The sequence below is a fragment of the Streptococcus sp. k-402 genome (genome assembly GCF_013277515.1).
Lineage (GTDB): Bacteria > Bacillota > Bacilli > Lactobacillales > Streptococcaceae > Streptococcus.
In genome coordinates, this window is sequence record NZ_VMNB01000004.1 from 43,884 (window position 1) to 159,226 (window position 115,343).

A 115,343-nucleotide genomic window follows, 5' to 3' on the forward strand; every position below is an offset into this window, starting at 1 on the left:
AAGAGATTTTCGAAGAGTATTACTTTCTGAATTTCTTAGCCTTGTCCTATATAGGGGACAAGGAGATTTCGCTTGAGTCTGCTTATAAATAAACGAAAAGAAAGATAAAGAATAATGAAAATTGGTCAACGAATTATGCGCTTTGGCATAAAAAAATTAAGTATCGGAGTTGTATCTGTTGCAGTCGGCTTCGCATTTCTAGCTCCAGCTGGAATTTCAGCCAATGAACTAAAACAAGATGTAACATCTGAAGTGGCAACAAGAGTGCTAGATTCTAAGGAGGAATTGAGAGAGCCGGAAAATGTTGCTCCAAAACTAGAAACTCCTCTTAGAGAGGAGTCAAGACTAGCTCCTCAACCGCTTCCGGAAGCAGGTGAAGTTCTTGAAAACAAAAGGGAAGAGTCAAAAGTAGAGACAACAGAGCCAGCTCAAGACTCGCCTATTCATGCTCCTGTAGAAGAAACTAAAGAAGAAGTTGTGACAGAAAAACCAACAAATACTCGTTCTCTAACCGCAGAAGATTTGGTGAAGATTTCCAAAGGGGAATTGCATTTAGAAAATGATTTGATCGATGAATCTCTCTATGGTGAAAAAGTTCTTGATTTGGAAGGGGATGATGACCAAGATGGCATCAAAAACAAAGATGAACTTTATGTTTACAACAAAGATGGTAAGGATTATCTAGGATATAACAGTCATCCCTTACTAGCAGACAGTGATGGGGATGGTTTGGCAGATGGAGAAGATGACAATAAGAAAGAATGGTATGTCACAGACCGTGATTCTCTTCTCTTTATGGAGCTAGCCTATCGAGACGATGATTATATTGAGAAAATTTTAGATCATAAGAATCCTTTCCCTAGTCTCTATCTTGACCGTCAAGAATACAAACTCATGCACAATGAATTGGCTCCTTTCTGGAAAATGAAAAAAGCTTACCATACAGATAGTGGCTTGGATGCTTTCTTATTTGAGACCAAGAGCGACCTTCCTTATCTCAAAGATGGAACGGTGCACATGTTGGCTATTCGTGGAACGCGAGTTAATGACGCCAAGGACTTAAGTGCAGATTTGGTTTTATTAGGTGGAAATAAACCAGCTCAAGCGGATGATATCCGCAAGGTTGTTGGGGAATTAGCCAAGGATACAAGTATTACCAAGTTGTATATGACAGGTCATTCTCTTGGAGGCTACCTAGCTCAGATTGCAGCGGTTGAAGCTTACCAAAAATATCCTGATTTTTATAACCATGTATTACGGAAAGTGACGACTTTCAGTGCTCCTAAAGTGATTACTTCCAGAACTATTTGGAATGCTAAGAATGGTTTCTGGGATGTTGGTTTGGAAAGCCGTAAATTAGCTGTTAGTGGAAAAATTAAGCATTATGTGGTTGATAATGATAATGTTGTGACTCCCTTGATTCATAATGATCGTGATATTGTTACATTTACAGGTAATTCACGCTTTAAACATCGTTCTCGTGGCTATTTTGAAAGTCGAATGAATGATATTCCTAACTTTAATATTGGTAAACGAGCTACCTTGGATAAACATGGTTATCGTGATCCGAAATTGGATAAAGTGAGATTCTTTAAGAAACAGGCTCTGCCTCAATCTGCTAGTCAACCAAGCGCTGAACCAATGGAAAATATTGCCTTAGGAAAACAGGTTACTCAAAGTTCGACAGCTTTCGGAGGAGATGCTAGAAGAGCTGTGGATGGTAAAGTTGATGGTAACTATGGTCACAATTCTGTCACTCATACCAACTTCCAATCTAAACCTTGGTGGCAAGTAGATTTGGCTAAAGAAGAAACCATTCGCCAAATCAATATTTACAACCGCACAGACACTGCCCAGGATAGATTGGCAAACTTTGATGTCATTCTTTTAGACAGTTCTGGTAAAGAAATTGAGAGAAAACGAATAACATCTCTTAAAGATGTGTCAGCACAAATTGCGATTAACCATAAAAAAGCGCGCTATGTTCGGATTGAGCTAGAAGGCTATAATGCTCTCAGTCTTGCAGAAGTCCAAGTATATCGTGCTGAGAATATCGCTTGGAAAAAACAAGCTAAGCAAAGTTCTACTGATTTTGGTGGAGATGCTAGTCGTGCCTTGGATGGTAATACCAATAGTAGTTATAGCCAGCAATCAATTACCCATACAAAATTTGAAAACCAGCCTTGGTGGGAAGTTGATTTAGGTCGTACAGAACAGGTAGGACTTGTTCGCCTTCATAACCGTGGGGATGGAGAGCTTTCTAAACGTCTGTCAGACTTTGATGTGATTTTATATGATGAAAAAGGGAAAGAAGTTGCTAGACAGTATGTTTCTAAACTTGACGGAACGAGCTTGGATGTTCAATTAAATGGGAAATTGGGACGCCGTGTTCGTGTGCAACTACGTAAGAACAATCAAGCCCTCAGTCTTGCAGAAGTAGAAGTTTTCCGCTTTATCGCTACGAATGGTGAGACGGCGACACAAGTTTCTAAGCCAGTTCAACCAATTAGTCAGACTCCTGTGAAAGACAAAACATTGACAATTCAACATAGTGGAGCTTACATTGCTCGCTACTCTATAACTTGGGAAGAAGTTACAGTAGATAAAGATGGGAACCAAGTTGTTCGTAGTCGTTCTTGGGAAGGAAACGGTCGCAACCAGACTGCAGGTTTTGTCCTCAACCTCCCAATCAAAGAAAATATGAGAAATTTGCGAATTAAGATTGAGAAAAAGACAGGTCTACTATGGAATAGATGGCAAACAATCTATGAAAACAGACCTCTCCTTGCCCAACCACATCGAAAAATCACTCATTGGGGAACGACATTAAATTCTAAGATTTCTGATGACGATGTCTTGTAATCTGATGGTACAATGACAGTTAGTTTGTCTAGTTTATAAGAAAGTACTACCTGAGCTTGAATAGAACTCAGGTAGCTCTCTGTGAAAGAACAAAATTAAACAGAAAGGTATAGTGAGGTGTTCTAATTTGAACACGAGTAGAAATTCGTACCTATAAGATGCTTGGAACAGATGTGGTCGGAATGTCAACTGCTCCTGAAGTTATTGTTGTAGCCTACTCAGGTTTGAAAGTTCTAGGAATTTTATGTATTACTAATTATACTACTTGTTTCAAAGAAGAGATTAACCACGAAGAGGTTATAGAAGTGACTGAGTGTGTTAAAGGTGATTTTAAAGGCTTACTTAAAGCTGTTTTTGCTGAATTATTACTATGTTAAAAGAATTGAGGAGTATTTTTCAGAAAATCCCTTATAATCTTAAATTATTCCTAGCAGTCATTTTGCAAGGAATAGTTTCAGGTTTATCTGGTATTTTTCTACATTATCTTTTAAAGATGATAGAGGGGATAGCTTTTGGTCAATCAGAGCATCAAACTGTATTCTTGACAGATGGAGTTTCCTCGTCGCGGATAGGATTAAGTTTAATAATCGTGGGTGTCAGCTCATCCTTGGTCTGGTATTACTTGCAAAAAAAATCACAGATTTTTTCCATTAAAGCACAGATGAAGGATGAGACTTCACAATACAAACTTCATTTTTTAAAACAGCTATTTCATTCAATTTGGCAGATTATTGCAGTTGGAGGGGGAGCACCTATTGGTAAAGAAGCTGCGCCACGAGAGATTGGAACTCTATTTGCAGGACCAATTGGAAAAATATGTTCTCTCTCTAAGAAGGATCAAATCTTTCTCCTTGCTTGTGGTGCTGGTGCTGGTTTAGCAGCTGTCTATCAGGTTCCATTAACAAGTGTCTTCTTTGTTTTTGAAACTCTAGGAATTGCTCTATCTATTAAACGAGTTGTCTTAGTCGGTTTTACTACCTATGTGTCAACCTATACAGCAGGCTTGGTTATTTCAGATCAGGCTCTCTACCAGATTCCAGCCATCGCATGGTCATTAAAGGAAATGTGGATTATTCCCTTATTACTTCTTTTCTTAACCCCACTAGCTTGGCTTTTTGGTCGCTTGAGTAAAGCAGTGTCTTCAAACAGGATAAAAGATAAACGAATACTTCTCACATTGCCCACAGCTTTTCTTTTTCTTGCTGGGTTGGCAAGTTATTTTCCACATCTACTTGGAAATGGATGTATGATGGCTCAGGAAGTATTGAATGGTAGCAATGGCAAAACAGTATTCCTCTTGTTTATCCTAAAAGCACTGGTCGTTCTTATTACTCTGTGGGCAGGGGCCTATGGTGGTACACTTACGCCATCTTTTGCCTTGGGGATGGCTGGAGCTGCTCTCTTTGGAATGATTCTAGGTGGGGATAGCCAGCCAAGCATTTTGCTTTTGGGATCGGTTTGCTTTTTGTCTGTGACCTTGAGGGCTCCCTGGTCTGCAACTGGATTAGTAATAGGTTTCACTGGGCTAGGTTTGGATTCTCTTCCGTATCTCTTAGTAACAGCTGTTTTAGCCTATGAATTTGCAAAAATGTTAGACCACTTTCCTTGGGCTAGCATACTGTGTCAGAAGTCAAAGAATAAAGTAATAAGATAGAGAACGACCGTTTCTTCTAATCAAAGATTTATCTTAAAAGATTAAAAACTATCGTCAATTTATCAATAACTGTTTGAAATAAAAAAGAAGTAGGCTTATCGGAGTCATGATTGAATCCGATTTTTCCTAGCTATAAAAATAAAATAAAAAAAAGAAAGGTAGAGCGTGTGTTTTGATTTGAACACGAGCGGAAAACTTGGAAAATGGATACTCTGACTGAGAAATCCTGATTTCTCAGTCAGATTCCTAATTTTCAGTCGTTTTCTTGTCGCTCTCTAATCTTCATAAAATAAAGAAAGGATGGGTTAACTGTATTCGCTGAACTGAATACGGGCGGAGAACTGTGTAAAAAAGATAAACTGTCTAGCATCTGCGATGCGTCGTCAGTTTCCTATTTTTACTTTGTTCTCTGTCGCCCTTTATATCTTAACTATGTCTATCCATATTGCTGCTCAGCAGGGTGAAATTGCTGATAAAATTCTTCTTCCAGGGGATCCTCTTCGTGCTAAATTTATTTCGGAGAATTTCCTTGAAGATGCTGTTTGTTTTAACGAAGTGCGTAACATGTTTGGTTACACTGGTACTTACAAGGGTCACCGTGTATCTGTTATGGGAACTGGGATGGGAATGCCATCTATTTCGATTTATGCGCGTGAGTTGATTGTTGACTACGGTGTGAAGAAATTGATTCGTGTGGGAACTGCAGGTTCTTTGAATGAAGATGTCCACGTTCGTGAATTAGTTTTGGCGCAGGCAGCCGCAACCAACTCAAACATCGTCCGTAATGACTGGCCACAGTACGATTTTCCACAAATTGCTAGCTTTGATTTGCTGGACAAGGCCTACCATATCGCCAAAGAACTTGGTATGACAACCCACGTTGGGAACGTTTTGTCATCTGATGTCTTTTACTCAAATTACTTTGAAAAGAACATCGAGCTTGGTAAGTGGGGAGTCAAGGCTGTGGAAATGGAAGCAGCAGCCCTTTACTATTTGGCGGCCCAGCACCATGTTGATGCGCTAGCTATCATGACCATCTCTGATAGCTTGGTCAATCCAGACGAAGACACAACTGCAGAAGAACGTCAAAATACCTTCACCGATATGATGAAGGTTGGTTTGGAAACCTTGATTGCAGAATAATTATAGCCAAAAAGGAAGCCCTTCTTTATGAATTGGAGGACTTCCTTTTCTTATCCAGAAATTGATCTAGCTCTCTTTGGTTTCGAAGAATAGTGACTTTATGTGAGTATTCTTGGCAAAGTTTTTGGTAATTCTCTTTCTGAGCTTTAGTCCTCCCATCCCAGAGAATCCATCGAATAAACTCCCGATTAAATTGTTCTTGACAACCTTCTGCCATACTTTCTCTGACCTTGCCTCGGTATTTGAGATAACGTTTAAAAGCTCGAAAGAGACAGGTAAATGGTGAAAAATTGAGAAAGATGATTTGGTCAGCTTCCTGCATTCTTTCCTCATAGAAACACCAAGAATAATTTCCATCGATGACCCAAGCTTCATGCTTGGTGAGAAAACGTTTCATCTCGGTTAACATCCATTCACGGTCACTGTCTTGCCAACCAGGTTGAAATTGGAGTGTATCCATGTGAAGTTTTGGGATGGAGTAGTAGAGAGATAACTTTTCAGCTAGAGTTGACTTACCAGCACCAGAATATCCGATAATTGCGATTTTCATTTTCTACCTTTTCCTATTTGAGGACAAAAAAACAGCCTCTATGGACTGTTTCTTATTTAGCAAGTTTAGCTGAAAGACGAGCTTTATCGCGGCTTGCTTTGTTTTTGTGAATCAAACCTTTAGTTTCTGCTTTATCGATAGCTGAGCTAGCAGCACGGAAAAGTTCTTCAGATGGGTTTGCTTCGAAAGCTTTGATAGCAGTACGCATAGCTGATTTTTGAGCTGAGTTCTTTTCGTTTTGTTTAACGTTCAATTCAGCGCGTTTGATAGCTGATTTAATGTTTGCCAATGTTCTTACCTCCATATTTACTAACTATACCATTATATCTGAAAACTTACGTTTTGACAAGGGAAAATTATTTTTTTAAGTAAATTTCATCGATTTCATGGTTCTTTGTTTTATGAAGAATCACTTCTGCACGATTTCTGGTCGGTTCAATATAATTTTGTAGATTTGTGAGATTGATACTGGTCCAGACCTGATGGGCAAAGGACTCCACTTCCCCAATCGGCATTTGTGTAAAACGATAATAGTAGCTATTAGGGTCATTTTGGGCTAGGCTCAGCATTTTCAAGAAACGGTCCAGATACCAACTCTCGATGTCATCGACTGCAGCATCAACATAGATGGAAAAGTCAAAGAAGTCAGTAATGTAGAGACGCTCATTTTGTGGATTTTGAAAGACATTGATTCCTTCAACAATCACAAAATCAGCAGCTTTGACGCTTTGCATTTCCTCAGGAACGATGTCGTAGACTTCATGTGAGTAGACAGGAATATTCACATCTTGTCCATTTTTGATGCGGTCCAAGAAGTTGAGAAGAGCTTCCATATCATAGCTTTCAGGAAATCCTTTACGATTTAAAATCCCCTGCTCAGTCAAAGTCTGGTTGGGATAGAGAAAGCCATCAGTTGTAACCAACTCAACACTAGCATCAGTTACAGTTCTAGAAAGCAGGATTTGAAGTAGGCGACTGGTTGTGGATTTTCCAACGGCAACACTCCCAGAAACCCCAATAATAAAAGGCTGAGATTTACTTTCACGTTGGAGGAAAATTCCTTTTGAAAAGGCTAAATCTTCCTTAGTTCGCTTGTAAATCTGAATCAGATGAGCCAAGGGGAGATAGATATCTGTAACGTCTTGAAGACTGATTTGGTCATTAAAACTTTTGATGGATTCTAATTCCTCTTCTGTCAAAGGAGGTGTGGTCTTTCGATGTAAAGATTGCCAAGTCTGGCGGCTGATTTTTTCAAAATGTAAAAATTCGTTGGTCATTTGTTTTCCCCTAGATATTTTGTCTATCATACCATAAAAAGTTAAAAAAATAAAGCGGTTTCTTGAATGTGGTAAGTCAATAGTATATAATATAAGTAGATAGAGGATGAACAATTTATTGATGAAGTAGGAGATAGTTTCTACTGATTTATAAGCTTATAAAGGGGGCTTTTGGGTTTATAACTTATAGGAGGTGTACTATGAAAATCTTGAAACGTTACCTATTGGAACTCTGTTTTATTTTAAGTTTTGCCTTACCTTTTATAAAAGGAGCTAATGCGGATAATGGTAGACGCTTTGTGGAAATCTATTACGGTTTTACTTTTTTGATGGAGCATGCTATTGTAACAGTTGTCTTTATCTGTTCACTCTTGATTGCTTTCTTCCTAAAAAACGATGGGCGAAATGGCTTGCTGCTGGAAGTTATCTATTCTTGATTTTATGGATTGCGACAGAGGGTTATTTCTTCCGCATGTCACTAGAAGATTTGATACGACTTTGGACAAGTTTGGAAATCCTGACACAAACTTATCAGTTGGGCTTTTATCTAAATATTTTGTTGGGAATTTTGTTGATAATTAAGTATCTGAAGGTTAAGCAATCGTAATAAAAATGCGCCTGATGATAGACAATAAATTTGTTGTTTTATCATGGCAATGATAGCTGTAGTCCTAGATGAAATACAAGTTGCTTATAAAACTTGAAAGAGATTGAAGGGGAGCTATTGTAACGCAACTTCCTTCAATCTTTTTGTCTCATTCTGGATATGTAAACGATTTACAATTCGATCCAAAATATGATAGAATAGGGTTATGAATAAAATGTACTATGCAGAAAATCCTGACGCTGCTCACGATATTCATGAGTTGAGAGTAGAGTTGTTGGGACAAAAAATGACCTTTTTGACGGATGCGGGTGTTTTTAGCAAGAAGATGGTTGACTTTGGAAGTCAACTTTTGCTCAAGTGTCTGGAGGTCAACCAAGGAGAGACTGTCCTTGATGTGGGCTGTGGTTATGGGCCTTTGGGCTTATCCTTGGCTAAGGCTTATGGAGTTCAGGCGACCATGGTCGATATCAACAATCGTGCCTTGGATTTAGCTCAGAGAAATGCTGAAAAAAATAATGTAAAAGCGACGATTTTCCAGTCCAATATCTATGAACAAGTTGAAGGGAAATTTGACCATGTCATTTCCAATCCTCCTATCCGTGCAGGCAAGCAAGTGGTTCATGAAATCATTGAGAAAAGCAAAGATTTCTTGGAAACTGGTGGGGATTTGACAATCGTTATCCAGAAAAAACAAGGGGCTCCAAGTGCCAAGTCCAAGATGGAGGATGTGTTTGGAAATTGTGAAATCGTCAAAAAAGATAAGGGATATTATATCCTTAGAAGTGTGAAAGAATGAGAACAGTTGATTTAATCCAAAAAAAACGAGACGGGCAAGAACTGACTTCAAGTGAAATTGAATGGCTGGTAGAAGGTTATGTGTCAGGAACTGTTCCTGATTATCAGATGTCTGCCTTTGCTATGGCTGTCTATTTCAAAGGAATGACGACTCGAGAAATATCTGATTTGACCATGAAAATGGTTCAGACAGGGCAAGAGTTTGATTTATCCGCTATTGATGGGGTTAAGGTTGACAAGCATTCTACTGGGGGTGTTGGTGACAAGGTGACCTTGATTTTAGCTCCTCTTGTTGCTAGCTTCGGTGTACCTGTGGCAAAAATGAGTGGTCGTGGTCTCGGCCATACTGGTGGAACAATTGATAAATTGGAGTCCATTAAGGGTTATCAAGTAGAACGTAGTCAAGAGGACTTTATTGGACAGGTGCAGGATATTGGAGTATCTGTCATTGGGCAATCAGACCAGCTGGTTAAAGCAGATAAACTTCTCTACGCCCTCCGTGATGTGACTGCAACTGTCGACACGATTCCTTTGATTGCGAGTTCAGTCATGAGCAAGAAAATCGCGGCAGGGGCGGATGCTATTTTGCTAGACGTGACTGTCGGTGAGGGTGCCTTCATGAAGACAGTTGATGAGGCGCGTGAACTGGCTCAAACCATGGTGGAACTTGGTAAGGCTGTTGGACGGAAGACAGTAGCAGTGATTACGGATATGAGTCAGCCCTTGGGACGTGCTATTGGAAATCGCCTTGAAATCCTTGAAGCACTGGAGATTTTACAAGGTCAAGGCCGTCAGGATATTACCCACTTCATCTGTGAATTGGCTCAAATTATGCTTGGCCTGGCAAATGTAAACAAGACAGTTGAAGAAGTTCGCCAACATCTTGAAAATGGTCAAGCGCTAGCTAAGTTTGAGGAAATGGTGCAAGCCCAAGGTGGAGACTTGGAAGACCTCTATCGCCCTGTCAATGTTACCCATGTGGTGGAAATCCCTGCTCAGGAAACGGGTGTCATTTCTGCTCTTCCAGCTATGGAATTTGGACTTTATGCTATGAGACTGGGGGCAGGCCGTGCAGTCAAGTCTGATGCCTTGGACTATGAAACAGGAATTGTTTTTGAAAAGAAGGTGGGAGATTCAGTTCAAAAGGGAGAAATTGTTGCAAAAGTATACACAAATGGAAAAATTTCTCCTCAGCTAGTTACAGATTTTCAAAAATATGTTAAAATAAATGATAGGGTGCAAAGTTTACGAGAAATTATAGAAATCATCTCATAAACCGCAGGAGAATCCGAATATGAAATTAAATAAATATATCGATCATACGCTTTTAAAACAAGATGCAACAGAAAATCAAATTGATTGTTTGTTGTCTGAGGCTAGAGAGTATGATTTTGCCAGTGTTTGCATCAATCCGACCTGGGTTGAACATGCTAAAAAAGGGCTTGAAGAATCAAATGTCAAGGTCTGTACAGTAGTAGGTTTCCCTTTGGGAGCAACAACTTCAGCTGTGAAAGCTTTTGAAACCAAAGAAGCTATTCAAAATGGTGCAGACGAGATTGATATGGTGATCAATGTTGGGGCTCTCAAATCAGGCAATTTAGCCTTGGTAGAGTCAGATATTCGCGCAGTCGTGGAAGCAAGTGGTGACAAGTTAGTGAAAGTCATTATTGAAGCTTGCCTGCTGACAGACCAAGAAAAAGTTGTGGCTTGCCAATTAGCCCAAAAAGCTGGGGCTGACTTTGTTAAAACATCTACTGGCTTTTCAACTGGTGGCGCTACGATAGCAGATGTCAAATTGATGCGTGAAACTGTTGGACCTGATATGGGTGTCAAGGCTGCTGGCGGAGCTCGTTCTTATGAGGATGCTCTTGCCTTTGTGGAAGCAGGGGCGACCCGTATCGGAACATCAGCTGGAGTAGCAATTCTAAAAGGAGAATTGGCAGATGGCGACTACTGAGTTGATTGAACTGGCAATTGAAACCAGCAAGAAAGCCTATGTGCCTTATTCTCACTTTCCTATCGGAGCAGTTTTAGTGGCAAAAGACGGAAGTGTTTACACGGGAGTGAATATCGAAAATGCTAGCTATCCTTTGACCAATTGCGGTGAGAGAACAGCCATTTTTAAGGCTATATCTGAAGGACAAAGAGAGTTTTCAGAATTGATTGTCTATGGACAGACTGAAAAACCAATCTCACCATGTGGTGCTTGTCGCCAAGTAATGGTCGAATTTTTTGAACAAGATCTAAAAGTGACCTTAGTCGCAAAAGATAAATCGACGGTCGAGATGACGGTCGGGGAGTTACTTCCATACTCTTTTACAGACTTAACTTAGTCTGAGTCGCTCTCTGAGTGGCACGGTCCTTGTGACCAATCAATCCATACTTGCAACATCGTTGCACATCTTATTTAGGAGGTTCAGTAATGAACAAGAAACAATGGCTAGGCCTTGGTCTAGTTGCAGTGGCAGCAGTTGGACTTGCTGCATGTGGTAACCGCTCTTCTCGTAAGGCAGATTCATCTTCTGATGTGAAGACAAAAGCAGCAATCGTCACTGATACTGGTGGTGTTGATGACAAATCATTCAACCAATCAGCTTGGGAAGGTTTACAGGCTTGGGGTAAAGAACACAATCTTTCAAAAGATAACGGTTTCACTTACTTCCAATCAACAAGTGAAGCTGACTACGCTAACAACTTGCAACAAGCGGCTGGAAGTTACAACCTAATCTTCGGTGTTGGTTTTGCCCTTCACAATGCGGTTGAAGAAGCAGCTAAAGAACATTCTGACTTGAACTATGTCTTGATTGATGATGTGATTAAAGATCAAAAGAATGTTGCGAGCGTAACTTTCGCTGATAATGAGTCAGGTTACCTTGCAGGTGTGGCAGCAGCTAAAACAACTAAGACAAAACAAGTTGGTTTTGTAGGTGGGCAGGAGTCAGAAGTTATCTCTCGTTTTGAAGCAGGATTCAAGGCTGGTGTTGCGTCAGTAGACCCATCTATCAAAGTCCAAGTTGACTATGCTGGTTCATTTGGTGATGCTGCTAAAGGTAAAACAATTGCAGCCGCACAATACGCAGCCGGTGCAGATATTGTTTACCAAGTAGCTGGTGGTACAGGTGCAGGTGTCTTTGCAGAAGCAAAATCACTCAACGAAAGCCGTCCTGAAAATGAAAAAGTTTGGGTTATCGGTGTTGACCGTGACCAAGAAGCAGAAGGTAAATACACTTCTAAAGATGGCAAAGAATCAAACTTTGTTCTTGCATCTACTTTGAAACAAGTTGGTACAACTGTAAAAGATATTTCTAACAAGGCAGAAAAAGGTGAATTCCCTGGTGGTCAAGTAATCGTTTACTCATTGAAGGATAAAGGGGTTGACTTGGTAACAACTAACCTTTCTGAAGAAGGTAAAAAAGCCGTTGAAGATGCAAAAGCTAAAATCCTTGATGGAAGCGTAAAAGTTCCTGCAAAATAATGGATGGAAGTTATTTCTTAGGAAGCGGCCATCGGCCGCTTTTTAAGAGTTGAGACAAAGTCATTTTGTCTCAGTAAAGCTTGCTACTAGACAAACTAGCAAGTTTTATTGAAATAAAATAAGACTCTGAAAGGAAGAGCACATGGCACACGGAAATGTCATTGAGATGCGTGATATTACCAAGGTGTTTGGTGAATTTGTTGCCAACGACAAAATCAACCTGCACCTACGAAAAGGTGAAATTCATGCACTTTTAGGAGAAAATGGGGCTGGTAAGTCCACGCTCATGAACATGTTAGCAGGCCTTCTTGAACCAACTAGTGGTGAAATCGCGGTCAACGGTCAAGTTGTCAACCTTGACTCCCCATCTAAAGCAGCTGGCTTGGGAATCGGAATGGTTCACCAGCACTTTATGTTGGTAGAGGCTTTCACGGTGGCTGAAAACATTATTTTAGGAAGTGAATTGACTAAAAATGGTGTGCTAGATATCGCTGGAGCTAGCAAAGAAATTAAGGCTCTTTCTGAACGTTATGGCTTAGCTGTGGACCCTTCTGCCAAGGTAGCAGACATCTCAGTTGGAGCCCAACAACGTGTAGAAATTTTAAAAACCCTTTATCGGGGAGCTGATATTCTTATTTTTGACGAGCCAACGGCTGTTTTGACTCCATCAGAAATTGAGGAGTTGATGGCTATTATGAAAAATCTTGTCAAAGAAGGAAAATCAATTATCTTGATCACCCACAAGTTGGACGAGATTCGCGCAGTTTCTGACCGCGTTACAGTTATCCGTCGTGGGAAATCAATTGAAACTGTCAAAATTGCAGGGGCTACTAATGCTGATTTGGCAGAAATGATGGTAGGACGTTCTGTTTCCTTTAAAACAGAGAAACAAGCCTCTCAACCAAAAGAAGTGGTCTTGTCAATCAAAGATTTGGTGGTCAATGAAAACCGCGGTGTCCCAGCTGTGAAAAATCTTTCCTTGGATGTTCGTGCTGGAGAGATTGTTGGTATTGCAGGGATTGATGGAAATGGTCAGTCTGAACTGATTCAAGCCATTACAGGTCTTCGCAAGGTTGAATCTGGAAGCATTGAGCTAAAAGGAGATTCAATTGTAGGCTTACACCCACGTCAGATTACAGAGTTGAGTGTTGGGCACGTTCCAGAAGACCGTCACCGTGATGGTTTGATTTTAGAGATGATGATCTCTGAAAATATTGCCCTTCAAACCTACTATAAAGAACCACATAGTAAAAATGGAATTTTGAACTATTCAAATATTACTTCTTATGCTAAAAAGTTAATGGAAGAGTTTGATGTTCGTGCTGCCAGTGAATTTGTGCCTGCGGCTGCACTTTCAGGAGGAAATCAACAAAAAGCAATTATTGCTCGTGAAATTGATCGAGATCCTGATCTCCTTATCGTCAGCCAGCCAACTCGTGGGTTGGATGTCGGTGCTATTGAATATATCCACAAACGCTTGATTGAAGAGCGTGATAATGGCAAGGCTGTACTTGTTGTCAGCTTTGAATTGGACGAGATTTTAAACGTCTCAGACCGTATTGCCGTTATCCATGATGGTAAGATTCAAGGTATTGTATCACCAGAAACAACCAATAAACAAGAACTTGGTGTCTTGATGGCTGGTGGAAACTTGGGAAAGGAGAAGAGTGATGTCTAAAAAATTACAACAAATTTCGGTTCCCTTGATTTCTGTATTCCTAGGAATTTTACTTGGAGCCATTGTCATGTGGATCTTCGGCTACGATGCTATTTGGGGCTACGAAGAATTGTTCTATACAGCCTTTGGTAGCTTACGTGGTATTGGGGAAATCTTCCGTGCCATGGGGCCTCTGGTCTTGATTGGTCTTGGTTTTGCCGTTGCCAGTCGAGCTGGTTTCTTTAACGTCGGGCTTCCTGGTCAGGCTTTGGCTGGTTGGATTCTCAGTGGTTGGTTTGCCCTGTCGCATCCAGATATGCCACGTCCCTTGATGATTCTAGCGACTATCGTAATTGCCTTGATTGCTGGTGGGATTGTCGGAGCGATTCCAGGTATTCTTAGGGCCTATCTAGGGACGTCAGAGGTTATCGTAACCATCATGATGAACTACATTGTCTTGTATGTAGGAAATGCCTTTATCCATGCCTTTCCTAAAGACTTTATGCAAAGTACAGATTCGACCATTCGTGTTGGGGCTAATGCAACCTACCAGACACCTTGGTTGGCTGAGTTGACTGGTAATTCACGGATGAATATTGGTATTTTCTTTGCCGTCATTGCAGTTGCAGTTATTTGGTTCATGCTCAAGAAAACAACCCTTGGTTTTGAAATTCGTGCGGTTGGTCTTAATCCATATGCTTCAGAATATGCTGGTATTTCTGCCAAACGAACGATTATCCTATCAATGATTATATCCGGTGCCTTGGCTGGTCTTGGTGGAGCTGTTGAAGGACTTGGAACCTTCCAGAACGTCTATGTTCAAGGGGCATCATTAGCTGTTGGATTTAACGGAATGGCGGTTAGTCTGCTTGCGGCCAACTCACCAATTGGTATTCTCTTTGCAGCCTTCCTATTTGGTGTTCTCCAAGTTGGAGCCCCTGGTATGAATGCGGCGCAGGTACCGTCTGAGCTTGTCAGCATTGTAACAGCTTCTATTATCTTCTTTGTTAGTGTTCATTATCTTATCGAACGCTTTGTCAAACCGAAAAAACAAGTTAAAGGAGGTAAGTAAAGATGTCTATTACAACCTTGCTCACCCTCTTGGTGTCTTCTATGCTGATTTACTCAGCACCCCTCATCTTTACAAGTATTGGCGGTGTTTTCTCTGAACGTGGTGGTGTGGTAAACGTCGGCCTTGAAGGAATCATGGTTATGGGTGCCTTTTCTGGAGTTGTCTTTAACCTTGAATTTGCAGAACAGTTTGGAGCAGCCACTCCATGGCTATCCTTGCTTGTAGCAGGATTGGTTGGTGGTGTCTTCTCTATCATCCACGCAGCAGCGACGGTTCATTTTCGTGCAGACCATGTTGTCAGCGGTACGGTATTGAACTTGATGGCGCCTGCCTTGGCTGTTTTCTTGGTGAAAGTTCTTTATAACAAAGGACAAACCGACAACCTAAGTCAAACTTTTGGACGTTTTGACTTTCCAGTCTTGGCAAATATCCCAGTAATCGGTGATATCTTCTTCAAGTCAACTAGTCTTCTTGGTTATCTGGCCATTGCCTTCTCGTTCCTTGCTTGGTTTATCCTCTTCAAGACTCGCTTTGGTCTTCGTCTTCGCTCTGTCGGTGAACACCCTCAAGCAGCGGATACTTTGGGAATCAATGTCTACAAGATGAGATATTTAGGGGTTATCATTTCAGGTTTCCTAGGTGGAATTGGCGGAGCGATTTATGCTCAATCAATCTCAGTTAACTTCTCAGTAACAACTATTGTTGGACCTGGATTTATCGCCCTTGCTGCGATGATCTTCGGAAAATGGAATCCAATCGGAGCCATGCTATCTAGTCTCTTCTTTGGGCTTTCACAAAGTTTGGCTGTTATCGGTTCTCAATTGCCGTTCCTACAAGGAGTGCCCACGGTTTATCTTCAAATCGCACCTTATGTCTTGACAATTCTTGTCTTGGCAGCCTTCTTTGGAAAAGCAGTCGCACCAAAAGCAGATGGTATCAACTATATCAAATCAAAATAAGCATACAAAAAAACGTCAGTTCACTGTTCAAACTGGCGTTTATTTTTTAGAATTTTGATGGGTTAAGTTTAATCCCCAAGGAACAAGATTTTCAGTCTTATTCTGGATACGTGTGATATTATCCTTATGCCGAATGATAATCAAGCTAGCAAGTGCTAGGATAATAGCGATGAAGAGGGGGTCATAGTGACTCAATATAAAACCAAAAAGTGGAAAGAGTAGAACTCCGATGACAGCCGCGATAGATGCTGTGACACTAGATAGTGAAATCATACTACCCAGATAGAGGGTTCCAAAGAAAACAACTGCAAGGTAGAGACAGAAGACAGGCGCAAATCCGAAAATCACTCCAGCACTGGTTGCGACAGCCTTACCCCCCTTAAATCCTGCAAAGATAGGGAAGGTATGTCCAATAACAGCCAAAAGTCCAAAGATGAGAGGCGAAACACCTTGCAGATGAAACATAATTGGAAGAAGTGTTGCTAGGGTTCCTTTGAAAAAGTCAATGACAAAGGTCGCCATACCAGCTTTCTTTCCTAAAATGCGGAAGGTATTGGTTGTTCCAGTGTTACCAGAACCATGCTCGCGCAGATTGATTTGAAAGAATACTTGTCCAATCCAGAGACCAGACGGAATCGAACCCAGCAGATAGGCTAGGATTAATAAAACTATTGTCATCATACTCCTATTATATCATGAAATGGAGAAGAAAGGCAGAGAATCTCTTCTGAAATTGTCACATCGGAGAAAGAAAAATTTTGCAAAATCCTTGGAAAACCTGTAGAATAGTAAAGATGAACGAATAGGAGGTTCCTTGTGTCAAAAAAGGAAATCAATATTAACAATTATAATGATGATGCCATTCAGGTGCTAGAAGGGTTGGATGCGGTCCGAAAACGTCCAGGGATGTATATTGGATCGACCGATGGAGCTGGTCTCCACCACCTCGTCTGGGAAATCGTCGACAATGCAGTCGATGAGGCCTTGTCTGGATTTGGTGACCGTATTGATGTGACCATCAATAAAGATGGCAGTTTAACGGTTCAAGACCATGGTCGTGGGATGCCGACAGGTATGCACGCTATGGGAATCCCAACAGTTGAGGTTATCTTTACCATTCTCCACGCAGGAGGGAAATTCGGTCAAGGTGGTTATAAGACATCAGGTGGTCTCCACGGGGTAGGTTCTTCTGTTGTTAATGCCCTTTCTAGCTGGCTAGAAGTTGAAATCACCCGTGATGGCGCAGTTTACAAGCAACGTTTTGAAAATGGTGGAAAACCTGTCACGACTCTGAAGAAAATCGGTACAGCACCCAAGTCTAAAACAGGTACAAAGGTTACGTTTATGCCTGATGCGACTATCTTTTCTACGACAGATTTCAAGTACAATACCATTTCAGAACGCCTCAATGAGTCAGCCTTTCTCTTGAAAAATGTGACCTTGTCTTTGACAGACGAGCGAACAGATGAAGCAATTGAATTTCACTATGAGAATGGGGTACAGGACTTTGTTTCTTATCTAAACGAAGACAAGGAAACCTTGACGCCAGTCCTTTACTTTGAAGGTGAAGACAACGGTTTCCAAGTGGAAGTAGCCCTCCAGTACAATGATGGATTTTCAGATAACATTTTGTCCTTTGTCAATAACGTTCGTACCAAGGACGGTGGAACGCATGAAACAGGACTCAAGTCTGCCATTACCAAGGTTATGAACGACTACGCGCGTAAGACAGGTCTTCTCAAGGAAAAAGATAAAAACCTTGAAGGTTCAGACTATCGTGAGGGACTAGCGGCTGTTCTTTCTATCTTGGTTCCTGAAGAACACCTCCAGTTTGAAGGGCAGACCAAGGACAAGCTAGGAAGCCCTCTTGCTCGTCCAGTTGTGGATGGCATTGTGGCGGATAAGTTGACCTTCTTCCTTATGGAAAATGGAGAATTGGCTTCTAACCTCATACGCAAGGCTATCAAGGCCCGTGATGCTCGTGAAGCGGCACGTAAGGCGCGTGATGAGAGCCGCAATGGTAAGAAGAACAAGAAGGACAAGGGCTTGTTGTCTGGGAAATTAACGCCAGCCCAGTCCAAGAATCCTGCAAAAAATGAACTCTATCTAGTCGAGGGGGACTCTGCCGGTGGCTCTGCCAAACAAGGTCGTGACCGCAAGTTCCAGGCTATTCTACCTCTTCGTGGTAAGGTTATCAATACAGCCAAGGCCAAGATGGCGGATATTCTCAAAAATGAAGAAATCAATACCATGATTTATACCATCGGTGCGGGTGTTGGAGCAGACTTCTCTATTGAAGATGCCAACTATGACAAGATCATTATCATGACCGATGCGGACACCGATGGTGCCCATATCCAGACCTTGCTCTTGACATTTTTCTATCGTTACATGCGTCCCCTAGTTGAGGCAGGACACGTTTATATCGCCCTTCCGCCTCTTTACAAGATGTCCAAAGGCAAAGGCAAGAAAGAAGAAGTAGCCTACGCATGGACAGACGGAGAACTTGAAGAACTCCGCAAGCAGTTCGGTAAAGGCGCTACCCTCCAACGATATAAAGGACTTGGTGAGATGAATGCAGATCAGCTCTGGGAAACAACCATGAACCCAGAAACTCGTACCCTCATCCGTGTCACAATCGAAGACCTAGCCCGCGCCGAACGCCGCGTCAATGTCCTCATGGGCGACAAGGTCGAACCACGCCGTAAGTGGATTGAAGACAATGTCAAGTTTACGCTGGAAGAAGCGACAGTTTTTTAAGTTAGTTTTTAATGAATGGGTATAAACATGAGAACTGAAACAGAAATGCTCGATGTAATTTTAAAGACTGCTGAAACCTTACAAGTCGCGGCTGTCGCCATGTCTGGTTCACGGACTGATACAAAAGTCTCAAAAGATGAATTTCAAGACTATGACGTAGTCTATGTTATAGAGAATCTGGACGAGCTGATTACAGATTTATCTTGGTTGGACCAGTTTGGCAAACGCGTTATCGAGCAAGAGGTTGCTCTTGACCATCGTCGTCTAAATCTTATGCTTTTTGAAGATGGTAATCGCATTGATTTGACCCTCTGCCCTAAAGAACACATGAAAGAATGGGTAGATAGCGAGTCGAAATTCATAGTTTTAGAAGATGAGAAGAGCCTGTTTGAGTCATATTATCCCAGTCCAAAGCGTTTCTGGATACATCCAGCTACTGAGACAGATTTTAAAAATTCCTGCAATGAATTTTGGTGGGTGTCAGCCTACGTGGTCAAAGGAATCTGTCGTAAGCAAGTCATCTATGCCACTGACCATCTCTACGGCATTTGTCAACAAGAATTCTTGAAAATTTTGGCTTGGCAGGTAGCAAGTGATAAGGGAAAAGTAGACGTCGGCAAGAATTATAAATATCTCTTTAACTATTTACCTGCTGAGAAAGAAAAGGAATTCTCGAATCTGCTTGATTTTTCAAGTGTAGAGAAACTTACTAAGTCTTTGTTTGCTACGATGCAACTTTTCCACCAAGAAGCTCACTCCCTTGCTCACAAGATGGGCTTTGGCTACGATAAGGAAGTGGCTGAGAAGATGATTAAGTATGCTGAGGAAAGAGTGAAGAAGTTTGGGAATAACTAGAAAAATGAAAAAGCGAGAGGAGAAGACTCATGATTGAAAAAGTGGAACGCCTCATTACAGAGATTAATCGTATTCATCGAGAATATTCTAAAGATTATTTTAAAACGGGTAAGGTGGAAAAAATCAATCTCAAGCATACCTTTTCAAAAGTTCCGACGAAAGCGATTTTGGCCTACCGTCTGAATTTACATGAGTCAATTAATGATTATCTGATGAAAGCGGATGTCCAAGATATTGCCTATGTTTATCGTGTCAAAACTTCTGAGTCTATTTTAGATAAAATTACACGTTTTTCAGAGCGTCAAGAGGGCTATCCTGTGAATTCAATTCTTAATGATATTTTTGGTGCTCGTATGATTTTAAGTTCCAAAGAGATTGCTCAAGTCATGGAGGAATTAGATGATTGGCAAGAGCTGTACGGACTAAAAAACTGGTATTTACGTGATAAAGATGGCTATGTCGGTATTCATATCTATTTTAAAAATAAAAGTAATTTTCACTATCCATGGGAACTCCAACTTTGGGATAAGAAAGATGTAGATAGCAATATCGCTAGTCATATCAAGTATAAACGAGGATTTGTGAAGTAGACACTTCAAGTGGAAATGACGATACAGGAATTGGGTGAAACTCACTTACTCTATATTTTTTCTTTTTCCATAATATTTACTCTCCATTCTTCGAAAGGAGTTGAACACGCCCTAAATGCTATGTGAAAATTCCTTAATACTAACCGAATCAATAAATTTTAAACACTTTAAACTACAGAAAGGATAGTTTGGTTACTTATCGTAACTGAACACGGGACTAAGACTTAGGAAACAAGAGAAATCTACTTGGGTTCATTGAACCCTATATCGATTTCCTATTTTTCTACAGAAATTTTCGGCAAGCCGAATCGTCCCTTTATATCTTAACTGAACACCTTTTCTGTAAAAACCTACTCTATATTCTTTGAAAGGAGTTGAACACGCCCTAAATGCTGGGTGAAAAAGATAAATTCTCTTGTGAGCTTGCTTACTTCAAGAATTTTCTATTTTCACTTGGTATTTTACGGGCTCTGTATCCTATATGAGTAACATTCAAAACATGTCCCTTGAGGACATTATGGGAGAGCGCTTTGGTCGCTACTCCAAGTACATTATTCAAGACCGGGCCTTGCCAGATATTCGGGATGGCTTGAAGCCGGTTCAGCGTCGCATTCTTTATTCGATGAATAAGGATGGCAATACTTTTGACAAGAGCTACCGCAAGTCGGCCAAGTCTGTCGGGAATATCATGGGGAATTTTCACCCACACGGTGACAGTTCCATCTATGATGCCATGGTCCGTATGTCACAGGACTGGAAAAATCGTGAGATTCTAGTCGAAATGCACGGTAATAACGGTTCTATGGACGGTGATCCGCCTGCGGCTATGCGTTATACTGAGGCGCGTTTGTCTGAGATTGCAGGCTACCTTCTTCAAGATATCGAGAAAAAGACCGTTCCTTTTGCTTGGAACTTTGATGACACCGAAAAAGAGCCGACTGTTCTGCCAGCAGCCTTTCCAAATCTTTTGGTCAATGGTTCGACTGGTATTTCGGCTGGATATGCCACAGACATTCCTCCCCATAATTTGGCTGAGGTCATTGATGCGGCGGTTTACATGATTGACCATCCAACGGCCAAAGTTGAAAAACTCATGGAATTCTTGCCTGGGCCAGATTTCCCTACAGGAGCTATCATCCAAGGACGTGATGAAATCAAGAAAGCTTATGAAACCGGAAAAGGGCGCGTGGTTGTTCGTTCCAAGACCGAAATTGAAAAGCTAAAAGGTGGTAAGGAACAAATTGTTGTCACTGAGATTCCCTATGAGATTAATAAGGCCAATCTAGTCAAGAAAATCGATGAAGTCCGTGTCAATAACAAGGTAGCAGGAATCGCTGAGGTTCGTGATGAGTCTGACCGTGATGGTCTTCGTATCGCTATTGAACTTAAGAAAGACGCTAATACGGAGCTTGTTCTCAACTACCTTTTCAAGTACACTGACCTACAAATCAACTACAACTTCAACATGGTGGCGATTGACAATTTCACACCTCGTCAGGTTGGGATCGTTCCAATCTTGTCTAGCTATATTGCCCACCGCCGTGAAGTGATTTTGGCGCGTTCACGCTTTGATAAGGAAAAGGCTGAAAAACGTCTCCATATCGTCGAAGGTTTGATTCGCGTGATTTCGATTTTGGACGAAGTCATTGCGCTTATCCGTGCTTCTGAGAATAAGGCTGATGCCAAGGAAAATCTCAAGGTCAGCTATGATTTTACAGAAGAGCAGGCTGAGGCTATCGTAACCTTGCAACTGTACCGTTTGACCAATACCGATGTGGTTGTCTTACAGGAAGAAGAAGCCGAACTTCGTGAAAAGATTGCCATGCTTGCTGCTATTATCGGGGATGAACGGACTATGTACAATCTCATGAAGAAAGAACTTCGTGAGGTTAAGAAGAAGTTTGCGACTCCGCGTTTGAGTAGCTTAGAAGACACTGCGAAAGTAATCGAGATTGATACAGCTAGTCTGATTGCAGAGGAAGATACCTACGTCAGCGTGACCAAGGCAGGTTACATCAAGCGTACCAGCCCACGTTCCTTTGCGGCTTCCACTCTGGAAGAAATTGGCAAACGTGATGACGATCGTTTGATTTTTGTTCAATCTGCCAAGACAACCCAGCACCTCTTGATGTTCACAAGTCTTGGAAATGTCATCTACAGACCAATCCATGAATTGGCAGATATTCGTTGGAAGGACATCGGAGAGCACCTGAGCCAGACCATTACAAATTTTGAAGCGAATGAAGAAATTCTTTATGCGGAAGTACTGGAACAGTTCGCTGATGCGACAACCTATTTTGCGGCGACTCGTCTCGGTCAAATCAAGCGTGTAGAACGAAAAGAATTCACCCCATGGCGGACCTATAAATCTAAGTCTGTCAAGTATGCTAAGCTCAAAGACGAGACAGACCAGATTGTAGCAGTGGCTCCGATTAAACTAGATGATATTCTCTTGATTAGCCAAAACGGTTATGCTCTGCGTTTCAATATCGAAGAGGTTCCGGTTGTAGGTGCCAAGGCTGCAGGTGTCAAGGCTATGAATTTGAAAGAAGATGGTGTCCTCCAAGCAGCCTTTATTTGCAATACATCATCTTTCTACCTCTTGACTCAGCGTGGAAGTTTGAAACGTGTTTCTGTTGAGGAAATTCCAGCAACCAGCCGTGCCAAACGAGGACTTCAAGTCTTGCGTGAGTTGAAAAACAAACCGCACCGTGTCTTCTTGGCAGGAGCAGTTGCAGAACAAGGCTTCGTTGGTGACCTCTTTAGTACAGAAGTGGACGAGAATGACCAAACTCTGCTTGTTCAATCTAACAAAGGAACAATCTATGAAAGTCGATTGCAAGACTTGAATTTGTCAGAACGCACAAGTAACGGTAGCTTCATCTCTGACACGATTTCAGATGAAGAAGTTTTTGACGCTTACCTTAAAGAAGTATTTACTGAAGCTAAATAAGTGAAATGAAGAATCAGTTCTAAGAGCTGGTTCTTTTTATTGAAGAAATTTTCTGAAAATTACAAAATATACTTGCTATTTTAGAAAAATAGTGTAGAATATAAGAAATAGGTTTTTAGAATAAGGAGTGGAATATGACAGTAACGATTGATTGGGAAAACCTTGGTTTTTCCTATATGAAATTACCTTATCGCTATATTGCTCATTTTAAAAATGGACAATGGAATCAAGGAGAGCTTACAGAGGATGCAACTTTGCATATTTCAGAGTCTTCTCCAAGTCTCCACTATGGACAACAAGCATTTGAAGGTTTGAAAGCTTATCGTACTAAGGATGGCAGTATTCAACTGTTCCGTCCTGATGAAAATGCTAAACGCCTGCAACGGACATGTGACCGTCTCTTGATGCCACAAGTTCCGACAGAAATGTTTGTAGAAGCTTGTAAAGCAGTTGTTCGTGCCAATGAAGAATACGTACCACCGTACGGAACAGGTGGAACCCTCTATCTTCGTCCTCTTTTGATTGGTGTCGGAGATATTATTGGGGTAAAACCAGCAGAAGAGTACATTTTCACCATATTTGCTATGCCAGTTGGAAATTACTTTAAAGGTGGTTTGGTCCCAACCAACTTCTTGATTCAGGATGAATACGACCGTGCAGCTCCAAATGGTACAGGTGCAGCTAAGGTTGGTGGAAACTATGCTGCCAGTCTCTTGCCAGGGAAATTGGCCAAGTCACGTCATTTCTCAGATGTTATTTACCTAGACCCTTCAACTCATACAAAGATTGAAGAAGTCGGATCAGCTAACTTCTTTGGAATCACAGCTGATAATGAATTTGTAACGCCATTGAGTCCATCTATCTTGCCATCTATTACCAAGTATTCCTTGCTTTATTTGGCAGAACATCGCTTGGGTTTAACTCCTATTGAGGGTGATGTTCCAATTGATAACCTTGACCGTTTTGTAGAGGCGGGTGCCTGTGGTACCGCAGCGGTTATTTCACCAATCGGTGGAATTCAGCACGGTGATGATTTTCATGTATTCTATAGTGAAACAGAAGTAGGACCTGTGACTCGTAAACTCTATGATGAACTGACAGGAATTCAGTTTGGTGATATTCCAGCGCCAGAAGGTTGGATTGTAAAAGTAGATTAAAAATATATTAAGGGAGATTTTTATGAAATCGAAAAAGTGGATTTTAACAACAGGACTTATCCTAAGCACAACAGCTCTTTTAGCAGCCTGTGGAAAAGCTGATAAAGAAGCCGATGCTCCGACAACATTTTCTTATGTTTATGCAGTGGATCCAGCATCCTTGGACTACAGCATAGCAACGCGTACATCCACAACAGATATTATCGGGAATGTCGTTGATGGTTTGATGGAAAATGATAAATATGGTAATGTTATTCCTTCTTTGGCTGAGGATTGGTCTGTCTCAAAAGATGGATTGACTTATACCTATAAACTTCGTAAAGGAGTGAAATGGTACACATCAGAAGGCGAAGAATACGCAGAAGTAACAGCCCATGACTTTGTGACAGGACTAAAACACGTGGCTGATGGTAAGTCAGACGGTGTCTCTCTCATCCAAAATTCAATCAAAGGCTTGGACGCCTATATGACTGGTGAAACCAATGATTTCTCTACAGTTGGCGTTAAAGCTTTGGATGACTACACAGTTGAGTATACATTGAATGCGCCAGAAAGTTTCTGGAATTCAAAAGTTACAACAGCGACGATGTTGCCTGTAAATGAAGAGTTTTTAAAGGCATCAGGAAAGAATTACGGAGAGGTTAGCCCAGCAGGTATTCTCTACAATGGTCCTTATTTCTTAAAAACATTGACTTCTAAATCGTTGATTGAATATGAAAAAAATCCAAATTACTGGGATAAAGAAAATGTTAAAATTGAGAAGATTAAATTGACCTACTACGATGGCTCAGATCAGGAGTCTTTGATCCGTAGCTTCTCCTCTGGTGCTTATACGACAGCCCGTCTCTTCCCAAGCAGCTCAAACTTTGCTTCAACTTTGGAACAATACGGAGATAAAATCACTTATAGCCCGCAAGATTCAAGTAGTTATTACTTTACTTTTAACGTAAATCGTCAGTCATACAATAAAACTGCGAAAACAAGCGAAGAGCAAAAGACTTCTACAAAAGAAGCTATGCTTAATAAGGACTTCCGTCAGGCTATCAACTTTGCCTTCAACCGTCATTCGTATGCTGCCCAGCTAAACGGTGAAGATGGTGCGGACAAGATTATTCGTAACAGCCTTGTTCCAGATAACTTTGTGCAAGCTGGTGGTAAGAACTTTGGTCAAATCGCTCAAGCAGAGTTGGTGAACTATGGTGACCAATGGAAAGGTGTTGAGCTAGTTGACGGTAAAGATTCTATCTACAACCCTGAAAAGGCTAAAGTTGCTTTCGAAAAAGCTAAGAAAGACTTGGAATCTAAAGGGGTAACCTTCCCAATTCACTTGGATGTCCCGGTTGAACAAACAGATACTATCGCCGTTCAACAAAGCAACTCTTTCAAACAGTCTATTGAATCAACTCTTGGTGCTGAAAATGTTGTCATCGATGTACTTCAAATGACAGATAATGAAAAAGAAACGATTACATCACAAGCGCGTGTTCCTTCTCAAAAAGACTATGATTTGAACAGTACAGGATGGGCTCCAAGCTATCAAGATCCAGCGTCTTACTTGAATATTATGGATCCAAAATCTGGTTCTGCCATGAAACACCTTGGTATTACAAAAGGAAAAGATAAGGATGTTGTAGCTAAACTTGGTTTGGATCAATATAAGAAATTGTTAGAAGATGCTGTTTCTGAGACCACTGACCTAGAGAAGAGATATGAAAAATATGCCAAAGCTCAAGCTTGGTTGACAGATAGTTCATTATTGATGCCAACAGCTTCATCTGGTGGTTCTCCAGTTGTAAGTAACGTCGTGCCATTCTCAAAACCGTACTCACAAGTTGGTATTAAAGGTGACCCATATATCTTTAAAGGAATGAAATTGCAAAAAGATATTGTTACAACAAAAGAATATGACGAAGCTCTTAAAAAATGGCAAAAAGAAAAATTGGAATCCAATAGCAAATACCAAAAAGAACTAGAAAAGCATATTAAATAAAGCAGAAAACTCTATGTCAGACAAGCCTGATATAGAGTTTTTTCTTGCTAGTTTTAGGATTTTCTTGTAAAATAGAAAAAGTGAAGAGAGGTATGAAATGAGTAAGAAAGATAAAAAAATCGAAATTCAAGTAGCAGATGCCAAAGTTAATGTAGGAAAAGACAGTTTTGAAGGCTATACCTTGACCATTGGTAAAAAAGTTATCGGAGAAATTGCCGAATTAGATGGACAATTTGCCATCATAAAGAATGGGAATGTCGATAGTTTTTATAAAAAATTGGAAAAAGCTGTGGAAATTTTGATTGAAAATTATAATTTAGCAAAATAAGTCTTGTTTTTTTGAAATTTTCATGATATAATAGTCCATGTTGATTGTAGGAGAGATAGCGAAGAGGCTAAACGCGGCGGACTGTAAATCCGCTCCTTCGGGTTCGGGGGTTCGAATCCCTCTCTCTCCATTTTATCAATGGGGTATAGCCAAGCGGTAAGGCAAGGGACTTTGACTCCCTCATGCGTTGGTTCGAATCCAGCTACCCCAGTTCTTAGGTAATAATCAAGATAAAAAGCAAAATATCTTAGGGTATTTTATTTTTATAATTGAAAGACGTGAATGATATGAACATGTCCTTGCGGGTGCTTAGGAAAAAAATTATAAGTATGTCAAGTTTAAGAAAAACTTGATTGTTGGAGGATTTTTTAGATGAACGAATTTGAAGATTTGCTAAATAGCGTTAGCCAAGTTGAAACTGGTGATGTTGTTAGTGCTGAAGTATTGACAGTTGATGCGACTCAAGCTAACGTTGCAATCTCTGGAACTGGTGTTGAAGGTGTCTTGACTCTTCGCGAATTGACAAACGATCGCGATGCAGATATCAATGACTTTGTTAAAGTAGGAGAAGTATTGGATGTTCTTGTACTTCGTCAAGTAGTTGGTAAAGATACTGATACAGTTACATACCTTGTATCTAAAAAACGCCTTGAAGCTCGCAAAGCATGGGACAAACTTGTTGGTCGTGAAGAAGAAGTTGTTACTGTTAAAGGAACTCGTGCCGTTAAAGGTGGACTTTCAGTAGAATTTGAAGGTGTTCGTGGATTTATTCCAGCTTCAATGTTGGATACTCGTTTCGTACGTAACACTGAGCGTTTTGTAGGTCAAGAATTTGAGGCTAAAATCAAAGAAGTTGACGCTAAAGAAAACCGCTTCATCCTTTCACGTCGTGAAGTTGTTGAAGCAGCTACAGCAGCGGCTCGCGCTGAAGTATTTGGTAAATTGGCTGTTGGTGATGTTGTAACTGGTAAAGTTGCACGTATCACAAGCTTTGGTGCTTTCATCGACCTTGGTGGTGTTGACGGATTGGTTCACTTGACTGAATTGTCACACGAACGTAACGTATCACCAAAATCAGTTGTAACTGTTGGTGAAGAAATTGAAGTGAAAATCCTTGATCTTAACGAAGAAGAAGGACGCGTATCACTTTCACTTAAAGCAACAACACCTGGACCATGGGATGGCGTTGAGCAAAAATTGGCAAAAGGTGATGTAGTAGAAGGAACAGTTAAACGTTTGACTGACTTCGGTGCATTTGTTGAAGTATTGCCAGGTATCGATGGACTTGTTCACGTATCACAAATTTCACACAAACGTATTGAAAATCCTAAAGAAGCTCTTAAAGTTGGTCAAGAAGTTAAAGTTAAAGTTCTTGAAGTTAACGCAGATGCAGAGCGCGTATCACTTTCTATCAAAGCTCTTGAAGAGCGTCCAGCTCAAGAAGAAGGACAAAAAGAAGAAAAACGTGCTGCTCGTCCACGTCGTCCAAAACGTCAAGAAAAACGTGATTTTGAACTTCCAGAAACACAAACAGGATTCTCAATGGCTGATTTGTTTGGTGATATCGAACTTTAATCAAATTGAAAATTCACAAAATCCTTTGTTTACTAAACAAGGGATTTTTCTTTTGTCTCTGCTCCTTTTTTGATATAATAGTTCTATGTTAAAATCAGAAAAACAATCACGTTATCAAATGTTAAATGAAGAATTGTCCTTCCTATTGGAAGGCGAGACCAATGTTTTGGCTAATCTTTCCAACGCCAGTGCTCTCATAAAATCACGTTTTCCGAATACCGTATTTGCAGGTTTTTATTTGTTCGATGGAAAGGAATTGGTTTTAGGTCCCTTCCAAGGAGGTGTTTCCTGTATCCGTATTGCACTAGGCAAGGGCGTATGTGGTGAAGCTGCTGAGTTTCAGGAAACAGTCCTGGTTGGTGATGTAAGTACCTATCCCAACTATATTTCTTGTGACAGTCTAGCTAAAAGTGAAATTGTGGTGCCGATGATAAAGAATGGCCAACTACTTGGAGTTCTGGATTTGGATTCTTCAGAGATTGAGGATTACGATGCTATGGATCGAGATTATTTGGAACAATTTGTTGCTATTTTGCTTGAAAAGACGGAATGGGACTTTACAATGTTTGGGGAAAAATCTTAATGTATCAAGCACTTTATCGAAAATATAGAAGTCAAAACTTCTCCCAGTTGGTTGGTCAAGAAGTTGTGGCTAAGACTCTTAAACAAGCAGTGGAACAAGAAAAAATAAGTCATGCTTATCTTTTTTCTGGTCCTCGTGGAACGGGAAAAACCAGTGTAGCTAAGATTTTTGCTAAGGCTATGAACTGTCCCAATCAAGTGGGCGGTGAACCTTGTAATAACTGCTATATTTGTCAGGCAGTGACGGACGGTAGTTTAGAAGATGTCATTGAAATGGATGCGGCCTCTAATAATGGGGTGGATGAAATTCGTGAAATTCGTGATAAATCTACCTACGCCCCTAGTCTTGCTCGTTATAAGGTTTATATCATAGATGAGGTTCACATGCTGTCTACAGGGGCTTTTAATGCCCTCCTAAAGACGCTGGAAGAGCCAACACAGAATGTAGTCTTTATTTTGGCCACTACTGAATTGCACAAGATTCCTGCTACTATTTTATCCCGTGTGCAACGTTTTGAGTTTAAATCAATTAAGACACAGGATATTAAGGAACATATCCACTATATCTTAGAAAAAGAAAATATTAGTTCTGAACCAGAGGCTGTGGAAATCATTGCCAGACGAGCGGAAGGTGGAATGCGGGACGCCTTGTCTATTTTGGATCAAGCCCTGAGTTTGACACAGGGAAATGAATTGACGACTGCCATCTCTGAAGAAATTACTGGCACCATTAGCCTATCAGCCTTGGATGATTATGTGGCTGCCTTGTCTCAACAGGATGTTCCCAAGGCCTTGTCTTGCTTAAATCTTCTCTTTGACAATGGTAAGAGCATGACCCGTTTTGTGACCGACCTTTTGCACTATTTCAGAGACTTGTTAATTGTTCAAACAGGTGGAGAAAACACTCATCATAGTCCAGTCTTTGTAGAAAATTTGGCACTTCCTCAAGAAAATCTGTTTGAAATGATTCGCTTAGCAACAGTGAGTTTAGCAGATATTAAGTCTAGTTTGCAGCCCAAGATTTATGCTGAAATGATGACCATTCGTTTAGCGGAAATTAAGCCTGAACTAGCTCTATCAGGGGCAGTTGAACATGAAATTGCTTCGCTGAGACAAGAAGTGACACGTCTCAAACAAGAACTCGCAAATGTGGGAACTGTGCCCAAGCCAACAAATCCAGCTCCTAGTCGTCCAGCAGTAGGCAAGACAGTCTATCGTGTGGATCGAAATAAAGTGCAATCTATCTTACAAGAGGCCGTTGAAAATCCTGATTTAGCACGTCAAAACCTGATTCGTTTGCAGAATGCCTGGGGAGAGGTGATTGAAAGTCTAGGAGGTCCTGATAAGGCTCTGCTAGTTGGTTCTCAACCGGTTGCGGCCAATGAACACCATGCTATTCTTGCTTTTGAGTCTAACTTCAATGCTGGTCAAACCATGAAACGGGACAATCTCAACACTATGTTTGGCAACATTCTCAGTCAGGCAGCAGGTTTTTCACCCGAAATTTTAGCTATTTCCATGGAGGAATGGAAAGAAGTTCGCGCAGCCTTTTCAGCCAAAGCCAAATCTTCTCAAACTGAAAAAGAAGCAGAAGAAAGCCTGATTCCAGAAGGATTTGAATTTTTGGCTGATAAGGTGAAGGTAGAGGAAGACTAAAGAAAGAATTCATGATACAATAAGTTTATGAATAAACAACAATTTATTATTATGGCGCTGTTTACAGCTGCTGAGACCTATTTTTTCAATGAAGCCTGGATGACTGGCCGCTATATTATGGCAGCCTTTTGGGCTATTTTGCTCTTTAGAAATTTCCGAGTCAGTTATGTGATGGGCAAAATCGTTGATGTCATCGATCAGCATTTTAATAGGAAAGACTAGCCCTCAGCTTCCAGACAAAATCAAAGCCTTTTAGGCTTTTTTTTGTTATACTATAAAAGTATATTTATAGACCTTTTACTCTATTTCTGGGGAAATCAGACGTTTTTCTAGTAAGTACTGTAAAAGTCTTGAAAAAGAAAGGAACTATCATGTCAGTATTAGAGATCAAAGATCTTCACGTTGAGATTGAAGGAAAAGAAATTTTAAAAGGGGTTAACCTGACCCTGAAAACAGGAGAAATTGCCGCTATCATGGGACCAAATGGTACAGGTAAATCGACTCTTTCTGCCGCTATCATGGGAAATCCAAACTATGAAGTAACCAAAGGTGAAGTTTTGTTTGATGGCGTAAACATCCTTGAGTTGGAAGTGGATGAGCGTGCGCGTATGGGACTTTTCCTTGCTATGCAATACCCATCAGAAATTCCTGGAATTACCAATGCTGAGTTTCTTCGTGCAGCCATGAATGCTGGTAAAGAAGATGATGAGAAGATTTCAGTTCGTGAGTTTATTACTAAGCTAGATGAAAAAATGGAATTGCTCAACATGAAAGAAGAAATGGCAGAGCGTTACCTCAACGAAGGTTTCTCTGGTGGTGAGAAAAAACGTAATGAAATTCTTCAACTCTTGATGTTGGAACCAACTTTCGCTCTTTTGGACGAGATTGACTCAGGTCTTGATATTGATGCTCTTAAAGTCGTATCGAAAGGTGTGAATGCCATGCGTGGTGAAGGTTTTGGTGCTATGATCATCACTCACTACCAACGTCTTTTGAACTACATCACACCTGATGTGGTACACGTCATGATGGAAGGTCGTGTTGTCCTTTCAGGTGGTCCAGAATTGGCTGCGCGTTTGGAACGTGAAGGATACGCAAAACTAGCTGAAGAACTTGGTTACGACTACAAGGAAGAATTGTAATTCCCTCGTATCTTTTAGGAGAAGTAAATGACTAAAGAAAATATTAAACTTTTTTCAGAAATGCACGCTGAACCAAGCTGGTTGGCTGACCTCCGTCAAAAAGCTTTTGATAAGATTGAGAGTCTAGAATTACCAGTTATTGAGCGTGTCAAATTCCACCGTTGGAATCTGGGGGATGGGACGATTACAGAAAGCGAGCCATCAGCAAATGTTCCAGATTTCACTGCACTAGATAACCACTTGAAGTTGGTGCAAGTAGGAACGCAAACTGTTTTTGAGCAAATTCCAGTTGAGTTGGCTGAACAGGGTATCATCTTTACAGACTTCCACTCAGCTTTAGAAGAAATTCCAGAGCTTGTTGAGGAATTCTTCATGTCATCTGTCAAGTATGACGATGATAAGTTGGCAGCCTACCATACAGCTTATTTCAATAGTGGTGCTGTTCTCTATATTCCTGATAACGTGGAAATTGCTGAACCAATCGAAGGGATTTTCTATCAAGACAGCGATAGCGATGTGCCGTTTAACAAGCATATTATGATTATCGCTGGTAAAAATTCTAAGATTAGTTATCTGGAACGTTTAGAGTCACGCGGTGAAGGAAGTGCCAAAGCAACTGCTAATATCACAGTAGAAGTGATTGCACGTTCTGGAGCTCAAGTGAAGTTTGCTGCGATCGACCGTCTAGGTGAAAACGTCACTGCTTACATTAGCCGTCGTGGTAAATTAGGTAACGATGCAAGCATTGACTGGGCAATCGGTGTCATGAACGAAGGGAACGTCGTTGCGGACTTTGATAGTGACTTGATTGGTAACGGTAGCCATGCAGATCTCAAGGTTGTAGCTCTTTCAAGTGGCCGTCAGGTACAAGGTATTGATACTCGAGTGACTAACTATGGTTGCAACTCAATCGGAAATATCCTACAACATGGAGTTATTCTTGAAAAAGCAACCTTAACCTTCAATGGTATTGGCCACATTATCAAGGGTGCCAAGGGAGCAGATGCGCAACAAGAGAGCCGTGTTCTCATGCTTTCAGACCAGGCTCGTTCAGATGCTAACCCAATTCTTTTGATTGACGAAAATGACGTTACTGCAGGTCACGCGGCTTCTATCGGTCAAGTGGATCCTGAAGACATGTACTACCTCATGAGCCGTGGCTTGGACAAGGCAACTGCAGAACGTTTGGTTGTTCGTGGTTTCCTTGGATCTGTTATCGTGGAGATTCCAGTCAAGGAAGTTCGTGATGAAATGATTGCAACTATCGAAGAGAAATTGTCAAAACGCTAAGGGGAAGCCGATGTTAGATGTAGAAACGATTCGCAAGGATTTTCCAATTTTAGACCAGATTGTCAACGATGAACCGTTGGTCTATCTGGACAATGCTGCGACGACACAAAAACCACTAGCAGTTCTGGAGACGATTAACCGCTACTATGAGAACGACAATGCCAATGTTCACCGTGGTGTTCATACCTTGGCAGAAAGGGCGACAGCATCCTATGAAGCCGCTCGTGAAACCATTGCTAAGTTTATCAATGCAGGTTCGACAAAGGAAGTTCTCTTTACCAGAGGAACGACAACCAGTCTCAACTGGGTAGCACGCTTTGCTGAGGAAGTTCTGACTGAGGGAGACCAGGTCTTGATTTCCATCATGGAACACCATTCTAATATCATACCTTGGCAGGAAGCCTGTCGTAAGACTGGGGCTGAGCTGGTCTATATTTATCTCAGGGACGGTGCCTTGGATATGGATGACTTGCGAGTTAAATTGACTGATAGAGTTAAGTTTGTTTCGCTTGCCCATGCTTCAAATGTTCTTGGAGTGGTTAATCCAATCAAAGAAATCACTCAATTGGCCCACCAAGTTGGAGCCATCATGGTGGTGGATGGTGCTCAATCTACACCTCATATGAAGATTGATGTCCAGGACTTGGATGTGGACTTCTTCGCCTTTTCGGGTCACAAGATGGCTGGTCCGACTGGTATCGGTGTTCTTTATGGCAAAGAAAAGTATCTGGAGCAAATGTCACCAGTAGAATTTGGTGGTGAGATGATTGATTTCGTCTATGAGCAATCTGCTAGTTGGAAGGAATCACCTTGGAAATTTGAGGCTGGAACACCCAATATGGCTGGTGCAATCGGACTTGCTGCTGCAGTTGATTATCTGGAAAAGATTGGTATGGATGCCATTGAAGCCCATGAACAGGAATTGATCGCATACGTCTATCCAAAACTGCAGGCGATTGAAGGATTGACCATTTATGGTTCACAGGACTTGGCTCAACGGTCAGGTGTCATTGCCTTTAACCTAGGTGATCTTCATCCTCACGACCTTGCGACTGCTTTGGATTATGAAGGTGTGGCAGTTCGTGCGGGTCACCACTGTGCGCAACCCTTGCTTCAGTATTTGGATGTCCCAGCGACAGCTCGTGCAAGTTTTTATATCTACAATACCAAGGCAGATTGCGACAAGCTAGTCGATGCCTTACAAAAGACAAAGGAGTTTTTCAATGGCACTTTCTAAACTAGATAGCCTTTATATGGCAGTGGTAGCGGACCATTCGAAAAATCCACATCACCAAGGGAAGTTAGAAGACGCTGAACAAATCAGTCTCAATAATCCGACCTGTGGGGATGTGATCAATCTCTCCGTCAAGTTTGATGCAGATGACCGCTTGGAGGATATCGCTTTTCTAAACTCAGGTTGTACTATCTCAACTGCCTCTGCAAGCATGATGACGGACGCAGTTTTAGGAAAAACCAAACAAGAAATCTTAGAACTTGCGACTATTTTTTCTGAAATGGTTCAAGGGCAAAAAGATGACAGACAAGATAGTCTTGGCGATGCAGCTTTCTTGTCAGGTGTTGCCAAATTCCCTCAACGAATCAAGTGTGCAACCCTAGCTTGGAATGCCCTTAAGAAAACAATTGAAAATCAAGAAAACAACTAAGGCAAGTTTCTTTTGTCTTATGAATCAGTAGAAATGAAGAATGAAAGAAAGGATATTATGGCTGAAGAAAGAGTAGAACCAAAACCAATTGATCTTGGTGAATATAAATTTGGTTTCCATGATGATGTAGAGCCTGTCCTATCGACAGGAAAAGGATTGAATGAAGATGTCATTCGTGAACTATCAGCTGCCAAGGGAGAACCTGAGTGGATGTTAGAGTTCCGTTTGAAGTCTTATGAAACCTTTAAAAAAATGCCCATGCAAACTTGGGGAGCAGACTTGTCAGAGATTGATTTTGATGACTTGATCTACTACCAAAAACCATCTGATAAGCCAGCTCGTTCTTGGGATGATGTGCCTGAAAAAATTAAAGAAACCTTTGAACGTATCGGAATTCCAGAAGCTGAGCGTGCCTATCTAGCCGGTGCCTCTGCCCAGTACGAGTCAGAAGTAGTTTACCACAACATGAAGGAAGAATTTGAGAAGTTAGGTATCATCTTTACAGATACGGATTCTGCTCTTAAAGAATACCCAGACTTGTTTAAACAATACTTCGCTAAGTTGGTACCGCCGACAGATAACAAGTTGGCTGCCCTCAACTCAGCAGTATGGTCAGGTGGAACCTTTATCTACGTACCAAAAGGGGTCAAGGTAGATATTCCTCTTCAAACTTACTTCCGTATCAACAACGAAAATACTGGTCAGTTTGAACGTACCTTGATTATCGTTGATGAGGGAGCAAGTGTCCACTACGTAGAGGGCTGTACAGCGCCAACTTATTCAAGCAACAGCTTGCATGCGGCCATCGTAGAAATCTTTGCCTTGGACGGAGCTTATATGCGTTATACAACCATCCAAAACTGGTCTGACAACGTTTATAACTTGGTAACAAAACGTGCCAAAGCCTTGAAAGATGCGACAGTTGAGTGGATTGATGGAAACTTGGGTGCCAAGACAACTATGAAATACCCATCTGTTTATCTAGATGGAGAAGGGGCGCGTGGTACCATGCTTTCGATTGCATTTGCTAATGCAGGGCAACACCAAGATACGGGTGCTAAGATGATCCACAATGCTCCACATACAAGCTCGTCTATCGTGTCTAAATCCATCGCTAAAGGCGGAGGAAAGGTGGACTACCGTGGACAAGTAACCTTTAACAAGAACTCTAAGAAATCTGTTTCTCACATTGAGTGTGATACCATTATCATGGATGACTTGTCAGCATCAGATACTATTCCATTTAATGAAATTCACAATTCGCAAGTTGCTTTGGAACACGAAGCTAAGGTATCTAAGATTTCAGAGGAACAACTCTATTACCTCATGAGCCGTGGATTGTCAGAATCTGAGGCCACTGAGATGATAGTTATGGGATTTGTGGAGCCCTTCACAAAAGAACTTCCAATGGAATACGCAGTTGAACTTAACCGTTTGATTAGCTATGAGATGGAAGGATCAGTTGGGTAAAATTTGATTTTAGATTTACTAAAAATCAAGGACTTTGAAGATGAACTTGTGACAACAAGAAACTGAGAAAAAATATTTTAAGAACAGAAAAACGCATGATATCAGGAGTTCAAAAAAACTTGATATTATGCGTTTTATTGTGGGAAGATTTATTGCATTCTCTCATGAAATGGAGTTTTTTCCTAAGCGCTTTTGATTTTTGATATATTTTTGTGAAGACGAAGTAAGACAATATATAAAATAGTCAGTTCAAGACATGATATAGTTGCTTAGTTTAAAATAAGCATGGTCTAATAAATCTATGGCATATAGTAGAGATTTTAAACAAGGAGCCTTAGATTACATCAAAAAGGACCACAGCCATGTCGAGGCAGCCAAAGTTTTTGATGTTGGCGTCAGAACTTTCTTCACTTGGGAAAAGAAAGACGTGAACAAGGACACTTAGAGAGTAAAAAGCGTAAGAACCCTTTAGAAGAATTGAAAGCCTTTGTAGAGGCTCATCCAGACGCTTTTTTACGGGAAATTGCGGTACATTTTGATTGCGCTGTTCCTTCAGTATGGACAGCTTTAAAGCAATTCATGTCACTTTAAAAAAGACGATTAGCTCTAAGGAACAAGATCTAGAGAAAGTCGCTGAGTTTCTTGATATTTTGAATAGCCTAAAAGATTTACCAATCGTATATAATGACGAAACGGAAATCGACCGCTACCTCTATCGTTCTTATGCACGGGCTCCTAGAGGGGAGAAAGTCTATGAAAAGATTAGCGGACGGCGTTTTGAGCGGACTTCAATTGCTGCAGGACAAGTAGACAGAGAGTTTATAGCTCCCATGATTTACAAGGAAAGTATGACAATCGATTTCTTTGTGGAGTGGTTTAAAACGCAACTCCTGCCTGCTTTGAAGACACCTCATGTCATTGTTATGGACAATGCTAGTTTTCATCTCAAGCATATCTTGGATGAACTTTACCTTCAAGATAAACACTTTTTCTTACCTTTACCACCTTATTTACCAGATTTGAATCCTATTGAGCAAGCTTGGCTATCTTGAAAAAGAAAGTGACTGATTTATTAAGGGAAGTTCCAAATATTTTTGAATGTTTGGAACGCTTTTTTAAAACTAAATGACTATAATTATAAAATGCTTATTGATTTTGATTTAAAATGACTCAAAAAGCCGTTGCACAACGGTTTTTTGTTATAATTAAATGAAGAATGTAGAATTAAAGGAGAAAAACATGACATTTGAAGAGATCCTGCCTGGATTAAAGGCTAAGAAAAAATATGTACGAATTGGTTGGGGAGGGGCTGAAAACTATGTCCAACTTTTTGACACTATTGAACAAAACGGAGTTGCACTTGAAGTGACGCCTTACTTCCTAATCAACGTTTCTGGCGAAGGAGAAGGTTTTTCTATGTGGAGCCCGACACCTTGTGATGTTTTGGCGACGGATTGGGTAGAAGTGCATGACTAGGCGTGTACTCATTACAGGGGTAAGTTCAGGTATCGGATTGGCTCAAGCTCGCCTTTTTTTAGAGGAGGGCTATAAAGTCTACGGAGTGGACCAAGGTGAAAATCCACTATTACAGGGTGATTTCCATTTTTTACAGAGAGATTTGACCTTGGACTTAGAGCCTATTTTTGACTGGTGTCCTCAGGTTGATGTTTTGTGCAATACTGCGGGAATTTTGGACGATTATAAACCACTTTTGGAACAGACAGCGCAGGAAATTCAAGAAATTTTTGAAATTAACTATCTGACTCCTGTTGAGTTGACTCGGTATTATTTGACACAAATGTTAGAGAATAAAGAGGGAATCATTATCAATATGTGCTCCATTGCTTCAAGCCTAGCTGGTGGAGGTGGTCATGCCTATACTTCCTCTAAGCACGCCTTGGCTGGATTTACAAAGCAGTTGGCTATAGACTATGCAGAAGCTGGGATTCAGGTCTTTGGGATTGCTCCAGGAGCAGTCAAGACGGGTATGACCGCTGCCGACTTTGAACCAGGTGGTTTAGCGGACTGGGTGGCTAGTGAAACGCCAATCAAACGCTGGATTGAGCCAGAGGAAATAGCAGAAATTAGCCTTTTCTTAGCAAGTGAGAAAGCGAGTGCCATGCAAGGACAAATCCTTACAGTAGATGGTGGCTGGTCTTTGAAGTAGGAGGATCTGATGGAAATAAAAAGACACTTTGGAGTCTACGCTGTTTGCTTTAAAAATGGGAAATTACTCTGCATTGAAAAAACGAGAGGCCCTTATCAACGTCGGTATGATCTACCTGGAGGCAGTCAGCAACTTGGTGAAGGACTGACGGAAACGCTGATTAGAGAAGTTTTGGAAGAGACGGGATTTACTGTTAGAAGCTACTCTAATCCTCGAATCTACGATGTTTTCGTCAGGGAAGAGTTAAAAAATTTTATGGTTCACCATGTCATGGCCTTGTATGATGTTAAAATGAATGAGAGTGCACCTCAAGTTACGATTTCGGAAGCTGTGTTTGATGGTGCGAATGATTCACTTGGATATGTTTGGAAGGCAATTCAAGAGATCACAGAAGAAAATGCATCGCCATTAGTCTTGAAGGTTAAGTCTGAATTATTAGGATTTCCAGAACTGGACAAGAGCTCTTACATGAATTGGAAGGTGAAGTAGGGGGATAATGGAACTATTTAAAACATGGAAGAAAAATATGGTTCTCTATGGTCTTAAATCTCAAATTGGAACTGTCTACCGAAACAATGATAGGACAACAAGCTTTTATGATGTTGGGAATTTTCTATACCTAGCAGGGGAGTTGGATTCCAGATTTTGGGAAGATTTTGTTAGGAAATATGGTTTAGATTATAAGATTATTATTTCAGAAAATACTAATTGGCAAGATTTTCTGCATCGGAAAGTGGGGCTAAATTCTTTTACTCGCTATTCTTTTAAAGATAAGGCAAATTTTCAAGTTGAATTTTTAAATAATCTAGTTACTCATTTAGAGGAAGGTTACAATATTGTGCCTATTGATAATCATATTTATAACTGCTTTTCTGAGGAAGAATGGTCACAAGATTTACAGGGGGATTTTGAGTCCTATCAGGATTTTGTTTTAAAAGGTGGATTTGGCTTTGTGATTCTTAAAAATAATGAACTGATTGCTGGGATTTCCTCAGGGTTAGTTTACCGTGAAGCAGTTGAAGTGGAAGTTGCAACTAGACCAAACGAACAAGGAAATGGATTTGCTAAAAAGCTTGGTGCTGCAATGATTCTAGAGAGTTTAAATAGAGATATGTTTCCACTTTGGGATGCTCATAATGAGGCTTCCAAAAAAGTAGCAGAATTTTTAGGATATGAGTTAGCTGAACCTTATGAAGCTTTTGAACTAGAGGAAATTTTGACATAATTATATATGATGTTGTATCTTTTAAGACGAGGTGAATGGCTATGAAAAACCAACTTGCCCTTAGTGGCGAAAAAATTCTTGAAAAAATTTATCCTCAACTATTTCACCACGTCGGCATGATTCGTGGGGAATATTTTTTGAGAGAGCTCAATCAAAACATCCTATTACCAAGTTGTCAGGAATTTGTAAAAGATTATCTAGACACAATCTGCTCCTTGTACTCAGATGAAGAAGTCTGGTATCGTTTTTCTGAATTAACGAATACAGAAGCTAATTGTCTAAAGGGGACTAAAGAGTATTTTGATGAAAATCATCCCTTATTTGGATATAGAGGGACTAGGCGTTTACTGGCGTGTCCGGATGAATTTCAGGCTGAGGCAAATGTCGTTACAGATGTTTATCAAACCAATTCCAATCTGTCTCTTATTTTTCCTTTTGTCAATGATGCCGATCAGTTAAAGCAAGCTATTATAGTATTGCGTCATCAGGGTTTTACTGGGAAAATTGCCACGATGATTGAATTACCGTCAGCATATTTTGACTTAGATAGCATACTGGAAACGGGCATTTCAAAGATTGTAGTTGGAATGAATGATTTGACTTCTTTTATTTTTGCGACTGTGAGAAACAGTCAATGGCATGATATGGAAAGTCCAATAATGTTAGATATGCTAAGACAGATGCAGGATAAAGCAAGGATGAAAGAGATTAACTTTGCTGTAGCAGGCTATCTGAATGATTCTTTCATACAAAAAATGAATCATATGGATATCAAATGTATTCTCCATTATAGTTCTATTCCAGAGATTTTTAATTTAGAGATTGACCATCCAGACCATCTTAAACACATAAAAGAAGAAAGTAAAAAATTACAAAGGAGCAACCCATGACACCGCAGGAAATGTGGAATGCATACAAGAAAATTAACCCCTCTATTGGAGATGAGATAGATGCCTGGGCTTTTGGAGTGGAACCAGACCTTTTAGCAGATTTGGTTTTAAAAGGAGAAAAGACAGCAACGGCTTCAGCCTACGACCTCTACGCAGTAGAGGACGAACCCCTTCCGCAAGAAGGGACCTTCGATGTCATTTTAAATAGCCAAGATCAAGCTGTCTGTATTGTCGAAATTACAAAGGTTTCTGTCCAGCCCTTCAATCAAGTTTCTGCACAACATGCCTTTAAGGAAGGGGAAGGTGACAAATCCCTAGCCTATTGGCGTCAGGTTCATGAAGCCTTTTTTATGGACTGCTTAGGAGAAGCAGGACTGACTTTTACACCTGACAGCAAGGTTGTTTTAGAAGAATTTCGCAAGGTCTACCCTCTGTAGACTGTTAGACGGAAGAAAGTTTTGGAAATCACCGTCCAATCCTTTTTTCTCAAGCAAAATATGATATAATAAGTTTGTTTGAAGTAGAGCTCTAGCTCTTAAACTTAGAATAGGAGAAAACTATGCAAGCAGTTGAACATTTTATTAAGCAATTTGTTCCTGAACATTATGATTTATTTTTAGACTTGAGTCGTGAGACCAAGACCTTTTCCGGGAAGGTGACCATCACTGGTCAAGCACAGAGTGACCGTATTTCCCTTCACCAAAAGGATTTGGAAATCGCTTCTGTAGAAGTTGTAGGGGCAACTCGTCCATTCACAGTCGATAGTGAAAATGAAGCTCTTCATATCGAACTTGCAGAAGCAGGTCAAGTTGAAGTGGTTATCGCTTTCTCAGGAAAAATTACAGACAACATGACAGGGATTTACCCTTCTTATTACACAGTTGATGGAGTCAAGAAGGAAGTATTGTCAACTCAATTCGAGAGCCATTTTGCGCGCGAAGCCTTCCCATGTGTGGATGAGCCAGAAGCCAAAGCAACTTTTGATCTCGCTCTTCGTTTTGACCAAGCAGAAGGTGAATTGGCCTTGTCAAACATGCCAGAAATCGATGTTGAAAACCGTAAGGAAACAGGTATCTGGAAGTTTGAGACAACACCTCGCATGTCTTCTTACTTGTTAGCCTTTGTTGCTGGTGATTTGCAAGGTGTAACGGCTAAAACTAAAAACGGTACTCTTGTAGGTGTCTACTCAACCAAAGCTCACCCACTATCTAACCTTGATTTCTCACTCGACATTGCCGTTCGCTCTATCGAGTTTTACGAAGATTACTATGGAGTCAAGTACCCAATCCCTCAATCTCTCCACATCGCCCTTCCTGACTTCTCAGCTGGTGCTATGGAAAACTGGGGTCTTGTCACTTACCGTGAAGTTTACTTGGTTGTGGATGAGAACTCAACATTTGCCAGCCGTCAACAAGTTGCTCTTGTCGTGGCACATGAATTGGCTCACCAATGGTTTGGTAACCTGGTAACTATGAAATGGTGGGATGACCTTTGGCTCAATGAAAGCTTCGCCAACATGATGGAATATGTCTGTGTGGATGCTATTGAACCAAGCTGGAATATCTTTGAAGACTTCCAAACAGGTGGTGTTCCATCTGCCTTGAAACGTGACGCTACTGATGGCGTTCAGTCTGTCCACGTCGAAGTTAAACACCCAGATGAAATCAATACCCTCTTTGACGGAGCTATCGTCTATGCCAAAGGAAGCCGTCTCATGCACATGCTTCGTCGTTGGCTAGGTGATGCCGATTTTGCCAAAGGTTTGCATGCTTACTTTGAAAAACATCAATACAGCAATACAATTGGTCGTGACCTATGGAATGCCCTTGGACAAGCGTCTGGACGTGATGTCGCAGCCTTCATGGATTCTTGGTTGGAGCAACCTGGTTACCCAGTTCTCACTGTCAAAGTTGAAAATGATGTCTTGAAGATTTCACAAAAACAATTCTTCATCGGTGAGCACGAAGATAAGAACCGTCTCTGGGTTGTGCCACTGAATAGCAACTGGAAAGGCTTGCCTGATACACTTGAAACTGAAAGTATCGAAATCCCTGGCTACGCAGCCCTTATTGCTGAAAACAAAACAGCACTTCGCCTCAACACAGAAAATACAGCCCACTACATTACAGACTATCAAGGAGACTTGTTAGATGCTGTTCTTGCTGAGCTAGAGACACTTGATAACACAAGTAAACTGCAAATCGTCCAAGAACGTCGTTTGCTTGCTGAGGCAGGGCATATTTCTTATGCTGACTTGCTCCCAGTTCTTGATAAACTTGCTAAGGAAGAATCTTACCTTGTTGTTTCAGCTGTTTCTCAAGTGATTTCGGCCCTTGAGCGCTTTATCGATGAAGGAACAGAAGCTGAAACAGCCTTCAAAGCACTAGTTGCTAAATTAGCTCGTCACAACTATGACCGTCTTGGTTTTGAAGCTAAAGATGGCGAATCAGATGAGGATGAATTGGTTCGTCAGTTGGCTGTTTCTATGATGATTCGCTCAAATGCTGCAGAAGCTAGTCAAGTCGCTAGTCAAATCTTTGCAGCCCACAAGGAGAATCTTGCAGGACTTCCAGCAGCTATTCGCTCACAAGTTCTGATCAATGAGATGAAACATCATGAGACTAAAGACTTGTTAGCACTTTATATTGACACTTATACGCACGCAACAGATGCTGTCTTTAAACGTCAGTTGGCAGCTGCTCTTGCCTATAGTAAAGATGCGGACAATATCCAAACCTTGATTGCTTCTTGGAAGGACAAATTTGTGGTGAAACCACAGGACTTGTCAGCTTGGTATAATCATTTCCTATCTCATCAAGCAACTCAGGAAAAAGCTTGGTCTTGGGCGCGTGAAAACTGGGCTTGGATTAAGGCAGCCCTTGGAGGAGATATGAGCTTTGATAGTTTTGTTATCCTTCCTGCACACGTATTTAAGACTCAGCAATGTTTGGCAGAGTACAAGGAGTTCTTTGAGCCACAACTTTCTGACCTTGCTCTTAGCCGTAACATCGGTATGGGGATCAAGGAAATTGCAGCGCGTGTTGACTTGATTAACCGTGAAAAAGCTGCAGTGGAAGCAGTCGTTCTTCAATACGGAAACGCATAAATAAGCCTAAAATAAAAAGAAAACTCAGCTATCTCATGTAAAATTCAGAGAGTTGAGTTTTTTTTAAGGCAAATTTGGTATAATGGTTTTAATAAGGAGGAGTTTCTCATGATAAAAATCTTATTGGTTGAGGATGACCTAGGCCTGTCAAATTCAGTATTTGACTTTTTAGATGATTTTGCGGATGTCATGCAGGTATTTGATGGGGAAGAAGGTCTCTACGAAGCTGAAAGTGGTGTCTATGACTTGATTTTGCTCGATTTGATGTTACCAGAAAAAAATGGCTTCCAAGTCTTGAAAGAATTGCGTGAAAAGGGAATTACGACACCAGTTCTGATCATGACCGCCAAGGAAAGTTTGGATGACAAGGGACATGGATTTGAACTGGGAGCGGATGATTATTTGACCAAGCCATTCTACCTAGAAGAACTCAAAATGCGGATTCAGGCTCTTCTCAAACGTTCAGGCAAGTTTAATGAAAATACGCTATCTTATGGAGATATTCTCATCAATTTATCAACAAATACCGTTAAGGTTGAAGATACTACTGTCGAATTGCTGGGGAAAGAGTTCGATTTATTGGTTTATTTCCTTCAAAATCAAAATGTTATTTTGCCTAAGACGCAGATTTTTGATCGTCTATGGGGATTTGATAGTGATACAACGATTTCGGTTGTCGAAGTTTATGTTTCAAAAGTCCGTAAGAAATTAAAAGGAACCACTTTTGCAGAGAATTTGCAAACCTTGCGCAGTGTTGGGTATATTTTAAAAGATGTTCAGTAAACTAAAAAAAACATGGTATGCGGATGACTTTAGTTATTTTATCCGCAACTTCGGTGTCTTCACTCTGATTTTCTCTACAATGACTCTGATTATTTTACAGGTCATGCATTCGAGTCTCTATACTTCGGTGGATGATAAGCTCCACGGACTGAGTGAAAATCCTCAGGCAGTTATTCAGCTGGCAGTAAATAGGGCAACAGAAGAGATTAAAGATTTAGAGAATGCCGCTACAGATACTAGTAAGACTGAGGTGAAACCCAATGTCAGTTCCAATACGGAAGTCATTCTCTTTGATAAGAACTTTACCCAACTTCTTTCTGGAAATCGATTTTTGGGCTTGGATAAGATTAAGTTAGAAAAGAAAGAACTAGGCCATATCTATCAAATTAAGGTTTTTAATAGCTATGGGCAGGAAGAAATCTATCGCATGATTTTGATGGAAACCAATATCAGTTCGGTTTCAACCAATATCAAGTATGCTGCTGTCTTGATAAATACCAGTCAGTTGGAGCAGGCTAGTCAAAAACATGAGCAATTGATTGTGGTCGTGATGGCTAGTTTCTGGATTTTGTCTTTGCTTGCCAGTCTCTATCTAGCTAGGGTCAGTGTTCGTCCTCTGCTTGAGAGTATGCAGAAGCAACAGTCCTTTGTGGAAAATGCCAGTCATGAGTTACGAACTCCACTTGCAGTTTTGCAAAATCGCCTAGAGACCCTCTTTCGTAAGCCAGAAGCTACCATTATGGATGTGAGCGAAAGCATTGCATCGAGTTTGGAAGAAGTCCGAAATATGCGGTTTTTGACGACAAACTTGCTGAACTTAGCTCGGAGAGATGATGGGATTAAGCCGGAGCTTGCAGAAGTTCCAACTAGTTTTTTCAATACGACTTTCACAAACTATGAGATGATTGCTTCGGAAAATGATCGTGTCTTCCGTTTTGAAAATCGGATCCATCGTCCGATTGTGACGGATCAACTTCTCTTGAAGCAGTTGATGACGATTCTCTTCGATAATGCTGTCAAGTATACTGAAGAGGATGGTGAAATTGATTTTCTTATCTCAGCGACCGATCGCAATCTGTATTTACTGGTTTCTGATAATGGAGTCGGTATTTCGACAGAAGATAAGAAGAAAATTTTTGACCGTTTTTATCGCGTAGACAAGGCTAGAACCCGGCAAAAAGGTGGTTTTGGTTTAGGATTATCCCTAGCCAAGCAAATTGTAGATGCCCTAAAAGGAACCATTACTGTTAAAAATAATAAGCCAAAGGGAACAATCTTTGAAGTGAAGATTGCCATCCACACACCATCTAAAAAGAAAAAATAAACATATCGCTCCGGATGGGGCGATATTTTGTATTATGTGACTTTCGGTCCGTCTCACTAAGTCAGGTGTGAGACAGGCAAACCACCCACTATGCGGGTGCGCGTCGAAGGTTATACCAAAAAAACTCCGAACGCGATACAATAAAGGTGTTAAAGCCAATTGTAAAGCGAAAGGAGAAAAATATGGCACAAAAGGCTCATAGTTTATCGCACACAAAGTGGCACTGTTCTATCATATTGTGTTCACCCCTAAGTATAGACGAAAAGTCATCTATAATCAATATCGAAGTAGTTTAGGCGAAATATTTCATCGTTTGTGTAGTTATAAAGGAGTTGAAATTATCCAGTGAATGATTTCTTCACGAGTATGAAAATTTGAGAACTAGTAAAGCATGATATAGTACTAGAGAAATTAAGTGTAAAAGAATATGAGGATTCTTTTAGGGATAGTAGTAAGTAATACTAAAGCTTCTTTAAGATGCAAGTGACGAGTCAAGAGCAATAAGGCTTGAGCAAAGTGAAAGTCAGCGTCTTTAGGCGCTGGTTGGTAATTTAGGCAATAATTAAAATGATATAAAAATCTTGACAGATAAACTTAAAAAAGGTAAACTATTTACTGGTTAATTAAATGGTTAAATAACCAGTTTAGAAAAATTGTTTAACCGAGAAAAAGAAGTTAAGAAAAAGCTTCATCATTTATTGAAATGAGGGATTTATGAAATTCAGTAAAAAATATATAGCAGCTGGATCAGCTGTTATCGTATCCTTGAGTCTATGTGCTTATGCACTGAACCAGCATCGCTCGCAGGAAAATAAGGACAATAATCGTGTCTCTTATGTGGATGGTAGTCAGTCCAGTCAGAAAACTGAAAACCTGACACCAGATCAGGTTAGCCAGAAAGAAGGAATTCAGGCTGAGCAAATTGTCATCAAAATTACAGATCAGGGCTATGTGACGTCACACGGTGACCACTATCATTACTATAATGGGAAAGTTCCTTATGATGCCCTCTTTAGTGAAGAACTTTTGATGAAGGATCCAAACTACCAACTTAAGGATGGAGATATTGTCAATGAGGTCAAGGGTGGCTATATCATCAAGGTCGATGGAAAATATTATGTCTACCTGAAAGATGCAGCTCATGCTGATAATGTTCGAACCAAGGATGAAATCAATCGTCAAAAACAAGAACATGCCAAAGATAATGAGAAGGTCAACTCTAATGTTGCTGTAGCAAGGTCTCAGGGACGTTATACGACAGATGATGGTTATGTCTTTAATCCAGCTGATATTATCGAAGATACGGGTGATGCTTATATCGTTCCTCACGGAGGTCACTATCACTACATTCCAAAAAGTGATTTATCTGCTAGTGAATTAGCAGCAGCAAAAGCTCATCTAGCTGGTAAAAATACGCAACCGAGTCAGTTAAGCTATTCTTCAGCAGCTAGTGACAATAACACGCAATCTGTAGCAAAAGGCTCAACTAGCAAGCCAGCAACTAAAGATGAAAATCTCCAAAGTCTATTGAAAGAACTCTATGATTTACCTAGCGACCAACGTTACAGTGAATCAGATGGTTTGGTCTTTGACCCTGCTAAGATTATCAGTCGTACACCAAATGGAGTTGCGATTCCGCATGGCGACCATTATCACTTTATTCCTTATAGCAAACTTTCTCCTTTAGAAGAAAAGATTGCCAGAATGGTGCCTATCGGTGGAACTGGTTCTACAAATGAAAAACCTAATGAAGTAGCGTCTAGTCTAGGAAGTCTTTCAAGTAGTCCATCTACTTTGAATCATGCCTCATTACTTACAAATAAGCCTATCTCTTCAACATCTGATGGCTATATTTTTAATCCAAAAGATATTGTTGAGGAAACAGCAACAGCTTATATCGTAAGACATGGTGATCATTTCCATTACATTCCTAAGTTGAATCAAATTGGTCAACCGACTCTTCCCAATAATGGTCTCGCAACACCTTCGCCATCTCTTCCAATCAATCCAGGAACTTCACATGAGGAACATGAAGAAGATGGGCACGGCTTTGATGCTAATCGTACTATTGCGGAAGATGCGGCAGGCTTTGTCATGACTCATGGTAACCACAATCATTACTTCTTCAAGAAAGATTTGACACCAGAGCAAATTAAGGCCGCACAGGATCACTTGAAAGGTGGAAGTCCAGCAACACCAAGTCCAGCCCATGATGATCACGATGATGATGAGCATGACCACCATCATGGGGAAGACCATGATCACGGTTTTGATGCCGATCGTGTCATTAGTGAGGATGAGCAAGGCTTTGTCATGACTCATGGTAACCACAATCATTACTTCTTCAAGAAAGATTTGACAGCAGACCAAATTAAGGCCGCACAGGATCATTTGAAAGCACATCATGATGCAGAGCCTGTAAAACCTCTTGCTAAAACGGTAGAGTCTTTCTCAAGAGATGCTAGTGATGAAGAAAAAATTGCTTATATTTCTAAAACATACGGAGTTCCACTTGAAGCTATTAGAATTTCAAACGGATTCTTTGTCTTTGGAAATCCAGACCAAGCCTACGATCCAACTCATATCCACCCATATGCTGTTCGTAAGGAACACGTTCGACTTCCACTCCAAACTGGAAATCCAGAACTTGATTTCCTAAATGAACTTTACACGACTGCTTTGCGAGATGGTGTGTCTCCGTATAGCTTACAGGTAGAAAATGGTAGTTTTGTGATTCCTCATGGTGACCACAATCACTACATCAAGGTGCAAACTAAGGGATATGAAGTGGCTTTGAAAAACAAGATTCCAGCCCTACAATCCAACTACCAACCTGGAACTTTTGATGAGAAGGCAGTCTTGGAAAAAGTAGATCAACTTCTAGCTGATAGCAGAAGTATCTACAAAGACAAGCCTATCGAACAAAGACAGATTGAGTTAGCCTTAGGTCAGTTTACTGAGAACATGAAGAAACTGGCAACCAACTCTACAGCAGGTTATCTTGCGACATTAGAACTCTTTGATAAGCAATATATCCATATTGATGAAAGTGTCAAACCTGTTGAAACAAGTGCTTTAGATAAGAAATATCAGGCCTTGATCGATAAAATCAATACACTAGATACTGACTCTTATGGACTTCCTAAAAAAGACCTTCTCGTTCGACTCCAAGAAGCTAAATTGGCTAAAGATGAAGCTGCTTTAGTAGCAGTTGAATCACAACTTCAAGCTCTTCAAGACTTTAATGATCGTACTGGTGATACAACAGTGGAATATATCAAGTACTTCTATGAGCATGTAAACGATAGTCGTTTAAATGAGGAGCTTCGTAATAAAGTAGCTAATTTGACTTTTACTTTATATCAATCTCAATCCTTCCGTAAGGCTGTGGACTTGAATAAACTGTTCCCAAGCATTTATCAAACAAAACAAGAAGTAGAAGAGGCTTTGAAAAATCAGCCAGCTACTGTAAAAGTAAATGAAACAGTTTTAGATAAAGAAACAGTTGATAACCAATCTGCTAAGCAAGCGATTTATGAATTTTTGAAAGATCTTTATCCTGATCTTAAAAAAGAAGAGCATGTCAATCATGTTAGCAAGGAAGAAGTAGAAAGTCTCTTGAGCAAGGCAAATCAACTCTTGGAGCAAATCCAAGAAGAAGGAATCAGACAATCTTTGGCAGAAGAAGTAGAAAATCTCAAAGCTGCTACAAACAAGGCTGATGCAGACTTGGATGAAGTAAGCAGCCAGGTGAAAGATGTTTTGACTCGTATCGCTAGCGCCCTTCAACAAGAAAAGGAAAATGCTGAACAAGATCCTCAGACACTTGTACTCTATCAAAAACTCTACGATATTCTCATATCGCTTCACTCTTATTTAGAAAGTAATAATGGTTCTGATGAGGACTTTGATAAAGTGGATGCATTACTAGATCAACTTTCTGCTAAGAGTAAAGACAAAGCAGCTTTACTTGAATTGACAAAAGCTATTCTAGTTTTGAATCACCAAATCCAGTCAAAAGCTAGCGCAAGTGAAGAAACAAGTCCAGCAAGAAATGCTGAAGCAAATGGTGATAACACCAGTGCTGAGAACCAACCAAACGCAACTGCAGAATCTAACAGTGAAACTGCTAGCGACGAAAACAAACCGAGCAACGCAACAGATTCTAAACCTGCTGAACCAGCTTTAGAAAAGGAAACAACAGAATCTACAACAAGTACTGGAAATCAAGCAAAACCAGTAGAATAAAAAAGTTTGTGGTCGTAGATCTAGGAGATTTTCCCATTCAAGGCTGTTTCCTATTTCTCATTGTAATTATAAACCATGGAAACATAAGAAAACGAGCATTTCCAACTGAGGAAGTGCTCGTTTTTTGATAGTTAGAAGTAGTTTTTATCCGTCTATTTAGAGTTGATTACAAATGATCTTGAAAGAAATTATTGACTTGAATGTGGATATAAGATTTATTCACTGATTATAATGTTCAAATAGCACTTCAAAGCCAAAAATTATCTTCAGGAGTGTGAATATTATAAAATTTGTCCCAAACTTAATCTATAATAATCAATTTATAAAAAATAAACATTGTAGTCGTATTTTAAAGATTGTTTTTCCAACAATTCTTTAGGTTTCTTTTTGTTTATAAATCTTATAAATTAACTACCTCCAAACCATGCTCTGTCAAGCGATAGATGGTCGAACAGACCTCTTTTAAGAAACGACGGTCATGCGAAACAGTGATGACACCGCCTGGATAGGTTGCAAAGAGTTTTCTGATTTGGGGTTGAGAAGTGGGAGAAAAGTTTCGTGTAGGTTCATCCAACAGGAGAAAGTTTGGTTTGCACAAGACTAAATCCAAAAGCAGGAGTTTACCCTGTTGTCCGCCAGATAAGGAGCGAATTTGATGTTGCATTTCTGGATAACTGAAATTGAGACTGGCTAGGTGAGATTGGATTTTCTGAAGTTCCTCTTTTTCCCCAGTTTTGCTGAGATAGGCTATTGGGGATAAATCCAATTGCAGTTTTTTGTGGTAATCTTGTGGCATAAAACCAAGTAAAATCTCTCTTTTATCATTAAAAAGTTGCTGTAACTTGGCTAACAGAGTTGATTTTCCAACACCATTTGGGCCGATGATACCAATTTTTTCTTGGCCACGGACAGTTAATTGTAGTTCTTGCACCAAAATTCGCTCGCCAATGGACAAATTTTCTTTTTCCAGTTGGATTAAGACTTTAGAAGTCGCTAATGGCTGTATATCTGAGAAGAAAAGTCTGATTTCTTCCTCTTCAAGTGGTTTTTGGGTCATGGACTGAGCTATCTTTTCAAAGCGTTTTTCTTGAGAGAGAACATTTTTCATTTTTTTAGCCAATAGGCGACCGGCAGTACTGTCTTTAGTAGCTCGAAGCGCAGTTTCTACATTTTGCTTGACTCGTCGTTGTTTTTCCATAGTTTTATCATAGGCTCTTTGGTCGTTAGCAGCTTGCTGGCTTTGTCTGACAAAATTAGCCTTTCTCTGGTCGCTATAGCTATCATAATCTAAATGCTCTACTAGTGTTTCCGCTTCTTTACGGTGCTTGACCAGTCGCAAGTGGACAATAGTGTCTGCCGTTTGAGACAGAAAGTCCTCATCATGGGAGATGAAAATAACAGTTTGCCGAATCTTTTGAATCTGACTTTTTAGCCAATCAACTGTTTCAAGGTCTAGGTCATTTGAAGGTTCATCTAAAAATAGAATCTCAAAGGGTTTGGCTAACTCATGGATGAGCTGAATCTTCAAAGATTCGCCCCCCGAAAGGCTCCCAATCTCTTGATCGCTAGCGAAACGATTGCTATCAAAATGCAACTCCTCAGCCAAACGATAGAGGATACTGTAGTCTAAATCAGCAGGATCTAAGAAAAAGTAGTCGTGTAGAGTTTTCTTTTTCAGGTCCTCGGGAAGTTTTTGAGGAATGTAAGCCAGTGACTGATGGTCAGACTGGATGTCTCCCCTGATAGTGAAATCAGGCAAAGCTTCCCCCATTAAAGTTTTAAGCAAGGTTGATTTGCCATTTCCTTCTTCCCCAATAATAGCTACCTTTTCCTCATCCTGGATGGTCATGCTTAGATCAGAGACAAGGTCTCGTAAATCTTTGTTTTGTGTGATGGTCAGGTGATTGATTTTTATCATATGATTGCCCTTTCTATAATGTCCATAGTGCATAACAAAAAGCTCTACTTTACCTAGTAGAGCCAAAGTCTATGTCAAAAAAACTCTATTAAAATGCCAGAAAAAGAGCATAAAAGAGCACATAAAAAGAGACAAAAACAAGATCTACTAAATAAAGGTTCTTTATTTGATAGACTTAGTTGTTCATGTCTCCCTTACCTCCGAGTATTAGTATCTTTATACTATACCTTTAAGGAAATTTTGTCAACAGAAAACTGGAAATTCTATGCTCTAAAATCCAAAAACAGGTCCATAGAGACTTAGTACGTGTTTGACATGCTCGTAATGGATTTTATCATAGTTTCGCCAAGCAGTGCGTGCTTGATCGTTTAGTTTTAGGCTACCCAGTCCAATCAGAGGACTGGTGGGTTGGTAAAATTTCTCAAGATCAATTAAGATACTGTTGTTCAACTTTTCCGTTTTTTTGAGCTCTTGCATAGTAGTGTTTAGCAGCTCTTGTAGTCTAATATCATCTGCCGTACCCTGTTTACAGTTTTGGTAGCTTTTATTTAACTTGGATAGGAGTTGAATGAGTTTCTTGTCTTCCATGTGAGCATCCTCCTTGATCTGATGTAGTATAGCAATAAAAAAAAACAAAAATGTCATAGTAAATATGTAAAAAATTCGAATGTTATTTACAAAGTTTGGTGGGCTGATTTGTAGGCTTTTCATGGTATAATCAAGAGAGTAAATCTTTATGGAGGAAGTATGAAATTAAATATTCAAGAAATTCGTAAGCAGTCTGAAGGCTTGCATTTTGAACAAACGTTAGACCTAGCCGCAGACTTGCGTGCACGTAATCAAGAAATTTTAGATGTAAAAGATATCCTTGCAGTTGGGAAAGTCCAATATGAAGACCGTATGTATTTCTTAGATTATCAGTTGTCTTATACCATTGTCCTTGCTTCAAGTCGTAGTATGGAGCCAGTTGAGTTGGCTGAATCTTATCCAGTCACAGAAGTTTTCATGGAAGGCGCAACTAACCAGCTAGATCAAGAAGTTTTAGACGATGATTTGGTCTTGCCTATCGAAAATGGAGAACTTGACCTTGCTGAGAGCGTGTCAGACAATATCCTACTAAACATTCCTATCAAGGTCTTGACGGCTGAAGAAGAAGCAGGTCAAGGTTTTGTGTCAGGAAATGACTGGCAAATCATGACAGAAGAAGAATACCAAGCCCAACAAGCGGTTAAGAAAGAAGAAAACAGTCCTTTTGCTGGCTTACAAGGACTATTTGATGGAGACGAATAATGGTCTTGTCAAAAAAACGCGCACGAAAGGTGCTAGAAGAAATTATTGCTCTTTTTCCAGATGCCAAGCCCAGTCTTGATTTTACCAATCATTTTGAACTACTAGTTGCGGTCATGTTGTCAGCTCAGACAACGGATGCAGCGGTAAATAAGGCCACACCAGGTCTCTTTACCGCCTTTCCAACGCCACAAGCCATGTCTGTGGCGACTGAGAGTGAGATTGCCTCACACATTTCTCGCCTGGGACTGTATCGAAATAAGGCTAAATTCCTAAAAAAATGTGCCCAACAGTTACTAGACGATTTTGATGGTCAAGTCCCTCAAACACGAGAGGAATTAGAGAGTTTGGCAGGTGTTGGTCGAAAGACAGCCAATGTTGTCATGAGTGTAGGATTTGGGATTCCAGCCTTTGCAGTGGATACTCATGTGGAGCGTATTTGCAAACACCACGATATTGTCAAAAAATCAGCGACACCACTTGAGGTGGAAAAGCGGGTCATGGATATCTTGCCGCCTGAGCAGTGGTTAGCAGCCCATCAGGCCATGATTTATTTTGGAAGAGCCATTTGTCATCCTAAAAATCCAGAGTGTGACCAGTACCCACAGTTATATGATTTTAGCAATTTATAAGATGGGATTTCAAAAGTTTTTGCTTGATTTTAAGCATGCTTTGTGCTATAGTAATTGATAACTAAATATTCCTTTAAACCTGTCCCGTGAGGCAGGCAAGGAGCGTGATAAAGTAGAAGGGTGAAGTCTATACTGTTTCCAGTAGGGCTTACTTAGCTATACATTTCAAGTCTCCTTGTTTAAGGAGACTTTTCTTTTTGGAGGTTTGTCATGAAGACAAAAGAAGTTGTAGACGAATTGACCGTCAAACGAGCGATTACGCGTATTACTTATGAGATTATCGAGCGCAATAAAGATTTGAATAAAATCGTCTTGGCTGGTATTAAAACTCGTGGTGTCTTTATCGCCCACCGAATCCAAGAACGTTTGGAGCAGCTAGAAAATCTTTCAGTTCCTGTTGTGGAGTTGGACACCAAACCTTTCCGTGATGATATTAAAAGTGGAGAAGATACTTCTTTTGTTTCTGTTGATGTGACAGGCCGTGAAGTCATCTTGGTGGACGATGTGCTTTATACAGGTCGTACTATCCGTGCTGCTATTGATAATATTGTCGGTCATGGTCGTCCTGCGCGCGTGAGTTTAGCAGTTCTAGTCGATCGTGGACATAGAGAATTGCCAATCCGTCCAGATTACGTTGGAAAAAATATCCCAACCAGTCGTTCTGAAGAAATCATCGTAGAGATGGCAGAACTTGATGGCCAAGACAGAGTTCTGATTACTGAAGAAGCTTAGAAAGCTAAAGGAGTAGCCATGTCAGAAAATCAACAAGCATTGAACCATGTGGTGTCCATGGAAGACCTCACTGTCGATCAAGTGATGAAATTGATTAAGCGAGGAATTGAGTTTAAAAATGGAGCTCAGCTTCCCTATGAAAACCAACCGATTGTTTCCAATCTTTTCTTTGAAGATTCTACACGGACGCATAAGTCCTTTGAAGTCGCAGAGATCAAACTGGGACTGGAACGACTTGACTTTGATGTCAAGACCAGCTCGGTCAATAAGGGTGAGACACTTTATGATACCATCTTGACCCTATCTGCACTAGGAGTGGATGTCTGTGTGATTCGCCACCCAGAGGTCGACTACTATAGAGAGTTGATTGCAAGTCCGACGATTACGACTTCCATTATCAATGGTGGAGACGGTTCGGGGCAACATCCTAGCCAGAGCTTGCTTGATTTGATGACTATTTATGAGGAATTTGGTCACTTTGAGGGGCTCAAGGTTGCTATTGCAGGTGACTTGGACCACTCACGTGTTGCCAAATCCAATATGCAGATTTTGAAACGCTTGGGAGCTGAACTTTTCTTTGCTGGACCTGAGGAATGGAGAAGTCAAGAGTTTGCAGACTATGGACAGTTTGTAACCATTGATGAAATCATTGATCAGGTGGATGTCATGATGTTTCTCCGTGTGCAACATGAACGTCATGATAGTGGAGCTATCTTTTCAAAAGAGGACTACCATGCCCAACATGGCTTGACTCAAGAACGTTATGATCGTTTGAAAGAAACAGCAATCCTTATGCATCCAGCTCCAGTCAATCGTGATGTAGAAATCGCAGACCACTTGGTTGAAGCACCAAAATCACGGATTGTCCAACAAATGACCAATGGTGTCTTTGTTCGAATGGCAATCTTAGAATCCGTACTGGCGAGTAGAAACGCCAACTAAAACACAAGACGTTAAAAGACGCCAGTGAGCGTCCACGAGAGGTGAAAATATGACAAAAAGACTTCTAGTATTAGAAGATGGCACAGTTTTTGAAGGTAAGGCCTTCGGAGCAGATATTGATGTAACAGGTGAAATCGTCTTTAATACAGGGATGACCGGCTACCAAGAATCCATTACAGACCAATCTTATAATGGACAAATCTTGACCTTTACCTATCCTTTGGTAGGAAATTATGGAATTAACCGTGATGATTATGAATCCATTATTCCAACTTGTAAGGGAGTTGTTGTTTTCGAAGAAGCACGTAGAGCAAGCAACTGGCGCAACCAAATGACCTTGGATGAATTTTTGAAAGCCAAGAAAATTCCTGGTATTTCAGGGATTGATACGCGTGCCCTCACTAAGATTATCCGTAAACATGGTACTATGCGTGCAACCTTGACCCATGTTGGGGACAGCATGGACCATGTGACGGACCAGCTCCAAGCAACAGTCTTGCCGACAGATAATATCAAACAGGTTTCTACTAAAACTTCCTATCCAGCTCCAGGAGTTGGTTTGAGCGTGGTTCTAGTGGACTTTGGTCTCAAGCACTCAATCCTACGTGAACTTTCTAAACGCAACTGTAACGTGACCGTGGTTCCATACACGACAACGGCTGAAGAAATTCTCCATCTTAATCCTGACGGAGTGATGTTGTCAAATGGGCCAGGTAACCCAGAAGACGTTCCACAAGCACTGGACATGATTCGTGGTGTGCAAGGGAAAATCCCAATCTTTGGTATTTGTATGGGGCATCAACTCTTTGCAATGGCAAATGGTGCTAAGACCTACAAGATGAAATTTGGTCACCGTGGATTTAACCACGCGGTACGTGAAATTGCTACAGGACGTGTGGATTTTACAAGTCAAAACCATGGTTATGCAGTTAGCCGTGAGGATTTGCCAGAGCACTTGATCATTACCCATGAAGAAATCAATGACAAGTCAGTTGAAGGTGTGCGTCACAGATACCAACCTGCTTTCTCTGTTCAATACCATCCAGATGCAGCCCCTGGTCCACACGACGCAAGCTACCTATTTGATGAGTTTATCGAGATGATGGAAGCTTTTAAACAATCAAACTAAGAACGAGTAAAAGCTCGTCGGAGAATTTATGTAACTGAACACGGACGGAAAGCTCGGAATTTAGAGAAACCAACTGGGATTGTCAATCCTTCCTTAGTTTCTTAAAATTCAATCGCTCTCTATTCGTCCTTTGTATCCTATTTAATGGCAACCCGAGAGTTGCTGAATAGAAAGACAGGTCGTTTCTTTTAGTCGCTATCAGGCGAACTAAAAACTCCCTGCACTAGATTTTTTACCGAAAAATATCGTTTCGCTAAAAAATCGTCGGAGAATTTATTTAATGTCGCTCTGTGAGGCGACGAATAGAAAGGAGAAGGGTGGTCCGTATTTGCTGAACTGAATACGGGCTACGGACGGTGCTAAAAAGATAGTTATTCCTAGAACTGATAGTTTTTCGTCATAACTCCTATTTTAGCTTTGTCCGCTTGACGCCCTTAATATCTTATAAATGCCTAAACGTACTGATATTCAAAAAATTATGGTGATTGGTTCTGGTCCGATTATTATTGGTCAGGCTGCTGAGTTTGACTATGCTGGGACCCAGGCTTGCTTGTCGTTGAAAGAGGAAGGTTATGAGGTTGTTTTGGTTAACTCAAATCCTGCAACCATCATGACGGACAAGGAAATTGCTGATAAGGTTTATATTGAACCGATTACACTTGAGTTTGTGACGCGAATTCTTCGTAAGGAGCGTCCAGATGCCTTGCTTCCAACACTCGGTGGTCAGACAGGGCTCAATATGGCCATGGAATTGTCTAAAAATGGTATCCTTGAAGAGCTTGGTGTTGAGCTTCTGGGAACTAAATTATCTGCCATTGACCAAGCGGAGGACCGTGACCTCTTTAAACAATTGATGGAAGAGCTCAACCAACCAATTCCAGAATCTGAAATTGTTAACACTGTCGAAGAAGCAGTTGTCTTTGCAGCAACAATTGGCTACCCAGTCATCGTCCGTCCAGCCTTTACCCTTGGTGGTACTGGTGGTGGTATGTGTGCCAACGAGGAAGAATTGCGTGAAATCGCTGAAAATGGTTTGAAATTGTCACCTGTTACCCAATGTTTGATTGAGCGTTCGATTGCTGGTTTCAAGGAAATCGAGTACGAAGTCATGCGCGATTCAGCTGACAATGCCCTCGTTGTTTGTAACATGGAAAACTTTGACCCAGTTGGGATTCACACAGGGGATTCCATCGTATTCGCCCCTGCGCAAACCATGTCAGACTATGAAAACCAAATGCTACGCGACGCGAGCTTGAGCATCATTCGTGCCCTCAAGATTGAAGGTGGATGTAATGTTCAGCTGGCCCTTGATCCACATAGTTTTAAGTACTATGTCATCGAAGTAAACCCTCGTGTATCACGTTCATCAGCTCTTGCTTCTAAAGCGACAGGTTATCCAATTGCTAAGTTGGCTGCCAAGATTGCCGTCGGTTTGACTCTGGATGAGGTCATCAACCCAGTTACAGGTTCAACCTATGCCATGTTTGAACCAGCCCTTGACTACGTTGTTGCCAAGATCCCACGTTTCCCATTTGACAAGTTTGAAAAAGGTGAGCGCCGTCTTGGGACACAGATGAAGGCGACTGGAGAAGTCATGGCGATTGGCCGTAACATCGAAGAATCTCTCCTTAAAGCTTGTCGTTCCCTTGAAATTGGGGTGCACCACAATGAAATGCCTGAACTTGCAGCAGTTTCTGATGATGCCTTGATTGAAAAAGTAGTCAAAGCCCAAGATGACCGCCTCTTCTACGTATCAGAAGCCATTCGCCGTGGTTACACACCAGAGGAAATCGCTGAATTAACTAAGATTGATATCTTCTATCTGGATAAACTCTTGCATATCTTTGAAATTGAGCAGGAGTTGGGTGCCCATCCACAAGATCTTGAAGTTTTGAAAACTGCAAAATTGAATGGCTTTTCAGACCGTAAGGTTGCTGAGCTTTGGGAAACGACTGCAGACCAAGTTCGTCAGCTTCGTTTGGAAAACAAGATTGTTCCAGTTTATAAGATGGTAGATACTTGTGCGGCAGAATTTGACTCTGAAACACCATACTTCTATTCAACCTATGGATGGGAAAATGAATCTATCAAGTCTGATAAGGAATCCGTTCTAGTTCTAGGTTCTGGTCCAATCCGTATCGGTCAAGGGGTCGAGTTTGACTACGCAACGGTTCACTCAGTTAAGGCTATCCAGGCTGCTGGCTATGAAGCTATCATCATGAACTCAAATCCAGAAACCGTTTCAACAGATTTTTCTGTATCTGACAAGCTTTACTTTGAGCCATTGACATTCGAAGATGTTATGAATGTTATCGACTTGGAGCAACCAAAAGGTGTTATCGTTCAGTTCGGTGGTCAAACAGCCATCAACCTTGCGGAGCCATTGGCAAAAGCAGGTGTGACCATCCTTGGTACACAGGTTGCCGACCTAGACCGAGCTGAAGACCGTGACCTCTTTGAGCAAGCTCTTAAAGATTTGGATATTCCACAGCCACCAGGACAAACGGCTACCAATGAAGAAGAAGCAGTGCTTGCAGCTCGCAAGATTGGCTTCCCAGTCTTAGTTCGCCCATCTTATGTTTTAGGTGGACGTGCTATGGAAATCGTAGAAAATGAAGAAGATCTTCGTTCTTACATGCGTACAGCGGTTAAGGCTAGTCCAGACCACCCAGTTCTTGTTGACTCATACATCGTTGGGCAAGAGTGCGAAGTTGATGCCATTTCAGACGGGGAAAATGTTCTTATCCCTGGTATCATGGAACATATCGAACGTGCTGGTGTCCACTCAGGTGACTCAATGGCCGTTTATCCACCACAAACTTTGTCGCAAAAGGTTCAGGAAACCATTGCAGACTACACAAAACGCCTAGCAATTGGTCTTAACTGTCTTGGTATGATGAACATCCAGTTTGTTATCAAGGATGAAAAAGTCTACGTTATTGAAGTCAATCCACGTGCCAGCCGTACGGTTCCATTCCTATCTAAGGTAACCAATATCCCTATGGCTCAAGTAGCAACCAAGCTCATTCTTGGTCAAAAACTTGAAGAAATTGGCTACCAAGATGGACTTTACCCTGAAAGCACCCGAGTTCATATCAAGGCACCTGTCTTCTCCTTTACCAAACTAGCTAAAGTAGACAGCTTACTTGGTCCTGAAATGAAGTCGACAGGGGAAGTTATGGGTTCTGATGCGACTTTGGAAAAAGCTCTCTATAAGGCCTTTGAAGCTTCTTACTTACACTTACCAACTTTTGGTAACGTTGTATTTACCATCGCTGATGATGCCAAAGAAGAAGCCTTGGACTTAGCTCGTCGTTTCCAAAATATTGGCTATGGAATCCTCGCTACAGAAGGGACAGCAGCCTTCTTTGCCAGTCATGGATTGCAAGCTCAACCAGTTGGTAAGATAGGTGATGACGATAAGGATATCCCAAACTTTGTTCGCAAAGGAAGAATCCAAGCTATCATTAATACAGTTGGAACAAAACGAACTGCTGATGAAGATGGAGAGCAAATCCGCCGTTCAGCTATTGAACACGGGGTGCCCCTCTTCACAGCCCTAGATACAGCTAACGCTATGCTTAAAGTATTGGAAAGCCGTAGTTTTGTCACAGAAGCAATCTAGTTTAGAAAAGTTTTTCACAGTTTAAAAGCCAGCGTCAGAAAACGCTGGCTTTTGCGACATTAGTGCAGGCTATTCAACTATCAGTTCTTCACTCAAGGATGATTATGAATTGTGATACGATAAGAATAAATTGAGAATGGCTTATGATGTTAATCGTTCTCCTTTTTTGTAATTCTAGCATATCAGAGTCAATATATATTTGTATGGTATTTCCTTTTGCAAAAATGGCTATTTCAGGTTAAAAAAACGACATTTCAGATTTTCTGTTCCAGAAATAGCTATCGCTATGATATAATTATTTTATGATTATTACTATTCCTATAAAAAACCAAAAAGATATTGGCACACCATCTGATTCAGTCGTTGTTCTCGGCTATTTTGATGGCATACATAAGGGGCATCAAGAATTATTTCGTGTTGCCAACAAGGCTGCGAGAAAAGATTTATTACCTATCGTCGTTATGACCTTTAATGAATCTCCAAAGATTGCTTTAGAGCCTTATCATCCTGATCTGTTTTTACATATTTTAAATCCTGCTGAACGTGAGAGGAAATTAAAGCGCGAAGGTGTAGAAGAATTATATCTCCTTGATTTTAGTAGTCAATTCGCTAGTCTCACGGCAGAAGAATTTTTTGCAACTTATATCAAGGCTATGAATGCCAAAATTATTGTTGCAGGTTTTGATTATACATTTGGTTCTGACCAAAAAAAGGCAGAAGATTTAAAGGATTACTTTGATGGAGAAGTTATCATTGTTCCACCTGTAGAAGATGAGAAAGGAAAGATTAGTTCAACTCGTATCCGTCAAGCTATTTTAGATGGAAATGTGAAAGAAGCAGGAGAACTTTTGGGGGCACCGCTTCCATCAAGAGGGATGGTGGTTCATGGTAATGCTCGTGGTCGTACGATTGGTTATCCAACAGCTAATTTGGTGCTTTTAGATCGTACTTATATGCCAGCAGATGGCGTTTATGTCGTTGATGTTGAGATTCAAAGGCAGAAGTATCGTGCTATGGCTAGTGTCGGGAAAAATGTGACTTTTGATGGAGAAGAAGCACGTTTTGAAGTCAATATTTTTGATTTTAATCAAGATATTTATGGGGAAACCGTCATGGTTTATTGGCATGATCGCATTCGAGATATGACCAAATTTGACTCAGTTGATCAATTAGTGGATCAGTTAAAGGCTGATGAAGAAGTAGCTCGGAATTGGTCTTAAGAGCTTGAGTAAACAAAAAAGAGGTTGTTTGTAACCCAAAAGATAGATGATTCAGTCTAACTTTTGAGGTCACGACATTACCTCTTTTTATTCTTTTTCAAAGGTAAATCCTTCTCCAAGGATTTCGTGGGCTTCTGTAATGGTTATAAAGGCTTGCGGATCGATTCGATGAATCATTTCCTTCATTTTCACAATCTCATTTCTGCCGACAATACAGTAGATAATCTTCAAATCTTTTTGACTATAGTAGCCTTGACCGGAAATAAAAGTAACACCTCTTCCTAGGTCATCATTGATCGCCTTAGCAAGTTGGTCAGGACGTTTTGTGATAATCATAAAGCCTTTACCAGCATAGCCACCTTCTCCAATCAAATCAATGACACGCGAAACGATAAAATCAAATAAGAGTGTGTAGGAAACCAATCTCAAATCCTTGAAGATAAGGAGAATGAGCATGAGAATACAAAAATCTAAGATAAAAAGTAGTTTCCCCATTGATATATGAGTGTATTTGTTGAGAATACGAGCTAGAATATCAGTTCCGCCAGTTGTACCTCCAGCATTAAAAATAATTCCAAGGCCAATTCCCAATAGGATTCCTGCTATAAGGGCTGTGATTAGTAAATCACCTTGAAGATCAATATGAAGGGGAATACGCTCAAAAAAAGCCAACCAAGCTGACAAAGCTAAGGTTCCAAGCAGACTAGAATAGAGAGATTTTGCTCCAAATATTTTCCAAGCTAGGATGAAAAGGGGAATGTTAATCAGCAAGTTCATGAGCGAAACAGGGATTTTAAAAAGATAAAAGGTGATGAGGGTAATACCTGTCGCCCCTCCTTCAAAGAGATGATGAGGAACTACAAAATAAGTCAGGCCAAAAGCATAAATAGCAGCACCTAGTAAAATGGTAAAAATGGGGTAAATTTTTTTAATCATAGGACACCTCTTTTCTTATAAGTTGATTATATCAAATTTTTACGGAAAATTTGAGTGACTCCATTAGGATTTTTAATCTTTTTTTGATATAATTAAAAGTAAGAAAACCAATCTGAATCCTAAAATAGAAAGATTGATACTATGACAAAAATTAAGATTGTAACCGATTCATCTGTTACTATTGAACCAGAACTAGTAAAGCAATTAGATATTACAATTGTTCCACTATCTGTAATGATTGATAATGTTGTTTATTCTGATGCTGATTTGAAAGAAGAAGGTAAATTTCTTCACTTGATGCAAGAAGCTAAGAATCTTCCAAAAACAAGCCAGCCGCCTGTAGGTGTCTTCGCTGAAGTTTTTGAAGACTTATGCAAGGATGGTAGCCAGATTCTTGCTATTCATATGTCCCATGCTCTTTCAGGGACTGTAGAAGCAGCACGCCAAGGTGCTAGTTTATCTACTGCCGATGTGACAGTTATCGATAGTTCCTTCACTGACCAAGCCTTGAAATTCCAAGTTGTCGAAGCTGCTAAATTAGCACAAGAAGGCAAAGACATGGAGACAATTTTATCTCATGTAGAAGAGGTTAAAAACAACACAGAACTTTATATTGGCGTTTCAACTTTGGAAAATCTTGTCAAAGGTGGACGAATTGGCCGTGTAACTGGATTGTTGAGCTCACTTCTCAATATCCGTGTTGTCATGCAAATGAAAGACCATGAATTGCAGCCAATGGTTAAAGGTCGTGGTGCTAAAACTTTTAAAAAATGGTTGGATGAGTTGATAACATCACTCGCTGAACGTTCTGTAGCAGAGATTGGAATTTCATATTCTGGTAGTGATGATTGGGCAAAAGAGATGAAAGAAAGCTTACAAGCTTATGTTGAAAAGCCAATTTCTGTTTTGGAAACGGGTTCCATTATTCAAACTCACACGGGTGAGAACGCTTGGGCTATTTTGGTACGTTACCACTCCTAAAAAAATAAAGAAAATGGGAAGAAATAGCGTTTTTAACTTGACCTAAAAGGGATTTTAGGATATGATTATATTTGTTAATTAGAAATTATTTGGAGGAATCGTTAACATGGCAAACAAACAAGATTTGATCGCTAAAGTAGCAGAAGCTACAGAATTGACTAAGAAAGACTCAGCAGCAGCAGTTGAAGCTGTATTTGCAGCGGTAGCTGACTATCTTGCAGCTGGTGAAAAAGTTCAATTGATCGGTTTTGGTAACTTTGAAGTTCGTGAGCGTGCAGAACGTAAAGGTCGCAACCCACAAACTGGTAAAGAAATGACAATTGCAGCTTCTAAAGTTCCAGCATTCAAAGCTGGTAAAGCTCTTAAAGACGCTGTTAAATAATCAGCCTTTAAAAAGCCTATTGTATCAAGCTTTCTAGCTTGGGCAGTAGGCTTTTTTGTGTATAGGGAGCAAAACACTATTTTTTCACTTGTTTTAGGATGATGTCAACCAGCATTTTCGTTATTTTCTAATAGTGCTGAGTTTTTATACTCTTCGAAAATCTCTTCAAACCACGTCAGCGTCTCCTTGCCGTAGGTATATGATACTGACTCTGTCAGTTCTATCCACAACCTCAAAACAGTGTTTTGAGCAACCTGCGGCTAAGCTTCCTAGCTTTCTATTTGATTTTCATTGAGTATCAGTCCTCTTTCCCTTGGGAAGAGGCTTTTTAATACTAGGAAAAGGACAGTTAGAATCTTCTGTGTTATACTAGAGATATGTTAGATTTGAAAGAATACGGTATTGTCATGTGGCCGGAGGAGAAGATTAGTTCTTTCCGTGAGAAACTTCTCACTTGGTATGATGAAAACAAAAGAGATTTACCATGGCGTAGGAGTAAGAATCCTTATCATATCTGGGTCTCTGAAATTATGCTCCAGCAGACCAGGGTGGATACGGTTATCCCTTACTATGAACGATTCTTGGACTGGTTTCCAACAGTAGAAAGTTTGGCGAATTCGCCTGAAGAGCGTTTGTTGAAGGCTTGGGAAGGTTTGGGTTATTATTCTCGAGTTCGTAATATGCAGGCTGCAGCCCAGCAGATTATGACTGACTTTGGTGGCCAATTTCCAAACACCTATGAAGGAATTTCCAGCTTGAAAGGAACTGGACCTTACACTGCAGGAGCGATTTCCAGTATTGCTTTTAACTTGCCTGAGCCAGCTGTAGATGGTAATGTCATGCGTGTTTTGGCGCGTCTATTTGAAGTCAACCATGATATTGGGATTCCAAGTAATCGCAAAATTTTTCAGGCAATGATGGAAATCTTGATTGACCCAGAGCGACCAGGTGACTTTAATCAAGCCTTGATGGACTTAGGATCTGATATTGAGGCTCCTGTAAATCCTAGGCCAGAAGAAAGCCCAGTTAAGGACTTCAGTGCGGCATATCAGAATGGCACAATGGACCGTTATCCAATTAAGGCTCCCAAGAAAAAGCCTGTCCCAATTTATCTTAAAGCCTTGGTGGTCAAAAATACTCAAGGACAATTTTTACTTGAAAAAAATGAAAGTGAAAAGCTATTGGCAGGTTTTTGGCATTTCCCACTGGTAGAAGTAGATAACTTTTCGCAAGAGGAGCAGTTTGACCTCTTCCATCAGGTTGCAGAAGAAAATGTGAACTTTGGTCCCAGTCCAGAAGAAAGTTTCCAGCAGGACTATGACCTAGATGTTGTTTGGTTTGATGTTTATTTTGAGACTGTCAAGCATGTCTTTAGTCATCGTAAATGGCATGTTCAAATTGTAGCAGGTCAAGTGAGTGACTTCCATGATTTTTCAGATAGGGAAGTTCGCTGGCTTTCACCAGAAGAGTTCAAGGATGTTCCACTTGCCAAACCCCAACAAAAAATCTGGCAGGCTTATGCACAAGCCAACTTAGACAGTAGCAAAGACTAGCTATTGTGTTTTCTTGTTATTTTTTTGATATAATAGTAGAGAAAAAGGTGAACAAATGAAAAAAATATTAATTGTAGATGATGAAAAACCAATCTCGGATATTATCAAGTTTAATATGACCAAGGAAGGTTACGAGGTTGTAACTGCTTTTAACGGTCGTGAAGCGCTAGAACAATTTGAAGCAGAGCAACCAGATATTATTATTCTGGATTTGATGCTTCCAGAAATTGATGGTTTAGAAGTTGCTAAGACTATTCGTAAGACGAGTAGTGTGCCTATTATCATGCTTTCTGCTAAAGACAGTGAATTTGATAAGGTTATCGGTTTAGAGCTTGGAGCGGATGACTATGTAACCAAACCCTTCTCAAATCGTGAGTTACAGGCGCGTGTTAAAGCTTTGCTGCGTCGTTCTCAACCTATGCCAGTAGATGGGCAGGAAGCAGAAAGTAAACCTCAGCCTATCCAAATTGGGGATTTAGAAATTGTTCCAGACGCCTACGTGGCTAAAAAATATGGCGAAGAACTAGACTTAACCCACCGTGAGTTTGAGCTTTTGTATCATTTGGCATCGCATACAGGTCAAGTCATTACGCGCGAACACTTGCTTGAGACTGTCTGGGGTTATGACTATTTTGGTGATGTCCGTACAGTTGATGTGACTGTCCGACGTCTGCGTGAGAAGATTGAAGATACGCCTAGCCGACCAGAGTATATCTTGACGCGCCGTGGTGTAGGGTATTACATGAGAAATAATGCTTGATTTACTGAAACAAACCATTTTTACCAGAGATTTTATCTTTATCCTGATTTTGTTAGGTTTCATCCTTGTTGTGACCCTCTTATTACTGGAGAATAGACGTGATAATATTCGGTTGAAGCAAATCAATCAAAAGGTTAAAGATTTGATTGCAGGAGATTATTCCAAGGTTCTTGATATGCAAGGTGGGTCTGAAATCACCAACATTACCAATAATTTGAATGACTTGTCGGAGGTTATTCGTCTCACTCAGGAAAATCTAGAACAAGAGAGTAAGAGGCTAAATAGTATTCTGTTTTATATGACAGATGGGGTTCTTGCGACCAATCGTCGGGGGCAGATTATCATGATTAACGATACAGCCAAGAAGCAACTGGGGTTGGTTAAAGAAGATGTCCTGAATAGAAGTATTTTGGAAGTACTCAAGATAGAAGAAGACTATGAATTGCGTGATTTGATTACCCAAAGTCCAGAATTGTTGCTAGATTCCCAAGATATCAATGGCGAATATCTGAGCCTTCGAGTTCGCTTTGCCTTGATACGTCGAGAGTCTGGCTTTATTTCAGGTTTGGTGGCTGTTTTGCATGATACGACGGAGCAGGAGAAGGAAGAGCGCGAACGGAGACTCTTTGTTTCCAACGTTAGTCATGAGTTACGGACTCCTTTAACCAGCGTGAAATCTTATCTTGAAGCCTTGGATGAGGGGGCTTTGTGTGAAACTGTAGCACCAGACTTCATCAAGGTGTCTCTGGACGAAACCAACCGTATGATGCGCATGGTGACGGATCTCCTCCATCTCTCACGGATTGATAATGCTACCAGTCACCTAGATGTGGAACTGATTAACTTTACTGCCTTTATTACCTTTATCCTCAATCGTTTTGACAAGATGAAAGGACAGGAAAAGGAGAAAAAATATGAGTTGGTGAGAGATTATCCTATCAATTCTATCTGGATGGAAATTGATACAGATAAGATGACGCAGGTTGTCGACAATATTTTAAATAATGCTATTAAGTATTCGCCAGATGGGGGTAAAATCACTGTCAGAATGAAGACAACTGAAGACCAGATGATTTTATCCGTTTCTGACCATGGTTTAGGCATTCCTAAGCAGGACTTACCACGTATCTTTGACCGTTTCTATCGTGTGGATCGTGCTAGAAGTCGTGCACAAGGTGGTACAGGTCTAGGACTGTCTATTGCCAAAGAAATTATCAAACAACATAAGGGCTTTATTTGGGCCAAGAGTGAATACGGTAAGGGATCAACCTTTACCATTGTGCTCCCTTATGATAAGGATGCAGTGAAAGAAGAAGTATGGGAGGATGAAGTAGAAGACTAGAATGAGTGAAACAGGCTTTAAATACAGTATTTTAGCGTCGGGTTCCAGTGGAAATTCCTTTTATCTGGAAACCCCAAAAAAGAAGTTTTTAGTTGATGCAGGCTTATCTGGTAAGAAAATTACCAGCCTACTTGCTGAAATTAATCGCAAGCCAGAAGACTTGGATGCCATCTTGATTACCCATGAGCATTCAGACCATATCCATGGAGTAGGCGTTTTGGCTCGCAAGTATGGTATGGATCTTTATGCCAATGAAAAGACCTGGCAGGCTATGGAAAATAGCAAGTATCTTGGCAAGGTGGATTCTTCGCAAAAGCATATCTTTGAAATGGGCAAAACCAAAACCTTTGGAGATATCGACATCGAGAGTTTTGGTGTGAGCCATGATGCAGTCGCACCGCAGTTCTATCGCTTTATGAAGGATGATAAGAGTTTTGTTCTTTTGACAGATACAGGTTATGTTAGTGACCGTATGGCAGGGATTGTCGAGAATGCAGATGGTTATCTTATCGAGTCCAATCATGATGTAGAGATTTTGCGAGCAGGTTCTTACGCTTGGCGACTCAAACAACGAATCCTATCGGATCTTGGTCACCTTTCTAACGAGGACGGTGCTGAAGCCATGATTCGGACGCTAGGAAACCGCACTAAGAAAATCTACCTGGGACATTTGTCTAAAGAGAACAATATCAAGGAGCTGGCTCACATGACCATGGTCAATCAGCTAGCACAAGCTGATCTGGGAGTCGGAGTGGACTTTAAGGTTTATGATACCTCACCAGATACCGCAACACCATTGACAGATATATAAAAGAGGCTGGGAAAAAGTCTTTAAAATTAAAGGCTCTTTGTCAACTGTAGTGGGTTGAAGAAAAGCTAAGCTCGAGAAAGGACAAATTTCGTCCTTTCTTTTTTAATGTTCAGAGCGATAAAAATCCGTTTTTTGAAATTTTCAAAGTTTCGAAAACCAAATGCATTGCGTTTGATAAGTTTGATGAGATTATTGGTCGCTTCCAGTTTGGCGTTAGAATAGGGTAGTTGAAGGGCGGTGATGCTTTCTTTAGAAAGATTCTAAAAAAACTCTAAGCAGGCAGAGCCTGCTAACTCATGACAGAAAAAGAAGTTTAGCTTATAATGAAGATGAACAATACAAATCCGTGGTGTCTAATAGGGCTTTTCCTAGCCTGTTAAAAAAACTGGATGAACAAGAGTCATGAGATAACTCGAATATGCCTTGAGCATGAAAATAAAATTACTAGTAGCCTCTTGTTCTATTGTTCAAATAGTTAACAGGAGGTTTTTATAATGGAAGTCATGATTGAAACGTGTTGTGGTATTGATGTCCACCAAAAATCCATTGTTTGTTGTATTCTAGATGGTCCACTAGATACTAATAAGCCAAAGAAAATTCAGAAGAAATTTGGGACAACTACTGTAGCTCTTCACAATGCCTTAGATTGGTTGGTGGAAAACCATGTCACACATGTCTTTTTTGAAAGTACTGGGCAATATTGGCTCCCTCTCTTTAATATCTTTTCAGATTCTAATCTCGTCTTGGTACTTGCCAATCCTCAACATATCAAGAATGTGCCTGGTCGAAAAACAGACATGAAAGATGCCGAATGGATTGCTCAACTCGGCCGTTGCGGACTAATTGAACCTTCCTATATCCCTGCTCCTGAAGTAGTACAGCTTCGTTTACTGACACGTCGCATGCGTTCTTACAAGCAGCGTCAAACTCAAGTCAAAAATGAAATTCACAATCTCTTACAACGGGCTAATATCAAGCTAACAAGTTATCTTTCTGATATTTTTTCTAAGACAGGGCGATCACTTTTAAAATTATTTATTAACGGAGAAAGCATTAATGTAGAATCTGTTATCCCTTGTATCCAAAAGCGAGTGAAAGCAAGTCCAGAAGAACTTGTTGAAGCGATGGAAGGAAAGTTGTCACTAGAAGATCGCTTCCTCTTAGACCAGAGCTTAGAGGAATATCAGATGTATCAGGAACTCATTGAAAAATTGACCGATGAGATTCAACACTGCATCGAAAAGGAGTTTCCCTGAGGAAAATAGGATACTTCAAACCATTCCTGGTGTGAATGAAAACTGTGCTGCCACTATTCTAGCTGAGATTGGACCAACTGTTACAGCCTTTCCATCCGATGCACACTTAGCATCCTGGGCTGGACTATGCCCAGGATCTTATGAGAGTGCTGGCATTAAAAAATCCTCACACATTACGCAAGGAAATCGATATATCAAACAGGCTCTGACCATGTCGAGATTAATTGTAGCACATTCTAAGGATCCAGCTTTTTCTTCTTTTTACAATCGAATTTCCCAAAGAGGAAGCAAGATGAAGGCGATTATTGCTTGTGCTCATAAGATTCTCAGAATCATTTACAAACTACTCTCCACCAAACAGACTTATCAAAAAGAAAAGGCGCTAGGACTGAGGAAACAGTTCTATCGCCCAAACTAAAAAAATTTCAATTACAGTATAGCACAGGAAGTGATTTTTTGCGCTTTTTTACTGTCTTTTTTCAAATAAAAGCCTGAAAGCGAGGATAGGCTAGCTTTAGATTCTTCTCAATGAGTACGCAAAACCTTACTTTAGAAGTAAAACTGTAAGAGATTATAGTGGTGCTTTCATTCTTCTTAGCAACTCAAGAGTGTCTCTATAATCTTTTTAGTAGGTAAGCACATACGAAAAGTCGGCGATACAATAGTTTACTACTATGATATTAGCAGAGTTTGATGACTATGTACTCATGAAATCTTTGATTAAATTGCTTCATGGCTTGGCATGACTTACAACTTGCATTAAGTATTGAAGTAGAACAGTCTGGTGGACTGCTTTAGCCGGAATTTAGGAATATAATAACAAATGGTAAAAAAGATTAAGAACGATTTTAGCGTCTAGGGCTTAGTATGAGAAAAAAGTTTTCAATATCAAGCAGTTGTGATAAAATGTAGTTGTTCCATATGATTCTTTTTAATGAGTTGTTTGATCGCTTTTCATTATAGGTCGTATGGTGCTTTTTTTCTACACAAAAATAGGCTCCATAAGATCCATAGGGATTTACCCACTATAAATATTACAGAGCCTTTTTTATTAGAATGGCAATTTCCCGGCGAAAGCACCTAATTTTTTCTTAGTCGTTTCATCGATTTGTTTAAGAGCAGAGTTGATGGCTTGAACGGTCATATCAGAAAGGGTTTCGAGGTCTTCTGGGTCAACGACAGCTGGATTGAAGTCAATGCTGACAACTTTCTTATCTCCAGTTAAGGTCGCTTGAACAAGATCTTGAGCAGATTTGCCAACAAATTGCATAGCTGCAAGTTCAGCTTGGCTTTGTTCCATTTGTTTTTGAAGTTTTTGTGCTTGACGCATCATGTTTTGCATGTTCATCATGGTGATTTACAGTTTCCTTTTACAATTATTTTCTTTTCTATTTTATCAATTTTAAGGTTAAAAGTCTAATCTTTTTTCTGAGTGAATTCATCTAGTAGCGAAAGGAATGTAGAGGAAATAAAAATATAGGATAGATATTCTAAGAGAATAAGAATATTTATCCTATATAGATACTAGATATTCTATGGCAACTTTAAGGGGTTACCGTCATTATTCTACCTTGTAGAAAAATCCGTCAGTGTGGTCATTGATAAGTTGTTGTCCAAACCATAAACGATCTTGTGTGATATCAGATGAGTCGGTATAGCTATTATCTGTAGAAGAGGTGACAGACATGGTTATAGGGATTCCTGCTGGTAAAAAGGCAATAGCTGCACCAGCACCTCCATCTTTAGAAACAGAATTTGCCTTAAGATAGTAGTCAATTTTTCCAGCATGTTCAATTGAAATCTTGGAATGATCACTTACTAAACCATTTTTGTTAAAGGTGAATTCAATACCTGTACGATTCCTCCAAGTTCCTGCGACACTAGAAAAATCTCCATTTTGAATTGCAGAAATAATCATTACTTTTTATCAACAGTAATATTTTTTAAATTTGTTTTAGGCTTGTCAAGCGTGAAGAGTGTATTTTTATTAGTTCGAATTGCAATTGTATTTTCATGGTCTTTGTTTACTCCAATATTGAAAGTAGAATCGTAGATATCCATAGCATAAAATAGAGAAACACCAAAACCATTGTCTTCAGTTGTAGGGAAGTAATTTTTTAGTGGATTTGAAAAATCAATTTTCTTATTTTTCTTATCAAATATTGTTCCAGTATATTTTAAAGATTCATAAGCAGTCTGATTTCCGCTGCCATCTGTTTTTAAGTTTATAGAATACGAACCAGTACCAGGTTTGGAGAATTCTGTAAGTTCATTGGAATTTTCTAATGCCTGTATAGTTTTTTTATGTCGTTCAATTCGTTGCTCATGTTCCTCAGCTGAACCATTTGCTATTCCAACTGCTCCTTCAGGATATTTGTCTAGTTTTTCTTTATATTCATCTAATTCCTTTTGTGTAAGTTCTAGATCTTCTTTGTAATAATTGACGAGATTATCATAATAAGTTTTTATGTTTTGCTTATGAAGTTCTTTAGCTTTTTCAATAACTTCCTTGTCAGATAATTTACTAGCATCGCCTAATGTTAAATATTTACTATTTTTACTTCCACGTAAATCATATGCTGTAATGGTTTCATTTTTTGCAACTAATAAAAATTGGATTCTAGTTTCTTTTGAGGTTGATTTAGAATTTTCTAAATCATAGATAATGGTTTCATTTTTTGATAAGTATTCAGCAAATTCAGTACTTTTGCTTTTTGAAGATACTTGTTCTATTTGTTTTTCTTCTTGATTACTTTGAGACTTAGTATGAGTACATGCAGTCAGAATGCACCCTGAAAGAAGTAGTGAAATTAAAACTATTTTGCGATTCATATAAAATTCTCCGTTAGTTACTATTTGTATTGGTAAAAATTAAATTATTGTGTATGAAGATAAGTAGTTAATAAAATTATTTTTTCATTATCAAAGAACTCCTAAAACAAACATTATTAAATAAATAGTTTACCGTCTTGGTCTAAATCATACAAGCTATACTGTAATCCAGTGTATTCCTTAGGATAAGTGTTTTTCAAGTTTGCTTTTGAATTGACCTCTATATGTGAAGTTGACGAACCATCTAATACTTTGGCATATTCTTTAAGGACAGGATTATATAGGGTGTAATCAGGTTTCTTCTCTTCCGATGTAGAAGAAGTTGAACTAGTACTTGAAGCAATTGCTTCAGAACTTGCTGAGGAAGTGTTTTCGCTCTGATGTTGGCAAGCCGTTAAAATAGAGATAGTTAAAATACTAATACTGAATAGAAATAATTTTTTCATATGTTTAATCTTGCAATTCTAAACCTTGGGCATCTTGGTGCCATTTGCTACCAGTTTTAGATGTTAAAACTTGAATAGTAATCATAATATTCCAAATAGCATTTGCCAGTAAAATAAATGGAAGCAACATAGGAATGGCAGCAAGCAGAGTTATAACGATACGCTTGTATCCTTGTTTAGCATTTCCAATATAAAAATCGTAGGCACCAAACTCTCCTAAAAATAGGGCAAATAAGGCTGCGGCCAGTTTAGATTTATCACTTACTCCATTTGAATGTTGACTAAAGGTAGATGGAGATGTGTTATCTATTTTTGAAACAATATACTCGTCACCGTTTTGATAAAATTCTACATAATCACCTACTTGTGGTTCAAAACCAAAACTTTTTCTTGAAATTGCAGTAAATTGACCATTATCACCTTTTCCAACATAAACTGTTTCATTTTCAATTTTTATAACTTTGTCCATATAATTGTCTCCTTAATCTATTTCTATTGTATGTTAAACCCACTCACCGTTGTAATTGACACGATAACCGTCAGGTGTAGTTGTATTGATTGCTAGGGCACCAGAGCTATAGGCATAGTACCATTTGCCAGATACCTTCATCCAGCCTGTTTTCATAGCTCCTGAGTCTTGAAGATAGTACCAGCTACCGTTATCTTTGACCCAACCTGTCTTCATCGCACCTGAGCCGTCGAGATAGTACCACGTGCCGTTGTCTTTTACCCAGCCAGTTTGCATCCAACCAGAGTTATCAAAACGATACCAAACACCATTGATTTTTTCCCAGTCATTAGTTGTATAAGTGCCATCTTCGTGTTTATACCACCAGCGACCATTCGAATACATCCAAGTAGATTTAGACTGATGGGTCGTCATGGTTGTATCCGTGTTAGAATAGTTTCCAGATGACGAACTTGTAGAAGTTGACGAGCTAGATGGATTCGAACCTGATTGAGTTGTGGTGTTAGTATTTGAATTTGTTGAAGGATTTCCGATAGTCACCTCTTTTCTAACTTTAAAGACACGTTTTCTATTATCAACTGAGTGATCGTGCGGAGAGCCAGCTTCTCCAGACATCTCCAAGATGTATGTTCCGGCAGGAAACTGTCTGATATCGAAAACATCCCCTTTAAATTTATTACTATAAATTAAAGGCAAAAGAAATTGGTCGTTGACGTCATTAGTTAGACCACTAAAGATGACATCATTATTATGTTGGTACACAATCTTTCCGGTAGCCTTATCAATTAGAGTAACATTTCCTCTAGCTGCATTATCTCCTCCGTGTTGTAGTGGCTCTGAGAGTACACCTTCAAAATTAAATCCAAAATGATGAATTTCAACCTTTGTAATTGTTGCTTCTATTTGTTTTTCAGTACTCGTATTCGAGATAGTATTTGCTTGATTAGTTGATAGGACCTCTAGTTTGGTTACATAAGTGTAAAAAGGACCTCCTTTCCCCAGATTTTCTCTAACGTCAGCAGTTAACTTATAGCGAGTACCATTTAGTTCAAACTTCATAGTATAGATACCATAGTCTGTTGCTTTAAAGACAATCGTTTTTCCGTTAAATCTAGCGATACCATTGGATTCAAAACTTGCAAATTGCTTAGAAAATTCTTGTCTATAAGCTTTGTCTACATAATCAACCGTTATAAATTCACTATTACCATTAGAAAACGCTCCGAGTTGTGCTTTTCTTTTTTCTACAAGTGTCACATCTGTTGCGACTAAATCTGTATCACGATAGCCAATAGCAGGGACTTCAACATAAGCATTGGCTGCTGGAGACCATTCCTTGACCATCGGAATGTCTGCGGCATTGACACTTGAAATTGTAGCTCCTGTTGCTACAAGTGATAAAACTGCTGTAGTAGTTAAAACGATTTTTTTCATAATTTTTGTTTTCCTTTTCTTTTTATCTATTTTTTATAATCTTATCCTACACCCATTCACCATTGTAATTTACGTGATAACCGTCTGGTGTAGTCGTATTGATTGCGAGTGCACCAGAGCTATAGGCATAGTACCATTTGCCAGATACTTTCATCCAGCCTGTTTTCATAGCGCCTGAGCCGTCGAGGTAGTACCAGCTACCGTTATCTTTGAGCCAGCCAGTCTTCATAGCACCTGAACCGTCGAGATAGTACCAACTACTGTCTTTTACCCAGCCTGTTTGCATCCAGCCAGAGTTGTCAAAGCGATACCATCTGCCGTCGATTTTTTCCCATCCATTACTCGTGTATGAGCCGTCATTATGTTTAAACCACCAACGTCCGTTTGATTGAATCCAACTTCCGAAGTATTGGGAATGATTGAACCAACTTCTTAGTCGATTAAGAAATTCGGCAGGGTCATTGGTCTCATCGTCTAGTTTCTGACTTGAATTTGTATTTGCAGTTTTGGTTTTATGATTTCCGATTGCCTTCAAGTCTTTGTCAAAAAGATTCGCTTTGGTCGCAAATGTTTGAATTTGCGAAGAATCGGCTTCTGTGTATTGAATGGCTTTTCCATAACCACCAGCTAATTCTTCAGAGCCACCAGATGATGTTCCGAAACTTTGTGCAACGGTAATCCAACTATTTTTAGGATTATCAAAGGCTGCCAAACCCATATAGGTCAATTCTGGATTGATTAAGGATTCATAATGTCCAGTTTGAGCAGAGACACTTGCTCCACTAAGAGATTTGACGTAATCTGCTTTTTCTTCATACCATTGATTAATAGCCGTCATAAATCCATCATAGTTCCAAGCTAAATTTTCGGCTAGTGAAAAATTTCCTGAAGGCCAGGCACTCCAAATATCTTTATTAGATAAACGTTTATGATTCTTAGTTACAGAAGCTTCTGCTGCACGAGAAAAGGCTGTTTTCTCTAGTGCAGTTGACCATTTGATGGGAACGTAGCTACTGACTATTCCTTCCGTAACAGCTTCTTTTCTGATAGCATTGATACGGTCTAAAATAGCCTGCTTATCTGGCGTCAAGAAAGTCCCTTCAATTCCAACTAAGCTAGTACCGGCAGAATTGATATTTACCTCAGAGTTCATGATATGATAAGATTGACCATTGATTTCTTGAGTGGAAACCAGTCTATCATTAGCGGCTACTGATTGTGGTGCAAGTGTTCCAGCTCCTAACAATGAAAGTGCTAGTACTGTTGTAAGTGTGAATTTTTTGGTTTGTTTGTTCATTTTGTCTCCTCTTGATTTTTCTTATAAATGTTTTTATGATAAGCGAGTTCTACCATCTCCTTTATAATAATTTATATCTAGTATACTAAGAAACTTTATTAAATTTAAAAAAACTACGAAAAAATACGTTTTTCTATATCAACACCCCAAAATCAAGGTGAAATAGAACGTTTTCGTAGTTTTTCTCCTATTTGCTTATGATTAGTGTATAATATAAAAGTGAAGTTAAAATAAAATAAGGGAGAAAGTTATGTCTACAAATTTCGGCCCCGCGCTTAAAAAGATGAGAGAAGAGAGAGGATTTACCTTAAAACAAGTAGCTGGTACAGCGATTAGCCCTAATAATTTAAGTAAGTTTGAAAAGGGCGAAGCTATGATTAAAGCAGATACTTTCTTTAAAATCTTTGAAAATCTGAATATTGTTTCTAATGAAGACATCATCCTTGTGGTTTCCATGCAAAATGAAGAGACAACCAAATTAGTCGAACATAGAAATGATCGAACTTTGGAGTCTGATGATGCCAAAGATACAGTCAAAGATGATGAAAATCCTTATGTTAGAAATTTCCTTCATCTACTAACTCTCATATCTACTGAAAAAATGCTAACTGAAGAGGATTGGGAAATTCTTGAACAACTAAAAGAGCAGTTGTTTTCTATGGATTACTGGTTACCTTTTGATTTTCATGTATTTCAACGCTTAGGTACTTTATTTGATTTTCCTCTTCAAATGTATCAACAAAAAGAAAAAGAAGTTTTTGAAATTCTTACAAGTAGCCTTCCTTTAGCTACAAATCAAACCCATATGTTGGTGGATGTACTTCGAATAATTGTTAAATACTATTCTGAAAATGCTTATTATGATTTGGCACAACAATTGATAGATAAAATTGAATTGTATCGTATAAAGTATTGCAGGATTTTTGTCCATACTGGTTACTATTTACCTCTATATCCTTTTATGACTATCAAGATGTATGAGGTGTATAATCTTCTTAGACAAAATAAAATAGAGGGGATAAAACTAGGACATCAGATTATCCAACATCTTGATACCATGAAAGTCTTATTTCCAGAAAATGAAATTTTATCCTTAAAAAACTCCTTCATAAAGGAAGTTAAAGAACTCAATAACACAGGGATTCCATTCTCCTAGAAAGGTTATAAATGAAATCATATAAGAAATTTACGATTCTTGCTCTGGCTCTTCTTGGATTTACTAGCCAAACAGTTCTAGCTAATGATGCTAGTCATTCTACGAATAACTCTACCGGTAGTTCAGCTACTAGCTCTGCAAATGCTTCTCAAGCAACTACAGAAAACCAGCCAATGACTCCTAGTTCGAGTGAGCAGGAGACAAAGCCAACTCTTCCTACTGAGTCTAAGCTACAAACTGGTTGGGTAAAAGAAGACGGGGAGTGGACTTATTATAGTCAAACGGGTGTCAAATTTACAGATACTCTTTATGAGGGCTACCTATTTGATAAGAATGGTTACTTACTTGAAAATAGCTGGTATCAGATGGCTAACAAGTGGTACTACGCCAGTGGTTCAGGAAAATATCTGTCTAACCAATGGAGTCAAATCAATGGTAAGTGGTATGCATTTGATCAAAATGGTGCCATGATGGCTAATATCTGGAAGGGAAATTATTACCTAAAGTCCAGTGGGGCTATGGCAGATAAAGAATGGGTGTACGATCCTAACTACTCTAGCTGGTTTTATCTCAAGTCAGGCGGACACTATGCTGAGAAGCAATGGGTTGGCTCTTACTATCTAAAATCTGGTGGCTACATGGCTCACAAAGAGTGGCTTTATGATCAAGATTATCAAGCTTGGTATTATCTTAAAGAAGATGGCGTTTATGTCACTGGAACTTATACTATTGATGGAAGTAGTCATTTTTTCAAAGATAATGGTAAATGGGTGCAAGAACTTCCAAAAGGATTTGAAAAGGGGCGCTATAGTAAGACTATTTTCCTAGATCCTGGGCATGGTGGACGTGATTCGGGTGCTTACTATTATGGAATAGCTGAAAAAGATTTGAATCTACAGGTCTCTCGTAAATTACGGAAACGTTTAGAAGAATTGGGCTATACAGTTTTAACATCTCGTGATAGTGATGTGGATGTTGACTTTGTGACAGAGCGTTCTCGTATGGTAAATAAGACGAATGCAGACTTCTTTATTAGTATTCATTTTAACGCTACTGGGAATGACACAACACTGAATCTGGGAATACAGACTTATTCTTATAAGGAAGATGCAGGTTACCCGAGCAAGATTAACCAGTACTGGCACAATAATCCAGACCGAATGAGTGAAAGTAATCGTTTGGCCGCTGACCTTCATTCATCTCTCTTGACCGAGACAGGAGCTAGAGATGCTGGGCTTTTGCAAGCCACCTTCGCTGTTCTTCGTGAGACTGCGAAACCTGCTGTGTTATTGGAGTTGGGTTATATGGATAATCCAGAAGAAAACCAACGAATCCGTAGTGATCAATACCAAGATAAGTTAATTGAAGGCATTATTAAAGGAATTCAAAAATATTACGCTGGAAATTAAGAAACTAGATCAAACTAAGCTTTGGAGATTTTCCTAGGCTTAGTTTTTTGCATTTGTAATGCTATTCACAACATTAAATTTTCTGAAAATTTAATGAAAGATGAGTGAAAACATGGTATAATGAAACGTAAAATTAATTCAGGTTTCCTGAATCGATAGGAGTATACAATGAAAAAACTAGGTTTTGTCCTTTTATCTTCAGCCTTGCTATTGACAAGCTTGTGCTGTTAGGTTTGAAAAATCAGCAGATACAAGCGATTCATCTAAGGTTACAGTCTTGTCTGAAGACAAGTAGAAAATGCTTGATAAGGCCACTGCTGACTATAAGACTTTTGTGCAAGAGCAAATCGATAAACTTTTGACAGATACGGAAGGTTTTGTCAAACTTTTGAAAGAAGGTAAGTTAGAAGAATCCAAGAAGGTCTATTCATTGATTCGTATGTCTTATGAGCGTTCAGAACCAATCGCTGAGAGTTTTGGTGAGTCAGATGTCAAGATTGACTTCCGTTTGGCAGACTACATGGACGAAAACAAGACAGAAGAAGGATGGTCAGGTTTCCACCGTATCGAGCGTATCCTTTGGGAAGGTAATACAACTAAAGGAACTGAAAATCAAGATAAGGAAGACTAAATCTGCTCTAATAAAAAAACTTTGTTCTCTAGAAACCATCGTGTGGCTAGCTAGAGTGCAAAGTTTTTTTGAGTTTTTTATGAAAATGAAGATTGTGTTCCTTATAAGTACAAGGTTATAAGAGAGCAGTGGATATTAAAATGATGATTTTGAGTTTTTGTTATTTTTGCTTTGGAGCAAGGTAACATAGTCACTTTTGGTGTGGAATAAGTGGGAAAGAAAAACAGTTCTTTGAGTTTGGTCGATAAAGTAAAGCAAGATATACTGACCGATAATTTTTCCTCGCGTAGGGTACTTACTGTTGATTTTTAGTCCTATTTTTTCATCTGCATCAAAGCCAGCTTCAGGAAAAGTTTCTAAACTTTTTAAGCCGTCTAAAATTTTGGCTACAGTATTCTTAGCCGACTGGGGTGATAAAAGAACAGTGCTGATGTAGTTATGGATACTGTCAATTGCCTGACTCACTTCAGTAGATAGAATCACTTTATAAATCATATCGTAGCCTCATGTCATCTAGGGGAGTTCCTTGTCCGGATTCATATTCTCTTAAGGCGCGTTCAGATTGGGCTTGTAGCTCCTGAATCAATCGTTCACGGTGTAAATCTTCTGCAGTTTTTATTGGCAAATCTTGTTCGAGAACAATCTGCTCGATAAAAAGACTAATAGCATCCGTCATAGTCATTCCTTTTTCCTTGATGATAGCTCTAGCTTGTTCCATTGATGACTCATTGATTTTAAAATTGTACTGTTTAGTAAGTGATGTCGTCATGGTATATCTCCAATCTATACTATATATAGCTAGTATATATCTTTTATATTTTTTAGGCAAGAGAAAACTTTGTACTCTAGAAACTACCGAGAGTGCAAAGTTTTTTAGTTTGGAACATGAAAATAGCAGTTGATTTCAAGAAATAAAAAAGAACAGCCGAAGCTGTCTTTCTATCATTATTTGAGACCGTATTTTTTGTTGAAACGATCCACGCGTCCATCTGCTTGAGTGAACTTTTGACGTCCAGTGTAGAATGGATGTGAGTCTGATGAAATTTCCACACGGATCAATGGGTAAGTTTCGCCTTCGAACTCAACTGTTTCGTTAGAGCGTTTTGTTGAACCGCTAAGGAATTGGTAACCAGTAGTTGTGTCCATGAAGACAACTGGGCGATATTCTGGATGGATATCTTTTTTCATTTTGCAATATTTCCTTTCTGCCATGGTCTCTTTGCGAGCCATAGATTGTTACCATACTAGTCTATCAGATTCTGAAAAGTTTGGCAAGTATTTTATCAGTTTTTAAGCAAGTTTTTTAACTTTTGGTAGATGATTTCGTTTTCTTCTAGGCTATAGGAATTGGCACCGCTTGCTAGAGGGTGGCCTCCACCATCATGTTCTTTGGCAATTTCATTGATAGGATGGATTTTACTGCGTAAGCGGACACGGTAGTGGCCATCAGCCTGCTCCACAAAAATTCCCCAGAGACTCACACTATCAATACGTCCAGGTGCTCCAACAATGGCTGCAGTTTCAGCATCAGTAACATTAAATTGTTTCAAGACTTCTTGACTCAGGATAACACGAGCAGCACCATTTTCATCCACTTCCAGATGGTCGTAAATGTAGCCTTGAAGTTTAGCAATTTTGTAGCTCATAGTGTCCATTTTTCGAGTGAGAGCCGCAAAGTCAAAGTTATGTTCTCTTAGATAGGCAGCCAGGCGAAGAGTCCGTGCAGTGGTAGAAGGGTAGAGGAAGCGACCTGTATCACCAACAATTCCTGCAAAGAGCAACTCAGCAGCGCGATCTGACAAGGTCAGCTGGGTTGTTTGAGCAAATAGGGTAATCATCTCACTAGCGCTGCTTGAACTAGTATCTACCCAAGATAGGTCACCGTATACATCATCATTTGGATGGTGGTCAATCTTAATGAGAAAACCACTTTGACTATAGCGCTTATCATCGATACGAGCAGTATTCGCCGTATCACAGACGATGACAAGGGCTCCTTGGTAGGCACTATCTTCAACAAGATCCATCTCAGCCATCCAAGTAAGAGTTGGTTCATCAAAACCTACGGCTTTGATGGTTTTTTCAGGGAAATGATGTTTGAGAAGAGCTTTCAATCCCACTTGACTTCCCAAGGCATCAGGATCTGGTTTCATATGACGGTGAATGATAATCGTGTCGTATTCTTTAATTTTTTCTAAAATTTGATGGCAAATTTCCATAAATAACCTCAATTCTTTCTCATTTCATTGTAGCACAAGAATTTTTATTTTTAAAATGAAAAAGATGTGATATAATGGAGAAAGATAAATTGAGGAGGACGATATGGCATTAGCAAAAATTGTATTTGCCAGTATGACCGGTAATACCGAAGAAATTGCAGATATTGTAGCAGATAAATTACGTGACTTGGGCTTGGATGTCGATGTTGATGAATGTACAACTGTTGACGCTTCAGACTTCTTGGAAGCAGACATCGCTATCGTTGCGACCTATACTTATGGTGATGGAGAATTGCCAGATGAGATGATGGACTTCTACGAAGACCTAGCAGATCTCAACTTGAATGGCAAAATCTACGGAGTGGTCGGCTCAGGAGATACCTTCTACGATGAATTTTGTAAGGCTGTAGATGACTTTGACCGTGTCTTTGTGTCAACAGGAGCAGAAAAAGGTTCAGAGTGTGTTAAAGTTGATCTTTCTGCCGAGGAAGAAGATATTGAACGCTTGGAACAATTCGCAGAAGAATTGGCTGCTAAAGTAGGATAAGCATAAACGTGCGCTGATGCAAACAATCAGTGCATTTTTCTTATCGTGAGTTGGGATTTTACTAGCCTATTTGATGGCTTTTTGATACAATAATTCAAATAAAGGAGGAGACTGTATGGATTTAGATATTATTCGGCAAGAGATTGATCAAATCGACGACCAAATCGTTAAGCTCTTAGAAGAACGAATGCATTTGGTTGAGGGGGTTGTCGCTTATAAGAAGGCTTCAGGGAAACCAATTTTAGATACCAAGAGAGAAGCAATTATCTTTGAAAAGGTTAGGAGTCGTGTAGAGGATAAGCGCTATCAGGAGACTATTGTCGCGACTTTTTCGGACATACTCAAACGTTCGCGTGATTATCAGGATCAAAATATCAAATGAAAAAAGAACAATTTTATCCGCTAGGGATTTTTCTAGCTGCTATGTTGGGCGGATTGGTCCGCTACCTAGTTTCCACTTGGTTACCAGCCAGTCCAGACTTTCCTTGGGGTACCCTTCTTGTTAACTATCTGGGTATTTTCTGCTTGGTTTATCTTGTCAAGGGCTATTTGATCTATAAGGGAACCAGTAAAGGCGTTATTTTAGCTCTGGGGACTGGTTTTTGCGGAGGTTTAACAACCTTTTCTAGTCTCATGCTTGATGCTGTAAAATTACTGGATACAGGGCGTTATCTTAGTTTAGTTATGTATTTGCTTTTGAGTATCGGTGGAGGCCTGCTCTTGGCTTATTTTCTAGGGAGGAAGAAATGGTAATCGTCTATCTTGCAATTGCTTGTGGTTTCGGAGCTTTAGTGCGCTATTTCTTTTCCCGCTATAATCAAGCATTTAAACTGCCCATCGGAACGCTCATAGCCAATCTTCTAGGTTGTTTTTTGATTGGATTATTCTACAATCATGTGGAGTCTAAGGAAGTCTATGCTATGCTAGCAACTGGATTTTGTGGCGGTTTGACAACTTTTTCGACCTTGAATGACGAACTCCAAAGACTGTTAAGTGATAAGAAGGTATTTTATTCTTATTTAGCTTTGACCTACCTAGGTGGTTTGATTGCGATTTTTTTAGGAATTCTGCTATAAATTTCTTTACTTTTTTGTGGAAATTTGGTAAACTGTATCTTGTGTGTAATGGACGCACAAAAATACAGTTTATCCGCTGAGGAAGGTTCCTCAAGATTGACAAAGATAGGAGAATAAAATGAATCCATTAATCCAAAGCTTGACTGAAGGTCAACTTCGTACAGATATCCCATCATTCCGTCCTGGTGACACTGTTCGTGTACACGCGAAAGTTGTCGAAGGTAACCGTGAACGTATCCAGATTTTTGAAGGTGTTGTTATCGCACGTAAAGGTGCTGGCATCTCTGAAAACTACACAGTTCGTAAAATCTCTAACGGTGTAGGTGTTGAGCGTATCTTCCCAATCCACACTCCACGTGTTGAAAAAATCGAAGTTGTTCGTTACGGTAAAGTACGTCGTGCGAAATTGTACTACTTGCGTGCTCTTCAAGGTAAAGCAGCTCGTATCAAAGAAATCCGTCGTTAATTCGACTGAAAAACTCTGCTTCTTCAGCAGAGTTTTTATCTAGCTCCCTTAGTTCAATGGATATAACAACTCCCTCCTAAGGAGTAGTTGCAGGTTCGATTCCTGCAGGGGGCATGTAATTAGACATTCAAAAACCGCTCAACTGAGCGGTTTTAGTCTATTCTTTCCTTTTACAGTACCCATGTACGGATGGCATGGGCAACGCCGGATTCGTCATTTGTTTTGGTAATGTATTTGGCGATTTTTTTGATTTCTGGATTTCCAGTTTCCATGACAACGGGATTTCCAACAACTTCCAGCATGGCACGGTCATTTTCTTCGTCACCGATAGCCATTGTTTCATCTTTGGTCAATCCAAGTTTTTCAGCTAGGTGAGTAATAGCTGAACCCTTGTCCACATTCTTTTTAAGGAGTTCGAGGTAGAAAGGAGCAGATTTGTTGATGGAGTAGCGTTCGTAAAATTTTGCTGGGATTTTTTCAATCGCATCATCAAGGATTTCTGGTTCATCGATAAACATACACTTGACGATTTCCTTGTCAGCCATTTCTTCAGGAGTGCGGTAAAAGATGGGCATGCTGACGAGGGTTGATTCGTGCACTGTGTATTTTCCGATATTGCGATTGGCTGTGTAGATGCCGTCCTTGGTAATAGCGTGCATGTGGACACCGAGCTTACGACTGAGAAATTCCATATCCAGATAATCCTCATAGGTCAAGGATTCGCTGATAATCTCATGACCTGTAGAGGTTTCTTGGACAAGGGCACCATTGAAGGTCACCACATAGTCACCCTCGTCTCTCAACTGCAAGTCGTCCAGAAGTTTGGCAACACCTGCGATAGGGCGGCCAGTTGCAATCACGACTTTGACACCAGCTTGTTTGGCATCTTGTATGGCAGAAAAGACTTCAGGAGTGATTTCCTTTTGGCTGTTGACTAGGGTTCCGTCGATATCGACGGCAATTAGTTTAATACTCATAAATTTCCTCTTCTAGTTTTTATTTGGAGTAAAATGATCGTTCTCAATCAAGTGTAAAAATTGCTGGGTAATGCTAGCAAAGATGCTGTTTTGGTCCAACATTTCTTTTGGAAAATAGAAACGATTATCTCCGTGGCGACTACCAGCAAGGGATTGGACGATAGGAGACAGGCTAGAGAGTTCGGCCAGTTGACCATTTTTTTGTAAAATCTCAATCTGTGTCCGTGGATTTTCAGATTCGGGACGATAGATATCATAAGGGAGGTCAAAGTTCTTATGAATGGCAGTATAGTAGTCGGGATCAAAGCCGATATCCTCAACCAATTTTCTCATGCTAGCGAGTTGGTCTTGATCTTCTTGTGAAAAGGTAATGGATTTAAAGACCTTGCGGTTGACAAAGCGTTGCGACAAGTCTGCGAGAATCTTGTCAGGACTGGTCATCCAGAGATGGAAGTAGGTATTCATCACACCATCATCCAGAGCTAGATAGTCAGACAAGGTCACATTTTTTTCAAAGAAAGGCAGGAGATGTGGAGATGTTCGTGCAAAGAAGTCCTTATCTTCTGGATAAAGTTCCTTAGCCCGTTTGAGAAGGTTTTGAAGGAGGACCTCCATGGCGCGTGTTGCTGGGTGGAAATAAACCTGCATGTACATCTGGTAGCGACTGAGGACGTAGTCTTCGATGGCGTGCATGCCATTGCGCTGAAAGGCGATACCATTTTCGATAGGACGAATGACTCGGAGGATGCGAGTCAGGTCAAATTCTCCATAAGATGCTCCCGTAAAATAGGAGTCACGCAAGAGATAGTCCATGCGGTCTGCATCAATTTGACTGGAAATGAGTTGCACGACCTGCTTGTTAGGATAGGTATGGTCAATGACACTGGCTACCTTTTCTGGGAAATCAGGTGCCACTTGTAGCAGGACTTGATGAATTTCCGTCTCAGGACTTTGGATAATCTCCTGAGTAATGGCTTCGTGGTCTGTATCAAAGAGATGTTCAAAAGTATGGGAGTAGGCACCATGTCCAAGGTCATGTAGGAGAGCAGCGGTCATGGTCAAGAGAGACTCAGCAGGATCCCATTCTTCAGGATATTTTTCTTCAAAAATCTCCGTGATGCGTCGAGCAATCTCATAGACTCCTAGACAGTGAGAGAAGCGACTGTGTTCTCCACCATGGAAGGTATAACTGGAAGTTCCCAGTTGCTTGATACGGCGCAAACGTTGAAATTCTTTTGTATTAATTAAGTCATAGATGATTTGATTATTGACATGGATGTAGTTGTGAACTGGGTCACGGAATACTTTTTCGTTCATATGACCATTATAGCAAAATCCTGCTCTTTTTGGTAAAATAGTAGGATAAGAGACAAGAAAGAGGACTCGATGTGAAGATTCGGATGCGAAATACGATTCAGTTTGATGATCAGTTGGAAGTGATTGACCAGCTTTATGACGTGGAAGTGCATGAAAAAGGAGATTATAGCTACCTGCTTTTTTATAATGAGGAAAAGGAAAAAGTAGTTATTAAATTTCATGGTCAAGAGCTGGTAATGAGCCGATTTTCCAATCCCAAGACCATTATGCGCTTTCTAAAGAATAGCGATAGTTTAGCCTACATTCCTACACCTATGGGCATGCAGGAGTTTATCATCCAAACCAGTCGTTATCAAGTTGATGGGCAAAAGATTGAACTAGATTATCAACTACAAAATCAAGAGGGGTACCCCTTTGCCAGCTATCAATTGGAAATTACTTGGGGATAGTCTCTTGTTTCTTTCAAATTTACCTGGCTATCTTCTCGGATTAGCCTGCTAATGTGGTAGATTAGGGATAATATCCAAATTTCATACAGCAGTTATATTGTTATGTACACAGAGATTAGTTTTGTACTAGTCTCTTTTTCTTTATTTTACCGAATTTTACGAAGACTATTGGTTGGATAATCCTCTCAAATATGGTATACTCATTACTGTAAAAGGAGATGGATGCCTAGATGCTGAAAACACAAGAAATTGCCGATAAATATGGTATAACAAGACAGACATTGAATAATTGGATGCAAAAAGGAATAATTTCCCAACCTCGAAAAAATAATCGTTCTGCTTATGAATGGGAAGAAGAAAATGAACAAGAGATTATGAGAGTAATTTCGGAAGAAACTCCTGTAAAATACCATGTTTCAAATAGAGAGTTATTAAAAATTGGAAATCGACGTTATCTTGGAAGTAAACAAAGGATGCTTGATTTCATATTAAAGACAGTGTCAGAAAATATTGGAAGTATCGATAGTGTAGCGGATATATTTGGTGGGACAGGTGTTGTTGCAGACTTATTTAGAAAACAGAATAAAAAAGTTATAGTGAATGATATACTCTATAGCAATTTCGTTTCTTTTCAAACTTGGTTTTCGAATGAGAATGTAGACATTCATAAAGTTTCTCATATAATTGATGAATTAAATAATTTACCTCCTAAAAAGGGTTATGTTTCTAAGAATTTTGGTGGTGCATATTTTTCTGAAGAAAATGCTGGAAAGATTGACTCAATTCGTGAAGAAATTGAAAAATATAAATCTGGTAACCAGAGAGAATATTTCATGTTACTAACCAGTCTATTGTATGCTATGGATAAAGTGGCTAATACTGTAGGTCATTATGACGCTTATAGGAAAAAAATTGATTCTTGCAAGGAAATATATTTAAGAATTCCTGAATATAATGAAAACAAACAGAATGAAATTTATAATAAAGATGCCAATGAATTAGTTAAAGAAATTTATGCAGATCTTGTTTATATTGATACTCCATATAATTCCCGTGGCTATGAAAATGCCTACCATGTTTTAGAAAATATTGCTGAATGGAAAAAACCAGACGTAGAAGGTGTAGCAAAAAAAGCAGTCAATCGTTCAGAAAAAGGGTCGGATTATACAAAAAGTAAAGCTCCTCAAGCTTTTGAAGATTTAATTCTAAACATTAATGCTAAGTATATATTGGTTAGCTATAACAATATGAATAAAAAAGGGAATTCCCGTTCAAATGCTAAAATTTCAAACGAAGAAATAATTGAGATTTTATCAAAACGAGGTAAGGTTCAAGTATTTGAAACTGATTTTTCACCTTTCACAACTGGTAAATCTAAAATTGAAAATCACAAGGAATTGCTATATTTATGCATAATTTCTCCAGAGAAAAAAGAAAAAAAGTTAATCAAGAGCGCTCTTAACTATACTGGAGGAAAGTATAAATTACTCCCTCAGTTATTACCTCTTTTTCCTGAAAGGTACAATAATTTTATTGATTTATTTTCTGGTGGAGCAACGGTGGCAGTTAATCTTGCTAATATTAATAAATTAAAAATGAAAAAGTATATCATCAATGATATAAGCAAGGAAGTGATCGATTTTTATAGATATTTAGAAAATCAAAAAGATGTAACGGTATTTTTGAATAGAGTAGAGAAAGCTATAGAATTTTATAAACTTTCGAACACACAGAAGTATAGCTACGATTACTACGGTGTAAACAGTTCTGCAGGACTGGGTTCTTATAATAAAGAGGCTTTTCTAAAACTTCGTCAAGATTACAATAAGAAAAATTATGATAAATTTGATAAGGAAGTGTTATTTTATCTATTAATTGTATTTGGTTTTAACAATCAAATCAGATTTAATAATAAAGGAGAGTATAATCTTCCTGTAGGTAAGCGTGATTTTAATGCTAATATGAAATCTAAACTAATTACGTTCATTCAAGTTTTACGAAATTACAATTTTATTATCCAATCTTGTGATTTTCGTAAAACTATAAATCAAGTAAATAAAGGAGATTTTGTATATGCAGACCCTCCTTATCGCATTACTACTGCTGCTTACAATGAAAATGGTGCGTGGACTTTAAAGGATGATTTGGATTTGTTTAAGTATTTAGACGGCGTGAATGATAAGGGGGCATATTTTGCCCTTTCTAATGTTGTAATACATAACAATAAAGAAAATAAAGAATTAATAAAATGGGCTTTGAAGTATAATTTACACGTATTGGATTACCATTACAATAATAGTAATTATCAGTCTAAAGCAAAAATGAGTAATACGGTTGAAGTCTTGATTACGAACTATAATTCGAAAGGTGATATATGAGATTAAAAGAGTCAACAAGCATTTTTAATATAGGTGATACGAGTATTCGTGTTAAAGAAGTTGTCCCTATCTACAAACAGATTTTAAAAACTCTTAAAAAGCATAATAAGTCAAATCAGAAATGGAACAATGAGAGCCAAGCAAGTTTTTATTCATCAGTTTTAAGCGATTTTGCAAAAGTTGAAACAGAGGATGGAATTAGCCTTTTTGGGAATTTGAATAGAAATGAAATAACTGGTTTAGACAAGAGAGGGAGAACTCTAACAAATGCTCTTGTCAAGATTGGTTTTATTAACTATGAAAGAAAATTATCTCAAGTCGGATTGAATTATATTTCTGAAACTGAGCAAGCTTTTGATAAATTAGAAGAGCTTTTTGGTTTAACAATTGATAATCTTGTTTATTTTAGGCAATTATTGAAGCTTCGTATATATGATAGCAACTCTGATAAATACTTCTATAATTTCCGTTTTGCTCTTGCTTTTTTGAATAGATATAGCAAAGTTCCTGTTAAAGATTTTCTATGGATAGTGGAAAGCATTAAACCAAACTTTTCTGAAGAAAAAATCAAAGTGATTATCGATAATTACCAATCTGTTTATGATAACAATAAAACTTTTGAACAGTATAGAGATGAAGAGTTTGCTAATCACATATTGATTCCTGAAAGAGTGAATGAAGCTCGCAAAATGTTTAGTACTAAAGATTTTGCGGATGAAAACTTCAAAAAACTTTTTCCAAATCGAAAGAATAGTAATAAAAGTTTAGAATATAAAAATTTTGTTCTTTCAATTATAAAATTTATAGAAGAAAAGACAGAGCGGTCATTTGAAGAAATGATGAGTCTTTCTAAACAAGATGCTATTAAGAAAGCTTTTGGAGATGGCAAGGCTGTTTTCAAGTATAAAAATAAAGATTCTATTCAAGATTTTATAACTAAAAATAGTGATAATCCATTGCTATCAGGTCAATATCTGGATATATATTATGCATTTGCATGGTCTAAGCATAATGATTTGATTAAAGAATACAGTGATATGTGTAAAAGAATATTTTCTTTATCTGGAGTAATCAGTTTTAATCAAGGAGTTGTATCGCTTGGTCAACCTTGGATTTTCCCTAAACTTTTTTCTCTACTAAATGAAAATTTTAATATATCGGGAGAAGAAAGTTATGAAGAATACGAAAATAATATAAAGAGTCCGTTCTATCAAGATATTTGCATATCGGATATTTTAGAATTATCTCATACGCAAGTCTTAGAAATACAAAATCAGATTGCAGAAGAATTTGGCGTTCCCGATATTTCAAATATCAAACAATTTGTAGCAGATCAACAGGAAAGAGAATTTAGACAATTTGTTGAACAAGAATTTGATATCACTAAAGTATCTAAAATTTTGAGTTTCATTTCTCAAAGAAATGACAAGAAAGTTCAAGAGCTTGTTACCGATAATGCTTTAGTTCCTACTATTTTCGAATATATACTGGCTATTGCATGGTATTATATATCAGATAAGAAGTTTCGACTGAGAAAATCTATGCAATTAACGTTTTCTGCTGATAATTTACCACTATCACATGCTAGTGGCAATAAAGGGGATATAGAGATTGAATATAATGATAAAATGCTTTTACTTGAAGCAACATTAATGGATAAATCAACTCAAAAGCGTGGTGAGTTAGAGCCAGTTATACGTCATTCTGTGAATTTAGCATTATCTACTAATAAACCGTTACAAACAATATTTGTAGATAATGAAGTAGATGATAATGTGGTTAATATTTTTAGGGCTACATCGTTTATTCAGCTAAATGGAACATTAACGAAAGGTAGCGTAAAAGGGCTAAATATCTTTGCTTTGACAATTCCAGAAATTATAAATATTTTGGATAGAAAGATTAACGAGCAGAGAATTTTCGAAAAATTAGATGATTTTTCTACTATCGAACCTTATAGGATAGAAAATGGATGGCGTGAAGAGATAGTATCTGAAATTTTAGCATAGCCTGTAGGAAATGCGAGTAATTATAGAGGTTTGTATAAGACAATTGATGTAGAAAGGTTTGTATTCAATGATTCAAAGAGGCTCAGAGTTTAGAAAATGGGATTTACATATTCATTAATCAAGAATGAAGGTGAGATTTTAGCTAAAATTGAGACATTTGAGAAACAAAGGGACAACTTCAATAAGTTAAAAGAAGAAATTATTTCGAAATATAAGGAATACTCTAATATTAGAACTGAATCGTTGAATAATTTCAAAATTGAAGATGATAGTGGAGATAATTTAAAGATTTCAGTCAATTTCTCTTTAATTGATTTAGATACTGAATTTGATTATGTGAGTGCTCGAGGTCGTTCGAAGCAAGACTTTATAGAAAAAAATGATAGATTCTTTTGATGAAGTTGTCGATTCAGTATTTTATGAGGATAGTCTTGTATTTAATGGAAACAGGGACAAATTCAGTCATATTGAACATTTCTTCACTACTAATTTTTACGAATATAGTTTTGAGATTGAATATCAAGGTGATAAATTTGAGCAGATGTCTCCTGGTAAAAAAGCGTTTATTGTATTAAAATTAATATTAGAGTTTTCAGATAGTAAAATCCCCGTATTAATTGACCAGCCTGAAGATAGTTTAGATAACAGAGCAATATATAGTGAATTGACAAAATACATCAAAAAACTAAAAAGAATCGACAAATAATCATAGTTACTCACAATCCTAATATAGTTGTATCTGATGATGCGGAAAATATTATTGTAGCTAATCAGCAATCTGATAATTCTCCGAATCAAAATGGTAAGAAGTTTGATTATGTAAATGGTGCTTTAGAGAACCGTAATAATGATTCTACATCTGAATTCATACTTCAAAAATACAACATCAGGGAACATGTATGTGATATTTTGGAAGGTGGAGAAGACGCCTTTATTAAGAGGGAAAATAAATACAGTATTAATGGCTGATAATAATTGTATTAATTAAAATGGAGAGCATTAATTTATAAAAGACACATGTTTATTTCTAGCAAACAGACTTTTTAAGGAGTTAGGATTGGTCATTGGACTGCCGGGTAATGTGTGGTATAATAAAAGTTATGGAAATTGAAAAAACCAATCGTATGAATGCGCTCTTTGAATTTTATGCAGCGCTTTTGACAGATAAGCAAATGAATTATATCGAGCTCTACTACGCTGATGATTACAGCCTTGCTGAGATTGCCGAGGAGTTCGGCGTTAGTCGTCAGGCTGTCTATGACAATATCAAGCGAACAGAAAAGATTCTGGAAGATTATGAGATGAAATTGCACATGTACTCGGATTACATTGTCCGTAGTCAGATTTTTGACCAGATTTTGGAGCGCTATCCCAAGGATGACTTTCTGCAGGAGCAGATAGACATTTTAACAAGCATTGATAATAGAGAATAAGAGGAAGAAACATGGCATTTGAAAGTTTAACAGAACGTTTACAGAACGTCTTTAAAAATCTACGTAAAAAAGGAAAAATCTCTGAATCTGATGTCCAAGAGGCAACCAAAGAAATTCGCTTGGCCTTGCTTGAGGCCGACGTTGCTTTACCAGTTGTGAAGGACTTTATCAAGAAAGTTCGTGAGCGTGCAGTCGGGCATGAGGTCATTGATACCCTTAATCCTGCGCAACAAATTATTAAAATTGTAGATGAGGAACTGACAGCTGTTTTAGGTTCTGATACGGCAGAAATTATCAAGTCACCTAAGATTCCAACCATCATCATGATGGTCGGTTTGCAAGGGGCTGGTAAAACAACCTTTGCAGGTAAATTGGCCAACAAACTCAAGAAAGAAGAAAATGCCCGTCCTTTGATGATTGCGGCGGATATTTACCGTCCTGCGGCTATTGACCAGCTGAAGACACTGGGGCAACAGATTGATGTGCCGGTTTTCGCTCTTGGGACAGAAGTTCCAGCTGTGGAGATTGTTCGTCAAGGTTTGGCGCAAGCCCAAGCCAATCATAACGACTATGTCTTGATTGATACGGCAGGTCGTTTGCAGATTGATGAGCTTCTGATGAATGAGCTTCGTGACGTGAAAGCACTGGCTCAACCAAACGAAATTCTCCTTGTCGTTGATGCCATGATTGGTCAAGAAGCGGCCAATGTTGCGCGTGAGTTTAATGCTCAGTTGGAAGTTACTGGGGTCATCCTTACCAAGATTGATGGCGATACTCGTGGTGGTGCGGCTCTATCTGTTCGTCACATTACTGGAAAACCAATTAAGTTCACTGGTACAGGTGAAAAGATTACGGACATTGAGACCTTCCACCCAGACCGTATGTCTAGCCGTATCCTTGGCATGGGGGATATGCTCACTTTGATTGAGAAAGCTTCTCAGGAATACGATGAGCAAAAAGCCCTTGAAATGGCTGAGAAGATGCGTGAAAACACTTTTGATTTCAATGATTTCATCGATCAGTTGGATCAGGTGCAAAACATGGGGCCGATGGAAGACTTGCTCAAGATGATTCCAGGTATGGCCAACAACCCAGCCCTTCAAAACATGAAGGTAGATGAACGCCAGATTGCTCGTAAACGTGCTATTGTGTCTTCCATGACACCTGAAGAACGTGAAAATCCAGATTTGTTAAATCCAAGCCGTCGTCGTCGTATTGCCGCAGGTTCTGGAAATACTTTTGTAGAAGTCAATAAATTTATCAAAGACTTTAACCAAGCTAAACAACTCATGCAGGGTGTTATGTCTGGGGATATGAACAAAATGATGAAGCAAATGGGAATCAATCCAAACAACCTTCCTAAAAATATGCCAAATATGGGAGGAATGGATATGTCTGCCCTTGAAGGAATGATGGGACAAGGCGGTATGCCTGACCTGTCAGCTCTCGGAGGAGCAGGAATGCCAGATATGAGCCAGATGTTTGGTGGCGGACTAAAAGGTAAAATCGGTGAATTTGCCATGAAACAGTCTATGAAACGCATGGCGAATAAAATGAAGAAAGCTAAGAAGAAACGCAAGTAAGACAAGAGATTGAGCCAAATAAAGCAAATATTATAACAAAATGCATAGTATCAAGGTTTATGTGAATACCTGATATTATGCGTTTTTTGATTTTAATAATTTTGTTAAGACACTTTTATTATGATATACGAAAAAGAGTCTGGGACAAAAGTCTAACCTTAAATATAAAAAGCGAACAAAACAAGTTATCTGACACTCAGAATTCTGTCTTGTTCGCTTTTTTGTCTAACCTATCGATTTTAAAAATTTATAATAAAGAATTCCTAAAATCAAAATCTTTTTGTCCCAGACTCTTAGGTGTATTTAGATTCTTAATCTTTATTTTCGTATGGCAAGATCAAATTCAAGATGATTCCTGTCATAGCTGATAAGGCAGTTCCTGAAAGGGTAACTGGACCGAGTTTAAGGATAGCTCCTCCAAGTCCAAGAACCAACATAGCACTTGCGATGATGAGGTTACGCATTTGAGCGAAGTCAACACGTTCTTTAATCAAGACTTTCAAACCGTTGCTGGCGATAACTCCATATAGAAGGATTGACATACCACCAAGTACAGTTGACAAAGAGCCAAAAAAGGAACCATAAAGGTTCCTAAAAACTATCATTAGTAACTTGCACCGGCTGTAGCGTCTGCGCCACCACCGTGGCCTCCAGCATCACCTGCATCAGAAGCTCCAGATGTTGCATCTGCTCCGCCATGTCCTCCAGCAGGAGCTGCAGCATTTCCACCAACTAGACGTTGACCAGTTGTTTCTAAGTACCAATCAAGCCATGGTTGGAAATTAAAGATAATTTCATTAATTCCAGCATATGAACCATCTGGGTAGTACATTGCCTTGTAGTTATGTGTATTAATAACACCTTCTGGTGTTCCTGGTACAATTGTACGGACATATTCTTGATCTCCGTTACGTAGTACACCGACAACCCATTCAACGTTTTTCATTCTTGCAGGTGGTAGAGAAGCATGTACTGTTCCTAGTCGGCTACCTGCTTGAACGCGCACACGTTTACCATACATTGTGTTTGGATCTTGGTGGGCGTTATTGTAGTACAAGAATTGGTTATTATCATCCGCATATGTCAACTCAAATGGCATTGCCTTCAAGAACATATCAATTTGGTTAACTGTCAAGATACCGTGGTCTAATTTAACGTAAGTATCTCCAGAAACAGCTCCAACAAGCTCAGCTGCTTTTTCTACCCATTCAGGATCATCAGGGTCAACTCCTTGAATGGTAGTTGCGATTGGATTTGTACAATATAAATCTTCTGGTGCGATTGGTTTTGGTTTTTTCAATTTTGAAACGACTCCCACATATTTTACAAAGTTGTCTAAACATGTTTCAAGGAAATTAACAGTTCCTTCATTTGTGATATTTCCATCAACATCAAAGGCTTCTTTGGCTTTACCAAGAAGGAATTCGTTACCAGGAAGTGTGTAGGCATTGACACCTGGAGCGTCAAGAATCTTACGAAGGTGAACTTGGGCACGAGAAGTACCTTGGTCATAGTAAGATGCTCCCACAATCATGACTGGTTTGTTTTCAAATGGATGAACTTCGTATGAAAGCCATTCAAGAACAGATTTAAGAGAAGCTGAGATTGTGTGGTTGTGCTCAGGAGTAGCGATGATGACACCATCAGCACGCGTAATTTTGTTATATAAATAACGTAATTGGAAACTTTCATCCCATTTTTCGTCTTGGTTAAACATTGGAACTTCGTCAATTTCGAGAACTTCTAATTCAAATTTGAGTTTGAAGTGGCGACGGATAAATTCCAAGAGCTTACGGTTATATGATTGATCGTAGTTTGATCCTACAAGTCCAACAAATTTCATTCTTTTTGGTCTCCTATCTTACAAATTTTCCCAGTCAAAGTCTTCAGCATCTTTGCGAAGTAGAGCTTGTGCATTGCGCAATTTTTCTGTGATTTTTACAAAGATACGGAAGTCGTCAAAAGTAGCATCCAGTTTTTTGATAACATCAAGATCTACTAGGTCTCCGCTTGGGTTGAAGGCTTGAAGAGAATGTGAAAGCAAGAATTCATCTGGAAGGACACTTGCTTTAATTTCTGGAGCATTCAAGATTTGGCGAAGTTGCATTTGAGCACGTGATGAACCAAGCGTACCGTAAGAAGCACCAGTAATCATGATTGGCTTGTTCAAAAGTGGGTAAATACCATATGACAACCAAGCAAGAGCGCTCATCAAAACAGCTGGGATAGAGTGGTCATACTCAGGAGTACCGATAATAACGCCATCTGCCTCTTCGATTTTAGCAGCAATTTCCAATATTTCAGCAGGTACTTGCTTGTCAGCTGGTTTATTGAAGACAGGAATGTCTTTGATTTCAACAAGTTCAATTTCAGCTTTTTCAGCAAAGTGTTTTTGCATGTATTGAAGCAATTGACGGTTTGTAGAACGTTTTGAATTTGTTCCAACAATAGCAATAAGTTTTAACATGAGATTTCCTTTCTCTTTTTACATAATACAATTTTAAAACTCTATTGAAACAGTTGTCTCTATAGAGTAGGAATTCCTGAAGAACAGCTTAGATGACCTTCCTTATCAATCAGAATCGCTTCGATTCCCTCCAAACTTTCGACTTGCCAAAGGATAGAAGCAGGTCTTTCTCCAAAGAGTCGAGTTGTCCAGATTTCACCATCAACTGACTTATCAGAGATGATTGTGAGACTAGCGAGTTCTGTTTCAACAGGATATCCTGTCTGGCTGTCAAAAATGTGATGGTAATCTTGTCCATCGACGGTCAGGTGACGTTCATAAATACCTGAAGTCACGACAGATTGATTGACAACGGGGATGGTCATTAAGTGATTTCCCCTCGGATTGGCTGGGTCTTGAATCCCGATTTGCCAAGGTTTATCCCCTCTTGCCTGATTTTTTCCAATGGTCAGGATATTCCCTCCCAGATTGATCAAGGCAGATGTCACTCCCTCTTCTCTCAGAAATTGGGCAACTTTATCCGCACTATAACCTTTGGCTAGACAACCAAGATCGATCTTCATTCCTTTCTGTTTCAAGAACACAGTGGAAGCAGAAGAATCTAACTCGATATAGTAAGGATTGATTAGAGGTAGCACCGATTCAATTTCTTGAGGTTGGGCCACTTTGGCATCTGAAAAACCGATGCGCCAGGTTTGAATTAGGGGACCAATGCTGATATTGAGATGGCTAGAGGGTGCTAGGCTATGCTCTAACCCAAGTGAAATCAGTTCAAACAGGTCTGGATGAACTTTGACTGGAGTTATTCCAGCTTGATGATTGATTTCCATCAACTCAGATTCCTGACTATTGGCATTGAAGCGGTATTCTAGCGTTTTGAGCAAGTCAAAGGATTTTTGGAGCAAGCTATCGGCTCGCTCATCTACTAATGAAATAGTGATAGTAGTCCCCATTAGCCGTTCGGAATGTGAACTCAGAGGCAAGCTACCAACTCCTTTCTCTTGTAGAAAATAAGTTGTAATATCAAGCAATTATCTAAATTGAAGCCCTTACATTTTATTTTCACGTTATTAGAATACCATAAAGTTAGACTTTTCACAAATAAAATTTGGAAAAAGTCAAGAAATATGCTCATAAAATTCATGAGGCTTGAAATCAGGATAAATGGGGAATTATTTTTGATAAAAAATGCTGAAATAATAGGAAAACCCTTGTAAACGCTAACAGTAAATGTTATACTAGAAGGGTAAATTTAAAATTGAAGGTAGGAATTTTTTATGAGTAAAATCGTTGTAGTCGGTGCTAACCACGCTGGTACAGCATGTATCAATACCATGTTGGATAATTTTGGAAATGAGAACGAAATTGTTGTATTTGACCAAAACTCTAACATCTCATTCCTAGGATGTGGAATGGCTCTTTGGATTGGTGAACAAATTGACGGTGCTGAAGGCTTGTTCTATTCTGATAAAGAAAAATTAGAAGCTAAAGGTGCTAAGGTTTACATGAACTCACCAGTTCTTTCAATCGACTATGATAACAAAGTAGTTACAGCGGAAGTTGAAGGAAAAGAGCACAAAGAATCATACGAAAAATTGATTTTCGCTACAGGTTCTACACCAATCTTGCCACCGATCGAAGGTGTTGAAATTGTTAAGGGTAACCGCGAATTCAAAGCGACTCTTGAAAATGTTCAATTTGTTAAGTTGTACCAAAACGCAGAAGAAGTCATCGAAAAACTTGCTGACAAGAGCAAACACCTAGATCGCATCGCTGTTGTTGGTGGTGGTTATATCGGTGTTGAACTTGCTGAAGCCTTCGAGCGTCTTGGAAAAGAGGTTGTCCTTGTTGACATCGTTGATACTGTCTTGAACGGTTACTATGACAAAGACTTCACACAAATGATGGCGAAGAACTTGGAAGACCACAATATCCGCTTGGCACTTGGTCAAACTGTTAAAGCAATCGAAGGTGACGGTAAAGTTGAACGCTTGATTACTGACAAAGAAAGCTTTGATGTGGATATGGTTGTTCTTGCAGTTGGTTTCCGTCCAAACACGTCACTTGCTGATGGTAAGATTGAACTCTTCCGCAACGGTGCTTTCCTTGTAGATAAGAAACAAGAAACTTCAATTCCAGGTGTATTTGCAGTTGGTGACTGTGCGACTGTCTATGACAACGCTCGTAAAGACACTAGCTACATTGCCCTTGCTTCAAATGCTGTTCGTACTGGTATCGTTGGTGCCTACAATGCTTGTGGCCATGAATTGGAAGGTATCGGTGTTCAAGGTTCAAACGGTATCTCTATCTACGGTCTTCACATGGTTTCAACTGGTTTGACTCTTGAAAAAGCGAAAGCTGCTGGTTACAATGCGACTGAAACAGGCTTTAACGATCTTCAAAAACCAGAATTCATGAAACATGACAACCATGAAGTAGCAATCAAGATTGTCTTTGACAAAGATAGCCGTGAAATTCTTGGTGCACAAATGGTTTCACACGATTCTGCAATCAGTATGGGAATCCACATGTTCTCACTTGCTATCCAAGAGCATGTAACAATTGATAAATTGGCATTGACAGACCTCTTCTTCTTGCCACACTTCAACAAACCATACAACTACATCACAATGGCTGCTCTTACAGCTGAAAAATAAAAATGAATGAGCTATCTGGCCTTAAGTTAAGGTCAGATAATTTTTTAGATAATCTATACCCATACAATTACGATTTTTTTATCTTGTGATTCATTCTAATCTAACTTAAAATGAAATGGTAGCTACCAATACAAATAATGAGGATAAAGAAATGACTGAAAATCGTTATGAATTAAATAAAAACTTGGCGCAGATGCTCAAAGGTGGGGTTATCATGGACGTTCAAAATCCTGAACAGGCCCGTATTGCAGAGGCTGCTGGTGCGGCAGCTGTTATGGCCTTGGAGAGGATTCCAGCTGATATTCGTGCAGCTGGTGGAGTTTCCCGCATGAGTGATCCAAAGATGATTAAGGAAATCCAAGAAGCGGTTAGTATTCCAGTAATGGCTAAGGTCAGAATCGGGCATTTTGTGGAAGCTCAAATTTTAGAGGCTATTGAAATTGACTATATCGATGAGAGTGAGGTTTTATCTCCAGCTGACGACCGTTTCCATGTGGACAAAAAAGAATTCCAAGTTCCTTTTGTATGTGGGGCTAAGGACTTGGGTGAAGCCTTGCGTCGTATCGCTGAAGGTGCTTCTATGATTCGTACAAAAGGAGAACCGGGTACAGGAGATATTGTCCAAGCTGTTCGTCATATGCGTATGATGAATCAGGAAATTCGCCGTATTCAAAACCTACGTGAGGACGAACTTTATGTTGCTGCCAAGGAATTGCAAGTCCCTGTAGAATTGGTTCAATACGTCCATGAACATGGGAAATTGCCAGTTGTAAACTTTGCGGCTGGAGGCGTTGCAACGCCAGCAGATGCGGCGTTAATGATGCAATTAGGGGCAGAAGGTGTATTTGTCGGTTCAGGTATTTTCAAGTCAGGAGATCCTGTTAAACGAGCGAGCGCCATTGTTAAGGCTGTGACTAATTTCAGAAATCCTCAAATCCTAGCTCAAATCTCTGAAGATTTAGGAGAAGCCATGGTTGGTATCAATGAAAATGAGATCCAAATTCTCATGGCTGAGCGAGGAAAATAGATGAAAATCGGAATATTGGCCTTGCAAGGGGCCTTTGCAGAACATGCAAAAGTGCTAGATCAATTAGGTGTTGAGAGTGTAGAAATCAGAAATTTAGAGGATTTTCAGAAATCTCAGAGTGACATGTCGGGTTTGATTTTGCCTGGTGGTGAGTCTACAACCATGGGCAAGCTCTTACGAGACCAGGATATGTTGCTTCCTATCCGAGAAGCCATTCTATCTGGTTTACCAGCCTTTGGGACCTGTGCAGGCTTAATTTTGCTGGCTAAGGAAATTACTTCTCAGGACGAGAGTCATCTAGGAACTATGGATATGGTGGTCGAGCGCAATGCCTATGGGCGCCAATTAGGAAGTTTCTACACGGAAGCAGAATGTAAGGGAGTCGGTCAGATTTCAATGACCTTTATCCGAGGTCCAATTATCAGCAGTGTTGGAGAAGATGTAGAAATTCTAGCAACAGTGGACAATCAAATCGTTGCAGCTCAAGAAAAAAATATGTTGGTAACTTCTTTTCATCCAGAATTGACTGATGATGTTCGCTTGCACCAGTACTTTATCAATATGTGTGACAAAAAGATAGTGGAATAAAAAGTGATAAATCAAGTTTCGATTCGCTTTTTCCAAAGAATCATTTTTTAAGTCATCTGACAGTATTCTGTGATTTTAGAGTTATTTACGATAAATTAGAAAAGAATGATTGTTTTGACTTAGGGCATAAAGCTTATATGCTGAATATAGTGTTCAAGTATCTTTTATTGGGAGCACTTTAGAGGATGGAGTTAAAATACTATTCTATACTCCTTAATACTCTTCGACAATCTCTTCAAACCACGTCAGCTTTATCCGCAACCTCAAAGCGGTGCTTTGAGCAACCTGCGGTTAGCTTCCTAGTTAGCTCTTTGATTTTCATTGAATATATAGTGGTTTGAAATAAGATGTGTGCAACTTGATTAGGGAAATCAAATTAATTTCTAGAAATGTTTTAGTATCCACGATGTACTATTCTAGTTTCAATTTACTATAAAAATGATGTATGGGATTGGTCAAAAAGAACACTTTGAAAATAGCAAAAAACGAGTATCTCTACAGATGGAGATACTCGTTCTATTATGTATAAAGCTATGAGTCTGTCGTCCTACGTAAGGTGCGCGTCGAAGGTTATACCTAAAAAACTCCAAACGCGATACAATAAAGGGGATTAAGCCAATTCTAAAGATTTTTTAAGAGGTAAGTGATGAGTTAAGATCAATGGTGTTTTAACAAGGTGAAAAGGGTCAGTACATTTTACAACGTTTTTTATTTTATTCCTTGGTATTCTTTTGCAAAAAAAGATACAACATTTTGTTGTATCCTAAATATTAAATCAAGTCCTGAATTTTCTTAAGTTTTTATCATATTTTCTGTTATAATTAAGGTGCCTTAAGAAAAATAATGAAAAAACTAAATGTTTTTCATATAGTTTTCATTGTTTTAATAGTTTAAAGTCAATCTTATTTTTCTCTAATAGAAAATAATGAAAAAGTAGGTTTAGAAAGAGGTAAGTATCTATGTCTTCTCATAAAAAAGTGTCACTCTCTGAGATTAATCAATCTATCGATACTCCAAATAACAATCATTTCTGGCAAAATTTAAAGGCCTTTTTAGGTCCGGGTGCTCTTGTCGCAGTTGGTTATATGGATCCAGGAAACTGGATTACCAGTGTAGTCGGTGGTGCTTCCTATAAGTATAGTCTCTTGTTTGTTATCTTGATTTCATCTCTCATTGCCATGCAACTTCAGCAGATGGCAGGAAAGCTTGGTATTGTAACCCAGATGGACCTGGCTCAAGCAACGGCTCATCATTCACCTAAATGGCTTCGTTATAGTCTATGGGTGATTTTAGAATTAGCCTTGATGGCGACAGATCTGGCAGAAGTTCTAGGTTCAGCGATTGCTCTCAATCTTCTCTTTAAGATTCCGATTATGATAGCCATCCTCTTGACCGTGTTGGATGTTTTTCTCTTATTGCTTCTGATGAAATTTGGCTTTAAGAAGATTGAAGCTATTGTGACAACACTGATTTTAACCATTCTAGCAATTTTTACCTATCTTGTAGCCTTGTCACATCCAAGCTTCCAAGGAATCGTTGAGGGTTATCTACCGAATGCAACCTTATTTAAAAGTCCTTTGCCAGGGCATGAAAGTCAATTAACCTTGGCACTAGGGATCGTGGGAGCAACTGTTATGCCTCATAACCTCTATTTGCATTCATCCTTGTCACAGACTCGTAAAATCAATCACAAGGACAAAAATGATGTTCGAAAAGCCGTACGCTTTATGACCTGGGATTCTAATCTCGAGTTATCCTTGGCCTTTGTCGTTAACTCCCTTCTTTTGATCTTAGGAGCGGCTCTCTTTTTCGGCCATGCATCCGAGATTTCTGCCTTCTCTCAAATGTATAATGCCTTGCAGGATTCTACTATTGCAGGAGCTATAGCTAGCTCGACCTTATCAACCTTGTTTGCCTTGGCTTTATTAGCCAGTGGTCAGAATTCGACAATTACGGGTACCTTGACTGGACAAATCGTTATGGAAGGTTTCTTGCATATGAGATTGCCTCAATGGTTCATTCGTTTGGCGACTCGCCTCTTTGCCTTGCTACCTGTCATGATAGTTGCAGTTCTGTTTGGTCATCAGGAAAAAACCTTGGATCAGTTATTGGTCTATTCACAGGTCTTTCTTTCAATCGCTCTTCCGTTTTCAATCTTCCCTTTGATTTATTTAACTTCTAAGAAATCACTGATGGGCGAATTTACCAATGCTAAATGGAATACCATCCTTGGTTATATTGTTTCCATTATCTTAACAATTCTCAATGTGAAATTGTTATTTGATATTTTCTAAGAAATTCACCCGAGTTATAAAACAAGCATATAAGAAAAAAGATACCCAAGATTTCTTGGGTATCTTTTTTAAAATAAACGGAAGACATGGGATTCGAACCCACGCACGCTGTTACACGCCTACCGCGTTTCCAACACGGCCTCTTAAGCCTCTTGAGTAATCTTCCAATACTTACTCAAATAGTTTACCATAAAGATACTTATCTTGCAATAAAAATTCTGAAAATAAGAAAAATGATAGAATTTGATAGAAAATGATAAAAAACGCTTGACTTTGAAAGAAAGTGTGATAGAATGAATAGTGTAAACGATAACAGGAGGTGATTCGGTGTTAAAAACAGAACGTAAACAACTGATTTTAGAGGAGTTAAATCAACATCATGTAGTTTCTCTAGAAAAATTAGTTAGTTTGCTAGAGACCTCAGAATCAACGGTTCGAAGAGACTTAGATGAGTTGGAAGCAGAAAACAAGCTTCGTCGCGTGCATGGTGGAGCAGAATTACCCCACTCCTTGCAGGAAGAAGAAACCATTCAAGAAAAATCTGTCAAAAACCTTCAAGAGAAGAAGTTACTTGCTCAGAAGGCGGCCTCTCTTATCAAGGAACAAGATGTCATCTTTATCGATGCTGGAACAACGACAGCCTTTTTGATTCATGAATTGGTCAATAAGAATGTTACAGTCGTGACCAACTCCATTCACCATGCTGCTCAGTTGGTTGAAAAGCAGATTCCAACGGTCATGGTTGGAGGAAGTGTCAAGATGGCGACAGATGCTAGCATCGGGGGCGTTGCTCTTAACCAGATTAACCAATTGCACTTTGACCGTGCCTTTATCGGGATGAATGGTGTGGACGATGGCTATTATACGACTCCTGATATGGAGGAGGGAGCTGTGAAGCGTGCTATTTTAGAGAATGCCAAACAGACCTATGTCTTGGTGGATTCGTCTAAGATTGGACAAACTTGCTTTGCCAAGGTAGCACCACTCAAACGCGCTATTGTTATCACAAGTCAAGGGCATGATCTCTTGCAGGTTATTAAGGAGAAAACGGAGGTAATAGAAGTATGATTTATACAGTCACACTCAATCCATCCATTGACTATATCGTTCGTTTGGACCAAGTCCAAGTCGGTAGTGTCAATCGTATGGACAGTGATGATAAGTTTGCTGGTGGGAAAGGAATCAATGTCAGTCGTGTCTTGAAACGCTTGGGTATTCCAAATACAGCGACTGGATTTATCGGTGGCTTTACTGGTAAATTTATCACAGATACTTTGGCTGATGAAGAAATCGAGACACGTTTTGTCCAAGTGGCAGAAGATACTCGTATCAATGTTAAAATCAAAGCAGACCAAGAAACAGAAATCAACGGAACGGGTCCAAATGTGGAACCAGCTCAGCTAGAAGAATTGAAAGCTATTTTATCTAGTCTGACAGCAGAAGATACGGTTGTGTTTGCGGGTTCAAGTGCTAAAAATCTAGGCAATGTCATCTATAAGAATTTGATTGCCTTGACGCGTCAAACGGGTGCGCAAGTGGCTTGTGACTTTGAAGGACAGACCTTGATTGATAGTTTGGAACACCAGCCACTTTTGGTCAAACCAAACAATCATGAACTTGGAGCTATTTTTGGGGTTGAACTCGATAGTTTAGATGAAATTGAAAAATATGCTCGAGAATTGCTGGCTAAAGGTGCTCAAAACGTTATTATCTCTATGGCTGGGGACGGTGCCCTTCTTGTCACATCTGAGGGAGCTTACTTCGCTAAACCAATCAAAGGGACAGTCAAAAATTCAGTCGGAGCTGGTGATTCTATGGTTGCCGGATTCACAGGTGAATTTGTCAAATCAAAAGACGCAGTAGAATCCTTCAAATGGGGAGTGGCTTGCGGAACGGCAACCACCTTCTCAGATGATTTGGCAACAGCAGAATTTATTAAAGAAACATATGAAAAAGTTGAGGTAGAAAAACGATGAAAATTCAAGACCTATTGAGAAAAGATGTTATGTTGCTGGATTTGCAGGCAACTGAAAAAACAGCTGTCATTGAAGAGATGATTAAAAGTTTGACAGAGCACGGTTATGTGACAGATTTTGAAACCTTTAAAGAAGGCATTTTGGCGCGTGAAGCCTTGACTTCTACTGGTTTAGGAGATGGTATCGCAATGCCTCACAGCAAAAACGCTGCTGTCAAAGAAGCGACAGTTCTCTTTGCTAAGTCAAACAAGGGTGTTAATTACGAAAGTTTAGATGGGCAACCAACCGACCTCTTTTTTATGATTGCAGCTCCAGAAGGTGCCAATGATACCCACTTGGCAGCCTTGGCAGAATTGTCTCAATACTTGATGAAAGACGGTTTTGCTGACAAACTTCGTCAAGCAACATCAGCTGACCAAGTCATTGAACTTTTTGACCAAGCTTCAGAAAAAACTGAAGAGCCTGTTCAAGCGCCTGCCAATGAAACTGGTGACTTTATCGTAGCTGTTACAGCTTGTACAACAGGTATTGCCCACACTTACATGGCCCAAGAAGCTCTTCAAAAAGTGGCTGCTGAAATGGGTGTTGGAATTAAGGTCGAAACCAACGGTGCTAGTGGTGTTGGAAATCAACTAACTGTAGAAGATATCCGCAAGGCTAAAGCTGTTATCATCGCAGCAGACAAGGCCGTTGAAATGGATCGTTTCGATGGCAAACCATTGATCAATCGTCCAGTTGCTGACGGTATCCGTAAGACAGAAGAGTTAATTAACTTGGCTCTTTCAGGAGATGCTGAAGTCTACCGTGCCGATAATGGTGCAAAAGCTGCAACAGCCTCTAACGAAAAACAAAGCCTTGGTGGTGCCTTCTACAAACACTTGATGAGTGGTGTTTCTCAAATGTTACCATTCGTTATCGGTGGTGGTATCATGATTGCCCTTGCCTTCTTGATTGACGGTGCTTTGGGTGTTCCAAATGAAAATCTTGGTAATCTTGGTTCCTATCATGAACTAGCTTCTATGTTCATGAAAATTGGTGGAGCTGCCTTTGGTTTGATGCTTCCAGTCTTTGCAGGTTATGTTGCCTACTCTATCGCTGAAAAACCAGGTTTGGTAGCAGGTTTCGTGGCTGGTGCTATTGCCAAAGAAGGTTTTGCCTTTGGTAAAATTCCTTATGCCGCAGGTGGTGAAGCAACTTCAACTCTTGCAGGTGTCTCATCTGGTTTCCTAGGTGCCCTTGTGGGTGGATTTATCGCAGGTGCTTTGGTTCTTGCTATCAAGAAATACGTTAAAGTTCCTCGTTCACTTGAAGGTGCTAAATCAATTCTTCTCTTACCACTTCTTGGAACAATCTTGACAGGATTTGTCATGCTAGCTGTGAATATCCCAATGGCAGCAATCAACACTGCTATGAATGACTTCCTAGGCGGTCTTGGTGGAGGTTCAGCTGTTCTCCTTGGTATCGTCCTTGGTGGAATGATGGCTGTTGACATGGGTGGACCAGTTAACAAAGCTGCCTATGTATTTGGTACAGGTACGCTTGCAGCAACTGTTTCTTCAGGTGGTTCTGTAGCCATGGCAGCAGTTATGGCTGGAGGAATGGTGCCGCCACTTGCCATCTTTGTCGCAACTCTTCTTTTCAAAGATAAATTTACTAAGGAAGAACGTAACTCTGGTTTGACAAACATCATCATGGGCTTGTCATTTATCACTGAGGGAGCGATTCCATTTGGTGCCGCTGACCCAGCTCGTGCGATTCCAAGTTTCATCCTTGGTTCAGCAGTAGCAGGTGGCCTCGTTGGTCTTACTGGTATCAAACTCATGGCGCCACACGGAGGAATCTTCGTTATTGCCCTTACTTCAAATGCTCTCCTTTACCTCGTTTCTGTCTTGGTAGGAGCAATCGTAAGTGGTGTAGTCTATGGTTACCTACGCAAACCCCAAGCATAAAAAATAGAAAAATGAAAAGATTGGACCGTTTGGTGCAGTCTTTTTCTCTTTCCGAAATGCCTGTGAAATATGGTATAATAGAAGAATGGCAAACAAGAATACAAGTAAAACAAGACGGAGACCGTCTAAAGCAGAACTCGAAAGAAAAGAAGCGATTCAACGAATGTTGATTTCATTAGGAATCGCGATTTTATTGGTTTTTGCAGCTTTTAAATTAGGGGCTGCGGGTATAACTCTTTACAATTTAATTCGCTTGCTGGTGGGTAGCCTAGCTTATCTGGCAATATTTGGTATCCTGCTCTACCTCTTCTTTTTCAAGTGGATACGAAAACAGGAAGGACTCCTATCAGGCTTTTTCACCATATTTGCTGGCTTGCTCTTGATTTTTGAGGCCTACTTGGTTTGGAAATATGGTTTGGATAAGTCGGTATTAAAAGGGACCATGGCTCAGGTTGTGACGGATTTGACTGGTTTTCGAACGACCAGTTTTGCTGGAGGGGGCTTGATTGGGGTCGCTCTTTATATTCCAACCGCCTTTCTCTTTTCAAATATCGGCACTTACTTTATTGGTTCAATCTTGATTTTAGTGGGTGCCCTCCTAGTCAGTCCTTGGTCTGTTTACGATATTGCTGAATTTTTCAGTAGAGGCTTTGCCAAATGGTGGGAAGGGCATGAGCGTCGAAAAGAGGAACGCTTTGTCAAACAAGAAGAAAAAGCTCGCCAAAAGGCTGAGGAAGAGGCTAGATTAGAACAAGAAAAGGCTGAAAAAGCCTTACTCGATTTGCCTCCTGTTGATATGGAAACGGGTGAAATTCTGATTGATGATGTTATGCTTGACATTCCTCCTGTTCCAGAAGAAGAGTGGGTGGAACCAGAAATCGTCCTGCCTCAAGCTGAACTTGAATTCCCTGAACAGGAAGATGGCTCTGACGATGAAGATGTTCAGGTCGATTTTTCAGCCAAGGAAGCCCTCGAATACAAACTTCCAAGCTTACAACTCTTTGCCCCAGATAAACCCAAAGACCAGTCTAAAGAGAAGAAAATCGTTCGGGAAAATATCAAAATTCTAGAAGAAACCTTTGCTAGCTTTGGTATTAAGGTAACAGTTGAACGGGCTGAAATTGGGCCATCAGTGACCAAGTATGAAGTCAAGCCAGCAGTGGGAGTACGGGTCAACCGAATTTCCAATCTAGCAGATGATCTCGCTCTAGCCTTGGCAGCCAAGGATGTCCGAATCGAAGCACCAATTCCTGGGAAATCTTTAGTGGGAATTGAGGTACCAAACTCTGAGATTGCGACAGTTTCTTTCCGAGAACTATGGGAACAATCGCAAACGAAAGCAGAAAATCTCTTGGAAATTCCTCTAGGAAAGGCGGTTAATGGCACTGCAAGAGCTTTTGACCTTTCCAAAATGCCCCACTTGCTAGTTGCAGGTTCAACGGGTTCTGGGAAGTCAGTAGCTGTTAACGGCATTATCGCTAGCATCCTCATGAAGGCGAGACCTGACCAAGTTAAATTTATGATGGTCGATCCCAAGATGGTTGAATTGTCTGTTTACAATGATATTCCCCACCTCTTGATTCCAGTCGTGACCAATCCACGTAAGGCCAGCAAGGCTTTGCAAAAGGTCGTGGATGAGATGGAAAATCGTTATGAACTCTTTGCCAAGGTGGGAGTTCGGAACATTGCAGGCTTTAATGCCAAGGTAGAAGAGTTCAATGCCCAGTCTGAGTACAAGCAGGTTCCGCTACCGCTCATTGTCGTGATTGTGGATGAGTTGGCTGACCTCATGATGGTTGCCAGCAAGGAAGTGGAAGACGCTATCATTCGTCTCGGACAGAAGGCACGTGCTGCCGGTATCCACATGATTCTTGCAACCCAGCGTCCATCCGTTGATGTCATATCTGGTTTGATCAAGGCCAATGTCCCATCTCGTGTCGCATTTGCGGTTTCATCAGGGACAGACTCCCGTACGATTTTGGATGAAAATGGAGCAGAAAAACTGCTTGGTCGAGGAGACATGCTCTTTAAACCGATTGATGAAAATCATCCAGTTCGTCTTCAAGGCTCCTTTATCTCGGATGACGATGTCGAACGTATCGTAAACTTTATCAAGGCTCAGGCAGATGCGGACTACGATGAGAGTTTTGATCCAGGTGAGGTTTCTGAAAATGAAGGAGAATTTTCAGATGGTGAATCTGGTGGGGATCCGCTTTTTGAAGAAGCCAAGGCTTTAGTCATCGAGACGCAGAAAGCCAGCGCATCTATGATTCAGCGTCGTTTATCAGTTGGATTTAACCGTGCGACCCGGCTTATGGAAGAACTTGAAATGGCAGGAGTCATTGGTCCAGCTGAAGGCACCAAGCCAAGAAAAGTTTTACAACAATAAATTTCTCTCTCTTATACGGAAATGTGAACCTGACGTGATTTGAAGAGATTTTTGAAGCGGTTTATCTATGATGTATAATTAATTGAATCTAAAATAGTACGAAACGACTTTTAAAGCATGAAATTGATTTGAATTCCCTAATAAATTTGTTCACATTTTATTCAAACACTATATCAAGCTGAAACAGGTTTAGAATTTCTTTTAGATATATGCAGACTCCCCCTGTAGTTTCTAGNNCTAGAAACTACAGGGGGAGCTTTTGTATTTGAGTACGAGATAGATTTCTCTTTCTGTTTATTCACCAAAGAAAAATGGTGGGGCGAATTTTTTCAGTTCTTCAAAGCACTTTTGAGCAGCATCTGTATCTTCACAGATGATAAGGCAAACATCATCACCACAAAGGGTTGCGATAATATATTGGAAATCAAGAGCATCAATAATTGTAGCGAACGATTGTGCTAGACCAGGAAGAGTTTTGAGTAGGACTTGGTGCTGAATAGGTCGCAACATGATGAGGGCATCTTCCATATAGTTTTCCAAACGTTTTTCCCATTTTGAGATAGAACCTGTATTAAGCACGTAGTAAGAGTTATCCTCTTCTCGGACTTTTGACAGGTTCATATTTTTGATGTCTCGTGAGAGAGTTGCCTGGGTAACTTGAATGTCGTTATCAGCCAGGAGGGACTGCAATTCAGCCTGTGTATGAATCTTGTTTTTTGCGACAAGAGCGCGTATGAGTTGGTGGCGGTGTTCTGATTTATTCATAATAATGTAACTCCTTTTAGCAAGGTATGGTAAGCGTGGACTGAGCGAGGTCGACAGTCAAGTGGTAAGAGGTATTGTCACGGATGGTGATTTCAAAGTCAGTCGTATAGAGGACTAAACGAAGAGTATCTCCTTCTTTTAGCTTATAAATAGTAGGTTGCAGTTCAAATTGCACATCCATCCATTCATCTGCAGTAATATCCTCTACTAACAGTAGATCAGTTCTATTTTGTAAATTAAGGTAGCCTTTTGTCACGACTCGTTGTGCATCTGGCCTAAATGGTAATTCACAGAGATTTTCCAACATGTAGTAGCGTCCATTATCAATGGTTCTAGCACCTAAAACAGCAGGATAAGGTTGTAGATATTTCTTCTGTCCAAATTCCAGTAGTTGAGCAGATAAGAGCCCCTTGTTTGTGCTGGATTTGATCCGAAGATTGAGTTGAGCTCGACCGTTCAAGTGAAGATCTTTGGTCACAGGAAGGTCAATAGTAATCTGATTGACTTTCCCTTGATAGAGTTCCGTATTGAAGGTCTGGTAGGTTTTACCATAGCGCTCAAAATCCTTATCTGAGTACTGGTTTTGAATAACTTGCTCTTCTTGACCAAGTGAGAAGGTTTCAAAGTTATCTTGCTCACCGAAGGTATCAAGTGATAACCAAGTCTGAGGAGCGGTATTGTCCTGCCAGATAATGGTCGGAAGCTGAAAATCTGTTTCTTGTTCCAATAATTTCTTGGTTAATAAGGCATTCATGGATTCACGGAAGTCAATTGATTGCCAATTGTTCATGTAAACATGGGCACCATTATGGAAAAAGAGATGCTTGTTGATATGTGCAGGAAGAGCATGGAACATCTGGTAAACATGAAGTGGTTTGACATTCCAATCCTGTGAACCGTGAGTAAAGACAACCTCTGCTTTTACATTATGGGCATTGAGCAGATAGTTGCGATCATGCCAAAACTGGTTATAGTCGCCGGTCTTGCGATCCAGTTGCTCTTTTACTTTTTCTAAGTCAGCTTGGTGAACTTCATTGCCACGGATATAGTCGCCAGCCAAGAGATTACGAGAATAGGTTAACTCAGCAAGGGAGTCAAAGTCCTCACCTGGATAACCACCTGGACTAGTTACCAGACCGTTTTCACGGTAGTAGTTGTACCACGAAGAAATGCCTGCCTCGGCAATGATAACCTCTAAACCATCTACACCTGTAGTCGCAAGACCATTGGACATGGTACCTAGATAGGAAAGTCCAGTTGTGGCTACTTTTCCATTTGACCAATCAGCCTTGACTTGACGCTGGCGCGTGTGGTCGGTAAAGGCACGGCAACGACCATTAAGCCAATCAATGACATTTTTATAAGCCTCGATTTGCTGGTAGTCGCCATTAGTCATGAAACCAGTAGAGTCTCTGGTACCAACACCTGAAACATAGAGATTGGCAAAACCTCGTGGGAGGAAGTAGTCGTTGAGTGTATAGCTAGAGTTGATGTGACTTAGCTTTTCCTCAGCTTCTGACACAAGCTCAGCTTGGCCTTGAGGTTGGACGAGATTGAGTTGAGGTTCCTCTAGTTCAATCTTATGAGCAGGTTTAACCTCAAGCTCGCCCTCCATCTTGTAGAGAGCCTTATCGCTTGCCTTGTCATTTGTTCCCTGATGATAGGGACTGGCTGTCATGATGGCAGGGATTTTTCCATCAAAACGAGGACGAATAATGCTAACCTTGACTAAGTCTGGTAGACCTTTTTGGTCGGTATCGACACGAGACTCAACGTAAACGACTTCACGAATGACATCATGGCTAGAAAAAGTAGCCAAACTCTTGCCGTTAAAGTAGTGATAGTCATTATCCTCAGGGATAAGACTGTCGCTTACCAGTTGATCAATCAGGGTATTCCCTTTTTTGGTGCGAGTATTGAGTAACTGATAGAGATTTTCAATCAAGTCACCGTATACAATAGGAAATCCAGTCTCTTTACGAAAAGCTTCACTGTCTTCGAAGTCAATCAAATAAGAAAAGCCTAAAAGTTGAAAGGCGACAGTATAAAAAATATCTGCTGTCAAGTCTTTGTCAGATTTGAAAAAAGTTAATATGTTAGTTTCTTTATCTATAGCTAAGCAGGAGAGTGGATAGTCGGTGTTCTCATAAGTGAAAAAAAAGCGACGTAAAAAAGTTTCCAGTAATTCCTTGGGATTGGCTGTGTTTTGTAAATTAAAGCCACATTTTTTTAGTTCAGATAAGATATTTTCTTTTGGGAAAGTGATATAACTATATTGATTAAAACGCATAGAACCTCCATATAGAATGATAGTTAAGGTTATTATATCAAAAAAAAAGCAGAAAGGGAATTGTTAACTGTAAAAGGAAATAATCCAATAAAAATGAATAAAGTGCTAAATTCAATATAGAGAACAGTGTAATAATAGACATAATAGGTATAATATAAAAATTCTAGGAGATTTATATTATATGTTTTCTATTTTGTATATAATATAGTATAAATATAAAAAATGATGACAAAAATACAAATGGATAGAAAGTAAATTAGTAAGCTGATGAAATTTTTCTCAAGAGAAGCCTTTTATAGGTGAAAATGGTATAATATAGTGAGAAGGATAGAGGAGAAGTGTAAATTGATCGCACAACTAGATACAAAAACAGTCTATAGTTTTATGGAGAGCGTCATTTCGATTGACAAGTATGTGAGAGCAGCTAAAGAATACGGCTACACTCATCTGGCCATGATGGATATTGATAATCTTTACGGTGCTTTCGACTTTCTAGAGATTACAAAAAAATACGGTATTCATCCTTTACTAGGGCTTGAAATGACTGTATTTGTGGATGAGCAGGAAGTGAATTTGCGCTTTTTAGCTCTATCTAGTGTGGGCTATCAGCAGTTGATGAAGCTTTCAACAGCCAAGATGCAGGGTGAGAAAAGTTGGTCAGTCCTGTCCCAGTATCTGGAGGATATTGCGGTCATTATGCCTTATTTTGATGGACTGGAGTCGTTAGAACTAGGCTGTGATTACTATATTGGAGTTTATCCAGAAACACTGACAAGCGAATTTCATCATCCTATTTTGCCTCTTTATCGGGTCAACGCTTTTGAAAGCAGGGATAGAGAAGTTCTTCAAGTTTTAACAGCGATTAAAGAAAACCTACCGCTCAGAGAAGTTCCCTTGCGCTCACGACAAGATGTCCTTATATCAGCAAGTTCTTTAGAGAAATTATTCCAAGAACGTTTTCCTCAAGCCTTGGAAAACTTAGAAAAGCTTATTTCAGGTATTTCTTACGATTTGGATACTAGTTTGAAACTGCCTCGTTTTAATCCAGCTAGACCAGCAGTAGAAGAGTTGAGAGAGCGTGCTGAACTGGGACTTGCTCAGAAGGGGTTTTCTAGTAAAGAATATCAAGACCGTCTAGACCAAGAATTGGCTGTTATTCATGATATGGGCTTTGATGATTATTTCTTGGTTGTCTGGGATTTGCTGCGTTTTGGACGATTGAATGGCTACTATATGGGAATGGGACGGGGTTCAGCTGTTGGTAGTTTGGTTTCCTATGCTTTAAACATTACAGGGATTGACCCAGTAGAGAAAAATCTGATTTTTGAACGCTTTCTCAATCGTGAACGCTATACCATGCCTGATATTGATATTGATATCCCAGATATTTATCGTCCAGATTTTATCAGGTATGTTGGCAATAAATACGGCAGTAAGCATGCGGCTCAGATCGTTACTTTTTCTACCTTTGGTGCCAAGCAAGCTCTGCGTGATGTCTTGAAACGCTTTGGTGTTCCAGAGTATGAATTATCTGCAATTACCAAGAAAATCAGTTTTCGTGACAATCTCAAGTCGGCTTATGAGGGTAACCTCCAGTTTCGTCAGCAAATCAATAGTAAGTTAGAATACCAAAAAGCCTTTGAAATTGCCTGCAAGATTGAGGGATATCCAAGACAAACCTCTGTACATGCGGCTGGTGTTGTGATCAGTGACCAAGATTTGACCAATTACATCCCTCTAAAGCATGGTGACGAAATTCCACTGACTCAATATGATGCTCATGGAGTTGAAGCTAGTGGGCTTTTGAAGATGGATTTTCTGGGACTACGAAATTTGACCTTTGTCCAGAAGATGCAAGAGTTGCTTGCTGAAACAGAAGGGATTCACCTTAAAATTGAAGAAATCGATTTAGAAGATAAAGAAACGCTAGCTCTATTTGCCTCTGGCAATACAAAAGGTATCTTTCAATTTGAACAACCTGGTGCCATTCGCTTGCTCAAACGTGTGCAACCAGTCTGTTTTGAAGATGTCGTAGCAACTACTTCCCTAAATAGACCAGGTGCTAGTGACTACATCAATAATTTTGTAGCAAGAAAGCATGGGCAGGAAGAAGTGACTGTTCTGGATCCAGTACTGGAGGATATTTTGGCTCCAACTTACGGAATTATGCTCTATCAGGAGCAGGTTATGCAGGTTGCTCAGCGTTTTGCTGGATTTAGTCTTGGGAAGGCTGATATTTTGCGTCGAGCTATGGGGAAAAAGGATGCCTCTGCTATGCATGAGATGAGGGCTTCCTTTATTCAAGGCTCCATAGAAGCTGGTCATACTGCGGAAAAAGCAGAGCAGGTTTTTGATGTTATGGAGAAGTTTGCAGGTTATGGATTTAACAGGTCACATGCCTATGCCTACTCAGCCTTGGCCTTCCAGTTGGCTTATTTCAAAACGCATTATCCAGCCATTTTTTATCAGGTCATGTTGAATTCTGCCAACAGTGATTACTTAATAGATGCACTTGAAGCAGGTTTTGAAGTGGCGCCTCTGTCCATCAATACTATTCCCTATCACGATAAAATTGCCAACAAGTCTATCTATCTAGGTTTGAAATCGATTAAGGGAGTCAGCAAGGATTTGGCACTTTGGATTCTTGAAAATAGACCTTATTCTAACATTGAAGATTTTATAGCTAAATTACCTGATAATTATCTGAAACTTCCTCTGCTAGAACCTTTGGTAAAAGTTGGTCTTTTCGATTCATTTGAAAGAAATCGTCAAAAAGTATTCAATAATTTAGTTAATCTATTTGAATTTGTGAAAGAGTTAGGAAGTTTGTTTGGAGATACTATTTATAGTTGGCAGGAATCGGAAGATTGGACAGATCAAGAAAAATTCTATATGGAACAAGAGCTTTTAGGGATAGGTGTCAGCAAACATCCCCTACAAACTATCGCAAGTAAAGCTATTTACCCGATTACCCCAATTGGGAATTTGTCAGAAAATAGCTACGCTATTATTTTGGTTGAAGTTCAGAAAATAAAAGTAATTCGTACCAAAAAGGGCGAAAACATGGCTTTCTTACAGGTAGATGACAGTAAGAAAAAATTGGATGTCACTCTCTTTTCAGACTTATATCATCAGATTGGGCAGGAAATAAAAGAGGGAGCCTTCTACTATATAAAAGGAAAAATCCAGTCACGTGATGGTCGTCTGCAAATGATTGCACAAGAAATAAGAGAAGCAGTTGCTGAACGCTTTTGGATACAGGTGAAGAATCATGATTCGGATCAAGAAATTTCACGTATTTTAGACCAGTATAAAGGCCCAATCCCAGTCATCATCAGGTATGAAGAAGAACAGAAAACAATCGTTTCCCCTCATCATTTTGTAGCTAAATCCAATGAATTAGAAGCGAAATTGAATGAAATCGTTATGAAAACGATTTATCGCTAAAAATACGGAAAATAGAAGAATTTTAAAATCAAATGTGGTATAATCAATAAGAAT

The 115,343-nt window shown here is 39.6% G+C and carries 99 protein-coding genes, 4 tRNA genes and 7 pseudogenes; 82 read left to right on the forward strand and 28 right to left on the reverse strand.

Annotated elements, in window-relative coordinates; all coding sequences use genetic code 11:
- Positions 1 to 114 precede the first annotated feature (114 nt).
- The 4 genes and pseudogenes from HT724_RS10390 to deoD all read left to right on the forward strand — a co-directional run bounded on the left by HT724_RS10390 (position 115) and on the right by deoD (position 5,659).
- Entirely contained in the window at positions 115 to 2,862 is a 2,748-nt protein-coding gene (locus HT724_RS10390; RefSeq protein WP_173275145.1) for a thiol-activated cytolysin C-terminal domain-containing protein, read from the forward strand.
- Between the two features lie 140 nt (positions 2,863 to 3,002).
- A pseudogene (locus HT724_RS02955) lies at positions 3,003 to 3,239 on the forward strand (purine-nucleoside phosphorylase); the annotation flags it as partial.
- Positions 3,233 to 4,516: a chloride channel protein gene (locus tag HT724_RS02960; RefSeq protein ID WP_173275150.1), complete on the forward strand. Its 1,284-nt coding sequence runs from the start codon at positions 3,233 to 3,235 to the stop codon at positions 4,514 to 4,516. The pseudogene HT724_RS02955 and the gene HT724_RS02960, both read left to right, overlap by 7 nt.
- Before the next feature lie 432 nt (positions 4,517 to 4,948).
- Positions 4,949 to 5,659 carry a purine-nucleoside phosphorylase gene (deoD, locus tag HT724_RS02965; protein WP_173276288.1) on the forward strand — a complete coding sequence of 237 codons (711 nt, stop codon included), beginning with the start codon at positions 4,949 to 4,951 and terminating at the stop codon, positions 5,657 to 5,659.
- A 25-nt stretch (positions 5,660 to 5,684) separates the two neighbouring features.
- Here deoD and HT724_RS02970 read toward each other — a convergent pair whose 3' ends face one another.
- From HT724_RS02970 to coaA, 3 genes are all read right to left on the reverse strand, one after another.
- Positions 5,685 to 6,209: a DNA topology modulation protein gene (locus HT724_RS02970; RefSeq protein WP_173276286.1), complete on the reverse strand. Its 525-nt coding sequence runs from the start codon at positions 6,207 to 6,209 to the stop codon at positions 5,685 to 5,687.
- Between the two features lie 52 nt (positions 6,210 to 6,261).
- Positions 6,262 to 6,498, reverse strand: coding sequence for a 30S ribosomal protein S20 (gene rpsT, locus HT724_RS02975; protein ID WP_001274000.1), 237 nt, complete (start codon positions 6,496 to 6,498; stop codon positions 6,262 to 6,264).
- A 67-nt stretch (positions 6,499 to 6,565) separates the two neighbouring features.
- Positions 6,566 to 7,486 (reverse strand): type I pantothenate kinase, encoded by a 921-nt coding sequence (gene coaA, locus HT724_RS02980; RefSeq protein ID WP_173276285.1) that lies wholly within the window; start codon positions 7,484 to 7,486, stop codon positions 6,566 to 6,568.
- A 200-nt stretch (positions 7,487 to 7,686) separates the two neighbouring features.
- Between coaA and HT724_RS10460 the strand changes: the two are divergent.
- From HT724_RS10460 to HT724_RS03025, 9 genes and pseudogenes are all read left to right on the forward strand, one after another.
- Positions 7,687 to 8,093, forward strand: a pseudogene (locus HT724_RS10460) (hypothetical protein).
- 205 nt (positions 8,094 to 8,298) lie between these two features.
- A complete protein-coding gene (locus HT724_RS02990; RefSeq protein ID WP_345789570.1) occupies positions 8,299 to 8,889 on the forward strand; it encodes a class I SAM-dependent methyltransferase in 591 nt (196 codons plus the stop codon).
- Positions 8,886 to 10,163, forward strand: coding sequence for a pyrimidine-nucleoside phosphorylase (locus tag HT724_RS02995; protein WP_173276284.1), 1,278 nt, complete (start codon positions 8,886 to 8,888; stop codon positions 10,161 to 10,163). The genes HT724_RS02990 and HT724_RS02995 overlap by 4 nt, the downstream gene beginning before the upstream one ends.
- Before the next feature lie 19 nt (positions 10,164 to 10,182).
- Positions 10,183 to 10,845 carry a deoxyribose-phosphate aldolase gene (deoC, locus tag HT724_RS03000; protein ID WP_173276283.1) on the forward strand — a complete coding sequence of 221 codons (663 nt, stop codon included), beginning with the start codon at positions 10,183 to 10,185 and terminating at the stop codon, positions 10,843 to 10,845.
- Positions 10,832 to 11,221: a cytidine deaminase gene (locus HT724_RS03005; RefSeq protein WP_050207872.1), complete on the forward strand. Its 390-nt coding sequence runs from the start codon at positions 10,832 to 10,834 to the stop codon at positions 11,219 to 11,221. The genes deoC and HT724_RS03005 overlap by 14 nt, the downstream gene beginning before the upstream one ends.
- 89 nt (positions 11,222 to 11,310) lie before the next feature.
- Positions 11,311 to 12,363 carry a BMP family protein gene (locus HT724_RS03010; RefSeq protein WP_001036122.1) on the forward strand — a complete coding sequence of 351 codons (1,053 nt, stop codon included), beginning with the start codon at positions 11,311 to 11,313 and terminating at the stop codon, positions 12,361 to 12,363.
- A gap of 142 nt (positions 12,364 to 12,505) precedes the next feature.
- Entirely contained in the window at positions 12,506 to 14,041 is a 1,536-nt protein-coding gene (locus tag HT724_RS03015; RefSeq protein WP_173276282.1) for an ABC transporter ATP-binding protein, read from the forward strand.
- The gene (locus tag HT724_RS03020) at positions 14,034 to 15,092 is read left to right on the forward strand and encodes an ABC transporter permease (RefSeq protein WP_173276281.1); all 1,059 of its coding nucleotides are present in this window, start codon (positions 14,034 to 14,036) and stop codon (positions 15,090 to 15,092) included. Before HT724_RS03015 ends, HT724_RS03020 begins: the two co-directional genes overlap by 8 nt.
- A 2-nt stretch (positions 15,093 to 15,094) precedes the next feature.
- On the forward strand, positions 15,095 to 16,051 hold the full coding sequence (locus tag HT724_RS03025) for an ABC transporter permease (protein WP_050261461.1): 957 nt from the start codon (positions 15,095 to 15,097) through the stop codon (positions 16,049 to 16,051).
- Between the two features lie 39 nt (positions 16,052 to 16,090).
- On the opposite strand, the gene plsY is transcribed toward HT724_RS03025, so the two are convergent.
- Positions 16,091 to 16,732 carry a glycerol-3-phosphate 1-O-acyltransferase PlsY gene (gene plsY / locus HT724_RS03030; RefSeq protein WP_173276280.1) on the reverse strand — a complete coding sequence of 214 codons (642 nt, stop codon included), beginning with the start codon at positions 16,730 to 16,732 and terminating at the stop codon, positions 16,091 to 16,093.
- Positions 16,733 to 16,867: 135 nt separating this feature from the next.
- Here plsY and parE point away from each other — a divergent pair, with 135 nt between their 5' ends.
- From parE to HT724_RS03190, 30 genes and pseudogenes are all read left to right on the forward strand, one after another.
- The gene (gene parE / locus HT724_RS03035) at positions 16,868 to 18,811 is read left to right on the forward strand and encodes a DNA topoisomerase IV subunit B (RefSeq protein WP_173276279.1); all 1,944 of its coding nucleotides are present in this window, start codon (positions 16,868 to 16,870) and stop codon (positions 18,809 to 18,811) included.
- Positions 18,812 to 18,838: 27 nt separating this feature from the next.
- Positions 18,839 to 19,666, forward strand: a complete 828-nt coding sequence (locus HT724_RS03040) for an aminoglycoside 6-adenylyltransferase (RefSeq protein ID WP_173217575.1) — start codon at positions 18,839 to 18,841, stop codon at positions 19,664 to 19,666.
- Positions 19,667 to 19,695: 29 nt separating this feature from the next.
- Positions 19,696 to 20,256, forward strand: coding sequence for a GTP pyrophosphokinase (locus HT724_RS03045; RefSeq protein WP_173217573.1), 561 nt, complete (start codon positions 19,696 to 19,698; stop codon positions 20,254 to 20,256).
- Positions 20,257 to 20,737: 481 nt separating this feature from the next.
- On the forward strand, positions 20,738 to 23,209 hold the full coding sequence (gene parC / locus HT724_RS03050; protein ID WP_173252869.1) for a DNA topoisomerase IV subunit A: 2,472 nt from the start codon (positions 20,738 to 20,740) through the stop codon (positions 23,207 to 23,209).
- Positions 23,210 to 23,343: 134 nt separating this feature from the next.
- The gene (locus HT724_RS03055) at positions 23,344 to 24,366 is read left to right on the forward strand and encodes a branched-chain amino acid aminotransferase (RefSeq protein WP_120007866.1); all 1,023 of its coding nucleotides are present in this window, start codon (positions 23,344 to 23,346) and stop codon (positions 24,364 to 24,366) included.
- 22 nt (positions 24,367 to 24,388) lie between these two features.
- Positions 24,389 to 26,356 carry a peptide ABC transporter substrate-binding protein gene (locus HT724_RS03060; RefSeq protein WP_173276278.1) on the forward strand — a complete coding sequence of 656 codons (1,968 nt, stop codon included), beginning with the start codon at positions 24,389 to 24,391 and terminating at the stop codon, positions 26,354 to 26,356.
- A gap of 97 nt (positions 26,357 to 26,453) precedes the next feature.
- Positions 26,454 to 26,684 (forward strand): DUF2969 domain-containing protein, encoded by a 231-nt coding sequence (locus HT724_RS03065; protein WP_000037113.1) that lies wholly within the window; start codon positions 26,454 to 26,456, stop codon positions 26,682 to 26,684.
- A gap of 49 nt (positions 26,685 to 26,733) precedes the next feature.
- Positions 26,734 to 26,814: transfer RNA gene (locus HT724_RS03070), tRNA-Tyr, on the forward strand.
- Between the two features lie 9 nt (positions 26,815 to 26,823).
- Positions 26,824 to 26,895: transfer RNA gene (locus HT724_RS03075), tRNA-Gln, on the forward strand.
- 161 nt (positions 26,896 to 27,056) lie between these two features.
- A complete protein-coding gene (gene rpsA, locus HT724_RS03080; RefSeq protein WP_061439368.1) occupies positions 27,057 to 28,259 on the forward strand; it encodes a 30S ribosomal protein S1 in 1,203 nt (400 codons plus the stop codon).
- An 85-nt stretch (positions 28,260 to 28,344) separates the two neighbouring features.
- The gene (locus HT724_RS03085; protein WP_023932849.1) at positions 28,345 to 28,842 is read left to right on the forward strand and encodes a GAF domain-containing protein; all 498 of its coding nucleotides are present in this window, start codon (positions 28,345 to 28,347) and stop codon (positions 28,840 to 28,842) included.
- Complete coding sequence (gene dnaX, locus HT724_RS03090) at positions 28,842 to 30,497, forward strand: DNA polymerase III subunit gamma/tau (protein WP_173276277.1); 1,656 nt, start codon at positions 28,842 to 28,844, stop codon at positions 30,495 to 30,497. Before HT724_RS03085 ends, dnaX begins: the two co-directional genes overlap by 1 nt.
- Positions 30,498 to 30,524: 27 nt before the next feature.
- Positions 30,525 to 30,719: a DUF3272 domain-containing protein gene (locus HT724_RS03095; protein WP_001041547.1), complete on the forward strand. Its 195-nt coding sequence runs from the start codon at positions 30,525 to 30,527 to the stop codon at positions 30,717 to 30,719.
- A 149-nt stretch (positions 30,720 to 30,868) separates the two neighbouring features.
- A complete protein-coding gene (gene sufC / locus HT724_RS03100) occupies positions 30,869 to 31,639 on the forward strand; it encodes a Fe-S cluster assembly ATPase SufC (protein WP_000114489.1) in 771 nt (256 codons plus the stop codon).
- A gap of 27 nt (positions 31,640 to 31,666) precedes the next feature.
- Positions 31,667 to 32,929: a Fe-S cluster assembly protein SufD gene (gene sufD, locus HT724_RS03105; protein WP_173276276.1), complete on the forward strand. Its 1,263-nt coding sequence runs from the start codon at positions 31,667 to 31,669 to the stop codon at positions 32,927 to 32,929.
- A gap of 10 nt (positions 32,930 to 32,939) precedes the next feature.
- Complete coding sequence (locus tag HT724_RS03110) at positions 32,940 to 34,166, forward strand: cysteine desulfurase (protein WP_173276275.1); 1,227 nt, start codon at positions 32,940 to 32,942, stop codon at positions 34,164 to 34,166.
- On the forward strand, positions 34,153 to 34,593 hold the full coding sequence (gene sufU / locus HT724_RS03115; protein WP_173276274.1) for a Fe-S cluster assembly sulfur transfer protein SufU: 441 nt from the start codon (positions 34,153 to 34,155) through the stop codon (positions 34,591 to 34,593). Before HT724_RS03110 ends, sufU begins: the two co-directional genes overlap by 14 nt.
- A 57-nt stretch (positions 34,594 to 34,650) precedes the next feature.
- Positions 34,651 to 36,063 carry a Fe-S cluster assembly protein SufB gene (gene sufB, locus HT724_RS03120; protein ID WP_000797046.1) on the forward strand — a complete coding sequence of 471 codons (1,413 nt, stop codon included), beginning with the start codon at positions 34,651 to 34,653 and terminating at the stop codon, positions 36,061 to 36,063.
- 301 nt (positions 36,064 to 36,364) lie between these two features.
- Positions 36,365 to 37,192: pseudogene (locus HT724_RS10185) on the forward strand (IS630 family transposase).
- Positions 37,193 to 37,302: 110 nt separating this feature from the next.
- The gene (locus tag HT724_RS03140) at positions 37,303 to 37,539 is read left to right on the forward strand and encodes a DUF2829 domain-containing protein (protein WP_000141907.1); all 237 of its coding nucleotides are present in this window, start codon (positions 37,303 to 37,305) and stop codon (positions 37,537 to 37,539) included.
- A complete protein-coding gene (locus HT724_RS03145; RefSeq protein WP_173276270.1) occupies positions 37,532 to 38,230 on the forward strand; it encodes a 3-oxoacyl-ACP reductase in 699 nt (232 codons plus the stop codon). Before HT724_RS03140 ends, HT724_RS03145 begins: the two co-directional genes overlap by 8 nt.
- A 9-nt stretch (positions 38,231 to 38,239) precedes the next feature.
- Complete coding sequence (locus HT724_RS03150) at positions 38,240 to 38,719, forward strand: NUDIX hydrolase (RefSeq protein ID WP_173276269.1); 480 nt, start codon at positions 38,240 to 38,242, stop codon at positions 38,717 to 38,719.
- 7 nt (positions 38,720 to 38,726) lie between these two features.
- Positions 38,727 to 39,455, forward strand: coding sequence for a GNAT family N-acetyltransferase (locus HT724_RS03155; protein WP_173276268.1), 729 nt, complete (start codon positions 38,727 to 38,729; stop codon positions 39,453 to 39,455).
- A 41-nt stretch (positions 39,456 to 39,496) separates the two neighbouring features.
- Positions 39,497 to 40,345: a putative PEP-binding protein gene (locus tag HT724_RS03160; protein ID WP_173276267.1), complete on the forward strand. Its 849-nt coding sequence runs from the start codon at positions 39,497 to 39,499 to the stop codon at positions 40,343 to 40,345.
- Entirely contained in the window at positions 40,342 to 40,782 is a 441-nt protein-coding gene (locus HT724_RS03165; RefSeq protein ID WP_173276266.1) for an ASCH domain-containing protein, read from the forward strand. Before HT724_RS03160 ends, HT724_RS03165 begins: the two co-directional genes overlap by 4 nt.
- 122 nt (positions 40,783 to 40,904) lie before the next feature.
- Positions 40,905 to 43,451 carry a M1 family metallopeptidase gene (locus HT724_RS03170; RefSeq protein WP_173276265.1) on the forward strand — a complete coding sequence of 849 codons (2,547 nt, stop codon included), beginning with the start codon at positions 40,905 to 40,907 and terminating at the stop codon, positions 43,449 to 43,451.
- Between the two features lie 108 nt (positions 43,452 to 43,559).
- On the forward strand, positions 43,560 to 44,234 hold the full coding sequence (gene ciaR, locus HT724_RS03175) for a two-component system response regulator CiaR (protein WP_000590628.1): 675 nt from the start codon (positions 43,560 to 43,562) through the stop codon (positions 44,232 to 44,234).
- Positions 44,224 to 45,558, forward strand: a complete 1,335-nt coding sequence (gene ciaH, locus HT724_RS03180) for a two-component system sensor histidine kinase CiaH (RefSeq protein ID WP_173276264.1) — start codon at positions 44,224 to 44,226, stop codon at positions 45,556 to 45,558. The genes ciaR and ciaH overlap by 11 nt, the downstream gene beginning before the upstream one ends.
- Positions 45,559 to 45,740: 182 nt before the next feature.
- Positions 45,741 to 45,904: pseudogene (locus tag HT724_RS10190) on the forward strand (transposase); the annotation flags it as partial.
- Positions 45,905 to 46,272: 368 nt separating this feature from the next.
- Positions 46,273 to 49,806, forward strand: coding sequence for a pneumococcal-type histidine triad protein (locus HT724_RS03190; protein WP_173276263.1), 3,534 nt, complete (start codon positions 46,273 to 46,275; stop codon positions 49,804 to 49,806).
- 400 nt (positions 49,807 to 50,206) lie between these two features.
- Here the strand turns inward: HT724_RS03190 and HT724_RS03195 are convergent, their stop codons facing one another.
- Together HT724_RS03195 and HT724_RS03200 are read right to left on the reverse strand one after the other, a co-directional pair.
- Positions 50,207 to 51,757: an ATP-binding cassette domain-containing protein gene (locus HT724_RS03195; protein ID WP_173276262.1), complete on the reverse strand. Its 1,551-nt coding sequence runs from the start codon at positions 51,755 to 51,757 to the stop codon at positions 50,207 to 50,209.
- A 237-nt stretch (positions 51,758 to 51,994) separates the two neighbouring features.
- Complete coding sequence (locus HT724_RS03200) at positions 51,995 to 52,312, reverse strand: hypothetical protein (RefSeq protein ID WP_001818871.1); 318 nt, start codon at positions 52,310 to 52,312, stop codon at positions 51,995 to 51,997.
- A gap of 159 nt (positions 52,313 to 52,471) precedes the next feature.
- On the opposite strand from HT724_RS03200, the gene HT724_RS03205 reads away from it, so the two are divergent.
- The 7 genes from HT724_RS03205 to HT724_RS03235 all read left to right on the forward strand — a co-directional run bounded on the left by HT724_RS03205 (position 52,472) and on the right by HT724_RS03235 (position 61,291).
- Positions 52,472 to 53,014, forward strand: coding sequence for a DUF177 domain-containing protein (locus HT724_RS03205; protein WP_000773209.1), 543 nt, complete (start codon positions 52,472 to 52,474; stop codon positions 53,012 to 53,014).
- On the forward strand, positions 53,014 to 53,643 hold the full coding sequence (gene nth, locus HT724_RS03210; RefSeq protein ID WP_173254240.1) for an endonuclease III: 630 nt from the start codon (positions 53,014 to 53,016) through the stop codon (positions 53,641 to 53,643). Before HT724_RS03205 ends, nth begins: the two co-directional genes overlap by 1 nt.
- 210 nt (positions 53,644 to 53,853) lie before the next feature.
- A complete protein-coding gene (gene pyrR / locus HT724_RS03215) occupies positions 53,854 to 54,375 on the forward strand; it encodes a bifunctional pyr operon transcriptional regulator/uracil phosphoribosyltransferase PyrR (RefSeq protein ID WP_173276261.1) in 522 nt (173 codons plus the stop codon).
- Positions 54,376 to 54,393: 18 nt separating this feature from the next.
- On the forward strand, positions 54,394 to 55,317 hold the full coding sequence (locus HT724_RS03220; protein WP_173276260.1) for an aspartate carbamoyltransferase catalytic subunit: 924 nt from the start codon (positions 54,394 to 54,396) through the stop codon (positions 55,315 to 55,317).
- 49 nt (positions 55,318 to 55,366) lie between these two features.
- Complete coding sequence (locus HT724_RS03225) at positions 55,367 to 56,446, forward strand: carbamoyl phosphate synthase small subunit (RefSeq protein WP_050278219.1); 1,080 nt, start codon at positions 55,367 to 55,369, stop codon at positions 56,444 to 56,446.
- A 448-nt stretch (positions 56,447 to 56,894) separates the two neighbouring features.
- Positions 56,895 to 60,071 (forward strand): carbamoyl-phosphate synthase large subunit, encoded by a 3,177-nt coding sequence (carB, locus tag HT724_RS03230; protein ID WP_173276259.1) that lies wholly within the window; start codon positions 56,895 to 56,897, stop codon positions 60,069 to 60,071.
- A 302-nt stretch (positions 60,072 to 60,373) separates the two neighbouring features.
- A complete protein-coding gene (locus HT724_RS03235; protein ID WP_173276258.1) occupies positions 60,374 to 61,291 on the forward strand; it encodes a bifunctional riboflavin kinase/FAD synthetase in 918 nt (305 codons plus the stop codon).
- Positions 61,292 to 61,378: 87 nt separating this feature from the next.
- Here HT724_RS03235 and HT724_RS03240 read toward each other — a convergent pair whose 3' ends face one another.
- Positions 61,379 to 62,227, reverse strand: coding sequence for a YitT family protein (locus tag HT724_RS03240; protein WP_023942678.1), 849 nt, complete (start codon positions 62,225 to 62,227; stop codon positions 61,379 to 61,381).
- A gap of 141 nt (positions 62,228 to 62,368) precedes the next feature.
- Between HT724_RS03240 and HT724_RS03245 the strand changes: the two genes are divergently transcribed.
- The 6 genes from HT724_RS03245 to HT724_RS03270 all read left to right on the forward strand — a co-directional run bounded on the left by HT724_RS03245 (position 62,369) and on the right by HT724_RS03270 (position 68,056).
- Positions 62,369 to 63,208 carry a DegV family protein gene (locus tag HT724_RS03245; RefSeq protein ID WP_173276257.1) on the forward strand — a complete coding sequence of 280 codons (840 nt, stop codon included), beginning with the start codon at positions 62,369 to 62,371 and terminating at the stop codon, positions 63,206 to 63,208.
- A 106-nt stretch (positions 63,209 to 63,314) separates the two neighbouring features.
- Positions 63,315 to 63,590 carry an HU family DNA-binding protein gene (locus tag HT724_RS03250; protein ID WP_001284639.1) on the forward strand — a complete coding sequence of 92 codons (276 nt, stop codon included), beginning with the start codon at positions 63,315 to 63,317 and terminating at the stop codon, positions 63,588 to 63,590.
- A gap of 377 nt (positions 63,591 to 63,967) precedes the next feature.
- A complete protein-coding gene (mutY, locus tag HT724_RS03255; protein ID WP_173276256.1) occupies positions 63,968 to 65,143 on the forward strand; it encodes an A/G-specific adenine glycosylase in 1,176 nt (391 codons plus the stop codon).
- Between the two features lie 55 nt (positions 65,144 to 65,198).
- Positions 65,199 to 65,903, forward strand: a complete 705-nt coding sequence (gene yycF, locus HT724_RS03260; protein ID WP_050223087.1) for a response regulator YycF — start codon at positions 65,199 to 65,201, stop codon at positions 65,901 to 65,903.
- A complete protein-coding gene (vicK, locus tag HT724_RS03265; RefSeq protein WP_173276255.1) occupies positions 65,896 to 67,245 on the forward strand; it encodes a cell wall metabolism sensor histidine kinase VicK in 1,350 nt (449 codons plus the stop codon). Before yycF ends, vicK begins: the two co-directional genes overlap by 8 nt.
- A gap of 1 nt (position 67,246) precedes the next feature.
- Positions 67,247 to 68,056, forward strand: a complete 810-nt coding sequence (locus HT724_RS03270) for an MBL fold metallo-hydrolase (RefSeq protein ID WP_173276254.1) — start codon at positions 67,247 to 67,249, stop codon at positions 68,054 to 68,056.
- A gap of 65 nt (positions 68,057 to 68,121) precedes the next feature.
- On the opposite strand, the pseudogene HT724_RS03275 reads toward HT724_RS03270, so the two are convergent.
- Positions 68,122 to 68,292: pseudogene (locus tag HT724_RS03275) on the reverse strand (transposase); the annotation flags it as partial.
- 258 nt (positions 68,293 to 68,550) lie between these two features.
- Between HT724_RS03275 and HT724_RS03280 the strand changes: the two are divergent.
- Positions 68,551 to 69,312, forward strand: a complete 762-nt coding sequence (locus HT724_RS03280; RefSeq protein WP_173276253.1) for an IS110 family transposase — start codon at positions 68,551 to 68,553, stop codon at positions 69,310 to 69,312.
- A gap of 1,051 nt (positions 69,313 to 70,363) precedes the next feature.
- Here the strand turns inward: HT724_RS03280 and HT724_RS03290 are convergent.
- From HT724_RS03290 to HT724_RS03320, 7 genes are all read right to left on the reverse strand, one after another.
- The gene (locus HT724_RS03290; RefSeq protein WP_173226979.1) at positions 70,364 to 70,663 is read right to left on the reverse strand and encodes a YbaB/EbfC family nucleoid-associated protein; all 300 of its coding nucleotides are present in this window, start codon (positions 70,661 to 70,663) and stop codon (positions 70,364 to 70,366) included.
- Positions 70,664 to 70,873: 210 nt separating this feature from the next.
- On the reverse strand, positions 70,874 to 71,230 hold the full coding sequence (locus tag HT724_RS03295) for a DUF6287 domain-containing protein (protein ID WP_240156714.1): 357 nt from the start codon (positions 71,228 to 71,230) through the stop codon (positions 70,874 to 70,876).
- The gene (locus tag HT724_RS03300; protein WP_173276251.1) at positions 71,230 to 72,144 is read right to left on the reverse strand and encodes a hypothetical protein; all 915 of its coding nucleotides are present in this window, start codon (positions 72,142 to 72,144) and stop codon (positions 71,230 to 71,232) included. The genes HT724_RS03295 and HT724_RS03300 overlap by 1 nt, the downstream gene beginning before the upstream one ends.
- 116 nt (positions 72,145 to 72,260) lie before the next feature.
- Positions 72,261 to 72,590, reverse strand: coding sequence for a hypothetical protein (locus HT724_RS03305; RefSeq protein WP_240156715.1), 330 nt, complete (start codon positions 72,588 to 72,590; stop codon positions 72,261 to 72,263).
- A 4-nt stretch (positions 72,591 to 72,594) separates the two neighbouring features.
- Positions 72,595 to 73,059: a hypothetical protein gene (locus HT724_RS03310; RefSeq protein WP_173276250.1), complete on the reverse strand. Its 465-nt coding sequence runs from the start codon at positions 73,057 to 73,059 to the stop codon at positions 72,595 to 72,597.
- 33 nt (positions 73,060 to 73,092) lie between these two features.
- The gene (locus HT724_RS03315) at positions 73,093 to 74,493 is read right to left on the reverse strand and encodes an N-acetylmuramoyl-L-alanine amidase family protein (protein WP_173276249.1); all 1,401 of its coding nucleotides are present in this window, start codon (positions 74,491 to 74,493) and stop codon (positions 73,093 to 73,095) included.
- Positions 74,494 to 74,539: 46 nt separating this feature from the next.
- A complete protein-coding gene (locus HT724_RS03320; protein WP_173276248.1) occupies positions 74,540 to 75,790 on the reverse strand; it encodes a CAP domain-containing protein in 1,251 nt (416 codons plus the stop codon).
- 250 nt (positions 75,791 to 76,040) lie between these two features.
- Here HT724_RS03320 and HT724_RS03325 point away from each other — a divergent pair, with 250 nt between their 5' ends.
- The 3 genes and pseudogenes from HT724_RS03325 to HT724_RS03335 form a co-directional block, all read left to right on the forward strand.
- On the forward strand, positions 76,041 to 76,946 hold the full coding sequence (locus HT724_RS03325) for a helix-turn-helix transcriptional regulator (protein ID WP_173276247.1): 906 nt from the start codon (positions 76,041 to 76,043) through the stop codon (positions 76,944 to 76,946).
- Positions 76,947 to 76,957: 11 nt separating this feature from the next.
- The gene (locus HT724_RS03330; protein ID WP_173276246.1) at positions 76,958 to 78,355 is read left to right on the forward strand and encodes an N-acetylmuramoyl-L-alanine amidase; all 1,398 of its coding nucleotides are present in this window, start codon (positions 76,958 to 76,960) and stop codon (positions 78,353 to 78,355) included.
- Positions 78,356 to 78,523: 168 nt separating this feature from the next.
- A pseudogene (locus HT724_RS03335) lies at positions 78,524 to 78,968 on the forward strand (EfeM/EfeO family lipoprotein); the annotation flags it as partial.
- Positions 78,969 to 79,121: 153 nt separating this feature from the next.
- On the opposite strand, the gene HT724_RS03340 reads toward HT724_RS03335, so the two are convergent.
- From HT724_RS03340 to HT724_RS03355, 4 genes are all read right to left on the reverse strand, one after another.
- Positions 79,122 to 79,481 (reverse strand): type II toxin-antitoxin system RelE/ParE family toxin, encoded by a 360-nt coding sequence (locus HT724_RS03340; RefSeq protein WP_000639592.1) that lies wholly within the window; start codon positions 79,479 to 79,481, stop codon positions 79,122 to 79,124.
- The gene (locus HT724_RS03345; protein ID WP_173214141.1) at positions 79,471 to 79,755 is read right to left on the reverse strand and encodes a type II toxin-antitoxin system RelB/DinJ family antitoxin; all 285 of its coding nucleotides are present in this window, start codon (positions 79,753 to 79,755) and stop codon (positions 79,471 to 79,473) included. The genes HT724_RS03340 and HT724_RS03345 overlap by 11 nt, the downstream gene beginning before the upstream one ends.
- 176 nt (positions 79,756 to 79,931) lie before the next feature.
- Positions 79,932 to 80,174 (reverse strand): type B 50S ribosomal protein L31, encoded by a 243-nt coding sequence (locus HT724_RS03350; protein WP_000710764.1) that lies wholly within the window; start codon positions 80,172 to 80,174, stop codon positions 79,932 to 79,934.
- Between the two features lie 95 nt (positions 80,175 to 80,269).
- Positions 80,270 to 81,205, reverse strand: a complete 936-nt coding sequence (locus tag HT724_RS03355) for a bifunctional oligoribonuclease/PAP phosphatase NrnA (RefSeq protein ID WP_173276245.1) — start codon at positions 81,203 to 81,205, stop codon at positions 80,270 to 80,272.
- Positions 81,206 to 81,308: 103 nt separating this feature from the next.
- Here HT724_RS03355 and HT724_RS03360 point away from each other — a divergent pair, with 103 nt between their 5' ends.
- The 6 genes from HT724_RS03360 (at position 81,309) to HT724_RS03385 (ending at position 83,408) form a co-directional block, all read left to right on the forward strand.
- Positions 81,309 to 81,752, forward strand: a complete 444-nt coding sequence (locus HT724_RS03360) for a flavodoxin (protein ID WP_001162128.1) — start codon at positions 81,309 to 81,311, stop codon at positions 81,750 to 81,752.
- 115 nt (positions 81,753 to 81,867) lie between these two features.
- The gene (locus HT724_RS03365; RefSeq protein ID WP_020902342.1) at positions 81,868 to 82,134 is read left to right on the forward strand and encodes a chorismate mutase; all 267 of its coding nucleotides are present in this window, start codon (positions 81,868 to 81,870) and stop codon (positions 82,132 to 82,134) included.
- Positions 82,131 to 82,505: a fluoride efflux transporter CrcB gene (gene crcB / locus HT724_RS03370; protein ID WP_173276244.1), complete on the forward strand. Its 375-nt coding sequence runs from the start codon at positions 82,131 to 82,133 to the stop codon at positions 82,503 to 82,505. Before HT724_RS03365 ends, crcB (HT724_RS03370) begins: the two co-directional genes overlap by 4 nt.
- Positions 82,499 to 82,828, forward strand: a complete 330-nt coding sequence (gene crcB, locus HT724_RS03375) for a fluoride efflux transporter CrcB (RefSeq protein ID WP_173276243.1) — start codon at positions 82,499 to 82,501, stop codon at positions 82,826 to 82,828. Before crcB (HT724_RS03370) ends, crcB (HT724_RS03375) begins: the two co-directional genes overlap by 7 nt.
- Positions 82,829 to 82,946: 118 nt before the next feature.
- Positions 82,947 to 83,294: a 50S ribosomal protein L19 gene (rplS, locus tag HT724_RS03380; RefSeq protein WP_001068669.1), complete on the forward strand. Its 348-nt coding sequence runs from the start codon at positions 82,947 to 82,949 to the stop codon at positions 83,292 to 83,294.
- 42 nt (positions 83,295 to 83,336) lie between these two features.
- Positions 83,337 to 83,408, forward strand: a tRNA-Arg gene (locus HT724_RS03385).
- A gap of 56 nt (positions 83,409 to 83,464) precedes the next feature.
- Here HT724_RS03385 and yidA read toward each other — a convergent pair.
- Positions 83,465 to 84,271 (reverse strand): sugar-phosphatase, encoded by an 807-nt coding sequence (gene yidA, locus HT724_RS03390; RefSeq protein WP_173276242.1) that lies wholly within the window; start codon positions 84,269 to 84,271, stop codon positions 83,465 to 83,467.
- Positions 84,272 to 84,283: 12 nt separating this feature from the next.
- On the reverse strand, positions 84,284 to 85,588 hold the full coding sequence (locus HT724_RS03395) for an HD domain-containing protein (protein ID WP_173276241.1): 1,305 nt from the start codon (positions 85,586 to 85,588) through the stop codon (positions 84,284 to 84,286).
- Between the two features lie 71 nt (positions 85,589 to 85,659).
- On the opposite strand from HT724_RS03395, the gene HT724_RS03400 reads away from it, so the two are divergent.
- The 7 genes from HT724_RS03400 to ffh all read left to right on the forward strand — a co-directional run bounded on the left by HT724_RS03400 (position 85,660) and on the right by ffh (position 93,440).
- On the forward strand, positions 85,660 to 86,037 hold the full coding sequence (locus HT724_RS03400) for a DUF1934 family protein (protein WP_173276240.1): 378 nt from the start codon (positions 85,660 to 85,662) through the stop codon (positions 86,035 to 86,037).
- A 230-nt stretch (positions 86,038 to 86,267) separates the two neighbouring features.
- Positions 86,268 to 88,415, forward strand: a complete 2,148-nt coding sequence (locus HT724_RS03405; protein WP_173276239.1) for a Dam family site-specific DNA-(adenine-N6)-methyltransferase — start codon at positions 86,268 to 86,270, stop codon at positions 88,413 to 88,415.
- Positions 88,412 to 90,424: an AlwI family type II restriction endonuclease gene (locus HT724_RS03410; RefSeq protein ID WP_173276238.1), complete on the forward strand. Its 2,013-nt coding sequence runs from the start codon at positions 88,412 to 88,414 to the stop codon at positions 90,422 to 90,424. The genes HT724_RS03405 and HT724_RS03410 overlap by 4 nt, the downstream gene beginning before the upstream one ends.
- Positions 90,425 to 90,520: 96 nt before the next feature.
- On the forward strand, positions 90,521 to 90,820 hold the full coding sequence (locus HT724_RS10195; protein ID WP_240148119.1) for a hypothetical protein: 300 nt from the start codon (positions 90,521 to 90,523) through the stop codon (positions 90,818 to 90,820).
- The gene (locus HT724_RS10200; RefSeq protein WP_240148118.1) at positions 90,804 to 91,130 is read left to right on the forward strand and encodes a hypothetical protein; all 327 of its coding nucleotides are present in this window, start codon (positions 90,804 to 90,806) and stop codon (positions 91,128 to 91,130) included. Before HT724_RS10195 ends, HT724_RS10200 begins: the two co-directional genes overlap by 17 nt.
- Before the next feature lie 394 nt (positions 91,131 to 91,524).
- On the forward strand, positions 91,525 to 91,857 hold the full coding sequence (locus tag HT724_RS03420) for a putative DNA-binding protein (RefSeq protein WP_050208479.1): 333 nt from the start codon (positions 91,525 to 91,527) through the stop codon (positions 91,855 to 91,857).
- An 11-nt stretch (positions 91,858 to 91,868) separates the two neighbouring features.
- Positions 91,869 to 93,440 (forward strand): signal recognition particle protein, encoded by a 1,572-nt coding sequence (gene ffh / locus HT724_RS03425; protein WP_173276237.1) that lies wholly within the window; start codon positions 91,869 to 91,871, stop codon positions 93,438 to 93,440.
- Positions 93,441 to 93,751: 311 nt separating this feature from the next.
- Here the strand turns inward: ffh and HT724_RS03430 are convergent.
- The 4 genes and pseudogenes from HT724_RS03430 to HT724_RS03445 form a co-directional block, all read right to left on the reverse strand.
- Positions 93,752 to 93,994, reverse strand: a pseudogene (locus tag HT724_RS03430) (solute carrier family 23 protein); the annotation flags it as partial.
- Positions 93,995 to 94,044: 50 nt separating this feature from the next.
- Positions 94,045 to 95,283 carry an NAD(P)H-dependent oxidoreductase gene (locus HT724_RS03435; protein WP_173276236.1) on the reverse strand — a complete coding sequence of 413 codons (1,239 nt, stop codon included), beginning with the start codon at positions 95,281 to 95,283 and terminating at the stop codon, positions 94,045 to 94,047.
- An 18-nt stretch (positions 95,284 to 95,301) separates the two neighbouring features.
- The gene (locus HT724_RS03440; RefSeq protein ID WP_049511449.1) at positions 95,302 to 95,907 is read right to left on the reverse strand and encodes an NADPH-dependent FMN reductase; all 606 of its coding nucleotides are present in this window, start codon (positions 95,905 to 95,907) and stop codon (positions 95,302 to 95,304) included.
- A 59-nt stretch (positions 95,908 to 95,966) separates the two neighbouring features.
- Positions 95,967 to 96,890 (reverse strand): FAD:protein FMN transferase, encoded by a 924-nt coding sequence (locus HT724_RS03445; RefSeq protein ID WP_173276235.1) that lies wholly within the window; start codon positions 96,888 to 96,890, stop codon positions 95,967 to 95,969.
- Between the two features lie 294 nt (positions 96,891 to 97,184).
- On the opposite strand from HT724_RS03445, the gene HT724_RS03450 reads away from it, so the two are divergent.
- The 4 genes from HT724_RS03450 (at position 97,185) to HT724_RS03465 (ending at position 102,473) form a co-directional block, all read left to right on the forward strand.
- Entirely contained in the window at positions 97,185 to 98,564 is a 1,380-nt protein-coding gene (locus tag HT724_RS03450; RefSeq protein WP_173276234.1) for an FAD-dependent oxidoreductase, read from the forward strand.
- A gap of 151 nt (positions 98,565 to 98,715) precedes the next feature.
- Positions 98,716 to 99,591, forward strand: a complete 876-nt coding sequence (pdxS, locus tag HT724_RS03455) for a pyridoxal 5'-phosphate synthase lyase subunit PdxS (RefSeq protein WP_000138526.1) — start codon at positions 98,716 to 98,718, stop codon at positions 99,589 to 99,591.
- Positions 99,592 to 100,179 carry a pyridoxal 5'-phosphate synthase glutaminase subunit PdxT gene (gene pdxT, locus HT724_RS03460; RefSeq protein WP_173276233.1) on the forward strand — a complete coding sequence of 196 codons (588 nt, stop codon included), beginning with the start codon at positions 99,592 to 99,594 and terminating at the stop codon, positions 100,177 to 100,179.
- 959 nt (positions 100,180 to 101,138) lie between these two features.
- Complete coding sequence (locus tag HT724_RS03465; RefSeq protein WP_155459215.1) at positions 101,139 to 102,473, forward strand: Nramp family divalent metal transporter; 1,335 nt, start codon at positions 101,139 to 101,141, stop codon at positions 102,471 to 102,473.
- 78 nt (positions 102,474 to 102,551) lie between these two features.
- Here the strand turns inward: HT724_RS03465 and HT724_RS03470 are convergent.
- Positions 102,552 to 102,639, reverse strand: a tRNA-Ser gene (locus HT724_RS03470).
- 161 nt (positions 102,640 to 102,800) lie between these two features.
- Between HT724_RS03470 and HT724_RS03475 the strand changes: the two genes are divergently transcribed.
- The 4 genes from HT724_RS03475 to HT724_RS03490 all read left to right on the forward strand — a co-directional run bounded on the left by HT724_RS03475 (position 102,801) and on the right by HT724_RS03490 (position 108,787).
- Positions 102,801 to 103,541 (forward strand): DeoR/GlpR family DNA-binding transcription regulator, encoded by a 741-nt coding sequence (locus HT724_RS03475; RefSeq protein WP_173250058.1) that lies wholly within the window; start codon positions 102,801 to 102,803, stop codon positions 103,539 to 103,541.
- Entirely contained in the window at positions 103,538 to 104,449 is a 912-nt protein-coding gene (pfkB, locus tag HT724_RS03480) for a 1-phosphofructokinase (protein WP_173276232.1), read from the forward strand. Before HT724_RS03475 ends, pfkB begins: the two co-directional genes overlap by 4 nt.
- A complete protein-coding gene (locus HT724_RS03485) occupies positions 104,446 to 106,398 on the forward strand; it encodes a fructose-specific PTS transporter subunit EIIC (RefSeq protein WP_173276231.1) in 1,953 nt (650 codons plus the stop codon). Before pfkB ends, HT724_RS03485 begins: the two co-directional genes overlap by 4 nt.
- Before the next feature lie 85 nt (positions 106,399 to 106,483).
- Positions 106,484 to 108,787 carry a DNA translocase FtsK gene (locus HT724_RS03490; RefSeq protein WP_345890306.1) on the forward strand — a complete coding sequence of 768 codons (2,304 nt, stop codon included), beginning with the start codon at positions 106,484 to 106,486 and terminating at the stop codon, positions 108,785 to 108,787.
- A gap of 294 nt (positions 108,788 to 109,081) precedes the next feature.
- Here the strand turns inward: HT724_RS03490 and HT724_RS03495 are convergent, their stop codons facing one another.
- Both HT724_RS03495 and HT724_RS03500 read right to left on the reverse strand, forming a co-directional pair.
- The gene (locus HT724_RS03495) at positions 109,082 to 109,552 is read right to left on the reverse strand and encodes an arginine repressor (RefSeq protein WP_173276229.1); all 471 of its coding nucleotides are present in this window, start codon (positions 109,550 to 109,552) and stop codon (positions 109,082 to 109,084) included.
- A gap of 16 nt (positions 109,553 to 109,568) precedes the next feature.
- Complete coding sequence (locus tag HT724_RS03500; protein WP_173276228.1) at positions 109,569 to 111,842, reverse strand: Xaa-Pro dipeptidyl-peptidase; 2,274 nt, start codon at positions 111,840 to 111,842, stop codon at positions 109,569 to 109,571.
- A gap of 345 nt (positions 111,843 to 112,187) precedes the next feature.
- Between HT724_RS03500 and HT724_RS03505 the strand changes: the two genes are divergently transcribed.
- Positions 112,188 to 115,289 (forward strand): DNA polymerase III subunit alpha, encoded by a 3,102-nt coding sequence (locus HT724_RS03505; RefSeq protein ID WP_173276227.1) that lies wholly within the window; start codon positions 112,188 to 112,190, stop codon positions 115,287 to 115,289.
- Positions 115,290 to 115,343: the final 54 nt, after the last annotated feature.

Excerpts from the sequence above, each read along its gene's own strand:
- parC (WP_173252869.1), top strand. The coding sequence starts at position 20,738 with ATGAGTAACATTCAAAACATGTCCCTTGAGGACATTATGGGAGAGCGC.
- HT724_RS03410 (WP_173276238.1), top strand. The coding sequence starts at position 88,412 with ATGAGATTAAAAGAGTCAACAAGCATTTTTAATATAGGTGATACGAGT.
- dnaX (WP_173276277.1), top strand. The coding sequence starts at position 28,842 with ATGTATCAAGCACTTTATCGAAAATATAGAAGTCAAAACTTCTCCCAG.
- HT724_RS03150 (WP_173276269.1), top strand. The coding sequence starts at position 38,240 with ATGGAAATAAAAAGACACTTTGGAGTCTACGCTGTTTGCTTTAAAAAT.
- HT724_RS03450 (WP_173276234.1), top strand. The coding sequence starts at position 97,185 with ATGAGTAAAATCGTTGTAGTCGGTGCTAACCACGCTGGTACAGCATGT.
- crcB (WP_173276244.1), top strand. The coding sequence starts at position 82,131 with ATGAAAAAAGAACAATTTTATCCGCTAGGGATTTTTCTAGCTGCTATG.
- sufU (WP_173276274.1), top strand. The coding sequence starts at position 34,153 with ATGGCACTTTCTAAACTAGATAGCCTTTATATGGCAGTGGTAGCGGAC.
- deoC (WP_173276283.1), top strand. The coding sequence starts at position 10,183 with ATGAAATTAAATAAATATATCGATCATACGCTTTTAAAACAAGATGCA.
- HT724_RS02995 (WP_173276284.1), top strand. The coding sequence starts at position 8,886 with ATGAGAACAGTTGATTTAATCCAAAAAAAACGAGACGGGCAAGAACTG.
- HT724_RS10200 (WP_240148118.1), top strand. The coding sequence starts at position 90,804 with ATGATAGATTCTTTTGATGAAGTTGTCGATTCAGTATTTTATGAGGAT.
- HT724_RS03250 (WP_001284639.1), top strand. The coding sequence starts at position 63,315 with ATGGCAAACAAACAAGATTTGATCGCTAAAGTAGCAGAAGCTACAGAA.
- pdxT (WP_173276233.1), top strand. The coding sequence starts at position 99,592 with ATGAAAATCGGAATATTGGCCTTGCAAGGGGCCTTTGCAGAACATGCA.
- HT724_RS03355 (WP_173276245.1), bottom strand. The coding sequence starts at position 81,205 with ATGGAAATTTGCCATCAAATTTTAGAAAAAATTAAAGAATACGACACG.
- HT724_RS03065 (WP_000037113.1), top strand. The coding sequence starts at position 26,454 with ATGAGTAAGAAAGATAAAAAAATCGAAATTCAAGTAGCAGATGCCAAA.
- HT724_RS02990 (WP_345789570.1), top strand. The coding sequence starts at position 8,299 with ATGAATAAAATGTACTATGCAGAAAATCCTGACGCTGCTCACGATATT.
- HT724_RS03290 (WP_173226979.1), bottom strand. The coding sequence starts at position 70,663 with ATGATGAACATGCAAAACATGATGCGTCAAGCACAAAAACTTCAAAAA.
- HT724_RS03195 (WP_173276262.1), bottom strand. The coding sequence starts at position 51,757 with ATGCACTATGGACATTATAGAAAGGGCAATCATATGATAAAAATCAAT.
- HT724_RS03325 (WP_173276247.1), top strand. The coding sequence starts at position 76,041 with ATGTCTACAAATTTCGGCCCCGCGCTTAAAAAGATGAGAGAAGAGAGA.
- HT724_RS03495 (WP_173276229.1), bottom strand. The coding sequence starts at position 109,552 with ATGAATAAATCAGAACACCGCCACCAACTCATACGCGCTCTTGTCGCA.
- ciaR (WP_000590628.1), top strand. The coding sequence starts at position 43,560 with ATGATAAAAATCTTATTGGTTGAGGATGACCTAGGCCTGTCAAATTCA.
- HT724_RS03440 (WP_049511449.1), bottom strand. The coding sequence starts at position 95,907 with ATGTTAAAACTTATTGCTATTGTTGGAACAAATTCAAAACGTTCTACA.
- HT724_RS03010 (WP_001036122.1), top strand. The coding sequence starts at position 11,311 with ATGAACAAGAAACAATGGCTAGGCCTTGGTCTAGTTGCAGTGGCAGCA.
- HT724_RS03060 (WP_173276278.1), top strand. The coding sequence starts at position 24,389 with ATGAAATCGAAAAAGTGGATTTTAACAACAGGACTTATCCTAAGCACA.
- sufB (WP_000797046.1), top strand. The coding sequence starts at position 34,651 with ATGGCTGAAGAAAGAGTAGAACCAAAACCAATTGATCTTGGTGAATAT.
- HT724_RS03045 (WP_173217573.1), top strand. The coding sequence starts at position 19,696 with ATGATTGAAAAAGTGGAACGCCTCATTACAGAGATTAATCGTATTCAT.
- HT724_RS03420 (WP_050208479.1), top strand. The coding sequence starts at position 91,525 with ATGGAAATTGAAAAAACCAATCGTATGAATGCGCTCTTTGAATTTTAT.
- ciaH (WP_173276264.1), top strand. The coding sequence starts at position 44,224 with ATGTTCAGTAAACTAAAAAAAACATGGTATGCGGATGACTTTAGTTAT.
- HT724_RS03225 (WP_050278219.1), top strand. The coding sequence starts at position 55,367 with ATGACAAAAAGACTTCTAGTATTAGAAGATGGCACAGTTTTTGAAGGT.
- crcB (WP_173276243.1), top strand. The coding sequence starts at position 82,499 with ATGGTAATCGTCTATCTTGCAATTGCTTGTGGTTTCGGAGCTTTAGTG.
- plsY (WP_173276280.1), bottom strand. The coding sequence starts at position 16,732 with ATGATGACAATAGTTTTATTAATCCTAGCCTATCTGCTGGGTTCGATT.
- HT724_RS03360 (WP_001162128.1), top strand. The coding sequence starts at position 81,309 with ATGGCATTAGCAAAAATTGTATTTGCCAGTATGACCGGTAATACCGAA.
- HT724_RS03485 (WP_173276231.1), top strand. The coding sequence starts at position 104,446 with ATGAAAATTCAAGACCTATTGAGAAAAGATGTTATGTTGCTGGATTTG.
- pyrR (WP_173276261.1), top strand. The coding sequence starts at position 53,854 with ATGAAGACAAAAGAAGTTGTAGACGAATTGACCGTCAAACGAGCGATT.
- sufD (WP_173276276.1), top strand. The coding sequence starts at position 31,667 with ATGACTAAAGAAAATATTAAACTTTTTTCAGAAATGCACGCTGAACCA.
- HT724_RS03055 (WP_120007866.1), top strand. The coding sequence starts at position 23,344 with ATGACAGTAACGATTGATTGGGAAAACCTTGGTTTTTCCTATATGAAA.
- HT724_RS10195 (WP_240148119.1), top strand. The coding sequence starts at position 90,521 with ATGGGATTTACATATTCATTAATCAAGAATGAAGGTGAGATTTTAGCT.
- HT724_RS03315 (WP_173276249.1), bottom strand. The coding sequence starts at position 74,493 with ATGAAAAAAATCGTTTTAACTACTACAGCAGTTTTATCACTTGTAGCA.
- HT724_RS03280 (WP_173276253.1), top strand. The coding sequence starts at position 68,551 with ATGGAAGTCATGATTGAAACGTGTTGTGGTATTGATGTCCACCAAAAA.
- rpsA (WP_061439368.1), top strand. The coding sequence starts at position 27,057 with ATGAACGAATTTGAAGATTTGCTAAATAGCGTTAGCCAAGTTGAAACT.
- HT724_RS02970 (WP_173276286.1), bottom strand. The coding sequence starts at position 6,209 with ATGAAAATCGCAATTATCGGATATTCTGGTGCTGGTAAGTCAACTCTA.
- carB (WP_173276259.1), top strand. The coding sequence starts at position 56,895 with ATGCCTAAACGTACTGATATTCAAAAAATTATGGTGATTGGTTCTGGT.
- HT724_RS03340 (WP_000639592.1), bottom strand. The coding sequence starts at position 79,481 with ATGATTTATAAAGTGATTCTATCTACTGAAGTGAGTCAGGCAATTGAC.
- HT724_RS03140 (WP_000141907.1), top strand. The coding sequence starts at position 37,303 with ATGACATTTGAAGAGATCCTGCCTGGATTAAAGGCTAAGAAAAAATAT.
- HT724_RS03345 (WP_173214141.1), bottom strand. The coding sequence starts at position 79,755 with ATGACGACATCACTTACTAAACAGTACAATTTTAAAATCAATGAGTCA.
- HT724_RS03500 (WP_173276228.1), bottom strand. The coding sequence starts at position 111,842 with ATGCGTTTTAATCAATATAGTTATATCACTTTCCCAAAAGAAAATATC.
- pfkB (WP_173276232.1), top strand. The coding sequence starts at position 103,538 with ATGATTTATACAGTCACACTCAATCCATCCATTGACTATATCGTTCGT.
- HT724_RS10390 (WP_173275145.1), top strand. The coding sequence starts at position 115 with ATGAAAATTGGTCAACGAATTATGCGCTTTGGCATAAAAAAATTAAGT.
- yycF (WP_050223087.1), top strand. The coding sequence starts at position 65,199 with ATGAAAAAAATATTAATTGTAGATGATGAAAAACCAATCTCGGATATT.
- HT724_RS03095 (WP_001041547.1), top strand. The coding sequence starts at position 30,525 with ATGAATAAACAACAATTTATTATTATGGCGCTGTTTACAGCTGCTGAG.
- HT724_RS03020 (WP_173276281.1), top strand. The coding sequence starts at position 14,034 with ATGTCTAAAAAATTACAACAAATTTCGGTTCCCTTGATTTCTGTATTC.
- HT724_RS03170 (WP_173276265.1), top strand. The coding sequence starts at position 40,905 with ATGCAAGCAGTTGAACATTTTATTAAGCAATTTGTTCCTGAACATTAT.
- HT724_RS03200 (WP_001818871.1), bottom strand. The coding sequence starts at position 52,312 with ATGGAAGACAAGAAACTCATTCAACTCCTATCCAAGTTAAATAAAAGC.
- rplS (WP_001068669.1), top strand. The coding sequence starts at position 82,947 with ATGAATCCATTAATCCAAAGCTTGACTGAAGGTCAACTTCGTACAGAT.
- HT724_RS03085 (WP_023932849.1), top strand. The coding sequence starts at position 28,345 with ATGTTAAAATCAGAAAAACAATCACGTTATCAAATGTTAAATGAAGAA.
- HT724_RS03040 (WP_173217575.1), top strand. The coding sequence starts at position 18,839 with ATGAGAACTGAAACAGAAATGCTCGATGTAATTTTAAAGACTGCTGAA.
- HT724_RS03465 (WP_155459215.1), top strand. The coding sequence starts at position 101,139 with ATGTCTTCTCATAAAAAAGTGTCACTCTCTGAGATTAATCAATCTATC.
- ffh (WP_173276237.1), top strand. The coding sequence starts at position 91,869 with ATGGCATTTGAAAGTTTAACAGAACGTTTACAGAACGTCTTTAAAAAT.
- HT724_RS03235 (WP_173276258.1), top strand. The coding sequence starts at position 60,374 with ATGATTATTACTATTCCTATAAAAAACCAAAAAGATATTGGCACACCA.
- HT724_RS03145 (WP_173276270.1), top strand. The coding sequence starts at position 37,532 with ATGACTAGGCGTGTACTCATTACAGGGGTAAGTTCAGGTATCGGATTG.
- HT724_RS03405 (WP_173276239.1), top strand. The coding sequence starts at position 86,268 with ATGCTGAAAACACAAGAAATTGCCGATAAATATGGTATAACAAGACAG.
- HT724_RS03350 (WP_000710764.1), bottom strand. The coding sequence starts at position 80,174 with ATGAAAAAAGATATCCATCCAGAATATCGCCCAGTTGTCTTCATGGAC.
- HT724_RS03295 (WP_240156714.1), bottom strand. The coding sequence starts at position 71,230 with ATGATTATTTCTGCAATTCAAAATGGAGATTTTTCTAGTGTCGCAGGA.
- HT724_RS03240 (WP_023942678.1), bottom strand. The coding sequence starts at position 62,227 with ATGATTAAAAAAATTTACCCCATTTTTACCATTTTACTAGGTGCTGCT.
- HT724_RS03155 (WP_173276268.1), top strand. The coding sequence starts at position 38,727 with ATGGAACTATTTAAAACATGGAAGAAAAATATGGTTCTCTATGGTCTT.
- HT724_RS02960 (WP_173275150.1), top strand. The coding sequence starts at position 3,233 with ATGTTAAAAGAATTGAGGAGTATTTTTCAGAAAATCCCTTATAATCTT.
- coaA (WP_173276285.1), bottom strand. The coding sequence starts at position 7,486 with ATGACCAACGAATTTTTACATTTTGAAAAAATCAGCCGCCAGACTTGG.
- deoD (WP_173276288.1), top strand. The coding sequence starts at position 4,949 with ATGTCTATCCATATTGCTGCTCAGCAGGGTGAAATTGCTGATAAAATT.
- sufC (WP_000114489.1), top strand. The coding sequence starts at position 30,869 with ATGTCAGTATTAGAGATCAAAGATCTTCACGTTGAGATTGAAGGAAAA.
- HT724_RS03435 (WP_173276236.1), bottom strand. The coding sequence starts at position 95,283 with ATGAAATTTGTTGGACTTGTAGGATCAAACTACGATCAATCATATAAC.
- HT724_RS03490 (WP_345890306.1), top strand. The coding sequence starts at position 106,484 with ATGGCAAACAAGAATACAAGTAAAACAAGACGGAGACCGTCTAAAGCA.
- HT724_RS03110 (WP_173276275.1), top strand. The coding sequence starts at position 32,940 with ATGTTAGATGTAGAAACGATTCGCAAGGATTTTCCAATTTTAGACCAG.
- vicK (WP_173276255.1), top strand. The coding sequence starts at position 65,896 with ATGCTTGATTTACTGAAACAAACCATTTTTACCAGAGATTTTATCTTT.
- HT724_RS03205 (WP_000773209.1), top strand. The coding sequence starts at position 52,472 with ATGAAATTAAATATTCAAGAAATTCGTAAGCAGTCTGAAGGCTTGCAT.
- HT724_RS03305 (WP_240156715.1), bottom strand. The coding sequence starts at position 72,590 with ATGAAAAAATTATTTCTATTCAGTATTAGTATTTTAACTATCTCTATT.
- pdxS (WP_000138526.1), top strand. The coding sequence starts at position 98,716 with ATGACTGAAAATCGTTATGAATTAAATAAAAACTTGGCGCAGATGCTC.
- HT724_RS03310 (WP_173276250.1), bottom strand. The coding sequence starts at position 73,059 with ATGGACAAAGTTATAAAAATTGAAAATGAAACAGTTTATGTTGGAAAA.
- HT724_RS03365 (WP_020902342.1), top strand. The coding sequence starts at position 81,868 with ATGGATTTAGATATTATTCGGCAAGAGATTGATCAAATCGACGACCAA.
- HT724_RS03320 (WP_173276248.1), bottom strand. The coding sequence starts at position 75,790 with ATGAACAAACAAACCAAAAAATTCACACTTACAACAGTACTAGCACTT.
- HT724_RS03245 (WP_173276257.1), top strand. The coding sequence starts at position 62,369 with ATGACAAAAATTAAGATTGTAACCGATTCATCTGTTACTATTGAACCA.
- yidA (WP_173276242.1), bottom strand. The coding sequence starts at position 84,271 with ATGAGTATTAAACTAATTGCCGTCGATATCGACGGAACCCTAGTCAAC.
- HT724_RS03330 (WP_173276246.1), top strand. The coding sequence starts at position 76,958 with ATGAAATCATATAAGAAATTTACGATTCTTGCTCTGGCTCTTCTTGGA.
- mutY (WP_173276256.1), top strand. The coding sequence starts at position 63,968 with ATGTTAGATTTGAAAGAATACGGTATTGTCATGTGGCCGGAGGAGAAG.
- HT724_RS03300 (WP_173276251.1), bottom strand. The coding sequence starts at position 72,144 with ATGAATCGCAAAATAGTTTTAATTTCACTACTTCTTTCAGGGTGCATT.
- HT724_RS03270 (WP_173276254.1), top strand. The coding sequence starts at position 67,247 with ATGAGTGAAACAGGCTTTAAATACAGTATTTTAGCGTCGGGTTCCAGT.
- HT724_RS03220 (WP_173276260.1), top strand. The coding sequence starts at position 54,394 with ATGTCAGAAAATCAACAAGCATTGAACCATGTGGTGTCCATGGAAGAC.
- HT724_RS03165 (WP_173276266.1), top strand. The coding sequence starts at position 40,342 with ATGACACCGCAGGAAATGTGGAATGCATACAAGAAAATTAACCCCTCT.
- HT724_RS03160 (WP_173276267.1), top strand. The coding sequence starts at position 39,497 with ATGAAAAACCAACTTGCCCTTAGTGGCGAAAAAATTCTTGAAAAAATT.
- HT724_RS03015 (WP_173276282.1), top strand. The coding sequence starts at position 12,506 with ATGGCACACGGAAATGTCATTGAGATGCGTGATATTACCAAGGTGTTT.
- HT724_RS03005 (WP_050207872.1), top strand. The coding sequence starts at position 10,832 with ATGGCGACTACTGAGTTGATTGAACTGGCAATTGAAACCAGCAAGAAA.
- nth (WP_173254240.1), top strand. The coding sequence starts at position 53,014 with ATGGTCTTGTCAAAAAAACGCGCACGAAAGGTGCTAGAAGAAATTATT.
- HT724_RS03395 (WP_173276241.1), bottom strand. The coding sequence starts at position 85,588 with ATGAACGAAAAAGTATTCCGTGACCCAGTTCACAACTACATCCATGTC.
- HT724_RS03190 (WP_173276263.1), top strand. The coding sequence starts at position 46,273 with ATGAAATTCAGTAAAAAATATATAGCAGCTGGATCAGCTGTTATCGTA.
- HT724_RS03025 (WP_050261461.1), top strand. The coding sequence starts at position 15,095 with ATGTCTATTACAACCTTGCTCACCCTCTTGGTGTCTTCTATGCTGATT.